Annotated in this window: 104 protein-coding genes, 1 tRNA gene, 2 pseudogenes and 1 riboswitch (2 of these 108 only partly in view); of the genes and pseudogenes, 50 read left to right on the plus strand and 57 right to left on the minus strand. The window is 37.0% G+C overall.

All coding sequences use genetic code 11. The features are described 5' to 3' along the window. Nucleotides 1–273, plus strand: partial view of a hypothetical protein gene (locus AC4CUY_RS03510; RefSeq protein ID WP_490773669.1) — the 3' portion only. 153 nt of this gene lie to the left of the window's left edge; 273 of the gene's 426 nt are visible here — the last part of the coding sequence; its start codon lies off the left edge, out of view; its stop codon occupies nucleotides 271–273. A gap of 46 nt (nucleotides 274–319) precedes the next feature. Here AC4CUY_RS03510 and AC4CUY_RS03515 read toward each other — a convergent pair whose 3' ends face one another. From AC4CUY_RS03515 to AC4CUY_RS03525, 3 genes are all read right to left on the minus strand, one after another. Continuing rightward, nucleotides 320–3916: an SbcC/MukB-like Walker B domain-containing protein gene (locus tag AC4CUY_RS03515; RefSeq protein ID WP_490773670.1), complete on the minus strand. Its 3597-nt coding sequence runs from the start codon at nucleotides 3914–3916 to the stop codon at nucleotides 320–322. 9 nt (nucleotides 3917–3925) lie between these two features. Further along, nucleotides 3926–5179: an exonuclease SbcCD subunit D gene (locus tag AC4CUY_RS03520; protein ID WP_483770246.1), complete on the minus strand. Its 1254-nt coding sequence runs from the start codon at nucleotides 5177–5179 to the stop codon at nucleotides 3926–3928. A gap of 206 nt (nucleotides 5180–5385) precedes the next feature. After that, nucleotides 5386–5763: a VOC family protein gene (locus tag AC4CUY_RS03525; protein ID WP_483770245.1), complete on the minus strand. Its 378-nt coding sequence runs from the start codon at nucleotides 5761–5763 to the stop codon at nucleotides 5386–5388. 106 nt (nucleotides 5764–5869) lie between these two features. On the opposite strand from AC4CUY_RS03525, the gene AC4CUY_RS03530 reads away from it, so the two are divergent. Next, on the plus strand, nucleotides 5870–6466 hold the full coding sequence (locus tag AC4CUY_RS03530) for a hypothetical protein (RefSeq protein ID WP_490773671.1): 597 nt from the start codon (nucleotides 5870–5872) through the stop codon (nucleotides 6464–6466). Between the two features lie 183 nt (nucleotides 6467–6649). Here AC4CUY_RS03530 and ntrR read toward each other — a convergent pair whose 3' ends face one another. The 4 genes from ntrR to AC4CUY_RS03550 form a co-directional block, all read right to left on the minus strand. After that, nucleotides 6650–7390, minus strand: coding sequence for an ADPR responsive transcriptional repressor NtrR (gene ntrR, locus AC4CUY_RS03535; protein ID WP_490773672.1), 741 nt, complete (start codon nucleotides 7388–7390; stop codon nucleotides 6650–6652). A gap of 164 nt (nucleotides 7391–7554) precedes the next feature. Next, complete coding sequence (locus tag AC4CUY_RS03540; RefSeq protein ID WP_490773673.1) at nucleotides 7555–9051, minus strand: nicotinate phosphoribosyltransferase; 1497 nt, start codon at nucleotides 9049–9051, stop codon at nucleotides 7555–7557. 18 nt (nucleotides 9052–9069) lie between these two features. Continuing rightward, nucleotides 9070–9963: a phosphoribosyltransferase family protein gene (locus tag AC4CUY_RS03545; protein ID WP_419327579.1), complete on the minus strand. Its 894-nt coding sequence runs from the start codon at nucleotides 9961–9963 to the stop codon at nucleotides 9070–9072. A gap of 583 nt (nucleotides 9964–10546) precedes the next feature. Continuing rightward, on the minus strand, nucleotides 10547–11251 hold the full coding sequence (locus tag AC4CUY_RS03550; RefSeq protein ID WP_336952876.1) for a nitroreductase: 705 nt from the start codon (nucleotides 11249–11251) through the stop codon (nucleotides 10547–10549). A gap of 418 nt (nucleotides 11252–11669) precedes the next feature. On the opposite strand from AC4CUY_RS03550, the gene AC4CUY_RS03555 reads away from it, so the two are divergent. Together AC4CUY_RS03555 and gltS are read left to right on the plus strand one after the other, a co-directional pair. Next, nucleotides 11670–12914, plus strand: a complete 1245-nt coding sequence (locus AC4CUY_RS03555; RefSeq protein WP_336952875.1) for a DcaP family trimeric outer membrane transporter — start codon at nucleotides 11670–11672, stop codon at nucleotides 12912–12914. A 550-nt stretch (nucleotides 12915–13464) separates the two neighbouring features. Next, complete coding sequence (gltS, locus tag AC4CUY_RS03560; RefSeq protein WP_490773674.1) at nucleotides 13465–14700, plus strand: sodium/glutamate symporter; 1236 nt, start codon at nucleotides 13465–13467, stop codon at nucleotides 14698–14700. A 41-nt stretch (nucleotides 14701–14741) separates the two neighbouring features. On the opposite strand, the gene chrA is transcribed toward gltS, so the two are convergent. Next, a complete protein-coding gene (gene chrA / locus AC4CUY_RS03565) occupies nucleotides 14742–15950 on the minus strand; it encodes a chromate efflux transporter (protein WP_490773675.1) in 1209 nt (402 codons plus the stop codon). 245 nt (nucleotides 15951–16195) lie between these two features. Between chrA and AC4CUY_RS03570 the strand changes: the two are divergent. Continuing rightward, nucleotides 16196–17074 (plus strand): annotated as a pseudogene (locus tag AC4CUY_RS03570) (patatin-like phospholipase family protein); the annotation flags it as partial. Nucleotides 17075–17332: 258 nt separating this feature from the next. Then, a complete protein-coding gene (locus tag AC4CUY_RS03575; protein ID WP_336952872.1) occupies nucleotides 17333–17854 on the plus strand; it encodes an acyl-CoA thioesterase in 522 nt (173 codons plus the stop codon). Nucleotides 17855–18444: 590 nt separating this feature from the next. Here the strand turns inward: AC4CUY_RS03575 and AC4CUY_RS03580 are convergent. Further along, nucleotides 18445–18786 carry a hypothetical protein gene (locus AC4CUY_RS03580; RefSeq protein ID WP_336952871.1) on the minus strand — a complete coding sequence of 114 codons (342 nt, stop codon included), beginning with the start codon at nucleotides 18784–18786 and terminating at the stop codon, nucleotides 18445–18447. Between the two features lie 448 nt (nucleotides 18787–19234). After that, a complete protein-coding gene (locus AC4CUY_RS03585) occupies nucleotides 19235–19462 on the minus strand; it encodes a hypothetical protein (RefSeq protein ID WP_004722685.1) in 228 nt (75 codons plus the stop codon). Nucleotides 19463–19908: 446 nt separating this feature from the next. Between AC4CUY_RS03585 and AC4CUY_RS03590 the strand changes: the two genes are divergently transcribed. The 12 genes from AC4CUY_RS03590 (at nucleotide 19909) to AC4CUY_RS03645 (ending at nucleotide 31956) form a co-directional block, all read left to right on the plus strand. Continuing rightward, nucleotides 19909–20922, plus strand: coding sequence for a CobW family GTP-binding protein (locus AC4CUY_RS03590; protein ID WP_419327582.1), 1014 nt, complete (start codon nucleotides 19909–19911; stop codon nucleotides 20920–20922). A gap of 56 nt (nucleotides 20923–20978) precedes the next feature. Further along, nucleotides 20979–21509: a YaeQ family protein gene (locus tag AC4CUY_RS03595; protein ID WP_004722682.1), complete on the plus strand. Its 531-nt coding sequence runs from the start codon at nucleotides 20979–20981 to the stop codon at nucleotides 21507–21509. Between the two features lie 107 nt (nucleotides 21510–21616). Beyond that, nucleotides 21617–22240 (plus strand): MgtC/SapB family protein, encoded by a 624-nt coding sequence (locus AC4CUY_RS03600; protein WP_419327583.1) that lies wholly within the window; start codon nucleotides 21617–21619, stop codon nucleotides 22238–22240. A gap of 99 nt (nucleotides 22241–22339) precedes the next feature. Continuing rightward, nucleotides 22340–23599 carry a DUF2252 domain-containing protein gene (locus AC4CUY_RS03605; protein ID WP_419327584.1) on the plus strand — a complete coding sequence of 420 codons (1260 nt, stop codon included), beginning with the start codon at nucleotides 22340–22342 and terminating at the stop codon, nucleotides 23597–23599. Nucleotides 23600–23615: 16 nt separating this feature from the next. After that, nucleotides 23616–23954 carry an FKBP-type peptidyl-prolyl cis-trans isomerase gene (locus tag AC4CUY_RS03610; protein ID WP_004722677.1) on the plus strand — a complete coding sequence of 113 codons (339 nt, stop codon included), beginning with the start codon at nucleotides 23616–23618 and terminating at the stop codon, nucleotides 23952–23954. Nucleotides 23955–24442: 488 nt separating this feature from the next. Beyond that, nucleotides 24443–26476, plus strand: coding sequence for a poly-beta-1,6-N-acetyl-D-glucosamine N-deacetylase PgaB (gene pgaB / locus AC4CUY_RS03615; protein WP_490773676.1), 2034 nt, complete (start codon nucleotides 24443–24445; stop codon nucleotides 26474–26476). Nucleotides 26477–26484: 8 nt separating this feature from the next. After that, the gene (gene pgaC, locus AC4CUY_RS03620) at nucleotides 26485–27750 is read left to right on the plus strand and encodes a poly-beta-1,6-N-acetyl-D-glucosamine synthase (RefSeq protein ID WP_336952860.1); all 1266 of its coding nucleotides are present in this window, start codon (nucleotides 26485–26487) and stop codon (nucleotides 27748–27750) included. A gap of 33 nt (nucleotides 27751–27783) precedes the next feature. Beyond that, the gene (gene pgaD / locus AC4CUY_RS03625) at nucleotides 27784–28197 is read left to right on the plus strand and encodes a poly-beta-1,6-N-acetyl-D-glucosamine biosynthesis protein PgaD (protein ID WP_336952859.1); all 414 of its coding nucleotides are present in this window, start codon (nucleotides 27784–27786) and stop codon (nucleotides 28195–28197) included. A 58-nt stretch (nucleotides 28198–28255) separates the two neighbouring features. Then, nucleotides 28256–29383 (plus strand): acyltransferase family protein, encoded by a 1128-nt coding sequence (locus tag AC4CUY_RS03630; protein ID WP_419361183.1) that lies wholly within the window; start codon nucleotides 28256–28258, stop codon nucleotides 29381–29383. Nucleotides 29384–29522: 139 nt separating this feature from the next. Further along, the gene (locus AC4CUY_RS03635; protein ID WP_419361180.1) at nucleotides 29523–30440 is read left to right on the plus strand and encodes an HARLDQ motif MBL-fold protein; all 918 of its coding nucleotides are present in this window, start codon (nucleotides 29523–29525) and stop codon (nucleotides 30438–30440) included. Between the two features lie 172 nt (nucleotides 30441–30612). Next, nucleotides 30613–30960, plus strand: coding sequence for a hypothetical protein (locus tag AC4CUY_RS03640; RefSeq protein ID WP_336952853.1), 348 nt, complete (start codon nucleotides 30613–30615; stop codon nucleotides 30958–30960). 411 nt (nucleotides 30961–31371) lie between these two features. After that, nucleotides 31372–31956, plus strand: coding sequence for a hypothetical protein (locus AC4CUY_RS03645; protein WP_336952851.1), 585 nt, complete (start codon nucleotides 31372–31374; stop codon nucleotides 31954–31956). Here the strand turns inward: AC4CUY_RS03645 and AC4CUY_RS03650 are convergent. The 5 genes from AC4CUY_RS03650 to AC4CUY_RS03670 form a co-directional block, all read right to left on the minus strand. Then, the gene (locus tag AC4CUY_RS03650) at nucleotides 31950–32180 is read right to left on the minus strand and encodes a lysozyme inhibitor LprI family protein (protein ID WP_490773677.1); all 231 of its coding nucleotides are present in this window, start codon (nucleotides 32178–32180) and stop codon (nucleotides 31950–31952) included. The two genes, AC4CUY_RS03645 and AC4CUY_RS03650, sit on opposite strands and share 7 nt — an antisense overlap. Before the next feature lie 435 nt (nucleotides 32181–32615). Beyond that, nucleotides 32616–33176: a TetR/AcrR family transcriptional regulator gene (locus AC4CUY_RS03655; RefSeq protein WP_336952847.1), complete on the minus strand. Its 561-nt coding sequence runs from the start codon at nucleotides 33174–33176 to the stop codon at nucleotides 32616–32618. 29 nt (nucleotides 33177–33205) lie between these two features. After that, a complete protein-coding gene (locus AC4CUY_RS03660) occupies nucleotides 33206–34114 on the minus strand; it encodes an alpha/beta hydrolase family protein (RefSeq protein WP_419361177.1) in 909 nt (302 codons plus the stop codon). A 49-nt stretch (nucleotides 34115–34163) separates the two neighbouring features. Continuing rightward, a complete protein-coding gene (locus tag AC4CUY_RS03665; protein ID WP_419361175.1) occupies nucleotides 34164–34952 on the minus strand; it encodes a crotonase/enoyl-CoA hydratase family protein in 789 nt (262 codons plus the stop codon). 270 nt (nucleotides 34953–35222) lie between these two features. Next, on the minus strand, nucleotides 35223–36773 hold the full coding sequence (locus AC4CUY_RS03670; protein ID WP_490773678.1) for a hypothetical protein: 1551 nt from the start codon (nucleotides 36771–36773) through the stop codon (nucleotides 35223–35225). Nucleotides 36774–37181: 408 nt separating this feature from the next. Between AC4CUY_RS03670 and nfuA the strand changes: the two genes are divergently transcribed. Further along, nucleotides 37182–37820 (plus strand): Fe-S biogenesis protein NfuA, encoded by a 639-nt coding sequence (nfuA, locus tag AC4CUY_RS03675; RefSeq protein ID WP_004819478.1) that lies wholly within the window; start codon nucleotides 37182–37184, stop codon nucleotides 37818–37820. A gap of 299 nt (nucleotides 37821–38119) precedes the next feature. Beyond that, on the plus strand, nucleotides 38120–40153 hold the full coding sequence (locus AC4CUY_RS03680) for a ligand-gated channel protein (protein WP_490773679.1): 2034 nt from the start codon (nucleotides 38120–38122) through the stop codon (nucleotides 40151–40153). Nucleotides 40154–40200: 47 nt separating this feature from the next. Here AC4CUY_RS03680 and AC4CUY_RS03685 read toward each other — a convergent pair whose 3' ends face one another. Both AC4CUY_RS03685 and AC4CUY_RS03690 read right to left on the minus strand, forming a co-directional pair. Then, nucleotides 40201–41211: a hypothetical protein gene (locus AC4CUY_RS03685; protein ID WP_336952837.1), complete on the minus strand. Its 1011-nt coding sequence runs from the start codon at nucleotides 41209–41211 to the stop codon at nucleotides 40201–40203. Then, a complete protein-coding gene (locus tag AC4CUY_RS03690) occupies nucleotides 41208–42254 on the minus strand; it encodes an alpha/beta fold hydrolase (RefSeq protein ID WP_490773680.1) in 1047 nt (348 codons plus the stop codon). The genes AC4CUY_RS03685 and AC4CUY_RS03690 overlap by 4 nt, the downstream gene beginning before the upstream one ends. A 322-nt stretch (nucleotides 42255–42576) precedes the next feature. Between AC4CUY_RS03690 and AC4CUY_RS03695 the strand changes: the two genes are divergently transcribed. Then, entirely contained in the window at nucleotides 42577–43191 is a 615-nt protein-coding gene (locus AC4CUY_RS03695) for a carbonic anhydrase (protein WP_336952987.1), read from the plus strand. Between the two features lie 62 nt (nucleotides 43192–43253). Here AC4CUY_RS03695 and AC4CUY_RS03700 read toward each other — a convergent pair whose 3' ends face one another. From AC4CUY_RS03700 to AC4CUY_RS03710, 3 genes are all read right to left on the minus strand, one after another. Then, entirely contained in the window at nucleotides 43254–44741 is a 1488-nt protein-coding gene (locus AC4CUY_RS03700) for a long-chain fatty acid transporter (protein WP_336952833.1), read from the minus strand. Between the two features lie 408 nt (nucleotides 44742–45149). Further along, nucleotides 45150–45222: transfer RNA gene (locus tag AC4CUY_RS03705), tRNA-Arg, on the minus strand. Nucleotides 45223–45294: 72 nt separating this feature from the next. Further along, nucleotides 45295–46665, minus strand: a complete 1371-nt coding sequence (locus tag AC4CUY_RS03710) for an amino acid permease (RefSeq protein ID WP_336952831.1) — start codon at nucleotides 46663–46665, stop codon at nucleotides 45295–45297. 317 nt (nucleotides 46666–46982) lie between these two features. Between AC4CUY_RS03710 and prpF the strand changes: the two genes are divergently transcribed. The 3 genes from prpF to AC4CUY_RS03725 all read left to right on the plus strand — a co-directional run bounded on the left by prpF (nucleotide 46983) and on the right by AC4CUY_RS03725 (nucleotide 50449). Further along, nucleotides 46983–48170 (plus strand): 2-methylaconitate cis-trans isomerase PrpF, encoded by a 1188-nt coding sequence (gene prpF / locus AC4CUY_RS03715; RefSeq protein ID WP_336952829.1) that lies wholly within the window; start codon nucleotides 46983–46985, stop codon nucleotides 48168–48170. Nucleotides 48171–48427: 257 nt separating this feature from the next. After that, entirely contained in the window at nucleotides 48428–49387 is a 960-nt protein-coding gene (locus tag AC4CUY_RS03720; protein ID WP_336952827.1) for a sensor domain-containing diguanylate cyclase, read from the plus strand. 150 nt (nucleotides 49388–49537) lie between these two features. Then, entirely contained in the window at nucleotides 49538–50449 is a 912-nt protein-coding gene (locus AC4CUY_RS03725) for a polyprenyl synthetase family protein (RefSeq protein ID WP_419327596.1), read from the plus strand. Nucleotides 50450–50877: 428 nt separating this feature from the next. On the opposite strand, the pseudogene AC4CUY_RS03730 reads toward AC4CUY_RS03725, so the two are convergent. The 5 genes and pseudogenes from AC4CUY_RS03730 to AC4CUY_RS03750 all read right to left on the minus strand — a co-directional run bounded on the left by AC4CUY_RS03730 (nucleotide 50878) and on the right by AC4CUY_RS03750 (nucleotide 55006). Next, nucleotides 50878–51806: pseudogene (locus AC4CUY_RS03730) on the minus strand (IS5 family transposase). Between the two features lie 117 nt (nucleotides 51807–51923). Beyond that, a complete protein-coding gene (locus AC4CUY_RS03735; protein WP_336952823.1) occupies nucleotides 51924–52775 on the minus strand; it encodes an SPFH domain-containing protein in 852 nt (283 codons plus the stop codon). A 26-nt stretch (nucleotides 52776–52801) separates the two neighbouring features. Continuing rightward, a complete protein-coding gene (locus AC4CUY_RS03740) occupies nucleotides 52802–53263 on the minus strand; it encodes an NfeD family protein (protein WP_336952821.1) in 462 nt (153 codons plus the stop codon). Nucleotides 53264–53401: 138 nt separating this feature from the next. Beyond that, nucleotides 53402–54319, minus strand: coding sequence for a patatin-like phospholipase family protein (locus AC4CUY_RS03745; protein WP_336952819.1), 918 nt, complete (start codon nucleotides 54317–54319; stop codon nucleotides 53402–53404). Nucleotides 54320–54379: 60 nt separating this feature from the next. Further along, a complete protein-coding gene (locus AC4CUY_RS03750; protein WP_336952817.1) occupies nucleotides 54380–55006 on the minus strand; it encodes a lysophospholipid acyltransferase family protein in 627 nt (208 codons plus the stop codon). A gap of 154 nt (nucleotides 55007–55160) precedes the next feature. On the opposite strand from AC4CUY_RS03750, the gene AC4CUY_RS03755 reads away from it, so the two are divergent. From AC4CUY_RS03755 to AC4CUY_RS03770, 4 genes are all read left to right on the plus strand, one after another. Then, nucleotides 55161–56414, plus strand: coding sequence for an MFS transporter (locus AC4CUY_RS03755; RefSeq protein ID WP_490773681.1), 1254 nt, complete (start codon nucleotides 55161–55163; stop codon nucleotides 56412–56414). Between the two features lie 574 nt (nucleotides 56415–56988). Further along, nucleotides 56989–58650 carry a phosphoethanolamine transferase gene (locus AC4CUY_RS03760; protein WP_419327597.1) on the plus strand — a complete coding sequence of 554 codons (1662 nt, stop codon included), beginning with the start codon at nucleotides 56989–56991 and terminating at the stop codon, nucleotides 58648–58650. 17 nt (nucleotides 58651–58667) lie between these two features. Next, nucleotides 58668–59360, plus strand: a complete 693-nt coding sequence (locus AC4CUY_RS03765) for a response regulator transcription factor (RefSeq protein WP_336952811.1) — start codon at nucleotides 58668–58670, stop codon at nucleotides 59358–59360. Between the two features lies 1 nt (nucleotide 59361). Beyond that, the gene (locus AC4CUY_RS03770; protein WP_336952810.1) at nucleotides 59362–60699 is read left to right on the plus strand and encodes an ATP-binding protein; all 1338 of its coding nucleotides are present in this window, start codon (nucleotides 59362–59364) and stop codon (nucleotides 60697–60699) included. A 28-nt stretch (nucleotides 60700–60727) separates the two neighbouring features. On the opposite strand, the gene AC4CUY_RS03775 is transcribed toward AC4CUY_RS03770, so the two are convergent. The 3 genes from AC4CUY_RS03775 to AC4CUY_RS03785 form a co-directional block, all read right to left on the minus strand. After that, nucleotides 60728–61534, minus strand: coding sequence for a BUD32 family EKC/KEOPS complex subunit (locus AC4CUY_RS03775; protein ID WP_336952808.1), 807 nt, complete (start codon nucleotides 61532–61534; stop codon nucleotides 60728–60730). Nucleotides 61535–61830: 296 nt separating this feature from the next. Further along, nucleotides 61831–62505 (minus strand): phosphatase PAP2 family protein, encoded by a 675-nt coding sequence (locus AC4CUY_RS03780; RefSeq protein WP_490773682.1) that lies wholly within the window; start codon nucleotides 62503–62505, stop codon nucleotides 61831–61833. A gap of 286 nt (nucleotides 62506–62791) precedes the next feature. Further along, entirely contained in the window at nucleotides 62792–63979 is a 1188-nt protein-coding gene (locus tag AC4CUY_RS03785) for an ammonium transporter (RefSeq protein WP_490773683.1), read from the minus strand. A 757-nt stretch (nucleotides 63980–64736) separates the two neighbouring features. On the opposite strand from AC4CUY_RS03785, the gene AC4CUY_RS03790 reads away from it, so the two are divergent. Further along, complete coding sequence (locus tag AC4CUY_RS03790) at nucleotides 64737–65351, plus strand: hypothetical protein (protein WP_490773684.1); 615 nt, start codon at nucleotides 64737–64739, stop codon at nucleotides 65349–65351. Between the two features lie 2 nt (nucleotides 65352–65353). Here AC4CUY_RS03790 and AC4CUY_RS03795 read toward each other — a convergent pair whose 3' ends face one another. Next, nucleotides 65354–65659, minus strand: coding sequence for a hypothetical protein (locus tag AC4CUY_RS03795; RefSeq protein ID WP_336952803.1), 306 nt, complete (start codon nucleotides 65657–65659; stop codon nucleotides 65354–65356). A 464-nt stretch (nucleotides 65660–66123) separates the two neighbouring features. Between AC4CUY_RS03795 and AC4CUY_RS03800 the strand changes: the two genes are divergently transcribed. After that, nucleotides 66124–66966 carry an SDR family NAD(P)-dependent oxidoreductase gene (locus tag AC4CUY_RS03800; protein ID WP_490773685.1) on the plus strand — a complete coding sequence of 281 codons (843 nt, stop codon included), beginning with the start codon at nucleotides 66124–66126 and terminating at the stop codon, nucleotides 66964–66966. Nucleotides 66967–67023: 57 nt separating this feature from the next. Beyond that, nucleotides 67024–67392 carry an endonuclease domain-containing protein gene (locus AC4CUY_RS03805; protein ID WP_490773686.1) on the plus strand — a complete coding sequence of 123 codons (369 nt, stop codon included), beginning with the start codon at nucleotides 67024–67026 and terminating at the stop codon, nucleotides 67390–67392. A gap of 464 nt (nucleotides 67393–67856) precedes the next feature. On the opposite strand, the gene AC4CUY_RS03810 is transcribed toward AC4CUY_RS03805, so the two are convergent. Beyond that, nucleotides 67857–68291 carry an SMI1/KNR4 family protein gene (locus tag AC4CUY_RS03810; RefSeq protein ID WP_490773687.1) on the minus strand — a complete coding sequence of 145 codons (435 nt, stop codon included), beginning with the start codon at nucleotides 68289–68291 and terminating at the stop codon, nucleotides 67857–67859. 69 nt (nucleotides 68292–68360) lie between these two features. Next, nucleotides 68361–71255, minus strand: coding sequence for a valine--tRNA ligase (locus AC4CUY_RS03815; protein WP_419327604.1), 2895 nt, complete (start codon nucleotides 71253–71255; stop codon nucleotides 68361–68363). Nucleotides 71256–71604: 349 nt separating this feature from the next. On the opposite strand from AC4CUY_RS03815, the gene AC4CUY_RS03820 reads away from it, so the two are divergent. The 3 genes from AC4CUY_RS03820 (at nucleotide 71605) to AC4CUY_RS03830 (ending at nucleotide 74044) form a co-directional block, all read left to right on the plus strand. Beyond that, nucleotides 71605–72300 (plus strand): hypothetical protein, encoded by a 696-nt coding sequence (locus tag AC4CUY_RS03820; RefSeq protein WP_004722586.1) that lies wholly within the window; start codon nucleotides 71605–71607, stop codon nucleotides 72298–72300. Nucleotides 72301–72380: 80 nt separating this feature from the next. Beyond that, nucleotides 72381–73178 carry an SDR family NAD(P)-dependent oxidoreductase gene (locus AC4CUY_RS03825; RefSeq protein WP_004722584.1) on the plus strand — a complete coding sequence of 266 codons (798 nt, stop codon included), beginning with the start codon at nucleotides 72381–72383 and terminating at the stop codon, nucleotides 73176–73178. Between the two features lie 98 nt (nucleotides 73179–73276). Next, entirely contained in the window at nucleotides 73277–74044 is a 768-nt protein-coding gene (locus AC4CUY_RS03830; protein ID WP_336952799.1) for a PA3715 family protein, read from the plus strand. Between the two features lie 154 nt (nucleotides 74045–74198). Here the strand turns inward: AC4CUY_RS03830 and AC4CUY_RS03835 are convergent, their stop codons facing one another. The 9 genes from AC4CUY_RS03835 to sdsA form a co-directional block, all read right to left on the minus strand. Continuing rightward, nucleotides 74199–75230, minus strand: coding sequence for an agmatine deiminase family protein (locus AC4CUY_RS03835; RefSeq protein ID WP_490773688.1), 1032 nt, complete (start codon nucleotides 75228–75230; stop codon nucleotides 74199–74201). A 160-nt stretch (nucleotides 75231–75390) separates the two neighbouring features. After that, nucleotides 75391–75819 carry a YbjQ family protein gene (locus AC4CUY_RS03840; RefSeq protein WP_056514420.1) on the minus strand — a complete coding sequence of 143 codons (429 nt, stop codon included), beginning with the start codon at nucleotides 75817–75819 and terminating at the stop codon, nucleotides 75391–75393. Nucleotides 75820–75828: 9 nt separating this feature from the next. Further along, complete coding sequence (locus tag AC4CUY_RS03845; RefSeq protein WP_336952796.1) at nucleotides 75829–76179, minus strand: YbjQ family protein; 351 nt, start codon at nucleotides 76177–76179, stop codon at nucleotides 75829–75831. Nucleotides 76180–76282: 103 nt separating this feature from the next. Next, on the minus strand, nucleotides 76283–77743 hold the full coding sequence (gene adeK, locus AC4CUY_RS03850) for a multidrug efflux RND transporter AdeIJK outer membrane channel subunit AdeK (protein WP_336952986.1): 1461 nt from the start codon (nucleotides 77741–77743) through the stop codon (nucleotides 76283–76285). After that, nucleotides 77743–80922, minus strand: coding sequence for a multidrug efflux RND transporter permease subunit AdeJ (gene adeJ / locus AC4CUY_RS03855; protein ID WP_336952795.1), 3180 nt, complete (start codon nucleotides 80920–80922; stop codon nucleotides 77743–77745). The genes adeK and adeJ overlap by 1 nt, the downstream gene beginning before the upstream one ends. A 13-nt stretch (nucleotides 80923–80935) precedes the next feature. After that, nucleotides 80936–82192, minus strand: a complete 1257-nt coding sequence (locus tag AC4CUY_RS03860; RefSeq protein ID WP_490773689.1) for an efflux RND transporter periplasmic adaptor subunit — start codon at nucleotides 82190–82192, stop codon at nucleotides 80936–80938. Then, nucleotides 82192–82830, minus strand: a complete 639-nt coding sequence (locus AC4CUY_RS03865) for a phosphatase PAP2 family protein (protein WP_336952793.1) — start codon at nucleotides 82828–82830, stop codon at nucleotides 82192–82194. The genes AC4CUY_RS03860 and AC4CUY_RS03865 overlap by 1 nt, the downstream gene beginning before the upstream one ends. 159 nt (nucleotides 82831–82989) lie before the next feature. Continuing rightward, on the minus strand, nucleotides 82990–85044 hold the full coding sequence (locus tag AC4CUY_RS03870; protein WP_490773690.1) for a site-specific recombinase: 2055 nt from the start codon (nucleotides 85042–85044) through the stop codon (nucleotides 82990–82992). A 15-nt stretch (nucleotides 85045–85059) separates the two neighbouring features. Continuing rightward, nucleotides 85060–86043 (minus strand): All-trans-nonaprenyl-diphosphate synthase, encoded by a 984-nt coding sequence (sdsA, locus tag AC4CUY_RS03875; protein ID WP_336952791.1) that lies wholly within the window; start codon nucleotides 86041–86043, stop codon nucleotides 85060–85062. 430 nt (nucleotides 86044–86473) lie between these two features. On the opposite strand from sdsA, the gene rplU reads away from it, so the two are divergent. From rplU to lolA, 3 genes are all read left to right on the plus strand, one after another. Beyond that, entirely contained in the window at nucleotides 86474–86785 is a 312-nt protein-coding gene (gene rplU, locus AC4CUY_RS03880) for a 50S ribosomal protein L21 (protein ID WP_004722561.1), read from the plus strand. Nucleotides 86786–86804: 19 nt separating this feature from the next. Then, nucleotides 86805–87059 carry a 50S ribosomal protein L27 gene (gene rpmA, locus AC4CUY_RS03885; protein WP_004722560.1) on the plus strand — a complete coding sequence of 85 codons (255 nt, stop codon included), beginning with the start codon at nucleotides 86805–86807 and terminating at the stop codon, nucleotides 87057–87059. Between the two features lie 251 nt (nucleotides 87060–87310). Then, nucleotides 87311–88006, plus strand: coding sequence for an outer membrane lipoprotein periplasmic chaperone LolA (gene lolA, locus AC4CUY_RS03890; RefSeq protein ID WP_004722558.1), 696 nt, complete (start codon nucleotides 87311–87313; stop codon nucleotides 88004–88006). Between the two features lie 173 nt (nucleotides 88007–88179). Here lolA and AC4CUY_RS03895 read toward each other — a convergent pair whose 3' ends face one another. Next, nucleotides 88180–88881 (minus strand): IS1 family transposase, encoded by a 702-nt coding sequence (locus AC4CUY_RS03895; RefSeq protein ID WP_004282341.1) that lies wholly within the window; start codon nucleotides 88879–88881, stop codon nucleotides 88180–88182. 109 nt (nucleotides 88882–88990) lie between these two features. Between AC4CUY_RS03895 and AC4CUY_RS03900 the strand changes: the two genes are divergently transcribed. The 6 genes from AC4CUY_RS03900 (at nucleotide 88991) to AC4CUY_RS03925 (ending at nucleotide 95493) form a co-directional block, all read left to right on the plus strand. Continuing rightward, nucleotides 88991–90454 carry a carotenoid oxygenase family protein gene (locus AC4CUY_RS03900; protein WP_490773691.1) on the plus strand — a complete coding sequence of 488 codons (1464 nt, stop codon included), beginning with the start codon at nucleotides 88991–88993 and terminating at the stop codon, nucleotides 90452–90454. Nucleotides 90455–90464: 10 nt separating this feature from the next. Further along, nucleotides 90465–91085, plus strand: coding sequence for a hypothetical protein (locus tag AC4CUY_RS03905; RefSeq protein WP_483770224.1), 621 nt, complete (start codon nucleotides 90465–90467; stop codon nucleotides 91083–91085). A 202-nt stretch (nucleotides 91086–91287) separates the two neighbouring features. Next, nucleotides 91288–92094 (plus strand): RsiV family protein, encoded by an 807-nt coding sequence (locus AC4CUY_RS03910; protein WP_419327610.1) that lies wholly within the window; start codon nucleotides 91288–91290, stop codon nucleotides 92092–92094. Between the two features lie 108 nt (nucleotides 92095–92202). Next, on the plus strand, nucleotides 92203–93474 hold the full coding sequence (serS, locus tag AC4CUY_RS03915; protein WP_419359925.1) for a serine--tRNA ligase: 1272 nt from the start codon (nucleotides 92203–92205) through the stop codon (nucleotides 93472–93474). 81 nt (nucleotides 93475–93555) lie between these two features. After that, a complete protein-coding gene (gene cysG / locus AC4CUY_RS03920) occupies nucleotides 93556–94929 on the plus strand; it encodes a siroheme synthase CysG (RefSeq protein WP_336952783.1) in 1374 nt (457 codons plus the stop codon). Between the two features lie 84 nt (nucleotides 94930–95013). Further along, nucleotides 95014–95493: a tRNA (cytidine(34)-2'-O)-methyltransferase gene (locus AC4CUY_RS03925; protein WP_336952782.1), complete on the plus strand. Its 480-nt coding sequence runs from the start codon at nucleotides 95014–95016 to the stop codon at nucleotides 95491–95493. Between the two features lie 288 nt (nucleotides 95494–95781). Here the strand turns inward: AC4CUY_RS03925 and AC4CUY_RS03930 are convergent, their stop codons facing one another. Both AC4CUY_RS03930 and AC4CUY_RS03935 read right to left on the minus strand, forming a co-directional pair. Then, nucleotides 95782–96159, minus strand: a complete 378-nt coding sequence (locus AC4CUY_RS03930; RefSeq protein ID WP_490773692.1) for a hypothetical protein — start codon at nucleotides 96157–96159, stop codon at nucleotides 95782–95784. 100 nt (nucleotides 96160–96259) lie between these two features. After that, nucleotides 96260–96661 (minus strand): winged helix-turn-helix transcriptional regulator, encoded by a 402-nt coding sequence (locus AC4CUY_RS03935; RefSeq protein WP_419327612.1) that lies wholly within the window; start codon nucleotides 96659–96661, stop codon nucleotides 96260–96262. A gap of 167 nt (nucleotides 96662–96828) precedes the next feature. Here AC4CUY_RS03935 and AC4CUY_RS03940 point away from each other — a divergent pair, with 167 nt between their 5' ends. Next, nucleotides 96829–97530, plus strand: a complete 702-nt coding sequence (locus AC4CUY_RS03940) for an SDR family NAD(P)-dependent oxidoreductase (protein WP_336952778.1) — start codon at nucleotides 96829–96831, stop codon at nucleotides 97528–97530. A 37-nt stretch (nucleotides 97531–97567) separates the two neighbouring features. Beyond that, nucleotides 97568–98125, plus strand: a complete 558-nt coding sequence (locus AC4CUY_RS03945) for a flavodoxin family protein (protein ID WP_419327613.1) — start codon at nucleotides 97568–97570, stop codon at nucleotides 98123–98125. Nucleotides 98126–98199: 74 nt separating this feature from the next. Here the strand turns inward: AC4CUY_RS03945 and AC4CUY_RS03950 are convergent, their stop codons facing one another. From AC4CUY_RS03950 to rpoD, 6 genes are all read right to left on the minus strand, one after another. After that, nucleotides 98200–99612: an APC family permease gene (locus tag AC4CUY_RS03950; protein ID WP_004722537.1), complete on the minus strand. Its 1413-nt coding sequence runs from the start codon at nucleotides 99610–99612 to the stop codon at nucleotides 98200–98202. Nucleotides 99613–99945: 333 nt separating this feature from the next. Beyond that, complete coding sequence (locus AC4CUY_RS03955) at nucleotides 99946–101130, minus strand: iron-containing alcohol dehydrogenase (RefSeq protein ID WP_336952774.1); 1185 nt, start codon at nucleotides 101128–101130, stop codon at nucleotides 99946–99948. A gap of 3 nt (nucleotides 101131–101133) precedes the next feature. Beyond that, nucleotides 101134–101667 carry a hypothetical protein gene (locus AC4CUY_RS03960; protein WP_490773693.1) on the minus strand — a complete coding sequence of 178 codons (534 nt, stop codon included), beginning with the start codon at nucleotides 101665–101667 and terminating at the stop codon, nucleotides 101134–101136. A 79-nt stretch (nucleotides 101668–101746) separates the two neighbouring features. Continuing rightward, entirely contained in the window at nucleotides 101747–102436 is a 690-nt protein-coding gene (lipB, locus tag AC4CUY_RS03965; protein WP_336952771.1) for a lipoyl(octanoyl) transferase LipB, read from the minus strand. 174 nt (nucleotides 102437–102610) lie between these two features. After that, nucleotides 102611–102898, minus strand: coding sequence for a YbeD family protein (locus AC4CUY_RS03970; RefSeq protein ID WP_004722529.1), 288 nt, complete (start codon nucleotides 102896–102898; stop codon nucleotides 102611–102613). Nucleotides 102899–103025: 127 nt separating this feature from the next. Continuing rightward, nucleotides 103026–104969: an RNA polymerase sigma factor RpoD gene (gene rpoD, locus AC4CUY_RS03975; protein WP_336952768.1), complete on the minus strand. Its 1944-nt coding sequence runs from the start codon at nucleotides 104967–104969 to the stop codon at nucleotides 103026–103028. A 331-nt stretch (nucleotides 104970–105300) separates the two neighbouring features. On the opposite strand from rpoD, the gene AC4CUY_RS03980 reads away from it, so the two are divergent. Both AC4CUY_RS03980 and AC4CUY_RS03985 read left to right on the plus strand, forming a co-directional pair. After that, entirely contained in the window at nucleotides 105301–105507 is a 207-nt protein-coding gene (locus tag AC4CUY_RS03980) for a PA3496 family putative envelope integrity protein (RefSeq protein ID WP_004722524.1), read from the plus strand. Nucleotides 105508–105573: 66 nt separating this feature from the next. Beyond that, nucleotides 105574–106098, plus strand: a complete 525-nt coding sequence (locus AC4CUY_RS03985; protein ID WP_004722523.1) for a YecA/YgfB family protein — start codon at nucleotides 105574–105576, stop codon at nucleotides 106096–106098. A 70-nt stretch (nucleotides 106099–106168) separates the two neighbouring features. Here AC4CUY_RS03985 and AC4CUY_RS03990 read toward each other — a convergent pair whose 3' ends face one another. From AC4CUY_RS03990 to trhO, 3 genes are all read right to left on the minus strand, one after another. Then, entirely contained in the window at nucleotides 106169–106777 is a 609-nt protein-coding gene (locus AC4CUY_RS03990; RefSeq protein WP_336952766.1) for a LysE family translocator, read from the minus strand. Nucleotides 106778–107363: 586 nt separating this feature from the next. Next, nucleotides 107364–107939 (minus strand): DedA family protein, encoded by a 576-nt coding sequence (locus AC4CUY_RS03995; protein ID WP_336952764.1) that lies wholly within the window; start codon nucleotides 107937–107939, stop codon nucleotides 107364–107366. 287 nt (nucleotides 107940–108226) lie between these two features. Next, the gene (gene trhO, locus AC4CUY_RS04000) at nucleotides 108227–109159 is read right to left on the minus strand and encodes an oxygen-dependent tRNA uridine(34) hydroxylase TrhO (RefSeq protein WP_034618212.1); all 933 of its coding nucleotides are present in this window, start codon (nucleotides 109157–109159) and stop codon (nucleotides 108227–108229) included. A 235-nt stretch (nucleotides 109160–109394) separates the two neighbouring features. Here trhO and AC4CUY_RS04005 point away from each other — a divergent pair, with 235 nt between their 5' ends. After that, nucleotides 109395–109877, plus strand: a complete 483-nt coding sequence (locus tag AC4CUY_RS04005) for a DUF1289 domain-containing protein (protein ID WP_490773694.1) — start codon at nucleotides 109395–109397, stop codon at nucleotides 109875–109877. Nucleotides 109878–110089: 212 nt separating this feature from the next. Here the strand turns inward: AC4CUY_RS04005 and ribB are convergent, their stop codons facing one another. Then, a complete protein-coding gene (gene ribB, locus AC4CUY_RS04010; protein WP_490773695.1) occupies nucleotides 110090–110749 on the minus strand; it encodes a 3,4-dihydroxy-2-butanone-4-phosphate synthase in 660 nt (219 codons plus the stop codon). Nucleotides 110750–110857: 108 nt separating this feature from the next. Next, nucleotides 110858–111015, minus strand: a riboswitch (FMN riboswitch). Between the two features lie 166 nt (nucleotides 111016–111181). On the opposite strand from ribB, the gene AC4CUY_RS04015 reads away from it, so the two are divergent. After that, complete coding sequence (locus tag AC4CUY_RS04015; protein ID WP_336952760.1) at nucleotides 111182–113011, plus strand: DUF2157 domain-containing protein; 1830 nt, start codon at nucleotides 111182–111184, stop codon at nucleotides 113009–113011. Next, nucleotides 113008–113640 carry a GDYXXLXY domain-containing protein gene (locus AC4CUY_RS04020; protein WP_336952759.1) on the plus strand — a complete coding sequence of 211 codons (633 nt, stop codon included), beginning with the start codon at nucleotides 113008–113010 and terminating at the stop codon, nucleotides 113638–113640. Before AC4CUY_RS04015 ends, AC4CUY_RS04020 begins: the two co-directional genes overlap by 4 nt. A gap of 56 nt (nucleotides 113641–113696) precedes the next feature. On the opposite strand, the gene panD is transcribed toward AC4CUY_RS04020, so the two are convergent. The 4 genes from panD to AC4CUY_RS04040 all read right to left on the minus strand — a co-directional run. Then, on the minus strand, nucleotides 113697–114077 hold the full coding sequence (gene panD, locus AC4CUY_RS04025) for an aspartate 1-decarboxylase (protein ID WP_004722504.1): 381 nt from the start codon (nucleotides 114075–114077) through the stop codon (nucleotides 113697–113699). 153 nt (nucleotides 114078–114230) lie between these two features. Further along, nucleotides 114231–114809, minus strand: coding sequence for an aminoacyl-tRNA hydrolase (gene pth, locus AC4CUY_RS04030; RefSeq protein WP_004722502.1), 579 nt, complete (start codon nucleotides 114807–114809; stop codon nucleotides 114231–114233). A gap of 20 nt (nucleotides 114810–114829) precedes the next feature. After that, nucleotides 114830–115126, minus strand: a complete 297-nt coding sequence (gene rplY, locus AC4CUY_RS04035) for a 50S ribosomal protein L25 (protein WP_004722499.1) — start codon at nucleotides 115124–115126, stop codon at nucleotides 114830–114832. A 97-nt stretch (nucleotides 115127–115223) separates the two neighbouring features. Then, nucleotides 115224–115343: the 3' portion of a ribose-phosphate pyrophosphokinase gene (locus AC4CUY_RS04040; RefSeq protein ID WP_004722497.1), read on the minus strand. It continues 834 nt past the right edge of the window; the window shows 120 of its 954 coding nt (coding positions 835–954); its start codon lies off the right edge, out of view; its stop codon occupies nucleotides 115224–115226.

Raw genomic sequence — 115343 nt, forward strand, 5'->3', positions numbered from 1 at the left:
GAAAACTTTGATACGATCCTTGGTAAAATTGAAGAAATAACAGAACGTGTAACTCAAATACAGGACAAATCTGAGCTTTATCCTATGTGTGTTGCAATACAAAGCTCAATCACTGCTATGAAAAATAATCAAAAATATAAGGCTCAATATGATCGTGACTATAAGCAGTTTGATACGACATTTGATGAAACTTTAGCAGAAGCCACACAAGGCTTGAGTGATAAAAAAGAAATTTGTGATCAAGCTAAACAAGCGTATTTAGAACATAAATAAATACGATGAGTTTATGTTTTAGAGGAGGGTGGCCTCCTCATTTATTCTAACTCACCACTTCAAGCGTACTTGCACCCGCCCCTAAAGGGCGTACCTGAATTTGCACAGGAATACGTTCATGCATTTCCTGTATATGTGAAATCAATACAACTTTACGCCCTTGATTTTGCAGTTGATCTAATGCATTCATGACCATATGTAATGAAGATGCATCCAATGTACCAAAACCTTCATCGATAAAGAGAGATTCAATTTTCATTGAACCTGATGCCATATTGGCAATTGCCAAAGATAAGGCAAGGGCAGTCAAGAATGACTCACCTCCTGAAAGTGAGGCAACCGAACGGGTTTCACCATCCATATCATGGTCAATGATGGCAAGGCTGAGTGAATTATCTAATCGTTTTAAGGTATAACGTTGAGACAACATTGCCAATTGTTGGTTGGCATGTTCGAGTAAAATATCCAGATTATACTGTTGTGCATAATCACGGAATTTCTTACCCGTCGCATCTCCCATTAAGCCTGAAATTTTGCCCCAGCGATGTTCTTCCTGTTGTACTTGTTGAATCTGATCAGCAAATTGCTTTTGCTTAGCAACATTTTGTTGATGCAATTCAAGTTTGAGTTTTAACTGATCGCGGATTTCAAATTGGGTTTTTAGCGTATTCGCATTATTCAAAATCAATTGTTGTAACTGTTCAAAATCAATTTCGGGTTGATGAAGCGTATGTTCAGTTAATTGCTCTTGTATGGTGTTAAGTGCTGAATTGGCCTCATTTAACATTCGTTCAGCATGTTGCAGTTGTTGGCGAATCTGTTGTTCTTGTACCGCCGTGATTTGAGCCAAAAGCTCTAAATCATCAGGCTGAAAAGCTGGATGCTGAGTAAGCCATTGCTGAATATCCTGATTCACTAGATTGAGGTTATTCTGATTGTGTTGTTGCTGAGCGTTGAGTTGTTCGAGCTGACTTTTTTCTTGCTCAAATTGATTGCGTAATTGATTAAAACTTTGCTTTTGTTGTTGGTAAAGCGTCTGAATTTTTTGGTATTCATGGTCATACTGCGTTAACCATTCATTCGGCTTAACTTCGGTTAATCCCGTCATATTTTGAATGAGTTGATTTGCCAATTCTGTGTTTTGTTGCCCTTTCAGTTTTATCTCGTTCAAGCTGTGAGCAGTTTCAGAAATGTGTTTGGCTGTATTCGCTATATTGAGTTGAGTTGTATTGAGTTGCTGTAGATATTGATCATGCTGTTTCGACAATAACTCAAGCTGTTCAAGCTGTTGTATACGCGTATTTAATTGGCTCAAGATATATTGTGCTGTGGTGATACTGTACTGTTGCCATGCATTTTTTTCACGATCAGCTAAGCAACTGACAATATGTTGTACCTGATTGTGTAGGTTATTGGCATTTTGCAATAAATGTTCAGTGTGTTGAATGCTTTGACTTAATTGTTGCTGAATTTTGATGCTTTGAATCCATTGCTTAGATTGTGCTTCCAATTGTTGAATATCAAACTGATATTGCTGGGTAAGTTGCTCCAATTGTTGCTTAATTTCAGATTGTGTATGAGTTAAGTTCAGCGGGATTTGGGCTGATTGACCTTGTTCAATACATAGCTGTTGTATGACGGTTATTTTTTCAGTCACATTTTGAAGAGTGGTCTTAAGCTGTTGCTGTTCGACACTCAATTTGGTCAAGTTTTGTTGAGCCGCTTGCCAAAGGTTAAAGGTTTGTTGTTCTTTGAGGGTGGCTTGTTGTTCCTGTTGCTGTTGTAGCTCAAACAGTACTTTAGATATAGCAGAATCATCAAGGTGATAGGGATGGGTTGTGCTTCCACAAACAACACAAGGTTGACCATCTATTAATTCAGCTCTTAAATGTTCCACATTTTCAGCATGTAATAAGCGTTGTTGTTGTAAAACCTCTTGCAGTTTTAAACGGGCTTGTTTCGCCGTTTGGAAATCTTGTTCAGCCTGTATTGTGGTTTTTTCTAGTTGTTGAAATTGTTCCGAGCAACGTTTCAATCGGTCATTAAGCTGCTGAGATTCAATCTTTAATTCAAAAAACTGGGCTAATTTTTGCTGTAAGGTAGCCAATTGGTTGAGTTGGCTCAGTTTAAATTCACGTTGTTGGCGCGTTTGTTCAAGCTGAGTTTCAAGTTGCTCCGCAGTTCCAAATTGATGAATTGAGTCTTGTAATTGTGTTTTTTGCTCAATTAATTTCGTTTCAGCCTGAGACAGGTTCCCTAATTGATTTTCAATAGATTGATAGTGCTGAATAAATTGGGTTAACTGTTGCACATGTGCAGTTAAACCTTTATCCAAACTTGAGAACTGCTGAGAGTCTGCAAGTTGCTGATTTAAAAGATTTCGTTTTTCTGTAATCTGCTGAATATGATGTTCAAGTTGTTGTTGTTGATTGAGTAGTGGGGTTTTAGACGATTCTAAATCATTTAATCTGGTCTGAATTTTCTTAAATTCGACCCCAATAAAATCCCGCTCCTGAATACATTTCCGTACTTCACTCAAAGATCCACGATGGGTATTTTCGAAATTTTGCTGAACAGTTAAAGCCGTTTCAGTTTGGAGAAAACGGGTCTTTTCAGTGTCAAATTGAACTTGTAATGCATCAAAAAGCTGTTGTTGTTTTTGAGTTTGTGGTGCGAGTTGCTGTTCGGTTTTTATCAGTAGTTGCTTTTGAAAAATACTAGAACGAATCTCTGAGAATATTTCTAAACGATTTAAACGTTCACGCTCAGGGATTAAGCCTTGTTGCGCTTGTAACTGTGTATTAAGCAACTGTTGCTTAACGACAATTTCATTATTCAGTTTTTGTTTACGCTCAAACCATTGCTGTTGTTTTTCAAGTTGCGATTTTTCATCTTCAAGTTTTTTATAGTCTTGATTGGTGTGTTGGAATTGCATCTGTAATTCAGCGGCATCTTCCTCAGCGAGGAGTTCAATATGACCGAGAAGGTTTTCCAAATCCTTACGTTTTGATGCCACCAATTTGGTTTTTTCGTAGGCCAATTGACCGACTTTTCCAAAAATGGATGAATTGGTTAAATACTCAAGTAATTCACCACGTTCATTGTCACGTGCTTTTAAGAAGGCTGTAACTTCGGACTGTGCCAAAAGAACTGCACGAGTAAATTGCTCAAAACTCAGTTGGGTAATTTTATAGATCGCTGATTCAACGGCTTTGGCTTTATCTGCGACTACCGCTCCATCAGTTAAGCATTTTAAATAGCGTTGGACACTTTGTAGTTTTCCATCTACTTTTTCACGGGAACGTTTAAGTTCCCAGCGTGCCAAATAATGCTTTTGATCTTGTGCCACAAAACATAATTCAGCAAAGCCGTGTGCGGTACCACGGCGGAGTACAGTCAGTGGTGAGTTGGTTAAAAGTTCAGAGCCATCAACATCCTGTAATTTACCATCACTGTCTTTTAAACGTGGGATTTTATTAAATAGAGCAAGGCACATGGCATCCAAAATGGTTGATTTTCCTGCTCCTGTTTTTCCAACAATCGCCACTAAACCTGCTGAAGCTAAAGGTTCAGATTCAAAATCTATAAAATGTTCACCCGAAAGAGACGCGAGATTTTTGAGTCGTATAGATAAAATTTTCACGGCAAACTCCTATGCGTCATGTTCATTTTCAAGCGTTTTTTCGGCTTCTTGTAATAAGCTTAAAAAGTCTTTCAAGACAGCATCATCATTGGTATAGCCATTTTTCTCCCAAAGTTGTTGAAAGAGTTTTTCTGGTGTCGGTGGTTCTAAATTGATTGAAGTAATTTCATCACTATTTTTTTCTGATGCGAAATATTGTCTTGAGATGCGAACTAAGCGGTAACGGTTTTTGGGTAAAGCATCTTCAAATTGTTGGCGCAAATTGGGCGGAGGTGGAACATCGGTATGGTATTCAATATCGACATATTCACGCTGATCAATATTTTCAATTTCATCGCTTGCTAATGCCTTTAATTTGGCTAAAACTTCGTTCAATTCCCCTTTAATTTTATGTAGTTGTACACTACGGGGAATAAATACACTTTCAAATGAAACCCGTGACTCATCTATTTTAAGCGGGTCAATATTCACGTCGACAATTTGGTGTTTATAGTTGATTTCACTAAAGGATAAGGGAATAGGTGAACCACTATAACGGATATGTTCCTGACCAACTTTTTGCGGTTTATGTAAATGCCCGAGTGCAACATAATCAATGCTATCTTCAAACAATGTGGTAGAAAGTGCTTCCTCATTGCCAATGATAATAGGCCGTTCAGAATCAGAGGTTTCTCCACCTTGCATATGGGCATGTGACATTAGAATGAGTGCTTGATTATCTGTTTTTCTTTTTCGTGCTTCAGAAATCACCTGTTGATGTAAATAGGCAATGGCATTTTGACTGTTATTGGTTTTTTCGTTAAAACCTGTAATTTCGGCTGGGCGCAGAAACGGTAAGCTTAGGCACCAAGCAATAATATTTTTTTGTTCATCATAAATTGGAATCAGTAAACGATCCAAATCAATTTGACCAAGCTCGTTTTTATGAATCACACCGACGGTTTTGGCGTGATATTTTTCAAGCAGGGGCTCAACTTGTTCAATGCGATAACCTGAATCATGATTACCTGCAATCATTAAGGTTTGCATATGTGGAGCAAGCTGATGTGCATTGGCTAGGAATTGATAGAGTTGTTTCTGCGCAGCAGATGCAGGATTGATGACATCGAATATATCACCCGCAATCAATAGGGCATGGGGCTGTTTTTCTTTGATTTGAGCTAATAACCACGCTAAAAATTGCTCATGTTCATACTGGCGAGAATGGTTATAGAAGAATTGTCCCAGATGCCAGTCTGAAGTATGAAGAAAGCGTACAGTCATTAGTTGGATAAGCCTTACAGAATTTAAAATTAAGGTAGCACAAATTGAATGCTTAAATCAGCTGTAAGGCCTTAATCACTTAATATGATCTGTATTTTTTATAAAAATTCTTAAAAAATACTCGCTATCTTTTTCTCAACTGTTTCATGCAGCCGAATATAGACAGGTTTTTTCGAACATTTATTTAGATTTTTAATTATTGAATGTTATTTTGCATTGGGATCAACTTGGACTAATCCAAAGGTATTATGATCTGCATCTAAAAAATATCCTTGCCAACATTTATTGGGAATAGCAAATTTCTCCATTGCTACTTGTCCACCCAAAGCTAAAATCTTTTCAGCAGTTGTATCAAAATCTTCAACTTCAAAAGAACAGGTAAAGGCATTGGTTCCACAATGGGTGGGTGGTGTTTGAGCTGGACGCTCCAATAAGCCACCATGTATGTTGGCTGTTTCAATTTGAAAATATTGAATGGGTAGACCTTCAACTTTGCGAAATTTCCAACCGAAAACTTCATGATAAAATTTAACTTCACGCTCAGGATTTGAAGACTGAATTTCAAAGTAGCTTAGTGCGTTCATTGTTATTGTCCAATTTTAAATGTTTTGATTAAGATAATAGAATTTGCAAAGTTGTGATGTATAAATATTGAAAATGAAAGAATGAGGCAGTTAAAAGTGATGTGTTATGGATAAAGAAAAATTACATGAATTACGCGCAAAAATTACCATTTCAATCGCAGATGCTTGCGCTTTATTAAAACAATATGATGAGATAGCACATTGCATACAAGTTTATCATCAGCAGAATATTGAAAAAATTTGTGCAGCAACAGATTGTGATGCGGAACTTGTACAAGAATATTATGATGATCCTAGATATCATCCCAATCTTGAAAAAATCATTCAAAAAATTAATGAATTTAATCAACGTACAATCAAATTGAGTATAGATGAAAATCCAAAATATGTTGATAAAGTGGGTTTCTTTATTTGGGCAGAAGATGAAAACTTAGAGAGGATACAAAATAAAGGCAATAGAACTTATTTTATTCCGCAAGATGATTTTGCTTATGTCATTAAAATATTTAGATCTTTATTTCCGTTGTTTAGCCCAATGAGAAATGAATTTGAGTGTAGTTTTGATCCTTGTTCAGATAACTATTTCGATCAAAATGCCCTACAAGACATTATTTTAAAAATTAAAGATCTGCATTTTAACGATAGCAAAGTGATGAATTTTTTAGAAAAACCGGTCTGTTGTTTAGAGAAAAAATACAAATAGGGACTTATGTCGTTATTTTTGGAAATCAATAAATGAAATTGAAACGGCAATTAGAAGTCGATCTGAAGTGATTTAGTGATGTCGATAAGTGAAGACAAAGCTTTTAAGCTTATTGCGTAAATCCCTTTGATTAATCTTTCTAAAGTTTTCATTGTTTGCTGTTATCCAAGTAATACAAAGCGCTCAAGTGGTTTCCCTTGGATACTCTAAAATTCGAGGAAAATGGAAATCATAACTTTGTAGTGCAAACTTATACAATTGAGCAGGGCGTTTGCCCGCAATCTTAGATTGATCTGTTTCCTCAACTGCGCCAGCTTCAATCATACGCCGTCTAAATGACTTCTTCTCTAAACTTTGTCCCAAAATAATTTCATAAATCTGCTGTAACTCAGTCAAAGTAAACAGTTGAGGCATTAAACTGACGGGTAAGGCTGTATAACGTGCCTTACTACTTAAACGTTCAACAGCCATATCTAAAAGCTCTAAATGATCAAAAGCCAAGTCTAATTTTTTTGCCTCAGCAATTGAAATCCATTCACTATATTCATTTTGTTCAGTGGCAATCTGTTGAAACGCTTTGAAATCGATCAGGGCAAAATATAAAGCTGTTACAGCCCACCCCCGAGGATCACGTGTTGCATCGCCAACCGTCGCAACTTGTTCCAAATGCGGTGATTGAAGTCCAGTTTTTTCAACCAATTTACGATGTGCTGTTGTCATCAAATCTTGATCTTTAGACAAATCGACAAAACCACCTGGGAGTGCCCATTTATCTTTTTGTGGGAAATTGGAACGTTTAATCAATAAAACTTGTAGCTGACCTGCATTAACAGAAAAAATCGCCATATCTACTGTAAGTAATGGGGATTCATAATCCTTTTTATTATAGTTGGAGAGAAATTCCTGTTCGGAGTTAAAGGTCACTGTAAGGCTCGCTTAATTTTATTAAAGTAACAGATTGTCTTGGATTATTACAGGGTGGAAGAGATTCGCCAAGTAGAAAATATGTTGAGTAAAATGAGATTGGCAATGGTGCAGCCTAAGCACAGAAACCTTGCAATAAAAAGCAAGGTTTCTGAAAATGATTGTTATAACTGATTTGCCAATCGCTCCCGAATTTCATTCAAACGACACGCTAGAATCAATTGCCCATTTTCAAACACTGTTTTTAACTCACCTTGTTGCTCTTGTTCCATGGTTTGCTGATCAAATAACACAAATCCGTCTTCAGTTTTTTCTACGCGAAGTAAACCTTTAGCGGATTTCTTTATACCAAAATCAGTGATTGGATCTTTAAACAATTCACGTGGAACACCGTTGACTTGTCCCCAAGTGGCTTTAACTGCAAAACCAAATGTGTCACGCGTTAAATAGTTATAAGTATAACTACCGATCCCAAAGACCAGATTATTTGAAGCATAGCCCTTAGCTTCTAGCCCTTGAAGAATATTTAAAGCACGTTCCAAAGTAATCGAGTCACCATAAATCAAACCAACACGCTCATTTAAAACTTTATAGCCTTGATCTGTTTCGGTTCCGCCAAAGATTTCCCATAAACATTGCACAGCGCCTTTATAAGCTGGACTGCCCATTTCAGCTTCAGGGTCACCGCAAATGATTTTTACAGGATCACCAGAGTCAGGACGAAAAACCAATTTAGCCAAACCTAAAGCATTTGGCTGACGAGCTAAAATTTCGTCTTTTAACGCCACAGTAAATTCTGTAATTACTCGCCAAAAATCCCAAGTATCCGATACGATACTGACCACACCTGATGGATAAAGCTCAGTGAATAAACGTCTAAAAGTTTCAATTTCATTGTCTTCACTGCCCATACACATCACACTATGTTCGGTTGCGGGAACCGAAACACCTACAATGCCTTCCGCATCGTAATATTCTTCTGCATAATCAATCGCTGAAACCGCGTCTGTACCGATAAAGCTGGTTAAATGTCCTACACCATTTTGTGTGGCATCATAAATCCCACTCATTCCGCGACTACTAAAATCATGCCCTTGTACAGCAACGAAGTCTAAAGGTACACCTGTTTTAATCGCATATGTTGTCAGTAAGCGTTTGTATTCAAATGCAATCGTTGCTGTAGTACAACTTTTCCATAATTCAGCGCTGAGTACTGTTTCTAAGTAGTTGGTTAACCAAAAGAACTCAGGCAGGGTATTTACAATAGTGAGGACAGGTACTTTTATATTGACACGACTGCCTTCTTCTAATGCTTTTATCCGAATCGGTAAATAGCCTAAGTCATATAAAGCTTCAATATGATCGACAGGAACTGCACCTTCGCCCAATGCGTTATCCATTCTACGTTTATATCTAGCAATGACTTTTGCCTTATCTTGTTGGAAAAAACCTTCATTCCAAGTTTCAATCAAAAAGTGTTTGATAAAGCCTTGTAAGCCAAAGAACACGATTTTATCGTCGAAGTCAGGCAACATTTTCGCTAAACGAGAAGAGCGTGGCGTGAAATTGGCATAAACATATTCTGTGCCAACAGGATACTGACGTCTGTGATCTGCTTTATAAAAGTCAATTGCATTCAGTGGATTGATTTTTAAGCTCATTGTTATTCTCCAAAATAATTAAAATGAATTGAAACGACTAAATGAAATGACGTTTAGATTTGGATGTTCAGTTTGAGGAAAGCTCGTCGTGGTAAAAATTTGGTCAACCAAGCCTTCAAATACGTGCATACCTTTACTAAAGATCCCGTGAGTCACATATAAAATCACATGTTGGCAATTTAATTTTTTTAACTCTTGTGCAATACCAATAAAAGTTGCACCACCATCACAAATATCGTCCGTGATCACAGCTGTTTTGCCCGTTAAATCAGTTGCGTTGACTTGAGCATTTTGAATTTTTCCTGTGACGGCATCACGTTTTTTTTCACAGTAGACCATTTCGATTTCGTGATCTCGTAAGCTATTGATGACTTTGGCAATCATTTTGGTCCGTTGTTTTGCACCTGCATCTGGACAGATTAAAACGGTGTCTTGAGCAATTAAAATGTCTTGTAACTTTGAATTTTGCAGAATGATTTCACTGGGTTGAACATTCTCAATCTCAAAAAAATGGGTATTTTCATTTAAAAGTTTTTCAGTAACACAACTATGTGCATCCCAAACTTTGATTGATTTACGTTGTTGTGGAAATTGTTCAGTATTGATATTTAATAATTTTGTCATTAGTTCTAATGAGAATGCCTGTCCTATCGCACAGATTCGATCTTGGCGTGCGTATGGAAAATAGGGGATTTCCAAATCAATTTCTAAACCTTGATTGAGTAATACATTTTCAATTAACAAGTAATCCATCAAATCTTGCGTGTTACTGATTTTGGCTTGAATCTGAATTTGCCCTTTCAACGTTTTTAACGTATCTGCTGAAATTTGAACATGTCGTTCACCACCCGCAAACTGGATATTTTGAATAGGGATAATATTGTTGTTTGAATCTTTGACTTGGATAGACATGTTGCTTATACCTATAAGGTGGCTTATTGCCAATACATATATAGTGTCATAAAGCCTATTTAATTATCAATATTACTTTACAAAAGATTACAAACCTGGGTATTAGATGCTTTTTGATTGGATTTTTATTTAAGTCATTGTTTTATTTTGTAATATTTGGTGTGTGAGAGCGTGCTGATTTTTAATGCTGTCTGTTATTCGAGATTTAACAGGTTTTAATCCCTAGACATTTATTATGTAAGAAAAAGCAGGGGATCGCTAAAAGACGATAGCTATATAAAAGACAGCTACGATAAAAAGCCCTTACTATAAGAAAACATGTACTTTAAAAAGTCAGGAGGGATGATTCATTCGTTGAAATATTCATGTTCAACTGATACAGAACAATAAATCTTTTAAAAATCAAAAAATGCTCATGTGGAGTAAATCATATTGGTATTGAAAGTTCCTTCTCCACCTTTCGAGAAGGTTAGGATGAGGAACTTTTATGTTGAACTCAGTTTTTAAAAGGGCTTTTGAAAGAAGCCGAATAAAAATAATTTAAAATGATTTAAATTATTGAAGGCTGTTAAATAAAGTCGCTCTAATCCAAGAACACGCTAAAGTTTTCAACAGATTCACGCGGGGTAATAAATGTATTTACAATATGGTCTGGATCGGCATAACCCAACACAACAGCACAGACTAACTCCTCATCATCAGGTGCATTGAGTACCTCTAAGACTATACGATGAAAATGATTCCATGCAGCTTGAGGACAACTGTCTATACCACGTGCTTTTGCTGCAATCATGACATTTTGCACCATCATGGAAATGTCCATTTTAGCGCCTGTTCCCATAATTTTATTTACAGTAAAATACAACACAATAGGTGCATCAAAAAGCTGATAATTCCTTAAATGTTGCGCCGCCATTTTTTCTTTTTCGCTTTTTTGAATCGCCAAAAGTCCATACAGCCCCCAACCATTTTCACGACGACGATCAATAAACGGTGAAATCCAAGTGGTCGGGTAGTATGAAAAACTTGCTGTATGCTGTTCGGCGAGTTCTGGTCGGGTAAATAATTCGATTTGTGCAGCACATACACGGTCAATCATTTCTTGGCGCTTATTACCAGTAACTACATATACTTTCCACGGTTGGGTATTTGCTCCAGATGGTGCACGACATGCGACATTTAAAATATCTTTAATAATGGCTAAATCGATAGGTTTATCCAAAAAAGCACGCACTGAATGACGGCTTGTAATTACTTGATCTATTACTTGAACCTGTTCGAAAAACATAAAAATCCTTTATTGGTCTAGTTTTCAATCAAATAAACTATATACGATAGTCGTAGAGGGGTTATATTCATTTTTTGAAATTTTAGCTAAGCCTTAGATTATATAATGATTATAGAAATACTAATCTGAAAAAAGAATTGAAATTAAAGTCTTATTCGATAAAACTGATTTAATAAAGGGGTTGAGTTACGCTAGATTACAAAGGTGTAAGAATTATACACAAATTGTTACTTTTGGGTTTTAACTTAGTTTCAACGCTTTCATAATTTAATAGCAAGCATATATGTGCAAAGTTTTTTTTATGTGGTGTCTGAGAAACTACTGAAGAAAACAAGAAAAATTGATTTTTTAGCAAAGTATTGGGGTTAAAAGATCAAATTGTACGGATGCACATCATAAATAAGGCTAGGAGTATTTAATGAGTCTATTCACAAATCGCAAGTCATTGATCGTCAAAAGTTTAGCATTAACAGTAACAGCTTTGATGGTAAATACAGCTCAAGCTGCTACTGACAGTCAAGAGATTCAACAATTACGCAATGAAGTTCAAGAATTAAAAGCACTTCTTCAGCAACAACAACAGCAAGTGAGATTAGTTGAATCTAAAGTTCAAGCAGCACCATCTTCTTCATCAGTTGGCTTAAAGTCTAAGTCTGGTGCAGATATCAATATTTATGGTTTTGTTCGTGGTGATGCCAACTATATCATTGAAGGCGGTGATGACGACTTCAACAAAATTAGTTCAACTACTGGAGAAGCGAAAGACAAACTCCGCGCGACAGCAAAAACAACACGTATTGGTTTAGATTTTAATACGCCAGTAGGTGATGCTAAAGTTGGTGGTAAAGTTGAAGTTGACTTTGCAGGTAACGGTGTAAATGAAAACCTTCGTATTCGTCATGCTTATTTAACCTATAACAACTGGTTATTCGGTCAAACAACATCTAACTTCCTATCTAGCCATGCGCCAGAAATGATTGACTTTGCAACTAACGCAGGTGGCGGTACTACACGTATTCCACAAGTACGTTATGCATACAATCTGGCACCAACTACAAAATTATTGGTTGCTGCTGAAGAAGGTAATAGTGCTGGGGCTACAGGTACAGCAGTTAAATATAGTCTTCCTGTGTTAACAGGTAAAATTACACAATCATATGCTGATGGCAACGGTAATGCGTCTGCACGTGTTTTAGTGGAAAACTATAAAGATAACAATGCTGGCAAAGATAAGACGGGATGGGGTGTTGCACTTGGCACAGACTTTAAAGTTGCGGATCCTTTAAAACTTTTTGCTGATGCATCTTATGTGGTGGGCAATAGCAATTACCTATACGGCAGTAACAATGCTTATGCTATTGTAAATGGCGATATTGAGCAGAATGAGTTCACTGCACTTCAAGTGGGTGGTACATATAAAATCTTACCTAATTTGCGTTCGACTTTAGCATATGGCGCATTGTTTGCTGACAACGGTACAGATTTTGCGAAAGCAAACCAAAACGCGAATGAAAAAATTCAACAAGCTTGGTTAAACGTGATCTATTCTCCAGCGAAACCGATTGATTTAGGTATCGAGTATATCAACGGTAAGCGTGAAACTTTCGCGGGTCAATCTTATAAAGATAACCGTGTAGGTTTAATGGCGAAATACAATTTCTAATTCCAGCTTAGAAATTTATTAATCCCAAAAACCGAGGAATGCTCCTCGGTTTTTTATGCATGAGTATTTATAAAAGAAATAGATAAGAAAAAAATATAATTTAAAATGATAGCTAAAATTGTAAAAACGTAAGACATTTGCTTAAAAAAATGCATAATTAACCCACTTTTTTTCTATGTTCATATTATCGTATAGATAAATGACCTGTTTTGGCCTGTTCTTGTAAAGTGAATGACTTATGAGAACTGTATTTCTCATTGTTTGATGAAATGATCTTTTATCAATAATAGGAGTAACATCATGACCATTTTCTTTTCTAAATTTTTGCAGCATTGCAATTCTGTTTATATCTAATCGCTAATGTATTTATCGCGATGAGCCTTTTTGATTTTCAATGTTGAAAATCTGCTTTTTATTTTAATTTTTTGTTGTATATATCAGGCAATTAGGTAATCACTAATTCTGAGTGATTTTAAGTCTGCTACTATTATGGAATAGCATTTCTATACCTATACAACAAAAAATCTAGCCAAAGAATGGACAATTACTTATGGAATTTTCTTTTAATGCCTTCTATACGTTGATTGCAGCAGTCATCGTATTATTATTAGGTCGTTTCCTGGTCAATAAGATTGATTTTCTCCGTAAATATAATATTCCAGAACCTGTTGCTGGGGGACTTGTTGCCGCAATTTTGTCTTTACTCATCCATAATTTCTGGGGCTATAGCATTACCACGAGTAGTGAATTACAAACCAGTTTCATGTTGGTATTTTTCGCTTCGATTGGTTTAAGTGCAAATTTTGCAAAATTAAAAGAAGGCGGTTTTGGTTTAGTCATTTTTTTAATTTGTGTTGCTTCATTTATTGTCGTACAAGACTTTGTTGGGATTGGGTTGGCAACAGTCATGGGGCTAGACCCACTGATTGGTCTGATTGCAGGTTCAATTACGCTCACAGGTGGACATGGTACAGCAGGTGCTTGGGGTGAGATTTTAGAAACCCAGCATGGTATACAAGGTGCTTTAGCGTTGGGTATGGCGAGCGCAACGTTTGGTTTAATTATTGGTGGGATCATCGGTGGTCCATTAGCCAAGTTGCTGATTAACCGTTATCAGCTATCGAACCCAAAAACACAAAAAGAAGTGGATGAGACCAATCAACAAGCCGTTTCTGATCTTGGGGAATATGTTCCATTTGAGTATCCACACCAAGTCCGTTTGATTACTGCAGATAATGCGATTACAACATTGGGATTTTTTGCAGCATGTCTGGCTTTTGCTGAATTCATGACCGGTTACAGTAAAGGGCAATGGTTTGAGCTACCAACATTTGTTTGGGCATTGGCTGGGGGCGTTATTCTTCGTAATGTACTTGAAGGCATTTTAAGAGTTAAAATGTTTGATCGCGCGATCGATGTATTTGGTAATGCAGCACTCTCACTCTACCTTGCGATGGCTTTACTTTCATTAAAACTTTGGCAGTTAGCAGATTTAGCAGGGCCATTGGTGATTATTCTGAGTGCACAAACATTAACGATGGCTTTATATGCCGCCTTCGTGACATTCCGTGTAATGGGAAAAAATTACGATGCAGCTGTATTGGCAGCAGGGCATTGTGGTTTTGGTATGGGTGCTACACCAACAGCTGTTGCAAATATGCAAGCCATTACCAATATGTACGGCCCTTCACATAAAGCATTTTTGATTGTTCCACTTTGTGGTGCATTTTTTGTCGACTTAATTAATGCAACAGTGATTCAATTGATTCTAAAATTTATCGCTTAATTTATGTTTAGATTTAAAAAGCCAGTGATATCACTGGCTTTTTAAATGAAATTTAGCAAGGCATAATGAATAAATAAAAGACTAGGAATACTGATAAAAATTGAAATTTTAAGTTCTAAACTCAACAGCATTAAACAGGTGGTGACGATATCTAATGGATTTTCCATGCTTTTTTGTAGCATAGGGATAATCACAGACAGGACAAATCCAACAACTGCAGCATTGATGAGTATCACAGAATTTTGAATATAAGGATTCACAAGTTGCTTAGACCAGTAAGGCAAAGCTAAAAAAACAAAGAAAAAAGAAGGTAAAAAGATCAACAGTGTTGTTATGACAGCATTTACAATGGGAAAAGTTGTAAGGGGCAAATATGCACCAAGATAACTGGCAAAGCTAAAGAGTGGTCCTGGCATAAATTGCGCAAGTGTGTAGCCTAATTCAAAATCTTGTTTGCTGATTAGGCCTGTATCGACAAAATCTTGCTGAAGCATGGGAAGAACCACATGGCCACCACCAAAGACTAAAGCACCTGTTTTATAGAAACTAAAACTGGCTTGAAATAGTAGCTTGTTGGAAAAAAGCATTGCTACGCACAGGGCAAAAAAAATTGAAAAAAAGCCAATCAACCAGATTGAGTTGTGATGATAAGAGCTCGGTAATACATTAAAATTTGCTTGCTGATTACCACTAGCAAAAACATTTGAATCCTTTTGAATATATTTAAATCGTGTCATTAAAATGGCTAAAATAGCACTACCAAGGATAATCGCAAGTTGTAGCCATGCATTGGAAAATAAGAGTAGCAACACAGTACTGACCAGCATTAAGGTAAATTGTAGTTTGGTTTTACAATAGCTTTTAAACATCTGTAAAAAAGCAAAGACTATAATTGCTAAGATGATTGAGTGAATTGTTGAAAATAAGGCTAGATTAAAAACTGGATGCTGCTGAATGAATCTTGCTAAGCCAAACATTAGCAGTGCTGATGGGAGAGTAAATCCAATCCAAGCGACAATTGCGCCTAAATATCGATGTTGTAAACAACCTATAGCCATGCCCATTTGACTACTACTTGGGCCAGGGAGCATTTGGGTAAGTGCAAGCAGTTGATCATATTGCTGCTCATTTAACCAATTTCTTTTCTCTACAAAAGCTTGTTTAAAGAACACTAAATGCGCCGCTGGACCGCCAAAACTACTACAGCCTAATTTTAAAAAAATCCAAAAAATTTCAAAAAGTGTGGGCATATTTTTAGGATTATTTTAGACATTGATTTTTAAAATCTAATCGAAAATCATGACAGAATAAATAAATACAACAGCAAATCATTGCAAATTATGCTTAGATACAGGCGAATTTAGATTGTGCCATGATCTGAGAGTATATGTCATTGTTAAAGAAAATCTTTGCTTCTTTGTTTTGTGGTTTGTTACTAACTGCATGTGCACACTCACCCGAAAAAAAATCGCAAGCTGGTATATTGGCATCACAACAGGTTTTGGAAGCCTCTTCGCGATTGGACTATACTTTTTATCAATACAAACAATTATCAAAGAAAAAACCTGTGATTGCCTTGGTCTTGGGCAGTGGAGGCGCGCGTGGATATGCACACATTGGTGTAATTGAAGTGTTGGAGCAACATGGTATTAAACCTGATTTTATTGTTGGAACAAGTGCGGGAAGTATTGTTGGTTCAATTTATGCCAGTGGAAAATCGCCTGAACAACTACGCCAAATTGCACTCAATATGAAAGTGGGTGATGTACGTGATTTTAAAATTGGCATGAAAGGTTTTTTTGATGGGCAAAAAGTTGAAGATTATGTCAATAAGCAAATCAATCAAATGCCTTTGGAAAAAATGAAAATACCTATGTATGTTGTTGCTACAGAATTACAAAATGGTGAAAAGACGATTTTTAATTATGGTAATACAGGTCAGGCTGTGAGAGCTTCTGTATCTATTCCAAGCATGTTTATTCCTACCAAAATTAAAGGTAAGGAATATGTTGACGGTGGTTTAGTAAGCCCTGTACCTGTGAATATTGCCAAAGAATTAGGTGCAGATATCGTGATTGCGGTGGATATATTGGCACAACCTGTCAATACTGAAACGAGTAATGTCTGGGGGCTATTTAACCAAAATATCAATATCATGCAAAATAGATTAGCGGCTGAAGAATTAAAAAATGCAGATATTGTGATTCAGCCAGATTTGCGTGAAAAAGCACATATTTTTGATGTAAAAGGTCGTCAGGATACTATGCAAGCTGGAATGGATGCAGCTAATCAACGTATGCATGATCTAGAAGTGGTTATTGCCAGTAAGAAAAGTATTGAAACTGCTCAACAGCAATTTCAAGTCCAGAACTAAGATCAACAGTTAGAAGTACTTTAAAATCCAACACCAAGTATTCGGATCAGAAAAAACCTAAATATAGAAATATCGTAGCAAACATGTTGAATAAATAGAAAATGATTGATAAACCAATAAGATATACATCAAATAAATGACAGTGTTCATAATCATAAATTGAGAGAATGGTCAATTGCCGAATTAAACATGTTTTTTAGTTGAAAAGATATATAATAATAGACTTAAATCTCCTGCCAAAATAGAGTCTAGAATACGATGTCTCCATTAGATCAAATGATCCCAGCTACAGATGACCAGTCAGAATTAACCATGTCCGTTTTGATGACCCCAGATATGGCAAACTTTTCAGGTAATGTACATGGTGGAACCATCCTTAAGCTACTTGATCAGGTCGCTTATGCATGTGCAAGTCGTTATTCAGGTAGTTATGTGGTAACACTTTCAGTCGATAAAGTGAATTTCAAAGAACCAATTCATGTGGGTGAAATGGTCAGCTTTCTTGCCAGTGTAAACCATGTTGGTCGTACTTCAATGGAAATCGGGATTCGTGTTGAAGCACAAAATATTCAAAAACGTACAGTACGTCATACTAACAGTTGCTATTTCACCATGGTGGCTGTAGATGAAAATGGTAAACCACAACAAATTCCAGCTTTAAATCTGGATAATGATTGGAAACGCTGTCGTTTTGAAGCGGCTGAGCAGCGTAAAGTGGCACGTTTACAAGAAAATCATCATCCTTCTTGTAGTATTTATAAAAAAGCTTCAAATAGTTAATTGATTTAAGTTTCCCCCCTCGTTGCCAATGAGGGGGCGCTTTAGATAATCTCAAAATTAAAATGAAATGTAGTCAGCGTGATGCGCTATATTTGCCAGCACTAAGCGATTGACATTTAAACAAATGGTTAACCTTTCAAAAAAATCAAACACAAGAATATAATTTCTTTTAATTAATATTTAAATCAAATCAATTGTATAGCGGAATAAATTGTTTGATTTTAAAAAAGCTTACAATGACCCACACTACATTCAAAGTTTAAATACCTTTGAGTAGGCGATGCCTCACTTATGTAGGAGATGCCAAACCTTGCGCTGCAAATAAAGCATTGCTTTGTTTTTGCTCATGGAAGAGGGCTATACCTGTACCCCCCGCCCAACGGCGACATCCCTGTCGTCCCACGGTAGGATCACCATCTACGATTCAAAAGTAAAAAAACGAATTGATAACCAACAGTTTCAAAATTTCATACAAAAACATTAGCTTCATTTATGATCAATGACTTGATGCAAATCACTTATATGAATAATTAGGTGGCTTTGACAATAAATTCAAACGATAAAAATTTTATAAAGACAGTTCCACACTTTTAATTGACTTTGTTAAGAACACGTCCATCTACCGTCATGCTCCACATCCCATTGGCAGTTTGTTGCGGTGCTTGAGAAACTTTAAACTCAGTTGAAAGTGGTCCAATGCCAGCACTAAAGTTATTGCCTTCAAATTTAGAAATTGGTGCAGATACAGATGAGCTTGAATTAGGTTGTTTATTGCTATATTCAACGCGTCCTTCAGGCGTAATCATCAAATTTACACTGCCATCCTCACTTTGCCATGTGCCTGAATAGTTTTGTTTGTCTGTCGGTAATGGTTTGCTACATGCAACAAGTAGGGTGCTGATGACGCCTAAACCGATCAGTTTTTTTAACATTTTAAATTCCTCGTAAGTCTGGATATGTCAGGTTTTAATTATAAATTTACAAACTGATTTAAGTGCAAAAGAGTATATATGAATTATTCAAAAATCCTCTCTATACTAGAGTTGAGCAAAATGAAGCGATACAGGCATTGAGTTTTTAAACTTTAGGTCAATATTTTTTGAAATCTTAAAATATGGAATCTATTTATATGAAATAAAAAAATTAATTCTTTTTACGATCAAAAATTACAAATCAGAAAGAATATAAAGTTATCAAATTTCTTTTCTAATAATAAGAAAGCCAGATTTCGATATGTTGGGTCTAATTGTTTAAAGACAGCAAAGATCAAGTAAAAGACATTAGAAAAATAAAAAGACTAAATCGCAGCATGATCTAGTCTTTTTATTCAGATTGTCTTTTTAGACAACCCAATTGCTAACTCGGGAGGAGTATTAAATCTTATTGACCTGCTTGAGGAGCAGAAGTCGCTGGAGCTTCAGCAGCGCTTTCAGTCGCAGGTTGAGCTGTAGGTTGACCGGCAGCTTGAGTATCTTCAGCTGCAGCTGGTTGTTCTTGAGTTGATACAACAACTTGTTCAGCTTCAGTTGCAGCTGTATCAGTAGCAGCAAAAGTTGAGAAAGCTGTGAAAGCAAGTGTAGTAGCTAAAAGTGTTTTAACGAGTTTCATTTTGGCATCCTTAATTCATTGAATTGATCGTATAACGACCTGTGAGAGCGTCAGTTGTTAAATGCGTTGCTGATCACAGGGAGTAATGTCATGCTAAGTGCAGATGAAAAAATGGGCAACCTAAGCAACAAAGCGTAACAGGCTGGGTTACATGTTTAAAACAAATCATTGTATTATGTTGTTTTTTTGTGATCTATTTACTTTTACCCATAGGTAAAAGTGTATGGAAATATGAAAAGTTGATTAAAAAACACACTGCATTGTTACTTACACTTAACATTCATTATGCAATCTTTATGAATGTGGTATTGGAGTTTTGGATTGTTTTTGTAAATTTAATTTAAAAAATAGATGTTAAACCTGAAACTATTGGCAATTTTTCAGTAATAATAAGAAGAGTCGCAATATCTATCTATTTCTTTCATTTAATATGCTGGGTCGATCCTTTGAAGATTTTAAGCCAAAAAACAGTCAAAACTCATATTATTTCTGGTTTTTTAGGGGCTGGAAAGACCACCTTATTACAGCATTTGCTTCAACAGAAGCCAGAAAATGAAACTTGGGCGGTTCTTATGAATGAGTTTGGACAGATTGGTGTGGATCAGCAATTGTTACCACAAGACTCAGGTTATGAAGTAAAAGAATTACTCGGTGGTTGTTTATGTTGTGCAGGACAATTGCCTATGCAAATTGCCTTGTCTCGATTGATTTATGATAAACAACCCGATCGACTATTTATAGAACCTACAGGCTTAGGTCATCCCGCTCAACTTTTGGCACAATTGACTGAACCGCAATGGCAAGCGCAAATTGATATGCGTGCGTTGGTGACAGTAATCGATGGGAGTCGCTTACAGGATTCTGAATGGGTGAATCAAGCGCATTATCAAGATCAGTTAAAAGCTGCACAAATTGTTGTGGTTTCGCATGCAGATAGCATGTCTGCGTCTGATCATGAGGTATTAAACCAGTTTAAGAATGATTACTTTGCTTATATTCAAACTTGGGTATTGGCAGAGCAGGGTAATCTTGATATTCAACAGCTGGATCTATCACATCAAGGGGGGGAGAGAAAAGTTGTACCGCTGATTCAAGTGCAAAAGCAATTTAACCCCGATGAAGTACTGCCTGTGGTTAAACAATTACCTTATCACTATGTTGAAACGGCTAATGGGTATACTGTTGCTGGTTGGAAATTTTCAAAGCGTTGGCAATTCGATTTTTATGACTTGTTAGATGTCTTGTGTGAGCAAAAAGACTGGTTGCGCATCAAAGGGATATTCAATACCAATCAAGGTTGGATGACATTTAATTTTAATCCTGAAAATTTGAATTATAAATCGGGTGAAGAAAGCTTGGATAATCGGATCGAACTCATTAGCCAGCACAATCGTGATTGGGAAAGTTTAGAAACGGCTTTGTTGAATTGTCGAATTGATCAGGCGGAAAAAACGCAGTAATCCTTTTGAAAATCTTATAGACTGTGCGCCATATTTAAGAACTTTTTGGAACTTTCATGGCATTAAAAGCAACAATTTATAAGGCTGATCTGAATATTGCCAATATGGATGTGCATCAATATGGTGATTATCAATTCACGATGGCATTACATCCGTCTGAAACGATTGAACGTTTGATGGTACGTGTATTGGCATATGCTCGCTTTGCAGATGAACGTTTGGAATTTACCAAAGATTTATTTGAAACTGATGAACCTGCTTTATGGGAGAAGGATTTAACCGGACAGTTGATTAAATGGATTGAAGTTGGTTTGCCTGACGAAGACAAAGTTAAAAAAGCGGCAGCGCGTTGTAAAGAAGTGGCTGTGATCGCCTATGGTTCAGCCGTTGCAGAATGGTATAAAAGAAGTTCTAAACTCAAAACATTGTCAAATGTTCAGGTATGGCAATTGTCTGAGGCGACGACAACAGCAATTCAAGCTTTATGTCAACGCACCATGCAATTGCAATTAAATGTTATGGATGGTGAGTGGACCTTGATTGGTGATGATGCTCAAGCTGTGATTGAATGGACACAGTTACAGTAAGCATTGTTGTTCAATAAAAATTGACAAGAAAAGCAAGCGAATCGCTTGCTTTTTTTTACTCAAATTTCGTATACCTAGAGTGATAAAAATAGCTATGTAGAAAATCAATGAATAATGACATCTACCACTTACTTATGGCTTTGGCGATTGGTGCAATTATTGGAGCAGAGCGTGAGTATCGCAGTAAGTCGGCAGGATTGCGAACTATGATTATGGTGAGTTTAGCATCCTGTTTATTCACCATACTTTCAATTAAAATTGGAGTGCAAAATCCTGATCGTTTGGCTGCAAATATTCTGACTGGCTTGGGCTTTTTAGGTGCGGGGGTTATTTTTAAAGATGATAATAGAATTTCTGGGATTACTACAGCAACAACGATTTGGATGGTGGCAGCTTTAGGTATGGCCGCAGGTGCTGGTTATGAATATTTAGCATGTGTTGGTACAGTACTGGTATTGGTTGTTCTCGTATTTCTTGTCTATTTTCAAGAGAGAATTGAAGCCATTCACCAATCGCGTAACTATAGAATTTTATGTGATTATCAACAAGAAACTTTAGATAAATATGAGGAATTATTTAAACAATACCATATGAAAATTTTACGTGGCGTGCAAAATAAAACTGAAAAACAGATTGTTGGGCGCTGGGTGTTAATAGGATCTGCTCAAAATCACAAAAAACTCACAAACTATTTGCTTTTAGATCAAGAGATTAAAGAGTTAAGCTTTTAAAACAAGAAAAAGTGTGCTTGATTTATTCAATTTTTTATTCATCAAATTTTCAGCTTAGCGATTTAATCTAACGAAATGTATAAGTATTGGAGTAAACCGATGCGAGATCCTTATGAGCGAGTTATTCATTTTAATCAGTCGCGAGATGAGAAATTTCTAGCAATTAAATATAAATTAATGGCGAGCAGTGCTTTCCGCTTTTTTCGTGGTTCATGTCATTTATATTATGAAGATTTAGCAAGCCAACAAACATGGAAAGATCAAACCATCACTTGGATCTGTGGTGATTTACATATCGAGAATTTTGGTAGTTATCGTAGTCGACATCAAGTGGTTTATTTTGATTTAAATGATTTTGACGAGGCAATTTTGGCCTATCCAACGTGGGATGTGTCCCGTTTTATTTGCAGTATATTTCTGGCTGGCAAAGAGCTGAATATCGGAGACGATGATTTAAAATCTATCGCGGAACAACTGGTAGATGAGTATTTAAATGCACTTCGAATAGGGAAAGCTTATGCAGTAGAAAAAGAAACCGTCGATGGTATTTTAAAGAAATATATTACAACAGTTTCTGAGCGTGATCCTGTGGCATTTATTGAATCGCGTTGTTCTTTAGATAAAACAAGTGAGCGGCGTTATTTGGTGATTGATCAGAAAAAATATTTTAAAATAGAGTCCAAAAGCTTATATACAGCACTGATAAAAACATTTTCTGAGGATTTAAAAACACTCAAGGCGAAAAATCAATCAAATTTTCAAGTATTAGATGTCGCATTCCGTATTGCGGGGACAGGAAGTATTGGCTTAAATCGCTATGTATTCTTAGTCTATGATAGTGAAAATAAAACCCATACTTTATTCGATATGAAACAGGCTCAAGCTTCCTCTTTGAGCTTGTCTCCATTTCTAAAAATACAACAACCAAAATGGGATGATCATGCGCAACGCATTCAATTCATTCAAACACTCATGCAGTATCAAATACCGGCTCAGTTATCACGGCTAGACTTTCAAGGACAAGCGTATATTGTCAAAGCATTACAACCTGAACAAGATAAAATTGATTTTAAACAATGTGTAGATAAACCTAAAAAATTTACCGATGCCTGTTATAACATGGCTCGATTAATTGCTTATGCTCAATTACGTTCAACAGGGCGTAAAGGTTCTTCAACAGCAGATGAATTAATCAATTTTGCAGAACAAGCAGAACTTTGGAAAACGCAGTTGTTGAAATACACGTATAATTACGCCCAACAAGTTGAGCAAGATTATCAAAGTTTTTGTAAAAGTTATGCTGAATATCGTAATGAACAAAAGACAGTGATGAGTAAAGCTTTGCATAAACCCGAATGATGAATAGGAATAATGTATGTCAAATGAATTAGAAATTATTGACTTAAAAGTTGGTGAAGGTAAAGAAGCAGTAAAAGGTGCTTTGATTACAACCCATTATACTGGCTGGTTGGAAGACGGAACCAAATTCGATTCTTCAATTGATCGCGGCAATTACTTTGAAACAGTGATTGGAACAGGGCGTGTAATCAAGGGCTGGGATCAAGGTATTATGGGAATGAAAGTGGGCGGTAAACGTAAATTGATCGTTCCTGCACACTTGGCTTATGGAGAGCGTAAAATGGGCAAAATTATTCCAGCAAATTCTAATCTGATTTTTGAAATTGAACTGTTTGATGTCAAAACGCGTGATTAAATCTGCTAAATGTCTGGATTGACTCAGCCATCACTCTTCAAACATAAAAATAGAGGTCAATTGATCTCTATTTTTTATGTTTAATGCAGCATCTATTGACTACACGATGTTGTACTAAAAATGTTGAGAGGGGCTTTTTGACTTCTGTATATTTTACTCAGATAAAATATAACCCGAATTCGACTTTATAAGTTTATTATTTATCTAATAGTGTGATTTTAAACACAATAGTTTTATTTTTTTGTTTATTATTTGCTCAATGCTTAACAATCATCTACAATACTTTTGTCTTAAAAGTGTTTAAATATCACAAATAAATAATTCTGCTCAGAGTTATTTTTTAAGGTTCGTTTCAGTTTTATTCTTTTAAATCATCGTTGTAAAACCTCTGGCTTAATTCGTCTTGAAAAAGGATTTTAGTATTTCATTATTGATGTACTACGGACGAATTCAGATTTAAAAACAATGATGATCGAGTATTTAAATATATGCTAAGCCGTTACTTTTCTCCTTCAGCGATGATATGCGTAACACTATTGTTTTCGTCCTTTTATAATAGTGCAATGGCAGAAGTAGACCAAGTTGCTACTGAAACTCCAATAGAGCACGAATTACCTAAAATTGATTTAAATACGCTGACTATTATTGGTTATCATGAAATTACGCCGAACCATGATGCAGTGATTCCAGATTATGCTGTCACCACGAAACAGTTTGAGCTGCATTTAGATTGGCTGCAAAAAAATGGCTATAATTTTGTCAATGTCGACCAAATTATTAAAGCCAACGAAGGTAAATATAAACTACCCACCAAACCTGTATTGTTGACTGTAGATGATGGTTATCAATCTTTTTATCAATATGCATATCCTGTCATTAAACAACGTAAAATTCCTGTTGTACTCGCTGTCGTTGGCTCATGGTTAGAACCTAAAGCCAATGAAATGGTTCAATTTGGTGATGAAAAATTAGCACGTAAAAAACTTTTGACTTGGGATGAACTTAAAACCATGCAAAAAAGTGGCTATGTAGAAATTGGTAGCCACAGTTATAATTTACATCGTGGTATTTTAGGCAATCCTCAGGGCAATTCTGAGCCTGCCGCCGTCACACGCGAATACGATCCAAAAAGTAAAACCTATGAATCTGATAAAGTCTATGCAGATCGTATTTTTAGTGATTTGAAAAAAAATAATAAATTATTGCAATCACATGGTTTAAAAGCACCACGTGTGATGGTGTGGCCATATGGTCGTTATAATATGGAAGCGGTTGCTTTGGCTAAAAAGGTGGGTATGCCCATCACCATTAGCTTAGATGATGGTCCAGACCATATTGAGAAATCGTTAGGCCATTTGAACCGCATTCTTGTCGAAGGCAATATGACTACGGATTCTCTAGCACAAGAAATCCAAAGTCGTCAGATGAATTTTACTGACAATAACCGTCCACAAAAAGTCATGCATGTGGATTTAGACTATATCTATGATCCAGATGAAGCGCAGCAAGAGAAAAACTTAGGACATCTGTTAGACCGTATTCGTGAAATGAATGTCACTACGGTATTCTTACAGGCATTCGCTGATCCAGATGCGAATGGGTCAGCTGATATGGTGTATTTCCCAAATCGTTATCTACCAATGCGTGCAGATTTGTTTAACCGTGTTGCATGGCAGATTCAAACTCGGACCCATGTGAGTCGTTTATATGCGTGGATGCCGTTATTGGCTTGGGACTTACCAACTTCAAATCCTGCGTCTAAAGATGTGGTGGTGACTCAGCAAGCCAAAGACAGTGATCATTTAAATATGGGATATCATCGTTTAAGTCCATATTCACCAGAAGCACGTAAAGTAATTGAAGGTTTATATCAGGATTTAGCAAAATCGACGACGTTTGATGGCATCTTGTTCCATGATGATGCAACACTTTCAGATTATGAAGATGCTAGTCCAGAAGCGATTAAAGCTTATCAAAAAATTGGTTTACCAGCGGATTTAGAAGAAATTCGTAATGATGATGCAAAATTGCAAAAATGGACTGATTTTAAAACCAAGACCATTGATAACTTTGCAATGGATTTAGCGCAAAAGGCGCGTTATTACCAACCATTCTTACTGACTGCACGTAACTTATATGCCCAAGTTGCACTTTCAGCATATTCGGAAAACTGGTATGGCCAGTCTTTAGAGCAATCGATTAAAAATTATGACTTTACTGCAATTATGGCAATGCCGTATATGGAACAGGCACCAGATGCAACTAAGTTTTATAAAGATTTAGTACAAAACGTGAAGAAACAACCAAATGGGATTAAAAAGACGATTTTTGAATTACAAGCAGTGAACTGGCGTAATAATCAAAAGATTCCAACATCAGAAATTGCTCAAACGATCCAGTCTTTATACCAACAAGGTGTGATGCATGTGGGGTACTACCCCGACGATCCAATTGAGGATCACCCAAATACTGCTGAAATGCGTAAAGTATTTGATTCTAAACCACAACGATTGGTTCCTTAAGGTCTGATATGAGCGCATTTCAACACCTGTGGCAATCAGTATTAAACTTTATCTTCTATTATCCATTATTTATGTCGTATTTATGGATGATAGGTGCTTTAATTTTCTATTGGAAAGAACGTAAAGAGCCCCCATATACTCAACCGCCAACATTGGAAGAATATCCTTTAGTTGCTGTGCTTGTGCCATGTTTCAATGAGCAAGATAATGCGGATGAGACCATTAGTCATGCATTAAAGTTGAATTATCCAAACTTTGAAGTCATTGCGATTAATGATGGGAGTTCTGACAATACCGCAGAAATCTTAAATGAGTTGGCTTTGAAGTATGACAAGCTGCGCGTCGTACACTTGGCTGAAAATCAGGGTAAAGCCATGGCTTTACAAGCAGGTAGTCTGCTTACCGATGCTGAATTTTTAATTGGTATTGATGGCGATGCGTTACTTGATCCATATGCTGCACAGTGGATGATTCGTCATTTTCTCAATAATCCTACAGTTGCAGCTGTGACAGGAAATCCACGTATTCGTACCCGTTCTACTTTACTTGGACGGATTCAAGTTGGTGAATTTTCATCAATTGTTGGTATGATTAAACGCGCACAACGTACTTTCGGGCGTTTATTTACAGTTTCTGGTGTAATTACTGCTTTTCGTAAAAGTGCTGTACATGAGGTAGGCTATTGGTCACCGAACATGTTAACAGAAGATATTGATATTACATGGAAATTACATCGTGCGGGTTGGGATGTAAAGTTTGAACCCAATGCCTTGGTGTGGATTTTAATGCCAGAAACCTTTGATGGTCTATGGAAGCAGCGCTTACGTTGGGCCATGGGTGGCGCTCAAGTTTTAATTAAGAATTTTGATGTATTATTTAAACCGAAACTTAATTTTCTATGGCCTTTGATTATTGAGCTGATCCTCACCTTAGTTTGGTCATATTTAATGCTGATTATGGTGATTTTCTGGATTTTGCATTTGGTGTTACCTTATGCGGGATTCCCTGCAATGAGTTCTCCATTATTACCTATGGGAACAGGTATTTTACTCGGTACAACTTGTTTACTGCAGTTCGCAATCAGTAAGTGGATGGATAGTCGTTACGAATCGAGTTTAGTGAAAAACTATTATTGGATGATTTGGTATCCCTTTGTATTTTGGTTGATTACAGTAACGGCAAGTATTGTTGCATTTCCAAAAGTTCTTTTACGTGGAGAAAGTAAAAGGGCACGTTGGGTCAGTCCCGATCGTGGTATGCGACATGATGACTAAGATGTTAGTCAAAATAAGTTTTGAGATACGAATATGAAAACAAATTCTTTGATTATTGATTTACGTAAGCAGTTACCGTGGCATCGTCGTTATTTCTCCACGACAATGACGGCAATGCTATGGGCATTTTGGTTGTTGCTTTGGAGACCTATTGTTATCTTGGTGGGATATCTTTCACTTGAGAAACCACAACTAGTACATTACTTTTTTAATGCTTTTGCAAAAGCATTAGAAAGCGGATTGTTTGCGTTGATTGCTTGTGCAATTTCTTTGTGGCTATGGAGTAACTTTGTTCCAGCAAAGACCAAAAAGGAAGCAGAAGCTAAATCTACACAAGAATATGCTGATCATTTCAATTTGGATATGGATGATCTTTTACATTCTCGTCAGCAAAAAATCGCTACAGTTCATCATGATGCTGATGGTCGAATCACATATATTGACTAATGGTTTAGTCGGCAAAAGTCCCACAGGTTGGGGCTTTTGTTTTCAAAGGGAAACTTAGATGTCCGCAAAAATAAACTCGGCAGAAAGTATTCGAGGTTTAGCTTGTTTAGCTGTCGTATTTTCTCATCTTGCAATGAGTTTTTTTCCATATTTACATCATTTTGATCCCAATGAGAAAACAGACTTGGCTTGGGTGTATGCCATACATCATTTGCCTTTTGGTTTTCTCTACTCAGGTGATGCGGCTGTTTTTGTATTCTTTGTCTTAAGTGGCTTTGTACTCAGTTATGCGATCTTAAAAAGCCCTCAAAAATTTCATGCAAAAATTAACAATATGATGATTAAACGCTATCCACGTTTAATGATCCCAGCGCTGACTTCATGCGTCATCATTTGGTTGGTCTTTAAAGTCATTCATATTGATAGTAGTCATGTGGGTGCTTGGTTACATGCATTTACGATACAAGATTTTAGTTTTAAACATGCATTATATGAAGGAACTATTGGTGCATTTTTATTCTCGGAAAGTGATATAAACTGGGTGTTATGGACGATGACGATTGAGCTTATGGGCTCATTTGCATTATTTTTTCTACTCTATTTGTATCATTATAAACATAGTGCCTTTTGGCTAGGTTCACTTTTAATTCCTTGTTTTGCATTTCTTTGGCGTGGGCAAGGTTTCAGCTTTGGGATTTCCAGCTTTATTATTGGTATCTATATCTATCTGTATGCCAAACCACTTTCGAATGTTGTAGCCATTTCTATGTTATTGATTGGCCTATATTTAGCGGGTGCACATAATACCAGCGCAGCCTATAGCTGGGTGCATCATATTTTAGGGGAGAATACTTATGATTATAGTAATTTCATTGCTGGGATTTTAATTGTTTACAGTGTTTTGATGAGTCCATTATTGTCTAAAGGCTTAGACCACCCGATTTTAGTCTGGTTAGGAAAGTTATCTTTTTCCATTTATCTATTACATCTAATGATGTTGTATTTAATCTGTATTCCGCTATTTAACTTATTTTTAAGTTGGCATTGGAGTTATTCTTTCGCTGTAATCTGCTCAGGATTAACTGCGATTGCAGTCACTTTGATTGCTGCAAATTTTTATAGTGATTATGTCGATCAGTTCGCTATTAAGGTCAGTAATAAAATTGCCGACAAGGTTTTAAATTAGTACTTCAAGACTCGGATACAATTTGCAAATATTGTTTACAATTTAAGATGTATTGAGTTGTTTTTTAGACATTAAAAAATTGATAAATATCGTGATTTAATCAAGTATGGGCGACTCATTTTTAGCATGGATCGCTTATATGCATCTGTTCAAATCCATTGTTATTTCATTGATTGCAATGAGTCTTCAATTTGCTCAAGCAGCACCATTAAATGCTCAGCAAGCACTGACCGATGCACCGCCAATGAGTTTATTTGAATCGTGGAATACACCCATTGAGCCCTTTAAAATTTTTAATCATGTCTATTATGTTGGTACTGAAAATTTATCTTCAGTACTGTTTGATACGGGTGATGGTTTGGTTTTAATTGATAGTGGGATTGATCAATCGGCAGTGCAGATTAAAGCCAATATTGAAAAATTAGGTTTTAAAATTACAGATGTAAAATATCTACTCAATAGTCATGCCCGTTTAGATCAAGCTGGTGGTTTTGCTAAGTTAAAACAATGGAGTGGTGCTCAATTGGTCGCAAGTGCTGCAAATGCCGAAATGCTAGAAAATGGGGGCGTGACTGATTTTGCTCTAGGTAAGCAATTGCCTTTTCCTTCTGTAGCTGTAGATATCATCATTAAAGATGGGCAACAATTAAAGCTCGGTCGTCAAATCTTTACAGCACATGCGACGCCCGGCCATTTACCAGGCGCAACCTCTTGGACGACAGATATCCGTTACTACTTTAAAAACTATAAAGTCATCTATGCCGACAGTTTATTTACTGGCGGTTATTATTTGGTAAACAATATCAACTATCCAAATCTAGTTTCAGACATACGACATACATTTAAAACTTTGGATGCAATCCATGCAGATATTTTCCTTGCCAATAAAGCTGATCGTTTCTATATGAAGCAGAAATTAGCCAAATTGAATATGGGTAATAAAAAAGCATTTATTGATCAGACGGGTTTACAAAATTATGTAGCAAAGGGGAGAGTTGAATTTGAACAAGAATTACAACAGCAACAACGCTTAGCGCAGTTTAAAACATTGCAATAATTAATTTAAAATAAAACATGCTTTATGTATTATATGGCGTGTTTTATTTTAAATATTGCTATAATTCAGGTAAAACTGATCATTTATTTTGAATGATATATAACAGATAAAGGCTTATACTAAAATATTGAAAATACAATATTTCAAACAGTTATTATTCATTTGTAGTGTCGTGCTCACTTCATCTATATATGCACAAGAATTTCAACAACTCAATACTCAAACCAAGCTTGCAAAACAATGCCATAAAGATGACGAAGACATATTTTCACCTCAAAACTATCAATTGGGCTCGATAAAAGTCGTATTAAAAACTTATTCCTGTATTGGTAAAAAGCAAGTTCGAGAGCAATATTTTTCAGCGTATGGGATACAGCTGGGTGCTAAAAAATCATTATATTTAGTCGATCAACTGGCGGATGCAAGTGGTTATGTTAGTGTTAAATTAGAGCAAGTAGATGCAGATACCATTGTGTTTGACAGTATGTATGAACGTGGCGGCGATTTAGTGATTATGTAGATGCAAGATTTACAAAATATCTATCATGTGAAAGTTCATTATATGGCTTCAGATGAAGGCGCGGTAAAGTTGTATAGTAAAAATAATCAGATTTTATTCAAAAAATTGATTTAAAAGCGCTTAAAGATGATCAGCCGATATATGAAAATATAGGAAAACCCATAATATTCAAAAAGGTGCCAGGCAAAGGGATCGTATTTGCTTCAGGTGATCTAAAAGCATTACAAAATTAAAATAAGAGATCTAGTTTATCGATATAGAGAAAACAATTGTTACGTTTAAGCTGGGTATCTCTAGTGAGATAGTTATACAATTTATAGGGTAAACTATTAAAAAAACAATCAAAATACTCAGCTTTAAACTTAGCTCATGAGTCTGAACTGGGGCGTATTATATGCTTGAGATTACGCTATGTTGAAATTTATCCTAGTCGTGTTATTTTTGATCACGTTATATGTGTTATGGCGATGGGTTGCTAAACAAAAAATTAATGCAGCTTTTGAAGAACAACGACAAGCGTTATCTGAATTGGTTCAGAATCCTCAAGAAGAGCATGATCTACCCGAAAAAACCAAACTGATTAAACAGATGATTGCAGAAGAGCGACAAAAGGCGGGTTTAACCCAAGTAAAAGAGGCATTAAGCGCTACAGTTCAAGTAGAGCAGCAGAGTTTAGTCGAAGACCAATATGCACTCGCCAAGCAGATCACTGATGAAGACCAACGTTTATTTGATTCAGCTGCGCAACTTTTTTTTGAACAAGCTTTACAGACCAAAGACTTTTCTCAAGCAGGGCATATTCAACATGATGTACTCAGTAAAATGCCTATGAATACACAAAGTCAGATTGGTTCTTTTGATTTTGGTGAATGGTCTATTTTTTGGAGCTATCATGAACAATCACTTGAATACTATGTCGGACGTTATGGGGTATTCTATGCTCATGTTGATCATCAAGGTATAGAACATAAAGCCGAATTTAAAGATCGTTATTGATTTTCTATTAGGCTGCTTAACTCTTTTAGTCGAAATATTGTGGAATTGATTTCACAATCTAAATGTGCAAATCCCAAAGCGCCATAAGTAAGACTTCCCGTAAGTTCATTACATTGAGCATCACGATAATTAAGCCAAGCCTTTTGTGATTTTTCCAGTAATAACTTGTTGTTATCATCGTATTGCAGATAAATGCGTTGATATAACTCAGGGTCTGTTGGCATTTCATAAACGGCTTGCGTTGTAGGTTAAAATTGAGCAGGCAAGGCATGAAACGAAGAGAATAGCGAGACTATTTTCGAGTTTCATAACGTAGGCTGTGATAATTTTAGCCACAACCCTTCGGGACTAACGTGTTTTTTGCCGCTACGTCGTTACGAACTATTCATTTAGAATGACTAAATTTCATATTTCGTGCCTAGTATCGCCTAAAAAACACTCGTAGTCGCAAACGTAGACGAATTGTCAACAGACCCTATCATTTTCGCTTTATCTGTTTTTAATTGCTGTTGCATACATTGATAAGCTTGTTGTTGATCTTGTTGATTACATTGCGCATGAGCTGTATTGAATAGGCTTATAAAAAGCAAAGCTAAAAAACTATATTTGATCTTTTTTATCATTTAATTTTCACCAAGAAGTTGCAAATCAGTCGAGTATTATATAGAGAGTAGTTGAGAAATTCGTTGCTTCACTTGATTTAAATAGAACAGGTCATCGTTCAGTCGATACATTAAAATAGCACCCTCATAATCGGCCACGCTTATTTTTGCCAAAATTTGTGCATCGGTTTGATTCATTTTTTGTTGAAATAATTGATACAAGGCATTTTGCCAATCTTGGAAAATTTCACGGATTTTTTCCAAGACTTCTAAAGAAATATGGCTGGCCTCTAAGGACAGCATCCCAACTAAACAGCCTTTTATTTCATAACTAAAAAAATGAACAGCTTTATCATGGATGATTTGAAATTGTTGATTTGCATCCACTACAGCAAAATCTTCGAGTTTAAACAACGATTGATTTAAATAAAGATGAGTGTGCGCTAAGATCTGCATCAATAAGGCTTGTTTGTTGGGATAATAATAATAAAACGATGCTTTACTGAGTCCACATGCTTTTGCCAACATCTCCATACTTGTCCCTGCATAACCATGTGCTTTAAATTGCAAAGCACAGGTATTTAACATGTGTTCAGGTGTAAGTTTTTGTGGGCGCATAGATGACCTTGCTGCTTATGGGCTTAAAATTAATTGTGGATGAATGTCTCAAAAATATTTAACATTTTATCCCAAATTGGCTCTGAACCTTGACGAAAATATCCCATATGTCCAATCTGTTTTAAACCAAACTCATCAGCTGATATGTTGATATAGTGCATGGGCGCATTTTTATAATGTTGCATAAAAGCATAACGAGAATTTGGCAATGCCCAATCATCATCTAAAGCAGCTACTGCATAAATTGGCGTTTTAATTTGGGCATATTGCTCATGCAAATTTTTTTGCTCAGGATCTGCAAAAAAATAAGTGGGATTTTTACACCATCTACGCCATTGTTGATAGACCCCTTTAGGTAAATCTGCACCCATATTGAGTTTACTCCAAGGCAAGTAACCTGTAATCGCCACCATAGGTGGAAAGATAATATTCCAAACTACCTGAACTTTAATTTTTTCTTTCAATGGCATATAGCCATGCCAGCCAGCACCTGTGCCAAAACAATACATTGCGCTTACTTTGGTATGATTCGGTGTTAGCCCTAAAGCTTGTCCACCGTAAGAATGTCCAACTAAAAATAGGGGCATGTCTTGTTTAAAACTGTAGTCAATTGCACCTGCTAAATCTAATTTTCCCCAATCGAGGTATGACATTTTAAAACCTTTTAATTGCCGTGGAGCAGAGTTGGCCACCCCACGATAATCAAAAGTGAGTACCTGATAGCCCAATTGTGCAGCATATTCAGAGAAGCGGCGATAAAATGCTTGAGGGACTCCTGTTGCACTGGAAACAACAATTTTTGCTTTGATTGTATTGACTGGCGTGTAAAGTATGCCAGCCAATATATAACCATCCAGTGCCTTAAAACTAATGGCCTGACTGGTAAAACTATTGCCATTCAAGTGTTGGACCTCAGTTGAGTACTTTAAATTTTGCATGATTGTTCCCACAGTTATTAGATTATCGCCGTATATCGCTATGATTGGTTTACTTACCTTTAAACTGTGGTGCTCGACGTTCAATCATTGCTCTTACACCTTCTTGCGCATCCTCAGAGGCAAGTAAAGGGCTAAGTAGATTTTGTAGGTTTGCAAATGCGACTTCAGGACTTTGTAAAAAGGCTTGATGAGCCGAATGCAGTGCCGCTTTGACGGCAAGTGGTGCAGCATTGGCAATACGTTCAGCCAATTCTATGGCACGCGTTAACTGTTGGTTATCCTCAACAACTTCAGTCACTAAATTCATTTCATAGGCTGTTTGTGCATAAAATAAATCACCAGTTAACACATATTTCATAGCTTTTACCCAGCCAGCAGCTTGGATGAAACGTACCGTTGCACCACCAAAAGGTAAAATACCGCGCTGTACCTCAATTTGGGTAAATTGAGTATTTTTGTTGGCAATAACAATGTCAGAATTCAACATTAATTCTATACCAGCGGTATAACAATAACCCTGTACCGCGGTTACCAATGGCTTTGTTCTTTGACGCCCAACTGTTCCCCAAGGGTTCACAATATCATTGCTAAAATTAAAAACACCATCGGCTAATTTTGGTTGTAACTCAACCAAGTCCAATCCTGCAGTAAAATGATCCCCATGGGCAAAGACCACCGCACAGCGTAGTTCTGGATTATTTTCATATTCAGTTAAAGCCAGTGATAGGTCGTGAATCATATGACTATCAAAAGCATTGCGTTTATCTGCACGGTCTAGGCCAACTAAAAAAATATGACCACGGATTTCACGACTGACTTTTCCTTGTAGATTTGACATTTGTTATTCTCTCATTGGTTGTTTTATAAGTTTTTAAACGATCGTTAGAAAACTGTCAATGATTTTAGAGTGACTAAACCGTTTACATCGGTATAGCCTATTTAAGGCGTTGAAGGATCGCTGCATTGTGTATGTTATTTGGCGCTTTGGGGGGAGTACCTATAGTTTTTATAAGAAATTTAACTAGACATAAAAATCTGCTCATAAGCTTAAATGCCTAGCTAAATTTATCACTAGGCATTTAATTTAAAGAGATTTAAACCTGAAGGATTACTTTTTAAACTTGGTTAAAAGCTTTTGGATCGGCAATTTATCACTTGCATACCCATAAATTGCAGCAAAAGGTAAGGCTGTGCGAGCAAGATAGGCGACACGCCATAAACCACCATGATTGGCACCCTCCATCATCAATTCTAATGGATGTCCCATCTTAGTTTCTGGATTTGCAACAGACTTCGGATTTCTTAAGTCATGGATCCAAAGCGCTGCCATAATTGAATTGGTTGTTTCAGGGCGGAATGCTTCTACATCAAACAAACTTGCACCGTTAAACGCTGCTTTAAGCAAAGGATTCTTGGTGACCGAATGTGTCGTCGTGGATGGTGCAATATTGATACTGACATGTTGCCCTTGATGTCGTGCTAAAGTTGCACGCCACTGTTGAATGCGTTTTGCCAAGGCATAATTAGGGCCTTGTTCAACCACAAGACAATCAGCAATCCCATAGAATTTACCATTGTCAGAGGCAATCAGTTGTTGATCATTGTGCTTAAAGAATTGCTTTAAGGAAAGGGTTGCAATCCCTTTGCTGAATACAGTTTCAAATTTTGATCTATGTTTGAACTTTTTGTTTGAACCTTCAATCACTTCTTCAGGTACTGCATAGACATCTGTAGGCGTACACATATACATCAGTGATGAATCATTCTTGTGTTCACTGACATGACTCATAATCGTGTCCATTGCCATCGACACACGCACATGTTTTTCACCATCCAAATAAGCAATTGAGGCCAAATCTAACTTGTGTGGATTATCACAAAGCCATTGTGTAATTTCTGGAATTTGGGTCAGTAAATTTGCCCCAAGTTTGCTTTTTAATTCTTCAATATTATGGGTGTTGACGATTTTTTGAAAACTAGGTGCGTACAGTGTGGCATTGCCATTTTCAATGGTTTTAAGAATTCTCTCCCAAACGCGTTCATTGGGTAGATCAACGGCAACAATATTGGCTTTCCATTTTGATAACCATGTTAATGGGCCTGCCTCTGAAGCTGCGCCAAATAAAACTAAGGTACGATCCGATAAATCAAACCATTCAGGATGTGCAATCACGTTTCTTAGTGCGTCTGCATGACTTGCTTCAATAATGCCAGTATCTTGCCACTTTTGAATTTGCTGATATAACGCTTCGCCTTGTAGTTTTTGCCCGTGATAGGGTACAAACCATTCAACTTCAGCATCTGAATGACCTTTAAAACTAACGCTTTGAATCTTATCTAATACTGGAACTGTACCAATATCTTTTAAAGAATAGCGTTGTCCATCTCTAAAGAAATCAAAGCTATGTTGGGCTTTGTGCAAGCCTTGTTTGGCAATAGTGATGGCGTTATGACTTGAACGAATGCCATGTTCGACCAATGCCTTAAAATAAACTGGATAATTTTTACGCCAGTTTTTTTCATCTAAAGCTTGCTGTGCGCTGAGATGATCAACCAAGGAAAGTGCTTCTGCAATGATTTCTTTACCGACTTGCGAGCTGCTACTTTTTTGAGTCTTTGGATGAACTGGAAACTGTAAACCATCAATTGAACTGGACATGCAAAATATCTCGTTTTATTTCATCATTAATATACAGATGTATACATTATCCATGCCATATTCAATATTTGGGTGGCATTTTCTGACAAAATTTAGATAAATTGGTCGTATAAATTAAATAAATCAGTGCTGAAAACATCTAAAATTAAGCTTATTATTTCATTTATAAAAAGTTTCATTGGTGTAATTTTGTGCGTTTTAAAACGCAATTTATTGATAAGCTAAAATGTAGTAAATATCAATTTGTGTATGATTTATATTCATTTATTACACACATATTTTATTTTAAAATTTGCATAGATTATATTTTTTACATCTTTTTAAGTTAATTCCGACAATTTTAGTTGATTTTCACTCATTCAGCCTCATCTTCAGTTAAAATACCGACTTCAGCTTGAGGATAGAGTTATGTCGACTGAGAACACCAATACTGCGGTTGCAGAAGAAATTCCAAATTTATTGATTACTCCCAATGCGCAAGAGTATTTAAAAGATCTTTTGGAGAAGCAAAATACTCCAGGAATTGGCGTTCGTGTATTTGTTGAAAATCCAGGTACTCCACGTGCTGAATGTTGTATGGCATATAGTGCACCTGATGAAATTGCTCCAACAGATTACAAACAAGATTATCCTGATTTCCCTGCATTTATTGATACACCGTCGATTCCATATCTGAAAGATGCTGTAATTGATTACAACAAAGACCGTTTTGGTGGGCAGCTTACTTTCCGTGCACCTAACTCGAAAGTACCACGTGTTGGTCCAGATGCGTCTATGGAAGAACGAATTACTTATATTCTTCAGGCAGAGATCAATCCTGGATTGGCAGGGCATGGCGGAAACTGCGCACTGGTAGAAGTGGTTGAAGATGAAGAACATGGTTTAACTGCGGTATTAAAATTCGGTGGTGGCTGTCAAGGCTGTTCTGCGATCGATGTAACGTTAAAACAAGGTGTAGAAACTACGCTTAAAGAGCATATTCCTGAACTAGGTCGTGTGGTCGATCAGACTGATCACAGTCAAGCAGAAGGTGCTTATTTCAAATAGTCTGTATATCAATGTAGATATTTTACTGTTGTTCAAAACCTCCGGATTTCGGAGGTTTTTTTATGGTTGTCACATAGCTAAATTTTATTTTTGTATTTTTAAATATTGATAAGCTTAAATGAATCTTAAAAAATAGAATAAAAACTTAAAGATATACTCATAAACGTCCAAATATTAACCGAATGGTTAATAAAAATGAGAATAGTTATTAATATTGTTTATAATGCTGTGGTGTTTTATTACACATTGTATCTAAATCTTCATTGTCTATTCATTGCTGAGCCTCTTTGGAATACCTTATGTCTACTAACCGTATCATCCAATCTGCGTTATCTCTCTCCATTATCACCGTTATGATGGGTACTGCCTATGCAGCAGATTCACAAGAACCTTCTAATAAAACTAATTCTCAGTTTACAGAGTCAACTAAATTAGAAACAATTGTTGTGACAGCAAGTGGTTTTGAGCAAGAGGTGAAACAAGCTGCCGCATCTATTTCTGTATTGACTCAAGAAGACATTAATAAAAAAGCGTATAGAGATATAACTGATGCACTCAAAGACGTTCCTGGGGTTGTCGTAACAGGTGGTGGCAGTTCAAGTGATATCAGTATTCGTGGTATGGGAAGTGCTTATACGGTTTTTTTGATTGATGGTAAAAAGGTCAATACACGTTCAGTTCGACCAAATAGTGATAACTCGGGTATTGAGCAAGGTTGGATGCCCAGTATTGAAAGTATTGAACGTATTGAAGTGATCCGTGGCCCGATGTCTGGTTTATATGGTTCAGATGCCATGGGCGGTGTGATTAATATTATTACCAAAAAAGTCGCAGATACTTGGACAAGTTCGGTTAAGTTAGATACGACACTACAAGAAAATAGAGATTCTGGGGATATCCATCAAACAAATCTGTATGTTTCTGGTCCTTTAATCCGTAATTTACTTGGTTTAAAGGCGAATGGAACATTCTCACAACGCAATGAAGATGACATCATTGGTGGCTATAATAAGCAACGTATACGTGCAGGTGGCGCAACACTGAGTTTGACGCCAAGTACTGAGCATACCATTGACCTCGAATATCAGCGATCAATTCAAAACCGTGATCAAACTGTAGGTAAAACAATTGCAAATGTACCAGGGCGAAATGGTAAGCTCCCAACAGACTCATATACAGATTATTATCGTACCGAATATAGTTTGACTCATCGTGGTGAAATTGGCGATTTAAAGACACATTCTTATATTCAACGTGAGGAAAATGAAAATCCATCACGTAGCATGGAAGCAATCAATACAACATTTAATACTTTGAACCAAATCAATCTGGGTTCCCATGCTTTAAGCTTTGGGGGAAGTTATTTAAAAGAAGAGCTTGAGGATTTTGGCAATCAGTTAGTCATTGGTGGCTCAAAATTAACCAATTTAGACCGCTATAGCTGGGCATTATTTGCTGAGGATGCGTGGAATATTGTAGAGCCATTCACGGTAACGGCTTCATTACGCTATGACAAAGATGAAAATTTTGGTGATCATTTTAGCCCGAAAGTCTATGGTGTTTGGACCTTAAATGATAATTGGATTGTCAAAGGTGGGGTATCAACAGGTTATAAAACTCCGGCCTTACGTGCCACTGTTGCAGGGTGGGGACAAGCAACAGGTGGTGGTCAGTCGAGTGGTATGATTGTAGGTAATCCAGATTTAAAACCAGAAACAAGTATTAATTATGAAGCATCAATTAACTGGGATAATAATGACAATCTAGATGCAGGTTTTACCGTATTTAATAGTGAATTTAAAGATAAAATTACTGAAATTCGTACCTGTCAAGGAGACTCTGGAACTATGGGATGTTCTTGGTTAGGTCAAAACTTTGACTTTGTCAGTCAACGTATTAATGTCGATAAAGCAAATATGCGTGGTATAGAGGCAACTCTGGGTTGGGCAATCACGCCAGATGTTCGTTGGGCAACAAATTATACATTTACAGATACCGAACAAAAGAGTGGTGCATTTAAAGGTAAGCCATTAAATGAAATGCCGAAACATATGTTTAATACCACATTAGATTGGCAAACAAATGATCAAGTTGGGATGTGGAGCCGCTTAAATGTAAGAAGTAAAACTTCTGACTATTTAAGTCGCACATCTATGGGGGATGGTAGACCAGCGTATGCAATGATTGATGTTGGTCTAAACTATAAACCTTCTAATGCCTTACAGTTTAATGCTGGTATTTATAACTTATTTGATAAAAGCATAGATACAGCGACTTATAATTATGTACTGGATGGCCGCCGTTACAATTTGGGTTTAATTTATAAGTTCTAAAGCTAGATTAAATTGCATTAAATCTGTTTAGTTATGAAAAAGGCGCTTTATACGCCTTTTTCAATATTTAGAATCTTTAAAGTTTCATCGGAATAATAAAATTTTTCCAAATAGATCCGTGCACGACTTTTTAAGTGTTGAGAAGCAAGCATCTGTTGAATAACAGGTTCAAGTAACTGTTGTAATTGATTTTGAATCAATGCTTCATCAATGTTGATATCACTTAAAATTAAATCAAAAGGTCGCTCTTCATTACGTACATACCAAGTCAGTACACCATCATGTACTTGTTTCTTTAAATAATCTGTTTGGCGAATATGTTCCCATATCTCATGCCCCATACCCACAGTTTTAGGTAAGTCGTTAATTTCAACATAATTACGCAATACAGCAATCGGTACTTTTTTAATTTTATGCCATAAATTGGCTTGAAAATGATAAAGTTTATTGTCATCAAATTGTTGATTAATGACTTGTTCACTCAACTGGCTAATTTTAATAATATTTTTTTGCAGATAATGCTTAACCGTATCATCTAAATTAGTGTCGGTAACCGATTCTAAAACTGATTTCCCCATCTTCATAAAACGTCCCACCCCCGGGACTTTTTTATTCATGACCGAATTATCAATATAATCTTGGATAGAGTGATGAATCAGTTGGGTTAACATACTTGAAAAGGCTGGATTATTGACAACACGTTTGATCAAGGCTTGACGATGACGTGATTTACTTGCGACATATTGGGCAATTTTATCAATTGTGGTGACTGGAATAATATCTTCAATTAAGGTTTCATCGTTACTTGGATGAATCAATGCAAAACGAATATGTTCAGCGATTTGCTCAATGAGAAAGTTATTTGCAGGCGTTGCTAAAATTTGCTTTAACAATAAATCATGGATTTGTGCAAAAGACCAAATTTGTTTTAAAGGCTGTTTTCTAAACCAGTGATAAAATTCAGTAAACTCAATTTTAATCGTATCTATCTGTGAAAACTCTTGGTCTAAAAAGCCAAGTTGGGCTTCGATCAATTGTTCAATAAGTTGATTTTTCATTTTTTGAGCTCAATTTGTCCATGTGTTTGATCAGACAATGGATTTTGCAAGGGCTGTACCTTATTTAAAAAGCTTAAATACTGATCTGCAACTCGTTCAGGTGCTTCGAGTAGGGGCATGTGTCCAACATGTTTTAGAATAATCGGTGTTTCAGCACGTTTTAATACCGACTTTAATTCATTTGCAACATCTGCATTTACAATCTGATCTTGTTCACCCCAAAGAATCATGGTTGGTGCCTCAATGTTTTTTAACATTGTGGTAAAGGTTGCAGGGGTATATAGTCGATTGAGGGCATCAATTTGATTGATAATTTTGGCAGTGTCTTGAGATTTAGCAATAAATAACTTTTCTTGTTCATCTTTAATTACACGGGCAGTAAAAGGTGGATTAAACATCACCTTTTTCATTACAAAATCCAAATCGCCTTTTTGGGTGATCAATAACTGTTTTAGATAGATAGGATTTCTTAGATAATTGGTGTTTGTCGACTTAAAAATACCGCCAGTACTCATCAAGAATAAGCTTTTAGTATCAAAAGGGTACTGTGAAGCATAAAACATTGCAATGGTTCCACCCAATGAGTGTCCTGCAATATTTAAATTATCTTGAATATGTGCGGCTTCAATAAAGCGTCTAAGTTGCTCTGTTACATTCGGCACAGATAAATCAAAATTGGCTGTGACTTGGGTAGTTCCAGCAGAAGGTAAGTCTGGAATAATGACATGATAATAAGGGGTTAATGACTGCGCAATATCATTCCATGTATCACGGCTGCTGGCTAAGCCATGAATCAGTAAAACAGTAGGTTTATCTTTAGACCCACCTTCACTATAAGACCAAATAACATCACCTACACGCAATGTTTTAGAACTTAAGCCTGCCCAAGCACGTTCTTCTTGTACAATTTTTAAATAATCCACATATTCTGGTGTACTAGCGGTTGCATTGTGGCTAGTTAAAAACAATACACCGATCGCAGTCAAACTTAACAATATGCTGTTTAAAAAATGAAGAGTTTTTTTATGGGACAGTTCAGACATGCATAGGGTTCCGAGTAAAAGACTAGGCATTATATAAAGTAAAAATATTATTCATGATCATAATTTTTTCAACATTTGCCGAGAAAGTCTTATTTGTAAGTTTTTTGCCATACTTTAAGCTTCTAACTCACCTAATATAAAGATTATTTTGTAGTTTGGTTAAATAATTTTATTGAAAATGTGAGTTATGTCTACATATTGTTTAAGTTTTGGTAGATAAACCATGCATAACAAAAATTGTAACAGAGTTTATTTTTAGTCAGTGACTTTCAAATTTTACGGCATTAAAATAATGCAAATCTCCACACAATGGAACGAAGACATGCTAACCGCTCAAGAAGCTTTAGAACGATTAAAACAGGGTAATGAACGTTTTGCACATGGTGAAACAAATCTGACTAAATTTTTGACGCATCAGCAACGATCTGAAATGATGGACAATCAAGAGCCATTTGCAATTATTTTAGGCTGTTCGGATTCACGTGTCCCAGCAGAAATGGTTTTTGACCAAGGTTTTGGCGATTTATTTGTGATTCGTGTTGCAGGTAATATTGTTGCGCCATCGCAAGTGGGGAGTGTGGAATTTGCCGCAGATAGTTTTGGTTGTCCATTGGTTGTTGTTTTAGGGCATAGCCATTGTGGTGCGATTCATTCAACGATTGAAGCACTTAAGAATCCCAACACACCTCCTTCTGCAAATCTCATGTCAATTGTGAATCGTGTACGTCCGTCAGTTGAAATTTTAATGCAAACTGAATTGAAAGATGATTTAGAAAAGTTATCTATGCATGCAGTGAAATCAAATGTTTTTGCCTCTGTTAATCAATTGCGCCATGGTTCAGCTGTTTTAGAAAACTTAATTGCAAAAGGTAAATTGAAAGTCGTTGGTGCTGAATATTCTCTAGAAACAGGTGAAGTTTCTTTTTATGATTTTTAAAAATTTAAATTTCTAAGATAAAAAATCCCACTTAGAGTGGGATTTTTTATCAGTATAGATTCTTAGAATCTATAACCCATTTTTAAACCATAAGCGATTGCATTGTTATCTTTAAATTCTGCAACATAGGCATCACTACCTGCTTGAGCACCCGTTTGTGCTTTAGCATCGCCTAACCAGAAGTATTTAACACCACCAGCAATGAAAGTCGCAGGTGTAGGGCTATATTGAACACCTAAACCTACATTCCAATAACCTTCTGTTGGGCCTAAAGTTGAAACTGGGTTACCAGCACCTGAGTCCCAACCCACTGAGACATTACCTGCCCATTGGTCATTAATTTTACGACCGAGACCAGCTGTCACTGTATATTGATCATCAGAATATTCAACGAGGTTAAATCCGTTTGGACGACCAACAATTGGACCAACTGCTTCAGAAACTTGACCAAACTTTAATGGGCGGATTGAAAAGTCTTTCCAGTTCACCCAACGAAGATTTGCAAATGCAACTGTATTTGCCATGATCCCTGATTGTAAATCAATGTTGACCGACTGTGGTGTCGTAATTGTCGTTTTACCATTTGAAGCGGCAATTGCTTGTGCAGCAGCAGCTCCGCTATCACCGAGTAATGCTAATGCTCCAAGCGTAGGAATCGATTCATTAATATTGACATCATGATCGATTTCAGAGCGGTAAGTTACCGATGCTTTTAAGGCAATATCTGGAATTTGATAAGCAGCACCTGCTAACCAACCCACACCGCCAGTTTCTTTGATGTTAGCATCATAGCCATTGTATAAACTATATGCTTGACCACGAAGGCTTACATTTCCTTTAATGGTTTGGTATACACCACCACCAAAGAAGTTCAAGTTAGCTATAGGTTGAAAACCAAAAATCATTGAAATATTTTGGGTGTCAACTTTAACTTCAGTACTGCCTTTACCCAGTGTACTATTAGCCCCTGCAATACCTTTATCTACAGCTTGTGTTACGCCTGTTGTGATCAAAGCCATTGCATTTGCATTTCCTCGAATTTGCGTTGCAATTTGATCAATTACAGCTTGAGGTGGTGTTGGAGAACCAGTCATCGCAATTGCTTGCTGTGTTGCTCGGTCAACAACTTGTGAATTTACATTTTTAGCAATAGTACTAGCACGAAGCGCTGTCAATCTATCTTGAGGTAATACCGTATCGCCATTAGAAGAGACAAATGCATTTTCACCAGAGTATTTTGCATCCGCGCCAAATGGTTGGTCATACAATAGACCGAATGATACTTGATCAGTGAGTTGTAATTTAATAGCGGCAGATGGAAAGTAATAATCCCCACCCATATCATCAATTTCACGATATGGTTTAGGTGTATCGCCAGCTTCTCGGCCTTCAACAGTCGGGTCTAAAACTGAAATACCAGCTTCAAAATAATTATTAGGTTGAAGGAATGCCGAAATAGATTGGCCTGAGCGATCCATTGCTGCGGCAAAAACACCAGTCATTGGCAAACTTGCAGCAATTATCGCGATTGATAAATTTTTTAATTTCATTTTAATTTTTCCCTAATATAATAAAATGAATACTTTGAAGTACTTAAGTTTTGAATGAGAAATAATTTTGATACTTAAATAATCAACTCAAAGTTACTTCTATTTACAAAATAGCATATAAAAAATAAGAGTAAATACTCTAGAGGGTGAATTAGTAAAAAAAAAATGAACTATGTAGTTTTTTTTGATTTGCGAGAATATAGAAAAATATATAAAGATGTGATTATTTAGAGGAATATTACAAATTTATAGATATAAAACAATAAAATTTAGATATTTAAGTAATTGACAGATTGAGTGAAATTTAAACAATTAATTGGGGTGAAATATAAATTTATCAGGTTATATAAATCGCTTTACATTAAATTTTTATAAAAAAGAGACCTTCACTTCTTGCTTTTTCGATAGTGCGCCCTGCGGGACTTGAACCCACGTCTGTCACTTAGGAGGCAACTGCTCTATCCAGTTAAGCTAAGGGCACAATAAGTCAATAATTTACCGTATATACATATGAAAAAAAAGCTATTATCTAAATAATAGCTTTACGTTGGATTTATTTTTCTTCGGTCTTTATTTCATTTGGATTTAAAATATCAAACAAGACTAACATCAGTGTAATCCATACGGGAATCATCAATACTGACTCTTTAAATCCTTGATCCCACATGATATATAAAACGATACCAATAAAAATAATTACAACGAAATTACTAACAGGTGCCCAGAGTGCGGGGTATTTACTGGTTTGATTGGTCAAACGTAGAGCGCGCTTAAACTTCAAATGGGTGAGTGTAATCATAAGCCAGTTTAAAACTAAAGCACCAACGACCACATACATCAAATGACTTAAGGCATCTTCTGGTAAATAATAATTTAAAGGTACACAACCCAAAATTAAAAATGCAGAAAGTAATACCGATGGAATTGGAACACCATGTTTATTGGTTTTAGTAAAGATTTTAGGTGCATTGCCTTGTTTTGCTAAACCATAAAGCATACGGCTATTGGCATACATACCACTGTTATAAACAGATAGTGCCGCAGTTAAGATAATAAAGTTAACCAGATGAGCTGCCCATGCAATCCCAATCATACTAAAGACCATAACGAATGGGCTTTTATCTAAACCACCAAAATTCAATTGGTTCCATGGAACTAAAGACAAAAGAATAATCATTGAGCCTACGTAGAAGATGAGAATACGAGGAACGACTTGATTAATTGCTTTAGGAATCGTTTTTTCTGGGTCTTTGGCTTCGGCAGCAGCCATACCAACTAATTCAATACCACCAAAACCAAACATAAGGAAAGCCAGCATATAAAATAAGCCGTCAAATCCATTTGGAAAAAACCCGCCATGTGACCATAAGTTTGAAAAAGCAATACCTGAACTTACATCTGCGGTCAGAACTAAATAGATACCAAACACAATCATTGCAACAATCGCAGTGACTTTAATAATGGATAACCAAAATTCTGATTCACCGTAAAACTTTACATTTCCTAGATTTACCAGTGTAATCACAACAAAGAAGAACAGTACAGATATCCAATTGGGAATTTCAGGCCACCAATAATTGATGTATTTGCCAACAGCAGTTAATTCAGTCATTGCAACTAGGACGTAAAGCATCCAATAGTTCCAACCTGTTAAAAACCCAGGAAATTTACCCCAATATTTATTGGCGAAATGGCTAAAAGAACCAGCTACTGGTTCATGTACAATCATTTCTCCAAGCTGACGCATAATTAAAAAAACGATCAAACCACCAATGGCATATCCCAAAATAATGGATGGCCCAGCTTTTTCGATCACATGTGCTGAACCTAAGAACAATCCTGTACCAATTGCGCCACCCATGGCAATCAATTGGATATGACGATTCTTAAGTCCACGCTGTAATTGTGTAGACTCGTTGCTCAATGTGTACAACTCTATTTATGCGAATTTAATTATTGTAATAGATTGGTTACTTTTAGCCTAGTATACGATGGATGTATGGGAAGGAACTGTGAAGTCAAAAAATAGGATTTTTAATTTTTTTGTTAATTTTCAATAAAATAATCATAAGTAATAATTTTCAAACTATATTTAAACTGTTTAACTTTTAATCTTTGTGCCAAGATTTATTGAATATTTGAGTTAATTTATCAGTATTTTTATTCCAAAAAGGGTACTATAAAACTGAATGATGATTCATTATTTGATACAACAAAGAGAATTTAAAGGAATACGAAAAAATGAGTTCTGCACCACAAATCAAAATCCCAGCAACCTATATGCGTGGTGGTACTAGTAAAGGTGTCTTTTTTAAGCTTGATGACTTACCTGAACGTGCACAAATAGCAGGGCAATCACGTGATCAGTTATTACTTAGAGTCATAGGTAGTCCAGATCCTTATGGAAAGCAAATTGATGGGATGGGTGGGGCAACCTCAAGTACCAGTAAAACAGTTATTTTGGCTAAAAGTTCGCAACCTAATCACGATGTTGACTATCTTTTTGGGCAAGTGTCTATTGATAAAGCGTTTGTAGATTGGAGTGGTAATTGCGGTAATTTAACTGCAGCTGTTGGTTCATTTGCAATTAGTAATGGTCTTGTTGCTACTGATCGCATTCCAGAGAATGGCATTTGTACGGTTCGGATTTGGCAAGCCAATATTCATAAGACAATTATTGCTCATGTTCCTATTACACAGGGTCTAGTTCAAGAGACGGGTGATTTTGAATTGGATGGTGTCACTTTCCCTGCTGCAGAAGTTCAAATTGAATTTTTAGATCCCGCCGATGATGGTGAAGATGGTGGAGCCATGTTCCCTACAGGTAATGTCGTTGACAACTTAGATGTGCCTGAAATTGGTACATTTAAAGCAACTTTGATCAATGCGGGTATTCCTACAATTTTCTTAAATGCTGAAGAGATTGGCTACAACGGAACTGAACTACAAGAAGATATCAATAGTGATGTCGCTGCATTAGCACGTTTTGAAAAAATCCGTGCGTATGGTGCTGTAAAAATGGGTTTAATCAAAGATATCAGTGAGGCGATAAATCGTCAGCATACTCCTAAAGTTGCATTTGTATCCAAAGCTAAAAGCTATACCTCTTCGAGTGGTAAACAAGTGAGTGAAACAGACACAGATTTATTGGTACGTGCATTATCAATGGGTAAATTACATCATGCCATGATGGGAACAGCTGCAGTCGCAATTGGTACGGCAGCAGCAATTCCAAATACCTTAGTGAATTTAGCTGCAGGAGGTGGTGAGCGTGAGGCGGTACGCTTTGGACATCCATCTGGAACACTTCGTGTAGGGGCACAGGCTTTGAACGAAAAAGGGCAATGGATTGTCAAGAAAGCAATGATGAGTCGTAGTGCACGTGTATTGATGGAGGGCTGGGTTCGGGTACCAGCAGATAGTTTTTGATAGATTTATATACGTTCTAATTTCTACTTAAGTAATTTTTACGTTGAAATTTTAATAACCTTGCGCTCGCAAGGTTTATTTTTTTGTGATTTATATCAATAAAAGTACTAATTTTGTATTGTGTGTGGCAAAATGTTTGCAGTATTTTATCATACTTACTTTATGAGATAGCAATTTTGATTATTTGCTGTTGTAAAAAATTAATACATTAAATGCTGATTTCAATAGATTAAAATTTATTGGCTTCGAGGTGGCGTATGGAACAAGAGTCTAAAAAACTACGAGATAGCCTTGAAGACATCAAAGTTTTTGAATATTTACAAGACATCGATAAATTACATCTGGTTTCTTTTATTTCACAAATTCCTTTGCCTATTGCATTATTTGATCAAGAAGCACGATTTTTGGGGGTAAATCAAAAGTTTGCAGATATTTATGAAAGTGACGCACTTTATCTATTTGACAAGTTACTGAATACATTTTCAACTGTAGTCTATACACATTTTCATGAAGCAATGCGTTATTTTGCAAAGAAAAATAACTATTTTGAACAAGAATTCTATGTAAAAGGAAAATTTTATCTTTCTTATTTTAAAGCAATACGTAATCAATATGATGAGATTGAACGAGTTGTGGTGGTTTGCTCAGATATAACGCGTTTGAAGCGTCGTGAAAATGTACTTTTGCAAAATAATAAAAAATTGCATGATCATCTCTATTTAGACTTTGTCACAGGTTTACAAAATGCTTTTGCTTTTGAGCATTATTTAAATAGAGTTTGGCAAAAAAGCCATGAAACGTATCTATCATTCCTGAAAATTGATTTAGATAACTTCAAACGATTTAATCAATTGAATAGTTATACGGCAGGTGATGAGGTCTTAATACAGTTAGGTTCTGTATTAAATGAAGCGATTGCTCAAACTGAAGAAGCCGAAATTTTTCGCTTAAATTCAGCAAGTTTTGTTATTGTGATTGAACACCTGACAGAGTGGGCTGTTGTAACACTTGCTGAAAGGCTTAAATTTGCAGTTACTAATGAAAAGATATTATTTGGCAATAATAACGAATACCTTACTGCGTCTATAGGAATTTATCATTTAGATCTACAAAAAAAACAGATTGAGATTGATGTTTTACAAAAATTAGAATTTGCAGTACGAGCTGCTAAAGAAAAGGGAAAAAACTCGCTGTTTCTATTAAAAAATGAGTTGTAAATATCTTGAACTTATTCAAATGATTCTATTGGAATTAAGAGATGAGAATTATAGTAACTCATAGTAGAATGTTCTGACTCATCAAATTTACCAATTCATCTAAAACTTCTGATTTTTTAGTTTTAGAGATTCGTACAAACCGAGGCAGATGTGACTTCTATTCCCAATGTAAATGCAGAAATTTTAAAACGAGCGCAAGTACAAATTCAGCAAGATTTACAAGTTGCTTTAGATGCCTTTTCATTGCCAGAGCCATTAAAATCGGCTGTGCATCATACGGTGATGTTAGGTGGAAAACGAGTTAGACCTGCTTTAAGTTACGCAACAGCACATTTAAAAGCAAATAATCCAAATTTTGCAGCTGTGCGTAGAGCTGCGGTTGCGATTGAGTTTATTCATTGTTACTCCTTGGCACATGATGACTTGCCATGTATGGACAATGACTTGTTACGTCGAGGGCAGCCAACTTGTCATGTGGCTTTTGGTGAAGATACAGCGCTTTTAGCAGGAGACATTCTGCAATCAATGGCATTTGAAGTGTTAGGGAGTCGTCTATTTGATCAAGGTCAAGCCGTTGAACAGAGCATTATTCTTAAGCAAATGCAAATTTTAGCAACAGCCAGTTCAAAAATGGTGTGTGGTCAGGTTTTAGATTTACAGGCTGAAGGTAAGCATGTTGATCAAGCGCATTTAGAAAGTATCCATCTTAATAAAACTGGGGCTTTAATCCAAGCTGCAATTATGATGTCTGCTGTGACAATTTTTGTAGGTACAGATCAGGCTATTCCCCAATTGCGTCAATATGGTCAAGCGATTGGATTAGCATTTCAAGTGCAAGATGATATTTTAGATGTGGTTTCTGATACTGAATCTTTGGGAAAAACTGCAGGTAAAGATCAACAAGTAGATAAGTCGACATATCCTGCTTTAATGGGATTAGACAATGCCAAAATTTATGCACAACAATTACATGACCAAGCATTTAAAGCCTTAGAATATTTTGGTGAGGATGCTCAGGAATTGAATCAAATTTCTCAATTTTTATTGGCAAGAAAAAGCTAAATCAGATTTTCAATAAAGTAATGCTCATCAGTAGTACTTAAATAGAGTACTTAGATAAGATAGATTAACACTGTTTTTTCATAGTTTAATTCGACATGATATCGCTATGAATGGAGACATGAGTACTAAGATTGTTTTAAGTACAGGTTTGTCACCTTAGCAAAAAGGATTTTTGTTAATTTCATATATGAAAGTAGAACATTACTTGCAAAATTGATTTAAACGCTCAATCCAAGCGACAGTACAAAAAATTTATGAGGTTACAATTTAAACTTAATGTAATGCGGTGATTTATTTATCTCTCAGCACTAAAGAAATATTTTTGAATCATTTAAATTTGATGAATCCCCCTCAATGTGGGGTAATCAATTGAATAGGCTTTGTTGCACAAAGATTCGAAAGTCTAAATTCCTTTGCATAAGTCAAGTTTAGACCACAATTCGGGTGCGAGTTCTATCTAATTCACTGAATTTGTTTAATACACGAGCATTATTAATGCGCAAGGTACATAGATTTCAACGACCTGACTTTGAAAGTTCCTTGTGCTTAGTTTGTCGCCAAATAATTTTATGCAGCGCATCTTGGTATTTACTAAACTTCTCTGAGGGTAACCTGACCATTTTTCCATAGTATCCTACCTAAATGTTTGGCTGTTCGAAGCAGCTCATTGCATTCTAATGAACAAGTTTTTGTATTTTTTCAAGGCTTGACATTTTTTCTTAGGGATCACCATATGTGCCAATTTGTCTGAAATCACCCGTTAGCAGCTTTTAGTATCATAAGCTCCATCAGTATAGATGGAATTGAGTTGTTCACTTGGTGGAGTCTGATAGAGTAAATCACTAATATTATTTGTAGTGTTTTAGCATCGATACCTCTATGGAGCTTATGCCATTGGGGGCGATATCCAGCTTATTGTTGCTTAGGCTTCCATTCACCTTATTTGATCAACGAAAATTTTAAATCTTGTGAAGCTGGCATCTCATGTTTAAAAGTAGGTGAAGTATACAATGACTTTTTAATAGCGAATCGTAATCTCAATATACTTTTGTCTTCTAAAAATAGTGAAAAAATCTAAAGCTGTTTAATCAAGCCCTCATAATTTAATCAAGCTTTAAACAAAGCCTGTGCCCATACTTAAAGACAATTAGAATAAGGATTTAATCATCAAATAAGATTGAAAGATTGAATAGTCGCATCTGAATAGGTTTGATTGCTACCTTGTTTACCGCTCCGATTAGGCATACCACTTTGTATTAGAACCAAACTAAGTGGAGATATTTCCACGTTGGAATAGAGCTCGGTTGAAACAAGACCAATTGAGGGTGTGCTATGTGTGAAGTTTGGGCTTATTCAATCGCGAATTATATTACTGAATCAGACCTTATGGGCATGTTAATGCAAAAAACTATTTCAAGATAAAAATAGGCAACACATCGGTTGCCTATTTTGAGCAATTTTTTAAATTTCAGAATTAATTTCTGCCCATCACACCGCGAATCGTATTCATAATATCCGCAGGTAACACAACCGTTTTGGCATTATTGGATTTGGCCATGTCTTGCATAGCTTTGACATATTGCTCACCCAATAAGTAGGCAACAGGTATTTCTTTATCACCTACAGCAGAGGTCACCATTTCAATAGCACGCTGTGAAGATTCAGCCAATACAACTTGAGCTTCAGCATCGCGACGAGAAGCTTCTAAACGTCCATCAGCTTCTAAAATAGCGGCCTGTTTTTCACCATCTGCTTTGGTTACAGTTGCACGACGTTGACGTTCGGCTGCTGCTTGGGCTTCCATCGCTGATTGCATCGTGTGTGATGGTTGAATGTCTTGAATTTCCACAGTTTTTAGTGTGATGCCCCAGTCGGAGATATCATCAGAGATTGCTGCTTTTAATTTCGCTTTGATATGATCACGTGATGACAATGCATCATCTAGGTCCATTTCACCAACGATTGAACGTAGGGAAGTCTGCACCAAGTTTTGAATTGCCCAAGTGTAGTTTTCGATACCGTACACGGCTTTTTCTGGTGTGGTTAAATTGATATAGGCCACGGCATTCATCACTAATACAGCGTTATCACGTGTGATTACTTCTTGTGATGGGATATCTAGAACAATATCTTTTGTGGTTACTTTATAAGCAACTTCATCCACATATGGAATGACGAAGTTTAAACCAGGACTCAGTGTGATGTGATATTTACCTAAGCGTTGTACGATCCATTTATAACCTTGAGGAACAATACGGACACCTTTGAAAATGGTCACAGCCACAAATAGAAATAAGACTAAAACAACAATAGAACCAAAACCCATTTAATTTTCCTCTTTATTCTTCATTATTAAGATGATGAATGTAGTTGTACAACTAGATCATTACCTAAAATATCAGTCACTCGTACACGGTCACCTACTTGTACAGGCGATAACGTACGGCAATTCCATTCATCAGAACCCAAAACAGGCATTGGAAAGCGGACACGAATTTGATCATGGCTAAGCCCAGTTTGAATGACCATACCCGTTTGACCAATGGTTGCTTCACGAGAAAGCCCAGCTTTAGTTTTATCTACAGATAAGGGTTTAATGAATTTAAACCAAGCCACAGTACAAATGATAGATAAGATAATCCAGCAAACGACTTGCAAGGTGAAACTCATACTTGGGAATAACCACAATAAAATGCTGACTATAACTGCAGCGATACCAAACCACAAAGCCGCAAATGCTGGTAGTAGAAGTTCAGATAAGATCAGCAATATGCCAAGTACAAACCAATGCCACGGTTCAAAAATAAAGTTCATACATCTACTCGAGTGATTATCATTGATATAGATGACGGATCATCTATATCAATGTAGCAGATCATTTTAGTGCTGCATATAAAAACGTGATTATTCTCGTTTTAAAGCATTATTGATTATATGACCGTTATTGCGATATTAAAATTTTGCCCGTGGTGCAGGTTTTAATGCAGCAGGTGTTTTTTTAAAGTTATTAATTGCAGCTTGAATCGCAATGATTTTGCCTTGGGCTGCTTTTTCACCTTCTAATATGGCTTGGTTACTCGACTTAAGATCAAGTGTACCTAAGTGTCCAACTTTAGGCTGAATAACAATATTTGCTTGAGCCAACTCATTGTTAATACTTTGTTGTCCCATGATGTTAATGGTTTGATCCAATAAGCCCCACATATTCATGGGTTGGCTGCCACTTGGACGAGCAGAAATATCAACTGCAATCACGATATCAGCTCCCATATCACGCGCAGTCTGGACAGGAATTGGGCTAACTAAACCACCATCAACATATTTTGTATGACCAATTGTGGCTGGTACAAAAACATTCGGAATACTGCAAGAAGCTCGGACTGCTTGTCCTGCATTTCCTTTAATAAATTCAGCTTTTTTACCATTGTCTAAGCGTGTGGCAACTGCTGCAAAACGGATTGGAAATTGCTCAATAGGTTTATTCGCAACATTCCGATTGATATAATCTTGTAGTTTTTGACCAAGAACAATACCTTGGCTATTTATAGTTAAATCACGCAAATCAGATTCTTTCAATTGTTGTGCAATTTGCTGCATTTGAAATGGTGTTTTACCACTGGCATAAATACTGCCAACAAAACTTCCGGCACTGGTTCCAGTCACAATTTTAGGTTTGATCCCGTGTGATTCTAAAACTTTGAGCACGCCAATATGAGCGAAACCTTTTGCTCCACCGCCACCTAAAGCAATCGCGATAACAGGCTCACGTGCTTTAATTGCAGTGGTCTGTGTTGGAGTTTTGGTAGTTTTGTCACAGCCAACAAGGGCTAGACCCAATAAGCCTATAAAACCAAGTTGTTTAAAACGCATGGAGTATTACTTTTGATCAAAATGTATGTTGCACATCTGAACAGATTGTCTCTGTTTTTTCTAGTTATTTTTCAAAAGTTTTTGTAAAGGAATTGATAAAAAATTAGGCCGTTTAGGTGAAAAATTACCTTTAAAACGCGCTAAAATTTCTGCTAAATCTTGCTCATAATCTCCTGTAGGTTGCAATGTTCCTAAGCAGTGAATTTGCTTTTTCTCATAATCGAATGAGAAAATTGCAATCGGTATTTTGGCTCCCATAGCAATATGATAAAAACCACTTTTAATTTTTTCAGCTTTTTTCCGGGTACCTTCAGGTGCAATCGCAATCCAAATTTTATCTTGCTCTTGTATGATTTTAACAATCTGTTGGGTGAGTCCATGTGGTGAATCACGATGAACAGGAATGACACCCATCCATTCAAAAAGTACTTTAAGTGGCGTTTTAAACAGGCTATCTTTTCCAAAAATTGTGACTTTAACACCAATACCTAACATCGCGAGGAAGGCATATAAACCATCATAATTAGAGGTGTGTGGCGCAATAAATACCACCGCTTTAGGTAAATTGGGAAATTCACCTTCAAATCCCCAGCCTTGAACTAAGTAAAGGTTTTTAAAAATATTACGACTGGTGTTTGTACCACGCTGAGGTACTTGATCAGGTATCATTGGAAAATTTTGTGACATTGTATTTTTATATGATTACTCTTGCATTGATTTTGGTTTTTGCTTAATAGTAACGATCTGCAAAATGTAAATATTACAAAATTCGTAGATAAAAGCAATACATACAGAATCAAGTTACGCCCATTTATATTGACATCATTCGAGTTTAGATTGCATGCGACACACCTATTTGTTGTTATTTTCATTGTATTGGGCACAGGGTTTACCTGTAGGATTTATGACGCATGCTTTACCAGTAATTTTGCGATCACAAGGCGTGTCATTGGCACATATCGGTGGCTTTGGATTACTCATGGCCCCTTGGGCAATTAAGATTTTGTGGGCGCCCTTTGTGGACAGTTTTGGACATGATTCCAAAGGGCATTATCGCAGTTGGATTATTCCAACCCAACTTTTAACCATTGCTATCTTGACCATTTTATCTTTTTTACCGATCCATTCCCTGAATGAACCGATCTATTTATTATTGTTTTTTATGGCTTTGCTCTGTATGAACAGTGTTGGTGCAACCCAAGATATTGCAACGGATGGCTTAGCCGTTAGTATTTTAAAAGGGGATCAGCAACATATCGGGAATATGATTCAAGTCATTGGCTCTCGTTTAGGATTTATTGTTGGGGGCGGGGCAATCTTATGGGCAATGGACTGGTTAAGTTGGCAAAGTACGTTTTTGATTTTAGCAGGAATTGTGGCTTTAAATACAATCCCTATTTGCTTTTACCAGGAACCCAAACACTTGAAAAAGACTGCTTTAACACATTTACACGATGACGCTACACAGCACTTTATTGAAAAACTTAAAAGTTATTTAACTTATTTCTTTGTCAATAAAAAACTAAGAGCATGGTTCTTTGTGCTTTGTAGCATCAAAATAACCGATGGCTTTACAGGTCCAATAACTAAACCTTTGTTGGTTGATCTACAGCTGAGCCTTTCTCAAATCGGCATTTATATCACTATGTTAGGGGCATTTTCTGCATTATTGGGTGCAGGCTTGGCCAGTTTAATGTTAAAAAATCTAAAGCGTCAGCAAGCCTTAATCCTATTTTCTATTTTGAAATTGATCAGTTTAGCAGGGTTTGTGTGGTTAGCAGCTCAATATGAACAATCTCATTTTGTAGCACCGTGGTTAATTTATTTAATTAATGCTTTAGAAGATCTGTTTGCTGCAATGCTTTTAGTCATAATTTTAACATTAGTGATGCAATATAGCCGTCAAGAATATGCAGGTACAGATTTTACCTTTCAGGTCTCGATTATGGCAACAATCAGTGGGTTGTTGTATACCTTAAGTGGCATGATTGGCGATCAATTGGGATATTTTAATTATTTAAGTTTGATTTTAGTGATAGGCATTTTTTGTCAAATCCCTATAATATATTGGATCAAAAAGATACGTCATTCATAATATTATGAACTTAAATTTTGATAATAGCTATGATCAATATTTAATATGTAGTGTTATGGTTAGTCAGGTTTTGATTGAATTAAATAATTTTTCTTGGGAATAAATAAGCCCACAATGTATTATAAAAGTAAAATACATTGTATGGTTAATAAAGTTTAATTTATGTATAAATGTCTTTGATTTAATGTGGTTTTGTCTTTGTTTTTTAATTAAATATTGATGTGTTTTGCATTGCTTGAAAAATAGAAAATTACTTTTTCGCCATTTTAAAATATGTAGAAATCAATTCGTGTATTATTACTTTTTTGGATTTAAAATAACTTTATCTCAAAAATATTAACTTTAAATGAATTATTGTGAATGGAATAAGCAGTATTATAATCTACGGGCTATAAAATAATACTCATTTTTTTTGTAGATGCTTTATTTGATTTTAATTTTCTCAGATCGTGAGAAATGTAAAGGTAGTTACAATTAAGATCAGTGGTGCAATATGCTTGGGAAAGTGCTTTTTAAGTTCAGTTTAAGCTTCATTTTTTAACTTAACCCCATTGAAAAGAGTATTGCCAAAGTAATGTCTAACTTAATACAGCGTATAAAACGACGTGAAGTCTCAATTTCCCTAACTGCTTTTAATTTTATTGTCGCAGTGTGGTTAGGCTTGTGCCTGAATTTTAGTTTTTTAAATAAGGTTCAGTCTCTAACGCCTTATCAGGGGATTAAAGCACAGCTGTTTCTGATCGCGACAGGTTTTGTGCTGGTTGCTTTATATAATCTATTATTACAAATTTTAGACTGGAAATGGACAGCAAAATTTTTTGCAATTGTCTTGGTCTTCATTGGTGGATTTAGTGCTTATTTTGTCAACTCATTGGGTGTAGTCATTTCGCCTGATCAAATTCAAAATATGGTACAAACAGATCCTAGTGAAGTGTCAGACTTACTTTCTTTGCAATTTTTGGTTTGGACACTGGGATTTGTTGTTTTACCCATCATCATTATTTTTTGGGTAAAAATTAAACCAGAAAAAATTGGCAAAATATTATTATTTAAAAGCATAAATATTGCGGGCTCTTTCGCTGTAATTGCAGCATTATTATTTGTTTTCTATGTGGATTATGCTGCTATTTTTCGCGAGCATCGTGATTTAAAAGGCATGATTTCTCCGCAAAATGCAGTAGCTTCAACACTTTCTTATTTTCATAAAAAAGCACCGAAAAAAAATCTACCTTTGATTCGTTATGGTGAAGATGCACATTTAGTCGACGATGTTGCTTTACAACATAAACCTAAATTGATGGTTTTGGTAGTTGGTGAAACCGCACGTGCAGAGAGTTTTTCTTTAAATGGTTATGCAAAGAACACTAATCCTGAATTGTCCAAGCAGACGGGCCTAATTAATTTTTCTCAAGTCAGTTCTTGTGGTACAGCAACAGCAGTTTCAGTGCCTTGTATGTTTTCAGGTATGCCTCGTAAAAGCTATGATGAGCAACTGGCAAGTCATCGAGAGGGACTGCTTGATATCGCGCAACGCGCAGGTTACAAGGTAACGTGGATTGATAATAATTCAGGATGTAAAGGTGCTTGTGATCGCGTTGAGAAGTTTGTAATTCCTCAAAATTTAGAGAAAAAATGGTGTAAAGATGGCGAATGTCAAGATGGAATTTTAGTCGATAGCTTAAACCTATATTTAAGTCAATTGCCAAAAGATGATAAGCAAGCGCATTTGATTGTATTACATCAAATGGGAAGTCATGGACCCGCTTATTATAAACGTGCACCAAATGAATTCAAAAAATTCAAACCGACTTGTGAAACCAATGCGATACAAGGTTGTTCATCGACTGAATTGATTAATACTTATGATAATTCGATTGTCTATACAGATCATATTCTAAATCAAATGATTGAAACGTTAAAACAGCAACAAAACTATCGCACAGGTTTTTGGTATTTATCTGACCATGGTGAGTCTACAGGTGAACGTGGTATGTATTTGCATGGTGCACCTTATGCGATTGCGCCTACTCAACAAACCCATGTACCAATGGTGATGTGGTTTTCAGATGCATGGAAATCTGTAGCAGCAAAACAAATCAATTGTTTAAATCAACAAAAACAGGCAACATTGAGTCAAGATAATTTATTTCCAAGTCTTTTGAGTTTGTTAAATGTCCAAACTCAAGTCATAGATCAAAAAAATAATATGTTGCACCAGTGTGCTGTACAAAGCTGATTGAAAGGATATAAACCATGACCAAAATTTTGATGATAGAAGATGATTTTATGATTGCAGAATCATCTAAAACATTATTGAAATATCAGGGCTTTGATGTGGAATGGGTGAATAATGGTTTAGATGGCCTCAAGCTTATTTCTGAGAAACAATTTGATTTGGTCTTACTTGATTTAGGCTTGCCCATGATGGATGGGATGCAGGTCTTAAAGCAAATTCGTCAACGTTCAAGTTTACCTGTACTGATTATTTCAGCACGTGATCAATTACAAAATCGTGTTGAAGGTTTAAATCAAGGCGCGGATGATTATTTGATTAAGCCTTATGAGTTTGATGAGTTGGTAGCTCGTATCCATGCCTTATTACGTCGCACAGGTGATATAACAAAAGAAGTGATAGGAAACGCATCAAATTTATTGAAAAATGGTGAAATTGTTTTAGATGTAGAACAGCATATTGCAACTCTAAAAGGTGAAACAGTGGAACTTTCAAATCGTGAATGGGCGATTCTCATTCCGTTAATGACCCATCCCAATAAAATATTTTCTAAATCTAATTTAGAGGATAAATTGTATGCTTTTGATAGTGAAATCAACAGTAATACAATTGAAGTCTATGTACATCATATCCGATCAAAATTGGGTAAAGATATTATTCGTACAATTCGTGGATTAGGTTATCGTTTGGGGCAACCACAAAAAGCGGAATAACATGGAATCTGCATTTTCCTTAAGAAAACGTTTAATTCGTTATACATCTATTTTTAGTATTTTACTTGGTTGTGTGTTGGTTTTTTCAGCCTATAAAATTTCTTTAGAAGAGATTAATGAAATTTTAGATGCACAAATGGTCTATTTGGCAGAGCGAGTGGAATTAAATCCACGTGCTATCCAAAGTCATTTTGATATACATAAACGTTACCATGAAGAGGATTTATTTATTGATGTTTGGGCATATGCTGACCCAAGTCAAACCCAAAGTACGCCTCATCATGTCATCGTTGAACCTAAGCAAAAAGCAGGTTTTTATAGCCAAGAAACAGCGCATGGTACTTGGATTACCTATATCTTACCTACCACTAATTTTCAAATTCAAATCAGTCAACAGGAAAAAGTTAGAGAGCATTTGGCTTTAGAGCTGGCTGGAAGTATGTTTCTTCCCTATTTATTAATTATTCCTTTTGCCTTACTCGGTTTGGTTTATATTATTCGCCGTAGTTTAAAGCCCCTTGAAGACTTTAAATCTGAACTCGCAAAACGTGATTCAAATTCATTGGTTGCGATTCAAAATGAACATTATCCAGAAGAATTATTGCCTACAATTCAAGAAATGAATCATTTATTTGAGCGAATTTCTATTGCTCAGCAAGAACAGCGACAGTTTGTAGCAGATGCTGCACATGAGTTACGTACACCAATTACTGCCTTGAATCTGCAAACTAAAATTTTAATGAGCCAGTTTCCTGAAGAGGAAAATCTGAAAAATTTAAGTAAAGGTTTAGCACGGATGCAGCATCTAGTAACGCAACTGCTTGCCTTGGCAAAGCAAGATTCCTCATTGAGTCATGAAGTTCAAGTGACTCAATTTAAGCTGAATGATGTAGCACTTAATTGTGTAGAACAGTTGATGAATCTTGCAATGGAAAAAGATATCGATCTTGGCTTTGTACGTAATGAAATAGTGACTTTAAGAAGTGTAGAACATAGTCTTCATTCAATCATTTTTAATTTAATCGATAACGCAATAAAATATACACCTGTTTCAGGCATGATTAATATTTCAGTATTTGAAGATATTCATGGTTTTGCTTATGTTTTAATTGAGGATAGTGGTTCTGGAATTGATCCTGATATGTATGACAAAGTCTTAAAACGTTTTTATCGTGTACATCATCACTTGGAAGTGGGGAGTGGTTTGGGATTGTCGATCGTGGATAAAGCCATTCAACATTTAGGCGGTGAACTGTCTTTATCACGTAGTGAAGAATTGGGCGGACTCAGTGTTTTGGTCAAAATCCCAATTCAGTGCCATATCAAAACAGAAAAGTAAAATACTTAAAAAATAAATGATCCCATTTCTACATTAGCGGAAGGGGCTCATTTTTCTTCATATACTGAAAAAATTCTAAACATTTTTGCATTCTACGACCATCACTGCCAAGTTTACCCAAATTGAAATTTGCAACCCAATTGAGTTTATTTCCTATACGGCAAATCTCGTTGTATTTTGATTTACTTGGATAAATTTCTGCAATCAGGATATCGCACGCTTGTGCAAGCTCGTCATCATTAAAACGGAATGCTGTGGAGAAAATAAAGCATAACCAATCTCGAATTTGACAGGTTTCTAATTCGAGGACTTCCCCAGGATCAGTTTCAAAATCAATAAAAGTAAATGCTTTGTCCTTATTCACTAAAATATTTCGTGCAAACGCCTCACTCAAATAACTGTCTTTTTGGTGTACAGCTTGAATAGCAAAAATTGCTTCACGATAAAATTCAAGCTTTTTAGCAGTATTTCCTTCCATTTTTGCCAATGCTTGATCAAGTTGCATGACATCTTCACCGTGATCAGCAGCATCTTCAATCAATAGACCTTGTGAACAATTAGCTAAAATTTGTGGTGTTGGAATACCAAGTGAATTTAATTCTGTCAGACGATGTACTTCACAATAAATCGATTTGCTTCCACCATAATTTGGAATAGGGGTTAGTGCTTCAATATTGAGTATACGTGCAACCCATTTTAATGGGATATAAATCCAAGCCGAGTGGCGTTCAGAGGCTTTTTTAAGCCACACTTTGCCATCACCTAACTGATAAGACTGAATATTCTGGTCTTGAATTTTAAGCGAATTGCGGAGAAATTTAGAAAAATTACTCATATTTTGCACGTATAAGATTACTAAATTGGCACAAGTATAAACAAAATATAATAATTTGTAAAAATTAAGATTGGTTTAATAATTTAATATTTAAATTATGACAAAAATGTAATTCTTTTAGTGATGAATATAGCTAAGTATCACTTGATTTGGCATTTTAGATTGAAATAAAAATAGATGAGCGATCAAATAAACCAGAGTAACAGTAATTCGCTTTTAAATATCTGATGTATTTTTAGAGATGCATTTATAATAAAATAATTTTGTGCGATATATCATTTATAATTTTAGAGTCGTTATCTGGTAAATTTTTTATAAAATATACGATACACAATTAAGTTAAAAGTAAAAATAATCCAACCTGTCCAAAGGTTATGGCTAAGGAAATGCGCACCACGCATCATTTGCCCCCACCCCGTAATCAAGCCAAGTGTTAAACCTAGGGCTAGGAAAAGATAAGCAATTTTAGAATTTGATCGTCTAAATACAAAAAAACCTGTAAGCAATGAAAAACCTGTGCTGGCATGCCCACCAGGAAAGCAGCCTCCGTGGCTTGCAGAAAAATCCCAAACATAGCCTAGAGCGGTTTGCTCAGTCATAGACCAAGGGCAGGCATGAGCTGAGTGGGATTTGAAAATGCCAATTACTGCTGTGGATAAAACACTGACAATGAACAAATAGCCCAATTGCCATTGATACGATTTTAATTTCGCAACTTTAAAAGAAGCAATCCATGAAATGAATACTGTAATATAGAAGGCAATGATAATATGTTTAAGCAACTTGTGATTAACTTCAATAAGAAACCAATTGTTCTTGAGTGGAAAATGACCAGTACTATTTATCCACGGTTGGATAAAATACATATCGATTGCGCCACCCACGGGAAAGACAAAGAACAATATTAAAAATAATATTCCTAACAATAAACTGTTACTTAGGAAAAATTTATTTGAGTCGCAATAAGACATGTGTTGTTTTGCTCAATTTATATATTTTAATCTGCGTGTATTAGAAAAAAACAAACTTAAACTAAGCTTAATGATTATATAATTGGAATTTTATAAATTGATCTATTAATAAATAGAAACATCAACGATTATTTTAAGATGGTTTTTGTAAGTAACTGCTCTTGAGAATGAATAAGCTTATTTTAAAAATTTTATTTTTAAATTATTGTATAGTCATTTAGATGCTATAAAAAGCGGCTTTTCAGCCGCAAAATTTATAAAAAATAAAACCTGCTGGTATAAACGATTAAAACATTGCATCCTCAGAGTTTGCAGAAATTTTATGAATTGATAAATCTGCACCTCGAAACTCTTCTTCTTGTGTTAAACGAATACCCATAGTCGCTTTAAGTATACCATATACAGCAAATCCACCAGCTAAAGCCACTAAAATGGCAAGTAGCGTACCTATTATCTGAGAAATCAAAGATACTCCCCCGATCCCTCCCAACCACTGCTGACCAAATAGACCCACAGCAATACCACCAAATGCACCACAAACCCCATGTAATGGCCAAACACCGAGTACATCATCAACTTTGAGTTTATTTTGTGTATAGGTAAACAGTTTAACAAACAGAAAACCGGCACAGATACCAATAAATAAAGCGCCAATTGGATGAACCACATCAGAACCTGCACAGATTGCCACCAAGCCTGCTAAGGGGCCATTATGTAAAAACCCCGGATCTTCTTTTCCAAAGAAATTTGCAGAAAGTGTGCCGCCTACCATTGCCATGAGTGAGTTCATAGCGACTAAACCTGAGATTGCATCTAAGCGTTGAGCACTCATGACATTAAAGCCAAACCAACCAACAATTAAGATCCAAGAACCGAGTGCTAAGAAAGGAATAGAAGAGGGGGGATGTGCACTAACGCGACCATCTTTTTTATAGCGCCCATGACGTGCACCAAGTAGTAACACTGCTGCAAGTGCAATCCAGCCACCCATCGCATGTACCACAACAGAACCGGCAAAATCATGGAAGCTAGCACCAAACGTATCCGCTAACCACTTTTGTAAGCCGAGATTACCATTCCATGCGATCCCTTCAAAAAAAGGATAAACCAGCGCCACAATAAACAGGGTCGCAATGGCTTGAGAACGCATTTTGGCACGTTCTGCAATGCCACCAGAAACAATGGCGGGGATTGCTGCAGCAAAGGTCAAAAGAAAAAAACAACGCATCAAATTGTAGACATGCTCAGTTGAAAGCGTAGTACCTGTATGAAAAAAATGTTGGCCATAGGCAATGTAATAACCAACAAAGAAGTAGGCGATTGCTGATATTGAAAAGTCAGTAATAATTTTACTGAGTGCATTGACTTGATTTTTATGGCGAACTGTTCCCAGCTCTAAAAAAGCAAAGCCTGCATGCATAGCGAGTACAAGCACTGCGCCAAGCAAGAGAAAGAGTAGATCAACGTTTTGCATATACGATTCTTTTTAGTGCTATCTGTCACAAATTGGTTCAAGTATAACCAACGATTTGAATCCGTGAAGTGTTTGGCTGTATGAAAAAATAGATCAACAATTTCAAAATATTATTAAGACTCGATATAAAGCAAAAGCATGCACTATATTGGAATTTATGCACTAACTTGATGCAACAAGATATTCTGATTTATTTTTAAGATACTGATAATTATTGATTTTTATTTATCGTGTTTCACCTTAGACCCAGCCTGTCTAATTTGAATCTAAAAACAAACCGATAAATGATTGAGTTAAAATTAAAAAATAACTTAATGACCAATTTTTGCATACACCCACACTGCAAGCTTGATTTCTGTATTCGAAATGGTTTCTTTGAAATTTTTGACCGTTCCATTGATTGGTTTTTTGAAACTTTGCATTTTAAAAAATTTGTATGGCCGTTTTCTCAAGTACTTGCGGAGTCGCTGCATAATTAAGCGAGCCCAAAAATAGTGATAGAACACTACTGTTGAATATTATTATATTTTTCATAATCATATCGATTTTTTTGTGATTGAATTATCTGTATTTTAAAATATGTATTTTATCAAGCTTTTGTATTCATCTTCTGGTTTAATCAACATCTTGGGGATATCTGAGTTATATTATTATAAATTTCAAATGGTTGGTCTTTTATTGAGTGTTTTAATGAGTTGAAAATAAATGTTTTAGATAAAATCAATTTGCGATTAAACAATTAATGACGTGTACAAAAATGATGGTGTCTAAAACATATTCCAATTTTTTAGTGTATTTAATAGCATTCTTTGGCCTCTGTCTATTTGCTGAATCAGTGAGTGCGCAGTCCAATCAATATAAAATCTATAAGTCGAAACTGTTACAGTGTGGAGAAGCAACTTTTCAAGTTATTTCTCAATGTGATGATTCTAATGACAGTGCAGAGTCAGGTAGTGCAGGTTCTTTTCGAACATCATGTTTATCGAGTCGATTAGCGATAAACTGGAAAGGTCAGCAAAGAATACTGAATTTTCCCATGGCAACAGTACAGCAGCAGAAAATATTAGCAAGCAAAGGCTATGCTTTAACACCTGAGATGAAAGTAGGGGATTGGTCACCACAAAGTTTAGCTTGTGGTCAAGCGGCTGGTATTGCGGGGCATTTTGTGGTGGTCAATCAAGCAACTACCAACGATATTAATCAAGAATATCACGGTAAAGGTTCATTGAGTGATGAACCCATTTTGCTGAATTTAAATGGGACTTTTACCAGTGAAACACTTAAAGCAAAAATCTATGCTTTATTAAAGCAAGGCCAAGTAAAGATTTCTAAAGTGATTGGTGCAAATGCAATTTTTGCGGATGAAAAATAGATTTAACACAGATAAATCCGTTTCATTTTGTCATCTGTTAAGAAGAAAGCAGATGCAGCACAGGTTTCTTCGAGTACATTGGCTGAAACACCATCACCTTTAAACTTTAAATAATGTTTAGGGTCAATCTGTTCGTTAGCAATAATATCGCCATTTTCTCCAAAGCGATATTCTTCATCGACATAGATATTTGTTTTAGGCGCGACTTCGAACTTAGCAAAAATATCTAAATCATCAACTTCTTCATTATTTTGATAATAATAAACTTTATCACTGTCCGAAATACGAAATTCAAACAGATATTTCATGCCCTTTTTATTGGGATTTTTTAAGACTTGGAAAGCATCTCGTTTTCCATCTCCATCAAAATCGATAAGTAATGGCTTTTTAAGATGTGTCGTATCAACTGAAAAACCTTGAGGGAGTGGTGTTGGGTTATTGACGAGGTGGTCTGGCTCTGGCTGAGCAGGAATCTCAATGGATTCTACTTTGGTATATGCTTGTTGTGGAGTTTCTTGTTTGGTTTGGTTAGTTTAGTTTCAGTGCCGGCTTTCTCATGACATCCCATGAGAAAAATAAGGGTGATGGATAATAAAATTTTGTTTTTCATAGAATTTGAATCATTCAATCATTTTGAATGTTGAAGATTCTATCTTAAAAATTGATTTTTTGATGCTCAATGTCCTAAATTGGAGATATAGTCGTGTGTTCTATATGTGCCAGTTTGCTGTCTTATACTGATTCATCTTCATCACTACAATGGGGGAATATTTTGAACACATCAAATTCTGATCAAGCTTTATCTGTCGTGATTACAGGGGGCACACGTGGAATTGGTTTTGCTTTGGCAGAAGCTTTTTTAAAGTTAGGTTGGTCTGTGATGATTTCGGCACGAAATGCAGCGCAGTTAAATCAAGTTGTTGCAGATTTTGCGCAACGCTATGCCCCAAATCGAATTTATGGGGTGACCTGTGATGTGGCTCAATATGAAGATTTACACAATTTATGGAAAGAAACAGTTTTAAGGTTTGGTCAGGTCTATGTTTGGATTAACAATGCCGGTACCTGTAATGTAGCAAGAGCATTTATCGAGATTGCTAGCTCAGACTTAGAAAGTGTAATCAAAACTAATGTGCTTGGTTCGATGTTGGGTTCGCAAGTGGCTTTAAAAGGAATGATGCAGCAAGGTTTTGGGCAAATTTTTAATATGGAAGGTTGGGGTAGTCGTGGTGAATGGAGTGCGGGGATGACGCCTTATGCAACCAGTAAACGAGCAGTTGCTTATCTGAATCATGCTTTAAATAAAGAAACCAAAAATAGTAATATTTTGATTGGAACGCTCAGCCCCGGAATGGTGGCAACAGATTTATTGATTTCTTCTTGGCAACAAGGTGAAGTTAAAAACTGGCATAAAATGAAATGGTTATTTATGTTTGTGATTGACCCACCTGAGCAAGTGTGTGGTTATTTGGCACAACGCATCAGTAAGAATAAGAAGAGCAATGCGCGTATTGTCTGGATGACACCGTGGCGTTTGTTGCTTCGATTTTTCCAACCTTATTATTGGAAAAGAAATCCTGTAGAGGGGACAGCTTTGGATCAGCTTAAGGAATAGTGGTTTTATGGAAGTCCCCTCTCCCCGTGGGAGAGGGTTAGGGTGAGGGAAAATAAAATGAAGCTAAACCCCAAATTATTAAAATACGCTAAATCTATGCGACACGATGCCACAAATGGGGAACATCTTATGTGGCAACTTTTACGAGCTCAACGATTTATGAATTTAAAGTTTCGTCGTCAGCATGTGATTGAGCCTTATATCGTCGATTTTTTCTGTCATGAATTGGGCTTAGTGGTTGAGTTGGATGGTGGGCAACATAATACAGATGTGGGCGTAGCTTATGATAATGGAAGAACTCAGTTTTTAGAGGCTTTGGGGCTTAAAGTTATTCGTTATTGGAATGATGATGTATTGAATCGCAGTGAGGTGGTATTGGCGGATTTGTGGAATATCTGTATTGAGTTGAAAGACACCTCTCCCTAACCCTCTCCTGAAAAGAGAGGGAACCTCTTTGTGTATCGAATAACTATTCAATTCTCAAAGAGTGTTTCTTCCACATTTTAGGGAAGATTGAGGTTGTGGAATTTATGCACACATTTTTAGTTACTTCTCTTTAACCCGCTGCTGAAAGGAGAGGGAGCTTCATTGTGTATCGAATAATTATTAAACTCTCAAAGAGTGTCTCTGCCACATTTTTGGGAAGATTGAGGTTGTGGAGTTTATGCAAATATTTTAAGTCATTTCTCTTTAATTCTCTGTTGAAAGGAGAGAAACCTATTGTGTATCAAATAACGATAAAATTAGTAATGGAAGTCCCCTCTCCCTGTGGGAGAGGGCTAGGGTGAGGGTAATTTTTGAAAAATTAGAGTGTATCAATTCGCTTTATTTTGATAACTAATCTTTAAGTTAAATGGATATGAAATTGTTGAATGCTGTACGGAAAAACATCATCGATCAAGTATTTCTAAATCATCTTTCATTATGAGTAAAATAAACTCTTCAAAACTATTACAAACCTTATTATGCGTATTACAGATTTCATAAATGCCTAATTCATTGCCATATTCGTCTAGTTTTACTGCATACGCGGTAATCCAGAGTAAGAACTCAGAGAATACAAAGCAATTTGTATGAGGAAAGTTTTCAATCCCTTTTAAATCTTTTACAGGTCTAAATTCAGCTAAAGTAAAAAATGAAAATCCTTCATTATTACAATTCATCTCACCTGAACCATTACAAAGTGTAAAATACGCTTTCAAAATTTGCGGAAGCTTGAGCTTATATTGTTGTTCAAATTGTTCGACCTCAATCAAGGTTGCAGGTTCTTTGATTTCTAAATTTTGCTTTAATAGATATTCTTTAAATTCTTCTATAATATTCATTATTTTACTCAAAAAAAGAAGGAAGCATAATTAAGCTTCCTTCTTTAGAGGCAAAATTGCAAGCTTAGCTTAAAGCGCCGCAATCTGCTCCATATTGGCTTTAATCTTAGCTAACTGATCTACAAATTCAGCAAGTTTAACCTTTTCACCTTCAACAACCGCAGCAGGTGCTTTAGCCACAAAGCCTTCATTTGCAAGTTTAGAAGCAATTTGGTCATGCTGTTTTTGAACCTTGTCTAAGTCTTTTTGCAAGCGAGCAAGTTCTGCTTTTGGATCAATCAAGCCTTTCATTGGTACAAATACAGACACATGACCAACAACAGAAGATGAAGATAATGGTGGTTGCTCAGCTTCGGTTAAGAAGGTAATGCTTTCAACTTTAGCCAATGCTTTAAACAATGGTTCAATACGTGCAATCTGTGCTTTTTCAGCATCAGTCGCGTTTTGAAGCAATACAGGCAATAAACGTGCATTACCTAAGCCCATTTCACCACGAATATTACGTACAGCACCAATCAAGCCTTGTAACCCAAGCATATCTGCTTCAGCCTGTTCATTGACACGTTCAGGGTTAGGAACAGGGTATGGCGCAAGCATGATGGTTTCACCATCAATACCAATCATTGGTGCCAGGGTCTGCCAAATTTCTTCAGTTAAGAATGGCATGATTGGATGTGCAAGACGTAAAGACGCTTCCATTACAGAAAGAAGGACACGACGAACTTCTGCTTTACGCTCAGTCGATACTTTTTCATCATTTAGTACTGGTTTGGTCAGTTCTACATACCAGTCACAGTATTCATTCCAGATGAACTCATAAATTGCTTGAGCAGCTAAATCTAAACGGTAGGTTGCAAACGCTTGTTGAACGGCAGCTTCCGCTTTTTGTAAACGGCTGACAATCCATTGTTCAGGAAGTTCCCAAAGATCTTGACGGATTTCCTGACCAATTGGCTGTTGTTCACAGTTCATCATCACGAAACGGGTTGCGTTCCAGATTTTGTTGGCAAAGTTACGATAGCCTTCAACACGTTTCATATCGAACTTAATGTCACGTCCAGTATTGGCAAGTGCACAGAAAGTAAAACGAACCGCATCTGTACCGTAAGCTTGAATACCTTCAGGGAATTCTTTACGTGTAGATTTCTCAATTTTTGGTGCATCTTTAGGGTTCATTAAACCAGTGGTACGTTTTTGTACTAAGGTTTCAAGATCTACACCATCAATCAAATCTAATGGGTCGAGTACGTTCCCTTTAGATTTAGACATTTTTTGACCTTCACCGTCACGAACCAAACCATGTACATATACAGTTTTAAATGGAACTTGCGGTGTACCATCTTCATTTTTCATGAAGTGCATGGTCATCATGATCATTCGGGCAACCCAGAAGAAAATGATGTCAAAACCAGTAACCAATACATCCGTTGGATGGAATGTATTTAAGAAATAGTTTTCTTTATCTTTTGCTTCATCTCCGGTCCAACCCAGTGTAGAGAATGTCCAAAGACCTGAAGAGAACCATGTATCCAGTACATCTTCATCTTGGTTTAATTCAATATCAGCAGTGATATTGTTTTTTTCACGAACTTCTTCTTCAGAACGACCAACATAAATGTTGCCTTCTGCATCGTACCAAGCTGGGATACGGTGACCCCACCACAATTGACGAGAAATACACCAGTCTTGAATGTTGTTCATCCAAGCCATATACATATTGCTGTATTGTTCAGGCACAAATTTGATATCGCCGTCTTTTACTGCTTTGATTGCAGGCTCTGCAAGAGGCGCAATCTTGACATACCATTGGTCGGTCAATAATGGTTCAATGATCACACCTGAACGGTCACCACGTGGTGGTTTCAGCGTATACGGTTGAATTTGGTCTAACCAACCTTCAGCTTCAGCTTGTGCAACCAATTTTTTGCGTGCAGCAAAGCGCTCTAAACCAATATAGTCAGCTGGTGCTGGGATGGTTTTAGAAATCGCTTCGCCAGCTTTTGCGATAAACTCAAAATCAGCTAAAACTTCGGCATTTTTGTTGAAAATGTTGATGATTGCGAGTTCACAACGTTTGCCCACTTCATAGTCATTGAAGTCATGTGCAGGGGTGATTTTTACACAGCCTGTACCGAATTCTTTATCAACATATTCATCTTTAACAATTGCAACCGCACGACCCGTAATTGGTAAGATAATATTTTTACCAACAAGATGTGCATAGCGTTCGTCATCTGGAGCAACTGCAACCGCAGTATCACCCAGTAATGTTTCTGGACGGGTTGTTGCAACCACTAAATAATCGTGACCGTCTTGAGTACGTAGAGACTTATCTTCAAAGAAGTATTTGAAGTGCCACAATGAACCTTGTTCTTCTTTATCTGATTCAACTTCTAGGTCTGAAAGTGCAGTTTGTAGTTTAGGATCCCAGTTTACCAAGCGTTTGCCACGGTAAATCAAACCTTGTTCATGCAGTTTTACAAATACTTCCTTAACAGCATTTGACAGGCCATCATCCATGGTGAAACGTTCACGTGACCAATCTACAGATGAGCCAAGACGACGAATTTGACGGGTAATTGTACCGCCAGATTGTTCTTTCCATTCCCAAATTTTGTCGATGAACTTTTCACGGCCTAAGTCATGACGACTAATATCTTGAGCTGCCAATTGACGCTCAACCACCATTTGAGTTGCAATACCCGCATGGTCAGTACCCGGTTGCCATAAAGTATTTTTGCCTGACATTCGGTTGTAACGTGTCAAGGCATCCATGATGGCATTGTTAAAACCATGACCCATGTGCAAGCTACCTGTGACGTTCGGTGGCGGAATCATGATACAGAATGAATCGCCTTTACGAGACGGTTGGAAATAACCTTTCTCTTCCCAAGTCTTGTACCATTTTTTCTCGATCTCGGTAGGATCGTAGGTTGTAGCAATATTTTGCGCTGAATCAGTCATAGTAAAAACAGATCAAAAGTAAGTAAAAAATTGCATTCATTGTAGCAAATATTCATTAGGAATGTTGATTCCTGTTATGGCATATTTATCTTGAATTGAATGCAGCAATCAAAACATGAGAATACAAGATGCATTTGTGGTTTTTATCGATCTTAAATATGACAAATGTTGGATATTGTGGGGTTTTAACTGAGTCATATTTACAAATGCGTGTTTTAGATATTTGATTTGTTGAGAGTATTTGTGATTGATATTCAACAAATAGCAGTGGTTAAAGACAATGCAAGATATTTCAAGTTTTGCTAAGATCAAAATTGAATAGGACAAAACAACAAAAGGACACATAACAATGCAGTATAAAATCGATTTATTGATTAAACAGCAAACGTACCAAGAGTTAAAAAGCATTACCCAAAGTTTGAATCATGGCGAAAAAAGAGATTTGGCAAAACAATTAGGCAATGTCTTTACCGAAATGTCATGCCAAGTGCTGGATCAGGTTTTTGGAACCTTACTTGATGAACAACGTAAAAATGATGCACTAGATGCGACAGGGAAGAAAAAGCTCAAAGAAGCTGAACAGATTTTTGATCAGATTGAAGGGGCATTAAAAAAATATATGCCGTGGTCAATTTCCTTTTTTAGTAATGATCGTCTAAAGCCTGTGGCAAACCATATTCTTAAAAAGTTTGAAGATTCAGATGCAACTGAAGTGGTGATGTATTACCAATTAGACCGTAGCTTAGGGCAAGAAGCGACTAGCAATATTCAAAAGGTCATTCAAGGGGATACCAGTGCTTTGCCTGTGACACTAAAAAATTTGGTTAAAATTATTGACCTCGGTGTATCAGAATTTATCCGTGACCCTAAGACTTTGTTAAAATTTAACTTTGTGGTCGATAAAACCTTAAATGGTGTGATTAATATGATCACCAGTACTGGCTATAAACGCTTAGAAAAAGTTGGCGATGAATACAATCCTCGCAATGTAGAAAAGGCGCAACATTATGCAGAACATTTTAAAAAGTTTTTAGTTGAAGGTTAGTTTTTAAAAGCAAATCACTTGATTGATTTGGTGGGTCACGTGGTCTAATATTTATTCACCATATTCAAGAGCATAATAAAATGGAAAGCTTAGAAGGAAAGGTGGTTTGGATTACAGGCGCATCTTCAGGGATTGGTAAAGCCTTGGCTGCTGAATGTGCTTTACAAGGTGCACAAGTGGTTTTAAGTGCAAGACGTTTAGAAGAACTTGAAAAAGTTCGTATAAGTCTTCTTAACCCAGATCATCATATTTCTGTGGCAATGGATATTACCGATGAAGCACAAGTACGCCATGCATATGAACAAGTCTTAGATGAGAAAGGGCGTATTGATTGGTTGATCAACAATGCGGGTTTAAGCCAAAGGGCACTGATTGCTGATACCACAATGCAAACTGAACGTGCGATTATGGAAATTGATTACTTCTCTCAAGTGTTTTTGACCAAATTGGTTTTACCAACCTTTTTAGCTCAAAAATCTGGGCGAATTGCGTATATTTCTAGCGTTGCGGGCTTATTGGGGACGCAATATCGGGCATCTTACTCTGCAGCAAAAGCAGCGATTCATATGTGGGCAAACAGTTTACGCGCAGAAGTGGCACAAGATGGTGTTAATGTTTCTGTTATTTTCCCTGGTTTTGTAAAAACCAATGTATCTTTCAATGCCTTAAATGGTGCAGGAAAAGCACAGGCACATCAGGATGAAGCCATTGAAAATGGATTAGAAGCTGATGATTTTGCGCAGAAAACAGTTTCTGCTTTATTAAAAGGTCAAGAATATATTGTCGTGGGTGGGCGTAAAGAGAAATTGGGTGTGTTGGTTTCTCGTCTATCACCATCGACACTTTATAAAATGATTCGCAAAATGAAAGTAAAGTGATTGAAAATTCATAAATTTTATGTGTATTGATGGCGTTTATACATTGTATAAGCGCTTTTTCTTAATATGTTCCGTCTCTATCTATAAGCACAAAATCCATGTTAAACCTAATGAAAATAATATTTAAAATCATCAGTCTACAATTCATATTGATCAGTGCGGTTTATGCAAATATTTGTGATGATACTCAAGTTGTCGCACAAATATTGAAGCAGGCTAAAATTGTAAAGGTTGAACAGTCTTTAATCGACTGTAAACTCGATCCGGTCGATAATTCAAATATGATCATGGCCTATGCCCAATGGATTCCTGTAAAAGGAAATGCAGAAGAAAGGGATTATGCTTTAGACTTATTTAAGTTTAATCCAAAAAATTTAAAGGTGATTTATCACTATGCTGTTGCTGAACGCATGGTTTCGGACGCAATTAGCTTAAATTCTATTGAGCTGGATACTGCAAATTATAAAGTCACTGATTCAAATAGAGCTTTGGGTCTAAGATTAAATTACTCAGGTCACTCACAGCCCTTTCCTTTTTCTATGCAACTTTTAAATTTATATGACCTTAAAAATAAACAACAAATTCTGGACAGCTTGATTGTGACACGTAATCGGGCAGAAGTAGATATGCATTGTAATGCAGATATTGAAGAACGCGCTTCTACCTTAGTCATGCAGTCAACCCAAACCAAGAAATATACGGATATTTTGGTCAATAGCAAAATTAAACGCTACCAGACGCAAGTGATAAACGAGGATTGCCAAGAAGTTAATCATCACTCATCGCAACAACGGTTTGTTTTAAAATTTGATAGGAAAAAATATCAATTTCCTAAAAGTTTTAAAGATGAATATCAGTACCGATAGGCAGTACAGTACAAGAGTATCAATAAAATTAAGTCATTGCAGCGTAATGCTGATTATTCAACATCCATCTTCTCGTTAGCGAAAAAATAGCAGTGAGCTAAAAGATGAATGCTTTTAGAATAACAGGATATTTGAAAGGGTAAAAATCGAATGCTTAATGTATTTTATTGAAGTAGTTTAATAATAATTCAGCATTTTTGCCTCTTAATTGCCATGACATACAGCGCACTCCACCCCCCATATGGCACACCTGTGCAGAGTGAATTGGGATGACTGTTCGTTTGGTTAGACGACGAATTTGCTGTAATGCCAGTGCATCTTGTTTAATACCAAATTGCGGAAAATAAATACGCTCAGGCGTAACCAGCATATTGGTATATAAACCACAAGCCGAACCAAATTTTTCATCATAGATCTCACTGCCATCATAAGGCGTGGTGATTTCATGAATTTTGATATTTGGAATACCGCGTTTTAAATCAATTTTTAACTGTTTTGCATAGTCGGGATCTTCAGGATAGGTGTTAATCACTAACGTATTCTGATCTATAAAGCTCACCACGCCATCCGCATGTTCTAAACCACCTTGTTCATCCGCTTCAATAAATGCAATATGTTTAGCACCTGTCAAACGGATCAGCTGTGCTCTTGCTTGGGTTTCGGTTAAATGATTGTCAGCTAAGAACTTGGTGCTTAACACAGCATTGCCATAGCCATCTTCAACCCAATTACCACCATCATTGAGCAGTTGGGTCTGGGTAAATTTTAGGCCAGCCTTTTGACTATAGGCTTTAAAGTCTGATTGAACATCATCAGAGATGGCTTGAGCTTTTTTGGTTGCACCTTGTCCTGCTGCGGTATACCGAAAAAGAACAGGTTGATTGGGATTAGCACTACTAAAATCACGCATCCAAATATCTTGCATAGGCGCAATAGTGACATGCTGTTTACCGAGTGCTTTAACATAATCAGGGTAAAGTTGTTGATCGGTTAAGATCATCACATTGTCACCATTTTGAATAATTTTCTTTGCATAATCGACGTGGAAATCAAAGATATCATCGATTTTTTCTGCATAGTACTTATCTTGACTTTGTGGCGAAGCCAATACAATCAATTCTGCATTTATTGTGAATGGAAGCATAGACAGTAATCCGATACTTATTTTAAGTGCTAAAGCTTTCATGATCTCTAACCTGTTCATGAAGTTAAGATTTTTTCATTTTTGTTATGGTTTAGATATTCCCAGATCTTTACATCACCGGAATACAAAACCAGACAGTCCAACAGCGATTATGTATTCTGATGAAAAAATCATGATGATTATTTAAAAAAGAGGAGTGAGATTAAGTTGCTGTTCCATAGGCAAAGACTTCAACCATTCCACCTTGCATACCGAGTTCAGTGGTACTTAAACGTAAGCCCATAATATGCGTTGCTCCAATATTTTCAGCTTCCTGTTTTAATCTAACAATTGCTTCGCGACGTGCGCGATCGACGACACTCTCATAGGTGGTTAAACGACCACCAAAGAAGTTCTGAATTTGCGCGATAATATATTTAAAATAATCATGTGAAATGACCACATTACTACTGATGAGTTGTCCATGCTTTTCAGAGACTTGGAACTTATTGGTATCAATCCGAATATGAGCAAGCCGTTGTTCATTGTCTGCCAATTCTTTTAAATGCTTTTGTTCGATAAAACGTCCAAACCCCCAGCCAATAAAAAACAGAACCAGTGTGAGCCCAATTTTAAAAATTAAACCATCCATCTGTTTCGCCTATTTTGAAAATGGATCAGGAAGTTGTGTCGTGGTCGGTTCAACAATGACTGCAGTACCATAAACAAAAAGTTCTGAAGCACCTTGTGCAATATTAGAGGTAGAAAAACGGATACCGACAATTGCATTGGCACCTAAACCACGTGCTTTTTCAATCATACGATTCATGGCTTCTTGACGCGATTCTTCTAATAATTCGGTATAGCCTTTGAGTTCACCACCGACAATATTTTTTAGACCAGCCATAAAGTCACGTCCGACATGTTTGCTGCGGACTGTGCTTCCATAAACGACATCAAGCTGTTGCTTTATTACATGGGCTGGAATAGTTTCTAAATTACTGAGTTTCATTTTAAATATTCATTGATGATGTCTTACTTTAAACATAGGAAATTATCCACTAAAAAGCAATAAAAAAAGCCCACCGAAGTGAGCTTAGATCATCAAATTGATATTAACTGACTTTTTTATCTTTTGAATGATATTTCAATTCAGATGAAGAGGCCGGTTGTGCAATTTGATCCGCAGTGTTGGCTTTTAAACCACCACCCAGTGTTTTATAGACTTCTACCTGATTGTTTAAGTTCGCTTGCTCTAATAGCAATAAACCTTGTTCAGCAGAGTAAGAGGTACGTTGTGCATCTAATACAGATAAGAAACTATCAATACCTGCACGGAAGCGAGCATTTGAAAGTTTATACGTTGTATTGGTCGCATCAACTAAACGTTTTTGAGCAGAAAGACGATCACCAATATTTTGGCGAGTCGCTAATGCATCATTAACTTCACGGAAAGCAGATTGAATTGATTTTTCATAGTCAGATAATGCAATTTGTTGATCTGTTTCTGAAATTTTAATATTTGCTCTACGTGTACCCCAATCCCATAAAGGAATATCAAGACTAGGGCCTAAAGACCAAACGAATGCACCTGATTTAAATAAATCACTTAAATCAGTAGATGCATAACCCGCAGAACCCGTCAAACTGATTGTTGGGAACAAGCGTGCTTTCGCAGCACCAATATTCGCGCCAGCAGCAGAAAGCTGATATTCAGCTGCTTTTACGTCTGGGCGATTGTTGAGCAAATCACTTGGTAATCCTGATGCAAACACAGCATTCGAGGTAATACGCGTCACACGTTGTGTAGGCAATAAATTGTCAGGAACTGATTGTCCAACAAGTAGATTCAATAAGTTCTGAGCTTGGGCAATTTGAGTCTTATAATTGGCAACATCATTACGTGCGGTTTCAACAGAAATTTGAGCCTGACGAACAGGAACTTCACTGTCGATCCCAACATCAAAACGTTTTTTGTTGAGGTTATAAGAATCAAGTTGAGCTTTTAATGTTTGGTCAGCAAGTTTAAGTTGCGCATTGGCAAATGAATAATTTAACCAAGCTTGAGCAACTTGACCAATTAAGCTGATTTGCGTTGCATCACGGGCACTCGCGGTCGATAAATAAGTATCAAGAGCATTGTCTTTTAAACTTTTTACACGGCCCCAGAAGTCTAACTCATAAGCAGTTACACCGAGACCAACATTATAACGTGTTTGAGCACCAACACCTTGATCTTGACGTAAAAGACCACCACTTGCACCAATCGTTGGTAACTGATTGTTTTCAGTGATTTGATAAGCTTGTTGAGCACGTTGAATGTTCAATGTTGCTGTACGTAAATCACGGTTATTGGCTAAAGCAAGATCAATTACTTGAAGTAAGCGTTGATCTGCAAAAAACTCTTTATAACCTTGTTCAGCAATAGATGTACCAGTGTTATTTTGAATATAACCTGTTGGTATGTTTGCTTGAGCTACGGGTTCTGGGCCACGCATGCTTTGACAAGCTGTCAAAGCAAGCGCAAGTGCAGATACCGCAATGCTACGACCTGAAATAGACCATACTTTCTGCATCACGATTTATGCTCCTGAATATTTTGATTTTTAGGTTTGTACTTAAAGATACTACGAATCCATACGAAGAACACAGGAATAAAGAAGATACCTAAAAGTGTTGAGCTAATTACACCACCCAATACACCATAACCAACTGAGTGTTGGCTACCGGCACCTGCACCGCTTGATAAAGCAAGTGGCAATACACCGAAACCGAACGCTAAAGTCGTCATGATAATTGGACGTAAACGCATTTTTGCAGCATGCAATGTCGCTTCAAACAATTCTTCGCCTTGTTCTTGCAACTCTTTTGCAAACTCTACAATCAAAATCGCATTTTTTGCAGACAAACCGATGACTGCAACGATCGCGACTTGGAAATAGATGTTAAATGATAAGTTAGGATCACCTTTGATGACCATTCCCAACCACGTTAAAGTAAATGCACCAATAACACCTAAAGGTACTACTAATAATACTGAAACAGGGATTGACCAACTTTCATATAAAGCTGAAAGGCAAAGGAATACAATAAGCAGAGAAAGAATCAAAAGCGGAACAGTTTGGCTACCAGATTCACGTTCCTCTAAAGATAGACCAGTCCACTCATAGTCGAAACCTGTTAAGCCCATAGATGGTAACTTACCAATAATTTCTTCCATAGCCATCATGGCATCTCCCGAACTTACGCCCGGTGCTGGTGTACCTTGAATGTTTGCAGAAGCTACACCGTTATAACGTTCTAAACGAGGTGAACCATAAGTCCATTGGCCTGTTGCAAATGCAGAGAATGGAACCATAGTGCCGCTATTATTACGTACATACCATTTGTTTAAGTCTTCAGGCATCATGCGAGCACTTGATTCGCCTTGAACATAGACTTTTTTCACACGACCACGGTCTACGAAGTCATTGATATAAGAACCACCCCAAGCCATGCTCATGGTCGAATTAATATCCGCAATACTAACCCCCATTGCACCCGCTTGCGCTTGGTCAACGTTGATTTGATATTGAGGTGTATCTTCTTGTCCATTTGGACGAACACCAGCAAGACGTTTGTCTTGTGCAGCCATGCCTAAAACAGCATTACGTGCAGCAACTAGCTTCTCGTGACCTTGACCACTTGCATCTTTTAACTGAATATCAAAACCTGATGAAACACCTAATTCTGGCATTGCTGGTAATTGCAATGGCATGATGTACGATGCATCTTTGACAATCATATTTAGTGCCATACCACGTTGAATAATGGCACCAATTTGTGATTCAGGTGTTGTACGTTCACTCCAGTCTTTCAGTTTCATAAATGCTAAACCAGCATTTTGCCCGACACCAGTAAATGAGAAGCCAGAAACTGTAAAGATAGTATCTACATTGGCTTTTTCCTCATTTAAGAAGTAATTGGTCATGGTGGTGATGACTTTATCTGTCCGTTCAAGGCTGGCGCTTGGTGGTAATTGAACAAGCGTCATAACCATGCCTTGATCTTCTTCTGGTAGGAAAGAAGAGGGGAGCATTTTATACAGTCCGACTAAAGCAACAATCACAGCAACGTAGATCACACCAGAGAAGATCTTATGATGGGTCATACGATTGACACCACCTTGATATTTCTCAGCTACTTTATCAAAGCTACGGTTAAACCAACGGAAGAAACGCGCAAAAATGTTATTGCTTGGTTCTTTATTTGGATCATGCTGTTTTAACAATGTCGCACAAAGAGCAGGGGTAAAGGTTAAAGCAACGATTAATGATAAAACCATCGCTGTAACCAGTGTGATCGAGAACTGACGGTAAATTACACCTGTAGTACCACCGAAGAATGCCATTGGCACAAATACAGCAGTCAATACACTGGTAATACCTACTAAAGCACCTGAAATTTGTTTCATCGACTTTTCAGTGGCTTCAACTGGACCCGTATGTTCTTCTTGCATCACACGTTCGACGTTCTCAACCACAACAATTGCATCATCGACCAAGAGACCAATCGCGAGCACCATGGCGAACATAGTTAAGGTGTTGATTGAGAAGCCAAAAATATTAATAACTGCAAATGTACCCAGTACAACCACAGGAACAGCCATTGTTGGGATAATCGTTGCACGCCAGTTCTGTAAGAATAAGAACATCACGAAGAATACAAGAACGATTGCCTCAATTAAGGTATGTACCACACTTTCAATTGAAAGCTTGATAAATGGTGTAGTGTCATAAGCAAGCTTATCTTTTAGACCATCTGGGTAGTTTTTACGTAGCTCAGTAAGACGTTTTTCTACAGCAGCCGCTGTATCAAGTGCATTTGCACCTGTTGCCAGTTTAATTGCTACACCGCCAGCAGGCTTACCATTAAATTTAGAATCAAATTGATAGTTATCTGAGCCTAGTTCTACACGAGCAACATCACTTAAACGAACCTGAGCACCAGAAGCAGTGTTTTTCAGGAAGATATTTTTAAATTGTTCAGGAGTTGTCAGCATGCTTTGTGCATTGACAGTCGCGTTAAGAACTTGACCTTGGATCGCTGGTGCACCACCCAATTGACCTACAGCTACTTGTGAGTTTTGCGCACGAATAGCAGCAGCAATGTCACTTGGTGTCACTTGCAAACTGGTCATTTTAGCTGGGTCTAGCCAAATACGCATTGCATATTGACCACCAAAGACTTGAATTTCACCTACACCTGCAACACGACTGAGTGGTTCAGAAATATTTGAGTTTACATAGTCTTTAATGTCAGCCCCAGAAAGACTGCCATCTGGCGAATAAAATGCAAGTACTTGCATGAAACTTGCGCCAGATTTGGTCACTTTTATCCCTTGACGTTGTACATCTTCGGGTAAAAGTGCGGTCGCTGACTGTAATTTGTTTTGTACTTGAACTTGTGCAATGTCTGGATCAATACCTTGTTCAAAATTCAAGTTGATTGATGCCTGACCATTACCCGCACTGTTCGATGAGATATAACGTAAACCATCTAGACCATTCATTTGTTGTTCAATGATCTGAGTTACTGTGTTCTCAACAGTTTGTGCCGAAGCTCCAGGATAAGTTGCAGCAATTGTCACCACAGGAGGGGCAATTGTTGGATATTGAGCAACAGGCATTTTTGTTAGCGTAAGAATACCCGCCAACATAATCACCAGTGCAATCACCCATGCAAAAATAGGGCGATGAATAAAAAATTGAGCCATATTCGTCTACCCCTTATGCATTTGAAGTAGCTTTTTGTTCACTAGACTTATTTTGTTGAACAGGTTGTGCTGCTGTACCTGGTTTAGCACCTGCTTGTGGTGCAACCGCTTGAGGTTGATACGGTTTAGCAACAACTTCTTGTTCTGGTTTTACTTTGGCAATCCCATCTACAATCACTTTATCGCCTGTGTTTAGACCTTGAGTGACAATCCAATCTTTACCTTGAACACCTACAGTCGTTACAGGACGGCTTTCTACTACACCTTTTGCATTTACAATCATCGCGATCGCTTGACCGGTTGGTGTGCGTGTAATTGCAGCTTGTGGAACTAAGTAAGCATTTGGAATTAAGCCTTGTACGATTTGCGCATTGGCAAACATACCTGGCAATAATAAATGGTTAGGATTTGAGAAGACTGCACGTAAAGTCACAGAACCAGTACTTGGATCTACACTTGCATCAGAAAATGCAAGATTTCCTTCCACACCGTAGTAGCTACCATCCTCAAGTTTTAGACGAACTTTGGTATTGTTGCTACGATCAATACTACCTTGACTTAATTGTTGACGTAGACGTAATAGCTCAGCACTTGATTGGCTGATGTCTACATAAATTGGGTCAAGTTGCTGAATCGTGACCAGAGCATTGGCTTGGTTTGCAGTGACTAAAGCGCCAGCAGTGACTGAAGAACGACCAGATTGACCTGATATAGGCGAACGAACTGTCGAATAACCTAGGTCAATTTGCGCATTTTTAACAGCAGCGTTTGATGCTGAAATATCTGCTTCTGCAAGTTTGATTTGAGCAAGTAAATCATCATATTCTTGCTTAGAAACAGCATTGATGCCGACAAGTTGACGATAACGATTTGCTTTAACTTGCAATGCATTTAAATTTGCTTGCTGACGTACTAAAGCTGCTTTTGCACTGTCTAAGTTTGCACGATTGATGCTTGAGTCAATCTCATAAAGAGGTTGACCTTCACGAACAAAACTGCCTTCAGTAAACAAACGTTTTAAAATAACACCATTTGTTTGTGGGCGAACATCAGAGATTTGATACGCTGAAGTACGACCTGAAAGTTCAACAGTTTGTTCTACGCTTTGTGGCTGAGCAACAATGACACCAACTTCAGTCGGCGGCATTTTTTGGGCAGCACCACCAGCTTGTTGTGCTGATTTAGGATCTTTGCTGCAGCCTACAAGTGCAATACTTGTTGCGAGAGCACAAGCAGTAAGGGCAGGGGCCCAAAGCTTTGCCGACATCATTATTCCACCTCGTTTAGATTTTTATCTAAAAATAATTTGTTCTGTCTTAACGTTTCTCGTGACAGTATGAGCCATAAAATAGCAGCCCATATGACACCTATACCCCATCCAGTGAGTACATCAGTTGGGAAATGTGCACCTAGATAAACTCTAGATCCCCCCATGCTTAGAAACCATAAAAAGCCCCCTAAGCTAATCCATTTAGCTTGGCGATGCTTTTGAAATATAAACATAATCGAACAGCAGACAATAGCAGCATAAATACTGTGGGCACTAGGAAATGAAGCACCATAGGTTTGCACCATTTGGTAGATTTCATCAGGTCTTGGACGATTGACTAGATATTTAATAATCCAACCAATTGCCGAAGCACCAAGTAGACCAATGCTGATCATCAGTACATTCGCATATTGTTTGAGGCGTATGAAATATAAATTGCATAGCCCTGCGATCACAATCATTGACGGTAAGCCGCCCAGATAGGATAGGGTAAGTGCTAAACCATTTAAGACCTCTAAACGGTGTGTACTCATCCATACAACGCTTGAAAAATCAAATTGTTGTATCTGGTTAATGTTTAAACCAACACTCCCAATAAGTAAACCTATACAGCCAATAAGGAGCAATACATAAGGCATAAGATAACCTAGAGTATATAAATTGCGTACGTTAAGTTTATTTAATGCACTGAAGTGTACTAGCCAGTACACTTTTTTTCAAGTGAGTAAATTTAGGTAATTTATACTAATTTCTTTTTGTGAAATATTTAACAATTTGCACAAAAATTAACAAAAAGCTTAGTGATTTAGTTTGTTTTGTGAGTTTGCCTCATCTTCCAGTTGTAACGGTTGCTTTGGGGGCCAAAAGAAATCTAAAGGACGGGTAGAAAAATGGGTAAATATAAGTTTTGCCAATGGTTTCCATTGCGAAAAACGAACTTGTCTTGCTCGAAGTGCCACAATAATGGTGAGGGTGAAACTGACAAATAAGTTGGTTAAACCAATACACAACACGCCAAGGAAAGACACAATAATGAGACCAATATCAGGTGAGCCATTGATGGTCATTAAGCCTTGAATAAAGTTGGCAGCAGCAAAAGCAATATGACGGATATCTAATGGTAAGCCTAAAATAAACCCAATTGTTCCCATACTTCCAAGCATAATACCAAAGATAAAATTACCTGCTAAAGCACCCAAGTTTCTTTCTATATAGTCTGCAAATTTTTCCAACCTTGCTTGTCCCATTATTTTTTTCAATTTCATATGGGCTTTTAAACGAGGACCGACTTTTCGATAGACTGACATATTGTCAAAATATCCAGCGATTAATCCCGATAAAAATAAACAAACACCAGCGATTGCTGCATGTGGTATTGCTAGTGAGGTAAATGGATTTAGACTGGCGAGTAAGGTTGTCGCTTTCGCATGGCTTAAAAGTGGTTCATGCATCGAAAGTTGCCATAGATACGTTATTAAAGCTGCAGTTGGAATTGCAATCGAAATATTTCCCAGAATTGCAATAAACTGCGTCCGAATAATATTAATAATCAGTCCTGCAAGTTCAGCAATTTGTGCTGTTTTTGAACCTTTTTGGTGCTGAACTGTTGATGCTAGTGCGGCTGCAGTCATTGCTGGTTGCTTTGTTGCTACAGTAAAGTGCAAAACATGAATCAGTATAAAACCCAATGAATAATTCATGCTGTAAAGAAAAGCATGCATAAATGGTGCAAGAACTAAACGTGCTGTCAGTATTTTAAGTGTTGCCATGGTGGCAATAATCGCACCTGCACCTGCAGCTGCTTTATACATGCCAAAGAAACCTTTCTTATCGGTACTGACATAATGTTCGCCCGTCTTACTTGCATTTTCAGTGACTTGTAGTGCAATCAATTCACTATTAGTTTTGAGTAAATCACGTACACTGGTTTCACTATAGTGTGCATTGACTAAATCGGTGAGTAATTCGCCACAGAGTTGATAACGAATTTGATCATCTTCTACAAGTAAGTTGAGAAGCAGTTCAATTCGATCAATACATTGTTCTAGTAGCGATAATAAATAAGTCAAACTTAAGCTAACACCAATCCGTTTAATTGCTCGACGGATTTTTAATACCACATCGCGGCATTGTTCAATCATAACCAAAGCTTGATCTGCATCTGGAGCTATACCAATAGCAAGCTCATCTTCATCTTGATGCTGCTTCTTATACGCTTCTATAAATTCAACTATTTCACGATTTTGAACTAAAAAAGGAGATTCATATTCCTGAAGTTCTGGGTAAGCATTGATAAATTCAGGATACAGACCAATACCACTGATTCGATAAGAAAGTACTGTGATGGCTTTAACAATGTCGCGTTTAATTCCCAATTTATCGTTTTTATAACGATGACCTTGATTCAATAAGCGGAATAGTTGTTCCCATTTCTTTTCACTTATATTTTCCAGCCAATACTTATCGCTACGTTGATGAAACACTTTGCCGACCAAATCTTTGAGATCTGATTCGTCTTTTAATAAAGGTAGAAAATGTGCGCCGATACGTTGTCCAAGCTGATTCCAGAAACCGTCTAAGGATAAAATCCCACTATCTGCATATAATCCTGCTTGTTTATAGTGGTTAACCAGTTTTAGTAAGTAACCTTGAAACGCAGATGATGCATTTGGTGTGATTAAGAGTGCTTGAAGTAACTCCTCAAATTTATTTTGACTTTCTTCTAAATTGTGGCTGTCAGTAGGTCTGATACGATTGATTAATTCAATTAATATATCAGGATTGGGAACAACTTTTATGCTATCAAGTTGTTCCTGCATAAGGAGGAAAAGATCATTAAATTGTATATGCATAAGCCTTGTTAAATTTTATTGAATTCGATGTAAGGCAAGTTGCGCTAAATTATACAATGCCTGGCGATACTCAGATTCAGGTAAATGATTTAAAGCCTGAATCGCAGCATGAGTTTCTTCTGTTGCACGGCGACTACAGTAATCTAAAGCACCTGAGGTCTGAACAATTTGAATCACCCGATCCAAATCGCTTGTTCCTCCAGTTGCAATACTTTTACGGATAATCTCGTGCTCTTCACCTTGGGTATTTGCTAAGGCTGAGATTAAAGGTAAAGTGGGTTTACCTTCCATTAAATCATCACCAATATTTTTACCTAATGTTTCAGCATCAGAAGTGTAATCTAAAATATCGTCAATAATTTGGAAGGCATTGCCAAAATGGCCAGCAAATAAGCGTAAAGATTCACGATATTCAGGTTTCCCAGCAAGGATTGCAGCACCTTCAGTTGCAAGTTCAAATAAACGAGATGTTTTACCGTGAATAATATCTAAATATGTTTGTTCAGTTGTTTCAGGTTGATGTTGGGCTTGGAGTTGTAACACTTCGCCTTCAGCGATTTCACAAGTGCCAGTTGAAAAGTCTTTTAACAAAATCATATTGTCTAGATCGACAAGAAGATCGAAAGCCCGAGAAATAAGGAAATCCCCAACCAATACCGCAGTTTGGTTGTTCCAAGTCGCGTTAGCAGTTGGACGACCACGACGTAAACCAGATTCATCGACCACATCATCATGCACTAGTGTTGCAGTGTGTAACATTTCTATGATGGCTGCCAGTTTACGATAAGGCTCCATCTGTAAGTCTGTTGCACCACATGCTTTTGCTGCAAGTAGGCACATAATTGGACGCATCCGTTTACCACCAGCTTCAACAACATGTTTACTGACCGCCATTACTAAAGCAACTTTTGAGGTAATCCCTTCATTAATAAACTTGTCCATTGCAGCAAAGTCGGTTGCAACTGGAGCGAGAATATCTTGCTTAAAGTCGATGGTCATCGGGTGGGAGCCTCATGCAAATGCGTTATAAGTTGCTAGTGTAACAATTAACATGTCTCAATGTTGCTTTTGAAAGCAGACATCGTGCCTGAATCTTAATGATTTGTTCCTCCTTTGTCCAAAGATGAATAAAGCATTTAACATTCAATAGATCATTCTTTTGAGCTACATAGTAGCGGATTTGTTTTAAAAATCTATTTCAATTTTAGCTGGATCTTAAAAAAAAATTCATATTATCAAAGGGAGAATCTTAAAAAAATGAATATATGCAGATTATTTTCTATACAATGCTAATATTTGCTGGAAATGACTTGTTGTTTAATTCATTATCACTTAAAATCTTTGCCCTTGAATAACCCCCAGTGGCGTTCGTCTTAAGATCGGTATATTCCTTTATCGGCACGACGACACGGGTCAGTTGGAGTACGTTATGTACGCAGTAATCCAAAGCGGTGGTAAACAGCACCGTGTTGTTGAGGGTGAAACCCTTAAAGTAGAATTGTTGAAAGCTGAAACTGGCGCGACTATTACATTTGATGATGTATTAATGGTTGTGAATGGCGAAAGTATTCAAATCGGTGCTCCAGTTGTAGCTGGCGCAAAAGTAACTGCAGAAGTGGTTGGTCACGGTCGTCATGACAAAATTCGTATTGTTAAAATGCGTCGTCGTAAGCACTACCGTAAACAACAAGGTCACCGTCAATGGTTTACCGAGTTGAAAATTACTACGATCGCAGGTTAATCACTAGGAGTATATAGACATGGCAACTAAAAAAGCCGGTGGTTCGACCAAAAACGGTCGTGATTCGAATCCTAAAATGTTAGGTGTTAAAATGTACGGTGGTCAAGCTGTGACTGCTGGTAACATTATCGTTCGTCAACGTGGTACAGAATTCCACGCGGGTACAAATGTTGGTATGGGTCGTGACCATACTTTATTTGCTACTGCTGACGGCGTAATCAAATTTGAAGTGAAAGGTCAATTTGGCCGTCGCTATGTATCTGTTGAAGCGTAAGTTTTAATAGTGCAAAAAAGCCCGCTTTATTGCGGGTTTTTTTATCAGTTTTTTTAGCATTAAAGAAAAAACCATCTTCATCATGATGAATAATTTTCAACATATTGCACCAATAACAATACAAAACTTCTTATTTTCTCAATTATTACTGACTCAATTTGGTTTAAGATAAGCAATCTAATAAATTACATTCTGTGCCAAATATTATCTGAATATTTTAATTGAGGTGCAGACATAGAAAAGGTGGACATATGAATATGCTTCGTAAAACGATGGGTGCAGTGGCTATAAGTGCAGCGCTGTTTGCACCTGTAATGAGCACAACAGTTTTTGCAGCAACTGCTGCTTCGGAGCAACAAGCAACCGCAAATCTGGTTAAACAACTCAGTGGTGTAAAAAGCTTTACTGCAAATTTTGAGCAAACCACAAAAGCGACTCAAACAGGTAAAGTTGCACAGAAAAAGGGTTTAACCGCTCAACATATGAATCAAACTTTTAAAGGTACAATGAAGGTTGAGCGCCCTGGTAAATTCTATTGGGAAACCACGACACCCGCGAAACAGACTATTGTGACTGCAGGTCGTACAGTGTGGATTTATGATCCTGACTTACAGCAGGCTGTACGCCAAAGTTTAGATGAGCAGGTTGCCAATACACCGGCATTACTACTCAGTGGTAATACCGAGCAAATTCAAAAGGCTTATCGTATTACTCAGCCAAATGCAGGTAAAACTTACTATACCTTGTATCCAAAACAAAAAGATGGTGCTTTCCAAAGCTTGACGATTAGTTTTGGGGCGAAAAATGCACCGACTTTAATGATCTTGCAAGATTCTTTAGGTCAAACAACCACTGTGCGTTTTAACAATGTACAGGTCAATGCGGCTATCCCAGCATCTACCTTTAATTTTGTGCCACCTAAAGGTACAGATATCATAGATCAATAAACGATTTTAAGTGAATAGAAGAGCAACCATAAGGTTGCTTTTTTTATGCCAATTAAACAGAACAAAGCAATAGACTCGGTCATGTTAATCAGGCGAATGATAAATAGCGACGAGCAAATAAAGTGGCTTTCAATATAAGATTATTCGGTGGTGTTTCAAAAAGTATGCTGGCATTAAACGAATCCATTATTGATATAAAAGAATACTAAATCAAAGGCTTTGAAATGATTTTCAAGCTTTTTGGAGAAGTTGCAGCTTCTCCTAAAGCCTCGCCTGATTCGATGCCGTAATCGACAATTATTGCCTTCTATACCCACAGTGAAAAATTTACCAATCAACTGTTTGCATTCTTTAAAGGTCGTAACAAAGCTATCCCAATGGTCACTTGATATACATGTATAGCTTACACCTAACTGCTTCAATTTTAATTTAAGTCGTTTTGCAGTGGCTAAATCTCGGTTACCCCATACATAAGCAACAATTTCACCTGTTTCTCGATGATAGGCATAAATTAGCCATTGTTTATTTTGCTTATGACCAACAAAAGTCCAAAACTCATCTACTTCAAGGGTTTCATAATGACTTTGCTGTGCTCGAAGTTGATATTTTGATTGGCTAAGTGTCCGTAGAACTTTACCGATACTTACTCTTTCAATTTCTGCTATATCCCTGACACCACTGCCTCGCACCATGAGGTGTAATATTTTGGTTTTGATACCTGAGTGACAGCCTTGATAACTGAGAGCATGATCACCAATAAATTGACGTCTGCATATTTTACATTGGTAATTTTGCTTACCATCTACTTTTGTGCCATTTTTCTTTATACTGTCACTTAGGCAGGCTGGACACTTGATTTCTAGAGTTATTCGCATTTCTCTATTTTATCAAAATCCAACCTGCTTTTTTTCAGCATACTTTTTGAAACACCACCGATTATTCTATGCTCAAACAAGGGTTTGAATATAAAAATAGAGATTCTGTATGTATCGCAAAACACAATTGAAACTCAAACATTACCCAAGGATAACTGCGCAAAAATCATTTTTTAATGTTTTGAGACAAAAGTTAATCTGCGTGATTGGGCGATTTTTAAGGCGACATCGTCGTGATAAGGAAGTTAATCTATATCACAAAAAGCTTTACCAACCAGTTGAAGAAATCATCACAACTCACTTAAAAATATCAGGAATTATCCCAGATCATTTAAATGGCTTATTGTTAAGAATTGGTTCAAATCCGATTGAGATAGAAAAGCCTTCATTATTTGAGTGGTATCTTGGTCATGGAATGATTCATGCACTCAAATTACAAGCAGGTAAAGCAATCTGCTTTAAAAGCAGTATGCTGGCCACAGATACTGTACAGAAATATAAACAACGTCCCTCAATAGGTGGTTTTCGCCGTGGCGCACATGATGTTGTAAATACCAACATTTTTAAACATGCAGGAAAGCTTTGGGCAGTGATTGAAGCTGGCGCGTTTCCGATCTGCTTAGATGATGAGTTAAATGCAGAACGTTATCAGTTGTTTAATAGTGATGCTGATTTACCGTTTACGGCACATCCTCGTAAAGATATCAAAACAGGGCACCTACATGCGATTAGTTATGATGCCTTAGATCGTAAAAATGCCTATTACCAAGTGATTGATCAGCATGGCGATTTGATTCATGTGACGCAAATTTTATTACAACATGGTCCCATGATTCATGATTGTCTCATTACACAACATGAAGTTTTGGTTTTTGATTTTCCACTTACTTTTTCTATGACTCGATTATTACGTGGCGCAAGTGTTCCGTATCAATGGAATAAACAACATCCAGCGCGTATCGGAATATTGCCTAAATATGGAAATGCTGAACAGATTCAGTGGATTGAGCTTGAGCCATGTTTTGTTTTTCATGCGGCAAATGCTTTTCGTGATCATGAAAATAGAATTATTTTAGATGTTTTAGTACATCAGGACGATTTTGAACATTCTCAACACGCAGCTTATGAATTGCAACATGCACAATTAGAGCGTTGGAGCATTGATCTAAACTCACAGACATTAGATAGATCTGTACTCGACTCTCGGATTCAAGAATTTCCGAAAATTGATGCGCGTTTTACTGGGGTTCCATATCGTTATTTATATACTTTGGGTTTTGCTGGAACTGCATTGTTCAATTGTTTATATATTTATGATTTAGAAATGCAAACATCGGTGAGTTATGATTTTGGTATACAGTGGGCAATGGGTGAAGTCACTTTTGTGGCTGAGCATGAGCACAGTGCAGAAGGGCATGGTTATTTGATGGCCTATTTACATCATGTGGACGGAGAAGCAGCCAAAGCTGTTATTTTAAAAGTAAATGGATTGGAAATTCAGCCACAAGCTGAAATTGATTTGGGGGTACATGTACCACTGGGGTTTCATTGTAATTGGGTGGATTTAGCTTAAGGTTTGAATTATGACTGTAGATTTTAAACATCCCTTATATCATCCAGAAACGGCCTCTAACTCTTTTATGACTGCAGATCTTATTTTGTGTTTAATCAAGCTTTATGAAGTTTTTTCAAACAGAGAACCCACTTTTGAGCTGAGTCGTTACTACGATGTATATTTAGAAGTCACCCCAAATAAAAAAATATTAAAAGCTTTATTTTCAGTTCACAATAATTATGAAAAGTATCTTTTAAATACAATTTTCTATTGTTATGACATAAAGAAGAAAGTGTTTATTTATGATGACGCGAGTGATTTATTTGAAGAACAAATTGATGAAGTCAGATGCGATTTTGAGGATAATTTAGATGGAGTTGTCAGTCCTGCAATCACATTGAAAATGATCAAACAAGCTGGGAAGTATTTTGTTCAACATAATGAACGTGGTGCTCCACGACAGTTCCATACTTTTGTGCTAACATTTTTTAGTGATAATGATTTATTTGTAGTTTTGGCTCAACCCAGTGTTGGCCCTGACCCTGAGGATTGGATGTTTGGTGTTATTAGTGGTATTCAATGTTATTTAGTTTTTGATCTAATGAGTTTAAAAATTATAAAAATAGTATTATTTGCACACAAGAAATGATTATTTAAAACATAGTTATCAACAAAAAAGATGGATAAATGCGCGTATCAACAGGAAGAAGATGTTAGCAGAAAGCAAATCTTTGAAATAACAACGCGCTTATTTACAGTGTAAATAGGTGATAATTACAATAATGAATATTAATTTAAAGGTTCTGGTTTTATGATAGGGCTATTACTAAATATGCTTTAAAGATATAGAAATGAAAGTAAATTTTAAAAGTGGTCTGATTTTTTTATCTCTTTTATCCAGTATGCTCATGGTTAGCGCATGCCAGGAAAAGCCGGAACCTCAAGCAGAACAGGCTGCAACTGCGACTCAACACGCGCAAATACCGCTGATTCAAGCCAAAGTTGAGCGAGTCAACGTGGTAAAAAAACAGTTTTGTGATGAAGATGGTTGTACACAATATGATTTGCAAACTGTTAAAAGTAATGTGCCTTGGCTAGATGATTATTTTCTAAATCGTATTAAAAAAGATGTACCTGGCGCATTTGAAAAAGATCAAAATCATGCCCAAGCTGAAAGTGAAGCGCAATCTTCAGCTAAAGGTTTAAATCAAAATTCAATTTATGTTCGTTTTATTTCACAACAAAATAATTTAGCCACTTTTGTGATCCAGACTTATACCTATGTAGCAGGTGCAGCTCATGGGATGTATCACAATGAATATGTGACATTCGATTTAACCACGCAAAAGCGCCTCGCCTTAACTGATATTCTAAAACCAAACGTGGAAGCAAAAGTGGCTGAACAGCTTTATGATGCCAATGCGAATTGGTTGATTCAAAAAGATATTACACGTGAAAAGTTGCAGTTAAGCGATAACTATTATTATGGTGTAAATGGTCTAGTTTTTGTTTATCCACTGTATGAGCTTACCTCTTATGCAGAAGGTATGCCTGAGTTAAAACTGCCGTATCAAGTTGCAAAAGATTTGATTAAAGCTGAGTATTTACCAAGTCTACCTCAAGTCGAAGCGGCTGTCGAAAAACCTGTTACACCTTAATTGCCTTCAAATCATACAATTCATGTATGTCTAATGCTCTGTCACTGTATTTTTTACAGTGAAGAGCTTACACTATAGTCAGTTTTTTTCTTACCCTTTAGATTGACTATGATCGACCCGAAATTAATCAGAAATAATATCGAGGCTGTAAACTTAGCCTTAGCCAAACGTGGTGTACAACTCAACGTTGAAGAATGGGCATCACTAGAAGCTCGCCGTAAAGAAATCCAGTCTAGAACTGAAAACTTACAGGCAGAGCGTAATTCGGGTGCGAAACAAGTTGGTCAAATCAAAAAATCTGGTGGCGATGCTTCAGAAATCATGGCACGTATGGGTGCGATTGGTGATGAAATTAAAGCTGCTGAAGTTGAATTGAATGAACTTCAAGCTGAATTAGAAGCAAAATTACTCTCTATCCCAAACATGCCACATGAGTCTGTACCAGAAGGGAAAGATGAAAGTGATAATGTTGAAGTATTAAAATGGGGAACACCGCGTCAATTTGATTTCGAAATCAAAGACCATACAGACCTTGGCGAAATGATGGGTGGTTTGGAGTTTGAAACGGCAACCAAGTTAACGGGGACACGTTTCAGTGTATTGAAAGGTCCATTAGCCCGTTTACAACGTGCATTGACCCAGTTCATGCTCGATACGCATACCCTGAAAAATGGTTATACTGAAGCATATGTGCCCTATCTTGTTAATGCAGACTCATTGCGTGGTACGGGTCAACTGCCTAAATTTGAAGAAGATTTATTTAAATTACAAGGTGAAAAAGAATACTATTTGATTCCAACGGCTGAAGTTCCAGTGACGAACTTTGTACGTAATGAAATCATTGATGCTGATCGTTTACCGTTGAAATATGCTGCGCATACACCATGTTTCCGTAGTGAGGCGGGTTCTTATGGTCGTGATACTCGCGGTTTGATCCGTCAACACCAATTCGACAAAGTTGAAATGGTTCAAATCGTAAAACCTGAAGATTCAATGGATGCTTTGGAAGCATTGACAGGGCATGCGGAAGGGATCTTACAAGCATTGGGTTTACCATATCGTAAAATCGTTTTATGTGGTGGTGATATGGGCTTTGGTGCATGCAAAACTTATGATTTAGAAGTTTGGGTACCAAGCCAAGATACATATCGTGAGATTTCTTCTTGTTCAAGTATGGGAGATTTCCAAGCACGCCGTATGATGGCGCGTTATCGTGCAGATCAAAAGAAAACTGAGCTGGTACATACTTTGAATGGTTCAGGCTTGGCTGTAGGTCGCACTTTATTGGCTGTGATGGAAAATTACCAACGTGCTGATGGCTCTATTGAAGTGCCAGAAGTGTTACGCCCGTACATGGCTGGTGCAACATTTATCGATTAAATGTCGAAAACTCGATATTTGGTTCAGTTTTGTGCATAAATATTGCTTAGTACAATCAGATTTGAACTTTTGAGGAACACTGTGGAAATTTTCCCAATTTCACTAAAACTGCAAGGGCAACCTTGTCTGATTGTGGGTGGTGGGCATATTGCTTACCGCAAAGCAGTATTACTTGCAAAAGCAGGTGCAGTGATTCATGTGATTGCGCCAAATATAGAGCAAAATCTCTTAGATATTGTCCATTCAACCTATGGGCAATATCATGCGGATAAATTTGATTATCAAATTAGCCTAAGTAGCTATCGTTTGGTGATTGCTGCAACCAATGATAAAGCTGTCAATCAAGCTGTTTTTGAAGCTTGTGAAGATTTAAATGTGTTGGTCAACAGTGTTGATGATCCTCCACATTGTCGCTTTATGGTGCCTGCGATCATTGACCGTTCACCACTGGTAGTTTCAATTGCCACCAATGGTGCTTCTCCTGTTTTATCTCGCCAGATTCGTACTCAGCTCGAAGCTTCTATTCCACATGGCATGGGTAAACTTGCTGATTTTTCTGGAAAATGGCGTAAAGCAGTTAAAGAGCAGATTAGTAATCCTGATGAACGTCGAATCTTTTGGGAAGATTTATATGCCAGTCCTTTAAAAGAGCAGGTATTTAATGACAACCTCAAAGAGGCGGATCGTTTAATTGAACAAGCTTTGACAAAATGGCAAAAACCAAAAGGTGAAGTTTATTTGGTGGGGGCAGGACCAGGTGATCCTGAGCTGTTAACTTTAAAAGCACTTAGACTGATGCAGCAAGCGGATGTGGTGATTTATGACCGTTTGGTCTCTCCAGCAATTTTAGAATTATGTCGGCGTGATGCTGAAAAAATATATGTCGGAAAAGCACGTTCTAATCATTCCGTGCCACAAGATGGTATTAATGCATTACTGGTCAAATATGCCACCGAAAACAAACGTGTATGTCGTCTAAAAGGTGGTGATCCATTTATTTTTGGTCGCGGTGGTGAAGAAATTCAAGAGCTTTTTGCAGCCAATATTACATTCCAAGTCGTCCCAGGTATTACTGCTGCATCAGGTTGTTCAGCCTATGCTGGGATTCCGCTTACACATCGTGATTATGCACAAAGCGTTCGTTTTTTGACGGGGCATTTAAAAGAAGGTTCACCAGAATTACCTTGGAATGAGCTGGTTTACGAAAATCAGACATTGGTTTTATATATGGGCTTGGTGGGACTAGAAAAAATTTGTGAAAATCTAATATCACATGGTCAACGTCCAAATATGCCAGTGGCTTTGATCTCCAAAGGGACAACCCCAGATCAAAAGGTGGTGGTTGGAACTTTGGCAGATATTGCATCAAAAGTTGAAGAAAACCATATTCAAGCGCCTACTTTGACCATTATTGGTGAAGTGGTGAATTTGCGCGAACAGTTACAGTGGCAATAATATCTGCCTAAATTTTTCTTTAAAAAACTGACATGGTCTTTTTTTAAAGTACTTAGGTTGTATTCTGATAAGTAGAGATCTCCCGTGATTCATGTTGTTTTATACGAGCCTGAAATTCCTGCAAATACAGGGAATATCATTCGTTTATGTGCCAATACAGGTGCACAATTACATCTAGTCAAGCCTTTAGGTTTTGAACTGGATGATAAAAAGTTGCGCCGTGCAGGATTAGATTATCATGAATGGGCACATATGAAAGTTTGGGAAAACTTTGCTGAATGTCTGGCACATTTAGAGGTGCAGGGGATTGATCTTGATGCGATTTATCCTTTAACTACCAAAGGTACTGAAACACCGCATACTTCAGATTTAAACCGACCTGTGGCTTTATTGATGGGGCCAGAAACACGTGGTTTACCAGAAGATGTCCGTATGATGTTCCCAAAGGCGCATTGGATTCGTTTACCTATGGCACCGAATTCACGTAGTCTGAATTTATCGAATGCCACCGCAGTGATTCTATATGAAGCATGGCGTCAACAAGGATTTAAAGAATTAAAATAAAAATCATAACCCATCGTTTAGATGGGTTTTTATTCATATTAGTTTATGATTTCCTTTTGAGAAAGAGCGATGTGATTATCTTTGCATAAAAGCGACTTCATCTGTTGGAGGCTTTAAAATGAGTAATCACAATATTTATCTTAATTTTTGCCCTTTCTTTGCTGTGTAGCAAATGTCTGAGCCAGTCATTTTTTCTATAACCGTTCTTAAATAATGTGGACAGTCTGTATCAGAGTGCTCCGACATTTGTACTTTATTATCCATACTTTAAAATAATTCAGATTTTAACTATTTGTTTGGTCCTAAATAGGTCACTGTTTCAGATTTCGGTATACCTTTATAATCTGTGATTAAGATATTCAGTTTAATTTTTTGTCCTTTTTTAAATTCAGAGCGATTCGGGAAATTTCTTAAATTTTCTTCTAAGACTTTGCCGATATAGTTTTGACAACCACTATCTGCGCGGCCTACCTCTTGCGCTTTTTTTACAACACCTTTTATGTTGAGTGTTGTTTCCTCAATTTCACCTAAGCCATCTTTATTGATATATAGCGTACTTGTAGAAGTGTTTTCTAAAAGCTTAACCTCTAAATCACAAGAATTTTCATAGGACGCAAAAGCACTATGGCTGAGGATTGCTAGAATAAAGAGCAGTGGAATTTTCATTATTTTTCTCCCTTTGATATGTTTTATTAAAATTATGCTGAGTTTAATCATATTTACAACATATCAAGCTGAGTTAAAGTCATGTTCTGAGTGTTGAGATTTATGCTTCCTGCAACAGAGCTGGCTCATTTTTTGCTTGAATTGCATCAAATTGTTCTTGTGCGCGAATCACATGTTGCACATTGCCTTCAGCCCAGAGCTTAAATGATAAAGCAGTTTGAGCAAACTCAAAGCCTAGAGAGGTTAATGCATATTCAACACGAATCACATTGTTCTCATGAATTGTACGGGTGATAAATCCATCTCTTTCCAGAATTTTTAATTTTTGCGAAAGTACTTTAGGTGAGATTCCTGTTAAGTTTTTTTTCAGTTCATTGAAGTGTTGAGAGTGCTGATGAAGTCGATAAATAATCATCAAAACCCACTTATCTGCAAATTTTTCAAAAAAAGATCGTGCAGGGCAATTTGGATGAAAAATATTAAAATTGAATGCATTAGTCATCAATCTATACCTCTATTTGGAAAGTTATAACCAAGAAATGACCAGTTACCACATAGTAACTAATTGATACTAGATTTCAAAAGTATATCATAAGTTAATCAGGCCAATACAACTTCTGCTGATTGATAGCGTTGATAGACCATTTTATATTTATGAGCGTGGTTTTAATGAAAATAACAGATGCGGTCGTTTTTATTACGGGTGCAAATCGTGGTCTAGGTTTAGCACTTGCCCAGCAAGCGATACAACGTGGCGCCAAGAAAGTTTATGCAGGCATGCGTAATCTTCAAGGTTTTAATCAACAGGGTATTATTCCGATTGTTGTAGATGTCACAGATCCCGTATCTATTCAAAAAGCTGTTGCAGAATGTGGTGATGTCAATCTATTAATCAACAATGCAGGTATTGCACGCTTAAATGAAAGTCCTGTAGACGCAAATATTGCAGCAGTGACACGGACGGTTTTAGATACCAATCTTTATGGTGTGATCAATACGACTCAGCAATTCTCTCCAATTTTAGCAAGCCATTCTGAAAGTTATATCGTCAATATTTTATCGGATGTGTCTTGGGAACCCAGCACGATGTTAGCCAGTTATGCAATTTCTAAAGCAGCAGCATGGTCATTTACCAATTCAACTCGACAATGGTTAGTTAAAGCCAATGTTCATGTGATGGGGGTACATGTCGGTTTTGTCGACACAGATTTAACTCAATCACTCGATATTGCCAAAATTTCTCCACACACAGTGGCGCAACACGTATTTGATGGAATTCAACAAAATGCCTTTGAAGTGTTGGTTGGGGAATCTACTCAACAACTCAAACAAGGTCTAACGGCAACCGTTCCAAGTTATATCAAACATTAATTTTTAAATATTTACCGTCTATATAAGAGGACTTATCATGTCAAAAATCGCTGTTGTTTATCATTCAGGTTATGGCCATACCAAAGTCATTGCAGAAACCTTTGCCAATGAAATTCAGGCAACACTTATCGAAGTGGATCAAGAAGGCAATATTCAAGATCAAGATTGGGACACTTTGGATGCCGCAGATGCAATCGTATTTGGTGCACCAACTTACATGGGCGGTGTGCCTTGGCAATTTAAAAAATTTGCAGATGCATCATCTAAGCGTTGGTTTACTCGTGCATGGGCAGACAAGGTTTTTGGTGGTTTTACCAACAGTGCAAGTATGAATGGCGATAAGCAAGTGACATTAATTTCGTTACACACTTTGGCTTCACAGCACGGTGGTATTTGGGTCAGCCTCGGTTTAGCACCTTCAAACACTAAAAGTGCTACACGTCAGGATGTGAACAGCTTAGGTGGGTCTGTGGGCTTATTGGTTCAATCACCTGCTGATGCCAGTGTTGATGAAATTCCAAGCGGTGATTTAGAGACTGCAAAACAATATGCAAAACGTATCAAAGCGATTACGGAAAAATTTATTGCATCATAATTGCAGTTGATATGACTGAAATAACAAAGGCGCATAAAGCGCCTTTGTTATTTGATTACAAATGCAATAATCAATTATTCATGTTCATTATGTTGTGGTGCAGGGTAGCGGAAACCACGAGTTTTATAGGCTAAATATGCTACACCTAATACAGCCCATGCAAGTCCGAGTTTTAATGCCATTTCATCAATTTCTAACCACATCAAGAATACACTGGCAAAACCAAGAGACGGAATCACCACATAATTGATGATTTCTTTGAGTGATTTTGTTCTGCCATCACGTAAGGCGTAGCGTGAAATCACGGAGAAATTCACAAAACTAAAGGCTGTTAAAGCACCAAAGCTAATTAAATTGACAATATGCTCAAGGTCCAGAAAACCCGCCGATAACGCAACAACACCGACAATCAAAATATTATAAGTCGGGGTATGTAATTTTGGACTGATGTGACCAAAAATCTTTTTGTTAATGACGCCATCACGACCCATTACATACATCAAACGTGATACCCCAGCATGTGCAGAAATACCAGAAGCCAGTACAGCAATGACCGCAAAATACAACACTAACTTTTTAAATGCGATGCCTGTAATTGCCGTTAGAATTGTTGCATTGCCAAGAGCTTCAAGCATCACAGGTTGAGACTCATCCAGCGGATTAAAGTAAAGATTGGCATTACTTGGGAAAAATAGCTGAATAAAATAGGTACTAAAAATAAAGATAATACCCGCGATCAACGCTGTAGAGAAAATTGCTTTTGGTAAGGTTTTTTCAGCATCTTTGGTTTCTTCTGCAAGGGATGATAACGCATCAAAACCTGTGAAAGAGAAACAAAGAATCGTTGCACCACCGATTAACGCACCAATTGCAGTCATTTCACTCCAGAATGGAGCAAGTGACCATAGTTCAGCTTTATCTGGGTTTAAGGTGCCATCTGCGTAAATACCCTGAGTTAGCAGTAAATAAACTTCATAAACAAAGTAGAAAATGATCGCAAGTTGCACCACAACAATGGTACTGTTAAATCGAGCAACAAAACGTGAACCAAATAGGTTGATCACAGTCATAATTGCAGTTAGTGCTATGACCCAGATCCAGTTATTCACATCTGGGAATAAGGCTCTTAAGTAAATATCAGCCAAAATGATGTTGACGAGTGGAGATAATAAATAATCTAACCAAGAAGACCAACCCACCATAAAGCCGACATTCGGGTGAATCGATTTTTGCGCATAGGTATAAGCAGACCCTGACGAAGGGTAGCGCTTGATCATATGACCATAACTGATAGAGGTCAGAAGAATGGCAACAAGCGCAAAAATATAAGAAGTTGGAACATGTCCATGGCTTCCGTCGGACACTAAACCAAAGGTATCAAATAAGGTAAGTGGCTGAATATACGCTAGACCAATAATGATAATATGCCACAGCACAAGATTTTTTTTCAGTTTTGCTGTGGATTGAGTCCCAGAGATATCTGTCAACGGCGTTATCCTCTTAATCGTTGATCAAGGATCAGTCATATTTATAAGGATCGTTTGAGACGAACGATCCCCCCTAAGAATAAAACAAAAGTGCGCCAATCTACTCTAAAAGGTCACATTTGTCAGTAACTTTGTTCGCTTTTTTAGCAGAAAACGTGCCATCTTGATCAAAAAATAAGTGACTGCCGATTCTGCAAGATAAAAGCCCGATGTTTAGATAAACATCAGGCTATTTACTATCGGGGGCTGTCAACATTTCATCTGGGGATGACATCACTGCAAATATAGACTCAGTGCCAATAGCTCCCTCTATATTGTCGCAATTTTAGACAATTACCAAGCTTTTTCTAAGATCGACTTTAAATCTTTAAAAGTAGCTTCTTTCGGATTGAAAATAATTGAGCCATCATTGAGTGCTTTTTCAGCAACTTCATCCAGCTGTGCTTGAGTGACTTTGCCTGTTTCACTTAGGGTGCGTGGTAGTTTGGTCAAATGATAGAGACGATCACGCATGGTATTTAACGTTTCAATGGCCTTATCTGCACGCTGGTTAGCAGGCGTTTGTGCATAAATATCAGCACCAGCAAGTGGCAGCAAGAGATCGGCAATCTTGTCACCATTGAGGTCTTTGTTGTATTCCAACACATAAGGAAGAAACAGATTCATACATAAGCCATGAGGCAAATGCGCAACTGCACCTAAAGCATGGCCAAGTGAATGTACAATACCAACCATCGAGTTAGAGAATGCGATGCCCGCCATTGTTGATGCCTGAGCAAGTTCTAAGCGACCTGTTGCATCACTAGGGTGATCCAGTACATCAAATAAACTATTGCTAATCTTCTTGATGGCAGCAGTTGCATATGCATCAGAAATTGGATTGGCTGCAATACATGTGTAGGCTTCCACAGCATGCGTCATTGCATCCATCGCTGTCATTGCAGTCAAGTGTGGTGGCAATGTTTGAGTCATACGCGGATCAAGAATAGCCGCATGTGGCATTAAGTAATTCGAGGCAAATGCCATTTTGACATTTTTTTGATTGTCCGATACCACGGCTGCCAAGGTCACTTCTGAGCCTGTACCTGAGGTCGTGGGAATGACAAAAAATGGTTTAAGTGGGCGAGGGAGGTTGTGAGCGCCTGAATACTTCAGCAGATCATCACCACCTTCTGAGACTAAAATATTTGCTGTTTTAGAGGTATCAATTACTGAACCACCACCCACAGCAATAATCGCATCACAGTTATTTTCACGATAAGCTTGCGCAGCGGCACGGACTGTTTCAAGGCTTGAATCAGGTGGAACATCATCAAAAATAATGCCAATTTCAATATCTGTAGATTCAAAAGCAGCTTCGATAGGGGCCAAAAGGTGATTTGCACGTACTCCTTTATCAGTGATGATCATGGGACGCTTAGCGCCTAATGATGCGAGTTCGAAAGGAATATGTTCGAGTGCAGCATGACCAGCGATCACTTTTACTGGACAGAAAAATTCGTAATATGGTTTAGCCATGTGTTAAGCACTCCCTTTTAAATATGATTGGGCAACTTTGAGATAGATATTTGCAGCGCCCGCCAATTTTTCTTTTAAGCTCAATTCTGATGGATATTCTTTTACAGCGAGCTGTGCGACCAGTTTAGGTAAAATTAATGCTTCCATTTTATTCAGACAACGGACTAAACGGATGGCATGTGCTACATCTCCGTCTGCAATCATACGGTCATTTGCAAAAGCTTGAGCTGTGCTTTCCTGAAATGAAAAGACTAAAAAAGCATGGTGAACATGTTTGAAAATAATCGACAGATCTGGTTTGCCATCTAAAGATTTAACGAGTTCAAGTTGCTTGTTTTGGTTGACTCTGGCAATAAATGAAGCGCCATTTGGAAAAACTTTCATGGATAATGTAAAACCAACAGGGAGTACTGATACTTCATGTTTAATTTCATCATCAACTTGACTCGCCATAACCAAACCTCTGCCAATCACATCCATCATGAGTTTGACATAGGCTTGTTCTAAAGCGGGTTTGATAGATTTACTTGAAATCACTCGCTAATCCCTTATATAAAATTGTACTTTTGTTTTAGAGTAATTACTCTAATTTGTTTTCAGATAAAAATAAAGCGATTTATTTGTGAATGACTTCATGGTCATTTGATTTTTTATCAATGACTTTAATATCACTAAAGTAACCACTCTGTTGAAAATACTCAATCACATCTTTCGATAGTTGGCTGTAATCAGGGTGGTTTGTGATCAGATCACAGACGCGGACCATTTCTAAACCTGCATAACCACACGGATTAATGGTATGGAAGCCGTCTAAATTACAATCAATGTTTAATGCTAAACCATGATAACTACGACCTTTACGGATTTTAAAACCGAGTGAACCAATTTTACGTTCATTGACATAAACACCCGGTGCATCAGCTTTGGCATAGGCTTCTATATGATATTTCTTGAGCAGATTGATCATTAAATTCTCTGCATAAGTGACCAATGTACGTACATTCCATTTCAAGCGGTTTAAATCAAACATGAAATAAATCACCATTTGACCGGGACCATGCCATGTCACTTGTCCACCACGATCTGATTGAACAACAGGGATATCACTGTGCATTAAAATATGCTCAGGTTTTCCTGCTTGCCCCTGAGTGAGTACATCAGGATGTTGCAATATCCAAAGTTGATCTGGAGAATTTTCATCACGTTGTTCAGTAAAAGATTTCATTTCCTGAAAACGCTCGGCATAAAGCGTCAAGTCTTGATATTGACGAATAATCAGATGTGGTTTTAGAACAGCATCGTTCACAGACAAGTGCCCTTAAAATATAGAAATCGCTTTAATTATAAAGAAATTTAGTTTGGAAAAGTGAAAGCAATTGCTGATCATTTGCAAATAAACCAGAGGGGCATATTACCCTCCTTAAAATCCTGACGCATAAAAAAACACGCCATTGGGGCGTGTTTTTAAGTCATTTCAGCATTACAACGCAGTACGAATATGTTCGCAAGCCGCAAGGTCAGCATACAAGGCATGCACTTGCTCTAGTTCTTCAAAACGTAGCTGGGCTGTAATCGAATGATATTTACCTGTACGTGATGGTTGTACAACAAGTGTCGCTTCATTAAATTCAGGGAAATGTTTTACCAAAATTTCAACTACAGCACCACGTAATTCTTCACCCGCATTACCAATCAATTTAATTGGGTAATCCATTGGAAAAACCCAAAGATCTTCTTGTAATTCGCGAGATGGAGTGCGGTCTAACATTTTTTCACCTCTAATTTATCAACAATGCCTGCATAAGTGCAGGCATTGTGTTTCTCTTAAATACTTAATGGGGTTACTCGATTGATTTTCAAGTCCCGAAAGTATTCATAGATTGAACAACTTCAAATTAGTCATTTTCAAGGAACGAACGTAAATGTTCTGAACGAGAAGGATGACGAAGTTTACGTAAAGCTTTTGCTTCAATCTGACGAATACGTTCACGTGTTACATCAAACTGTTTACCCACTTCTTCCAAAGTATGGTCGGTCGGCATATCGATACCAAAACGCATTTTTAAGACTTTCGCTTCACGTTCAGTTAAATTTTCAAGTACTTCACGTGTAGCTTCTTTTAAGCCTTCTGAAGTCGCAGCATCAACGGGTGAAGTGATGTTGCTATCTTCAATGAAATCACCAAGATGAGAATCTTCATCATCACCAATTGGAGTTTCCATAGAAATAGGTTCTTTGGCAATCTTAAGAACCTTACGAACTTTGACTTCGTCCATTTCTAGACGTTCACCTAATTCTTCAGGTGTAGGTTCACGCCCCATTTCTTGAAGTAATTGGCGAGATACACGGTTGATCTTGTTAATCGTTTCGATCATATGCACAGGGATACGAATCGTACGTGCTTGGTCCGCGATCGAACGCGTAATTGCCTGACGAATCCACCATGTTGCATAGGTCGAGAACTTATAACCACGACGGTATTCAAACTTGTCTACCGCTTTCATCAAACCAATATTACCTTCTTGAATTAAATCCAAGAATTGTAATCCGCGGTTTGTGTATTTTTTCGCAATTGAAATTACCAAACGTAAGTTGGCTTCAACCATTTCCTTCTTGGCACGACGAGCTTTGGCTTCACCAATCGCCATACGTTTAGAAATGTCTTTAATTTCTTTTACGTTTAGATCAAGGTCTTTTTCAATATCAGCAATTTTTTGCTGGAATGCCAAAACATCAGGTCGAACTTTTTCTAAATAGCCTTTTTGTTCAGCAGGTGCCTTTGCAATTTGTTCATCTAACCAAGCTGGGTTTGATTCTTGACCTGGGAACGATGTACGGAATTGTGTACGGTCCATACGACCGCGGCGAACTGCATAACGCATAACCTCGCGTTCAGAAGTACGAATTTGTTCATGCGTACCACGAATCATTTCTGAAATGATGTCAAATAAACGTGGCGTAAATTTAAACATCATAAACACAGTTGCCAGCGCTTCCATTGCCTCAGTCCCTTGGGTACTATTACGGCCATGTTGAGCAATTGCTACTTTTGCATTATTCCAAACAGCTTCTAATTCTTCAAAACGCGCTTTTGCAATTTCTGGATCTGGGCCAGATTCGCCTTCAGAATCATCATCACTTTCAGATTCTTCTTCTTCATCTTCATCATCCAACTTAACTTCTTTCGTTGGTTTTGCAGACGTATCTACTTCTTCAACGATAACTTCAGCTTCGTCTTCTAAAACCTCGGGAATCACTTCGTCAGATTCAGGATCTAGATAGCCTGATAAAATATCAGCAAGGCGACGCTCGCCAGTTTCGTAATCTTTATATTCTTGTAAAACAACTTCAACAGCATTTGGCCAATAAGCAATCGAATGTAAAACGTCACGAATACCTTCTTCAATCCGTTTGGCAATACTAATTTCGCCTTCACGTGTTAAAAGTTCAACGGTACCCATTTCACGCATATACATACGTACCGGGTCAGTTGTGCGACCTGGTTCATTTTCTACAGAGGCAAGTACTGCAGCAGCTTCTTCTTCTGCAACTTCATCGCCAGCTTCGCTATTCCCTTCAAACATTGCATCATCTGTTTCTGGTGCGCGTTCATGAACAGGAATACCAACGTCTTGAAGCATTTGGATAATGTCTTCAATCTGTTCGCTTTCGGTGATCGAGTCTGGGAGATGATCGTTAACCTCAGCGTAGGTTAAGTAACCTTGTTCTTTGCCTCGGCTAATAAGAGCCGCTACTTGGGAAGTAGGGGAATGCATTTCGCTCATCTTTACTCTCTTCTCGTTGAATCTGTGGCAATGAAAAACCGTGCATAAGCGCACAATTTCTTAAAATATATCTTTGAATAGCTCGAATATCTCATCGGAAGAAATCAGCATAAGACTGTCCGATAAAATATTTAGAAGTTAAATTCAATCAAATAGGTGGGGGTGAAATTGTTATTTTCAAGATCATCCCATGCGTATTCTATTCAGAAAATGTCATAAAATAGTAAGACGCAGGGTGGATTATATCATTACATAAAATAGGGGCCGAAAAAAGCCCAAATTCGCATTTAAATGTAAAAAAAACCAAAAAAACTTGACAAGTTTTCTGAAGACAGATAAATAGCGCCTAGACCCATTCACTTTTTTTCATTATGAGGTAGTTTTAGTGTCTTCTACAGATTTTGAACTAGATGATAACTACGGTGATGATGATGTTAGTTTCGATGAGTCATCAAGCAAAATTAGCGCCAAAGAATCTTTAGAAAAGCGACGTTTGATCGATGATTTACTTGCTCAACGTCGTTTAGAAAAAGATTTAAAAGATTTTGATTATGACATTGATGATGACGATGATTTTGATGATGAAGATTAAAAATTCATTGGGCATGGCGTGGGAAAATGCTATGCTTAAATCTGATACAAATTTATTGGAAACAAAATGAGTGCTTTAGATTTAGACCTACTGAGTGATTATCTAGATGGTGACCAAAACGAATTTGGTCTAGATTTCGCAGCGACTCATGGTTTCTTGTGCGCAATTGCGGTTGGTCCTACTTTTGATAAATGGCTTGATGAGCTATTTGATAATAACCAAAAGAAAGTTCCAGCAGAAATCATTGTACAAATCAAAGCATGGCTTGAAGCGATTCGACAAAACTTAGCCAATGAAGAAGGAATTACATTTCCTTTTGAAATTGAAGAGGCTGATGTTGAATCAAGCTTAGGTGACTGGAGTGTTGGCTTTGTTGATGCAATGTTCCTCAATGAAGAAGCTTGGTTTGCACCAGAATATGAAGATCAAGTTGTCGATCTCACATTACCAATGATGGTGTTTAGTGGAATTGATGATGAAGATCCTCAAATGGAATCTTTCCGCCGCAATGGTCAGTTAATGGACGAGATTGCTGAAGAAATTCCTGAAAATCTAAATGAAATTTATTTGATGTACCACACACCAAATTAATTTGCGCGTATAAAAAAAGCATGCTCACTGAAAGTGGCATGCTTTTTTTATTGGTGATTTACGCCAATAGTTAAAACCGTGCAAATAATAGGCTACAACCTAAAATAAACAGTAAAAGGCCAATCACACGATTGATCACCACTTGGCGATCTAAAATTTTATTTCGTATGCTGGGATGTGCACAAAATAAGACAATCAAGCCAAACCAAACAAAATGACTCAACGAAATAAACGCACCATAAGCAAAAAGTTGAATGGTCGAACTTCCTGTAGAAGTCATCAGCTGAGCAAATAAACTGATTACAAATAAAGTTGTTTTGGGATTGAGGCTATTGGTTAAAAAACCATGTTTAAACGCTTGCCAGCTACTGATACCAACACCAATTTCATCCAGTTTTATTTTTGACTGGGTAAATGTTTTATAGCCAAGATAAATTAAATAAGCAGCGCCAATATATTGAATTGTTTGTAAAAGATAGGGCATATGATTTTTTAAAAAACCCAGACCAAGTAGGCTATAACCCACATGTATCCAGACACCACAAGCAATTCCTAGTGCTGTACTTAATCCAATATTGCGACCATATAAATAACTGTTTCTAGTCACGATAGCAAAATCAGCGCCAGGACTTATTACTGCCAAACAGGTGATTAAGATCACAGCAATCATTTCATTCACTCATGTATCCTTTTTTACACAGTTTTAATTATTTTTATATTTTTCATATATTTGTGTTGGATTAAAACGATAATATTTTGATGAAATGCATGATTTTTTGGAATGAGTGATTCTTGCCTTTGAATTCACTCAAATTTCTCAATTGGTTGGACGTTTTGAGTGCATTGAACATGTGGTGATTTTTTACGATTGCTATGGTGTATTTACTGCGGTTGGGTGAATTTTATACGGTGATGCTATTTATATATGGATTGTGTTTCAGTTGGTGGGCATAAGAAAATATAAACGATAGGCTTATTTTATAAGTTCTATTAAAATCTATTAATCAACATATAGCTGCTTTCATCCTAGAGTTTTCTAAAGGACGAGGACGCTTTCAAGATCCATTTCGCCTGATCATTTTGATTTATGAAAGCCATAATGTTTTTGTGATTTTTTGGAATTCGCTGATTATTTGTTAGACAGCTAATGTTAAGAACATAGAGCTTGGCCAAGCAAAGACAAATTTGTCTGCTCGACTCAATGCACACAACTCTCAATGTACACAAATAGTATGTTTTAACTGAATGCTGGGAGCACAATGTTTTTAGCGCGCTTTTGATTTTTTATAAAAAAAATAAGCAACTAAAATTAAGACAATGCCAATGATCACATAGCCTACGCGACTAAAAATTTGTTGCATGAGTTCTATATTGTTTCCAAAATAATAACCCACACATGCAAGAAAGGTGGTCCAGATAATTGTCCCTACGCCGCTATAGAGCATAAATTTCCAAAAAGGCATATGACTCATCCCAGCAGGGATACTAATCAAAGAACGAACTGCAGGAACCATTCGTCCAAAGAAAACCACGCGATGTCCATATTTTTCAAACCAATCTAAAGCTTTTTTGACCTCGTCAGATTTGATAAAAAGATATTTACCGTAGCGGTCAACCCAATTAAAAATACTTTGATTTGGGATTTTTCGCCCCACCCAATACAACAATGCTGCTGCTACCAGTGAACCGATGCTTCCTGCGATAATCACACCCGATAATAATAATTGACCTTTAGATGCAGCAAATCCAGCCGATGGCATAATCACTTCTGAGGGAATTGGCGGAAAGACATTGTCTAAAAACATCAAAAGAGCAATACCGAAGTAACCAAGTTGCTCCATGATCGAAATAATCCAATCAGTCATTTTATATATAAAAATAGGGCGTTATGAACATGGTATTGTTTTCATTTATCAAAATATAGTGAGAATTTGTTGTGTTGTTAAAACATTCAAATAAAAACCGCAGTCAATGAGCTGCGGTTGAGTGAAGCATTTTAAAATTATCTCAGCTTGCGTTATGAAACTTGAAAATAGTCTCGCTATTCTCCATTCATGCTTTACGACGTATACGTCTCATGCTCAATTTTAACCTACAACGCAAGCCATTTATGAAATGCTAACAGGCCCTAAAGACGTTTGCGTTTTGCAGCAGTAATTTGTGATTGACGCATACGGAAACCTTCTTTTTGTTTCTCAGATGTTTTATCAATACAATATTTGCAAGAAACACCATGTTCATAACTTGGTAAATCGGCTTCTTCAGGGACCAGTGGCCAACCACATGCATGACATTTAATATTTTCACCTTCTTCCATACCATGTGTCACCGCAGTACGACCATCAAAAACGAAACATTCACCTTCCCACATACTCTCATCAGCAGGGGTTTCCTCAAGGTATTTTAAAATACCGCCTTTAAGGTGATACACCTCGTTAAAGCCTTCTTGAAGGAGTAATGAGGTTGATTTTTCACAACGAATACCGCCTGTACAGAACATCGCAATTTTCTTATCTTTATGCTGCTCAAGTTCTTTTTTTACATATTCAGGGAATTCACGAAAGGTTTCTGTTTTAGGGTCAATCGCACCTTTGAATGTACCTGCTTTATATTCATAATCATTACGTGTATCAATCAAAATCACGTCATCACGCGCGATGAGTTCGTTCCATTGCTTTGGATCAAGATAATGTCCAACAAGATCACGAGGTTTCACCTCTACACCTAAAGTTACGATTTCGTTCTTTAGCTTAATCTTCATCTTACGGAATGGCTTTTCATCACTATGTGATTCTTTATATTCCATGCTGTTAAAGCCTTCATTCAATAAGAATTGATGAATGACGTCAATGGCTTGACGATCGCCAGCAACAGTTCCGTTAATTCCTTCACCTGCAATAATAAGAGTACCGCAAAGGTTGATGGTTTTTACCAAGTCTAAAAGACGTTGTTGAAGATCTGCAGGATCTTGAACTTCTTTGAATTGATAAAGTGCTGCAACAACCCAACCAGAGGTCGCTTGCTGTTCTACAGGTGCAAGCTGTTCTACAGTAGCGTTCATGGAGTACTCCAAATATTTAAGATAGAATAAAATTTAAGGCGCACATTTTAGCGTGATTTACATCAATATGCGAGAAAACCCTAGTCTTTGTAGTGTTTTTTTATTCCCTGAAAAAAATGTGGGTTTTTATACTAAATATAGTGCTTTAAAATATTTTATATACCATATATAGTATTGCGAAAAGATTATTTCGTACCGAAAAAGTGTGTCACATCGTTGATGTAAGGAGTAAATTTTGAGTAACGAACGTCGGATACCTACCTTAACGCCATGTGCTGGTCGTTGTTCAACGGTATTTGGTGATTCTGTTTGTCGTGGTTGCCGTCGTTTTAATCATGAAGTGATCCAATGGAATACATATGATTCAGAGCAACGTTTAGCCGTTTGGAAAAGGCTGGATGCACAGCTCGATCAAATTTTAATTCCGATGTTACCTTTTGCCGATTTAAGACATATCGAAGGTTTTATTTTAGGTAAACGTATACGAGTGATGGACTCAGCTTCTAAAGGACGCAAGTTGTATCATGCATTAAAAATTTGTGAAAAAAATAAACATCTTGCAGACGAGAGTGGTTTGGGAATTCAAGAGAAACAGGTAAAACCGCTTTGGGATGAATTTGAACGCCGTGTATTGGCATTGGCGAATGCGAGTTATGATTTCGCATGGTTACGCGCAGACGGTATTCGTCAAAGTATTTTACATTTGGAAGATGTTTAAGCCCAGTTCCCGTAATGATCTATTATTTAACAGACCTCAATATTTTGGCTATTTAATTTTAATCAATGTCACTTATAAAAATTAAAACAAAAACGGGCCCTGTCATTTAATCGTACTTTAATCAAGAATACCTAATCAATATTAAAAAGCCAGTCCAAAGATTTGAACTGGCTTTTTTACTCTGTCTAAATGTAATGACTTAAAATATTTTCTTAGATATTGTGTTTTAAACGATACTGAACCAATTCTTCAATGGTAATAAGTGTTAAATGATGCGTTTGTGCATATGCTAAAACTTGAATGCCTGAAGCCATTGTTCCATCAGGATTAGTCACTTCACATAACACACCGGCGGGTTTTAAACCGGCTAAACGTGCTAAATCAATAGAACCTTCTGTATGTCCACGACGGGTTAAAACCCCCCCATTACGACCACGCAATGGAAAAACATGACCAGGGCGATTCAGATCACTTGCGACAGCACCTGTTTTAATTGCAGCATGAATAGTAGTGGTACGGTCTTTTGCAGAAACACCTGTTGTTACACCTTGTGCTGCTTCAATGGTAATGGTAAAAGCCGTTTTAAACTGACTTGAATTGTCCTGAACCATAGGTGGCAGGTCAAGGTGATCTGCTAATTCATCGGTAATGGTTAAGCAGACAATCCCTGAACCATCACGAATCATACGTGCCATAGTTTCAATATTGAGGGTTTCTGCTGCAACAATTAAATCTGCTTCGTTTTCACGATCAAAATCGTCCATGACCAAAACAGGCTTGCCTTGGCGCATATCTTCGATTGCTTGTTCGATACGTTGGTCTGCAGGCGATAGTGCAGAAAAGAAAATTTCGGGTTGAATTAAACTAGACATTGAAACGCTCTCGTAAAGTTAAAATACGGTTGAACATTTCAGGACATTTGAAATAGTGGCGTTACAAAACCTTTTCCAATAAAGAATATTGAAATTTTTAAGCTGTGACGTCGTCTTCTTTCATCCGGACTATACCGTCGGCTTTGGCATTTCACCAAATCTGCGAATCACGATTAAGCGCGATAAGCTCGTGGGCTGTTGGCTCAGGCTTGAAAATCCGTCCAATTTACCACCGGTGGGGAATTACACCCCGCCCTGAAGCGATGTGCATTTATTATAGACACTTTTTTTCTAAATGGATGCTTTTTTTTAGAATGATCAGTACTATAGATAGAACAATAGTTGCTATAGAAAATAATTAAACTTATACATTTAAAAGAATATTTGTGGTCATAGTGATCAACGAATAGCAATACAATAAGGAGACTAAGCTTGATCACGATTCAGCAAGATGTCTATTCATGGCGTAACGATGACTTTGTTAAACACTTACAGGTTTTGGGATTTTCTCTAATTGCAGTAAGTATTTTATATTTGACTGCTGCAAATTGGTTAATGTTGCCTCAGTTTTTTCAATTAGCTATTCCACAAATATTTTTATTACTCAGTGCTCTAGCGAGTATTTTTTTGGCTAAGCATGATTATTTAGTACAGTGTTTACATACAGTAAGTGGCTTGATGATTGGTTTAAGTTTGGCGGTCATAGGTCAAATTTATCAAACAGGGGCAGATAGTTATTTACTATTTTTAATCTGGTCTATTTTATTATTGCCGTGGTTGTATCGTCCGAATATTGGTGTTTTTACATTGCTCTGTATTGTCAGTCAACTCACCTTATTTTTGTTTTTTAAACAAACATTTTGGGCTGATGAATATCCAGTTACATTCTTATTTAGCTTAAATCTTCTGTCATTATTTCAGTTTTATTTTTGTCTTCGTTATTATCAAAAGTTGCGTTATCTCTTTATCCTATGGTTTGGAATTCTTTCAATTTGGCATATGGGGTTATTTTTATATGGTGATGGTGATTTGGCATTCGCCACAACCATGATTTTTAGATTGATAGACGTTAAGATCGCTTATTTAATCTCATCATTTTTTCTTCTTTCTGTCGCATTAACTTATTTTTATCGAAAAAGAGATCAGTTATGTAGTGTACTTTCAGCAGTAGGTTTAGGGATTACGTTTACGCTGGTGATTTTCAAATGGATGAATAGTCTATTTCATGAATCTGAAGTGCTAGGATTATTTTCAATTGCTTTGGTTGTTTTCGCTTGGTTTGCAATGATTACTTTCCTATTGATTAAGTTTATTCCGCAAAACAAATTTAACAATATTCCTATCGCAGTAGGTGCGTGGATTGCAGGTGTTTTATTGGCATCATTGATGCTGACATTTTGGGGTAATTTTTCCTTGATTATGGGGGCAGTTTTTGTAGTATTGGCCGCCTTTATTTTAACAAAGAAACAAGCTTTATTTTTAAGACAGTTCGCTTATTGTATATGGGTCGCAGGGCAAAATGCTGTAATTTTCCATACCTTTGAATGGACTGATCAATTCTTTCCACTTTTCTTTATTCAATTTGCCATGCTGTATCTTAGTTATTTTATTCGCAGCCATTGGTTCTTTATTTTTATCCAACTATTTGCTTTGTATTTATCAGGTATTGCGTTGATTTGGGATTTAAACGTTCTGCTTGGATTACATCGTTTTGTTGAAAATTTTTCATTTCTGGTCTTATTGAGTTATGGGTTTTATCTCGTAATGATTTGGATGCATCGTATTCAACCCAGTCAATACCAACGAAGTTTAGCATTGGCTAATTTATTAATTATTCTTTCATCCATGGGGTTCTATACACTATTTGGACAATATGAATTAGATAAAATTAGATACCTTCCTATTCTTAGCTTGGGGCTGCCTATTTTGTGGTTGGCTTTGTTTATGGCGTTGAGGATTCGTAATCAATTTAGCTTGATTGCCCAATTGATTTTATTGGCTTTTGCTGCAGTACTGATATTTTATGGCTATTTTGAAATTTTTATTTGTATCGCCATACTTTCATGGGCATTGTCACAGCACGATAAAATTGTCTATGGTTTTGCTTTAGTGACTTTGGCGTTAACCTTATGGTTTATTTACTATGCCTTGAATGTTAGTTTCCTTGTTAAAAGTCTGAGTATTTTTAGCTCAGGATTAATTTTGTTGATACTGACTTGGGTACTGCATAAATTCCAATCAAAAGAGGGGGTAAATACATGAAAAAATTCATTCCTCTTTGTCTTGCTTTAATCTGTATTATTCTTTTTCTAGGCATCATTTTTAAGAATGAACAGCATCTGAAAAATAGTCAGAGTATATATGTCCGCTTACAACCTGCAGATCCTCGTTCATTTATTCAAGGGGATTACATGGCACTGAATTATCAGCTTTACTTAGCTCCTCAGGAGACTAGATTTTCAATTGAAAATCACCTAGATTCAACCAAACCCGCTATAGAGTCTAATGAGACAATCAGTCAGGTATTCTCAGGTCATTATTATGATGATCGTATAAAAAATAAGTCCTCTGTTTTGAATTATGTAGCATTAGATCAACAGCGTCGAGTGATTCATACATATTTTGAAGCACCCAAAAATATAGCTACAGTTCTACTGATATTAAAAAATCCAAATAATCGATATACATCATTATATCCAGCTTCAAAAAGTTTTTTATTCGCTGAAGGTTTGGGGCAATGCTATCAAGCTGCACATTATGCAGAATTTAAAGTAGATCAGCAGGGGAATGCGATTCTTGCATCTCTGAGAGGAAAGCAACTACAAGATTTAGACTGTGAGAATAAACAACGTTGGCGTGATGGTTTTCGTTCTGTAAATAAATCATCATAAGCTGAGTAGGCATAAAAAACCCGCATCATTGCGGGTCTTGAATCATCTGTGTGCAATTATGCAACTTGAACAGGGATACAGTTTGCTGTGTGATTTACTGTATTGTCTGGATTTGCATATACAAGACGTGGTTTATGCGCATCAGCTTCAGCATTAGTAAAATCACCAAATGTGGCAATAATCATTAAATCACCAACATCAGCTTGAAGTGCAGCACCACCATTGACTGAAATGATGCCTGAACCTTCTTCGCCACGAATCGCATAGGTTGTAAAGCGCTTACCATTAGTCACGTTCCACATATGAATTTCTTCATATTCACGGATACCAGCTAAATCCAAAAGAATACCGTCGATTGCACAAGAACCTTCATAATGTAATTCTGCTTGTGTAACAACACAACGATGGATTTTTGCTTTTAATAAACGAGATAGCATGATTTGCGTCTCCAGAGTAGCCCTTACAATTGTTATCTTGTGTTGAAGCAACAATTTTCAATGGGGGGATGCATTTGAAAGCGCATTTTGCTCTTAAAAATGAATCATGGCAAGAAAAATTATTGAACAAAGAACATAAAATTTAGGTTTAAATTATGCTTTATAAGCATTGATTTGATTCATTGCTTGCTGAATCTCACCATTAACCAATAATTTTGTTTTGCCTAAAGCATGGTGTATTGCATCATCCATTAAAGTCTGTTCACTACTTGGTGCTTTACCCAGTACATGTCCTGAAACTTTTTCTTTAGCGCCGGGATGACCAATGCCAATACGTAAGCGATGAAAATTAGAACCAATATGAGGAACAATGTCACGTAGACCATTGTGACCACCATGTCCACCGCCAGTTTTTAAACGAATGACGCCCGGATTCATATCCAGTTCATCATGAGCGATGAGAATTTCTTCTGGTTTAATTTGGTAGAATTTTGCAAAGGGAACAACACTTTGACCAGAAAGGTTCATAAATGTTGTGGGCAATAGTAGACGAACATCTTGTCCTTCAATATTACCGCGACCACTGATTCCTTTGTACTTTGAATCAGTTTTTAATGTAATACCATATTGTTCTGCAAGGCGTTCGACGAACCAAAAGCCTGCATTATGGCGGGTTTGGGCATATTCAGAACCTGGATTACCCAAACCAATAATCAGTGAAAGTTTACTCACTCATTTACACCATTTAACATTTATGCGCGTTTAAAGTCAGCGTGCATTGGTGTGTTTTTAGCTGGGTGACGTTGTAAAGCTTGGATTTTAACGCTTTCAACTTTACCTTCGATGTTAAGATCAATAACTTCTTCAAAGAAAGAGTTATTTTCTAAAGCTTTAACAAGCTCGCGAAGTTCTAAAGTAACCGCTACAGGTTCAGCAGAACCACCATAGATGATCGCTGGAACTTTGTTTTGAAGACGAAGGCGGCGGCTCGAACCTTTCCCTTGAACTGCTTCTTCACGTGCTACTGCATTTAATACGAAGTTTGCCATGATGACATTTCCTCATTGAGTGTAATTGACTGAACTTTCGACCAGCCCAGTGATATAAAGCCCTACCAAAGAGTAGGGCTTTGAAAATTTGGCGCTATTATAGATAAGAATCGAACATTGCGCTAATAGATTCTTCGTTGTTAATACGACGAATTGTTTCAGCAACCATACTTGCTACTGAAACTTGGCGAATCTTACCAAGTTTTAATGCTTCATC

It is taken from the genome of Acinetobacter sp. 778_lipA (assembly GCF_058242985.1).

Excerpts from the sequence above, each read along its gene's own strand:
- AC4CUY_RS03520 (WP_483770246.1), bottom strand. The coding sequence starts at position 5,179 with ATGACTGTACGCTTTCTTCATACTTCAGACTGGCATCTGGGACAATTC.
- AC4CUY_RS03525 (WP_483770245.1), bottom strand. The coding sequence starts at position 5,763 with ATGAACGCACTAAGCTACTTTGAAATTCAGTCTTCAAATCCTGAGCGT.
- AC4CUY_RS03530 (WP_490773671.1), top strand. The coding sequence starts at position 5,870 with ATGGATAAAGAAAAATTACATGAATTACGCGCAAAAATTACCATTTCA.
- AC4CUY_RS03540 (WP_490773673.1), bottom strand. The coding sequence starts at position 9,051 with ATGAGCTTAAAAATCAATCCACTGAATGCAATTGACTTTTATAAAGCA.
- AC4CUY_RS03545 (WP_419327579.1), bottom strand. The coding sequence starts at position 9,963 with ATGTCTATCCAAGTCAAAGATTCAAACAACAATATTATCCCTATTCAA.
- AC4CUY_RS03550 (WP_336952876.1), bottom strand. The coding sequence starts at position 11,251 with ATGTTTTTCGAACAGGTTCAAGTAATAGATCAAGTAATTACAAGCCGT.
- AC4CUY_RS03555 (WP_336952875.1), top strand. The coding sequence starts at position 11,670 with ATGAGTCTATTCACAAATCGCAAGTCATTGATCGTCAAAAGTTTAGCA.
- gltS (WP_490773674.1), top strand. The coding sequence starts at position 13,465 with ATGGAATTTTCTTTTAATGCCTTCTATACGTTGATTGCAGCAGTCATC.
- chrA (WP_490773675.1), bottom strand. The coding sequence starts at position 15,950 with ATGCCCACACTTTTTGAAATTTTTTGGATTTTTTTAAAATTAGGCTGT.
- AC4CUY_RS03575 (WP_336952872.1), top strand. The coding sequence starts at position 17,333 with ATGTCTCCATTAGATCAAATGATCCCAGCTACAGATGACCAGTCAGAA.
- AC4CUY_RS03580 (WP_336952871.1), bottom strand. The coding sequence starts at position 18,786 with ATGTTAAAAAAACTGATCGGTTTAGGCGTCATCAGCACCCTACTTGTT.
- AC4CUY_RS03585 (WP_004722685.1), bottom strand. The coding sequence starts at position 19,462 with ATGAAACTCGTTAAAACACTTTTAGCTACTACACTTGCTTTCACAGCT.
- AC4CUY_RS03595 (WP_004722682.1), top strand. The coding sequence starts at position 20,979 with ATGGCATTAAAAGCAACAATTTATAAGGCTGATCTGAATATTGCCAAT.
- AC4CUY_RS03600 (WP_419327583.1), top strand. The coding sequence starts at position 21,617 with ATGAATAATGACATCTACCACTTACTTATGGCTTTGGCGATTGGTGCA.
- AC4CUY_RS03605 (WP_419327584.1), top strand. The coding sequence starts at position 22,340 with ATGCGAGATCCTTATGAGCGAGTTATTCATTTTAATCAGTCGCGAGAT.
- AC4CUY_RS03610 (WP_004722677.1), top strand. The coding sequence starts at position 23,616 with ATGTCAAATGAATTAGAAATTATTGACTTAAAAGTTGGTGAAGGTAAA.
- pgaB (WP_490773676.1), top strand. The coding sequence starts at position 24,443 with ATGCTAAGCCGTTACTTTTCTCCTTCAGCGATGATATGCGTAACACTA.
- pgaC (WP_336952860.1), top strand. The coding sequence starts at position 26,485 with ATGAGCGCATTTCAACACCTGTGGCAATCAGTATTAAACTTTATCTTC.
- pgaD (WP_336952859.1), top strand. The coding sequence starts at position 27,784 with ATGAAAACAAATTCTTTGATTATTGATTTACGTAAGCAGTTACCGTGG.
- AC4CUY_RS03630 (WP_419361183.1), top strand. The coding sequence starts at position 28,256 with ATGTCCGCAAAAATAAACTCGGCAGAAAGTATTCGAGGTTTAGCTTGT.
- AC4CUY_RS03635 (WP_419361180.1), top strand. The coding sequence starts at position 29,523 with ATGCATCTGTTCAAATCCATTGTTATTTCATTGATTGCAATGAGTCTT.
- AC4CUY_RS03645 (WP_336952851.1), top strand. The coding sequence starts at position 31,372 with ATGTTGAAATTTATCCTAGTCGTGTTATTTTTGATCACGTTATATGTG.
- AC4CUY_RS03650 (WP_490773677.1), bottom strand. The coding sequence starts at position 32,180 with ATGCCAACAGACCCTGAGTTATATCAACGCATTTATCTGCAATACGAT.
- AC4CUY_RS03655 (WP_336952847.1), bottom strand. The coding sequence starts at position 33,176 with ATGCGCCCACAAAAACTTACACCTGAACACATGTTAAATACCTGTGCT.
- AC4CUY_RS03660 (WP_419361177.1), bottom strand. The coding sequence starts at position 34,114 with ATGCAAAATTTAAAGTACTCAACTGAGGTCCAACACTTGAATGGCAAT.
- AC4CUY_RS03665 (WP_419361175.1), bottom strand. The coding sequence starts at position 34,952 with ATGTCAAATCTACAAGGAAAAGTCAGTCGTGAAATCCGTGGTCATATT.
- AC4CUY_RS03670 (WP_490773678.1), bottom strand. The coding sequence starts at position 36,773 with ATGTCCAGTTCAATTGATGGTTTACAGTTTCCAGTTCATCCAAAGACT.
- nfuA (WP_004819478.1), top strand. The coding sequence starts at position 37,182 with ATGTCGACTGAGAACACCAATACTGCGGTTGCAGAAGAAATTCCAAAT.
- AC4CUY_RS03680 (WP_490773679.1), top strand. The coding sequence starts at position 38,120 with ATGTCTACTAACCGTATCATCCAATCTGCGTTATCTCTCTCCATTATC.
- AC4CUY_RS03685 (WP_336952837.1), bottom strand. The coding sequence starts at position 41,211 with ATGAAAAATCAACTTATTGAACAATTGATCGAAGCCCAACTTGGCTTT.
- AC4CUY_RS03690 (WP_490773680.1), bottom strand. The coding sequence starts at position 42,254 with ATGTCTGAACTGTCCCATAAAAAAACTCTTCATTTTTTAAACAGCATA.
- AC4CUY_RS03695 (WP_336952987.1), top strand. The coding sequence starts at position 42,577 with ATGCTAACCGCTCAAGAAGCTTTAGAACGATTAAAACAGGGTAATGAA.
- AC4CUY_RS03700 (WP_336952833.1), bottom strand. The coding sequence starts at position 44,741 with ATGAAATTAAAAAATTTATCAATCGCGATAATTGCTGCAAGTTTGCCA.
- prpF (WP_336952829.1), top strand. The coding sequence starts at position 46,983 with ATGAGTTCTGCACCACAAATCAAAATCCCAGCAACCTATATGCGTGGT.
- AC4CUY_RS03720 (WP_336952827.1), top strand. The coding sequence starts at position 48,428 with ATGGAACAAGAGTCTAAAAAACTACGAGATAGCCTTGAAGACATCAAA.
- AC4CUY_RS03735 (WP_336952823.1), bottom strand. The coding sequence starts at position 52,775 with ATGGGTTTTGGTTCTATTGTTGTTTTAGTCTTATTTCTATTTGTGGCT.
- AC4CUY_RS03740 (WP_336952821.1), bottom strand. The coding sequence starts at position 53,263 with ATGAACTTTATTTTTGAACCGTGGCATTGGTTTGTACTTGGCATATTG.
- AC4CUY_RS03745 (WP_336952819.1), bottom strand. The coding sequence starts at position 54,319 with ATGCGTTTTAAACAACTTGGTTTTATAGGCTTATTGGGTCTAGCCCTT.
- AC4CUY_RS03750 (WP_336952817.1), bottom strand. The coding sequence starts at position 55,006 with ATGTCACAAAATTTTCCAATGATACCTGATCAAGTACCTCAGCGTGGT.
- AC4CUY_RS03755 (WP_490773681.1), top strand. The coding sequence starts at position 55,161 with ATGCGACACACCTATTTGTTGTTATTTTCATTGTATTGGGCACAGGGT.
- AC4CUY_RS03760 (WP_419327597.1), top strand. The coding sequence starts at position 56,989 with ATGTCTAACTTAATACAGCGTATAAAACGACGTGAAGTCTCAATTTCC.
- AC4CUY_RS03765 (WP_336952811.1), top strand. The coding sequence starts at position 58,668 with ATGACCAAAATTTTGATGATAGAAGATGATTTTATGATTGCAGAATCA.
- AC4CUY_RS03770 (WP_336952810.1), top strand. The coding sequence starts at position 59,362 with ATGGAATCTGCATTTTCCTTAAGAAAACGTTTAATTCGTTATACATCT.
- AC4CUY_RS03775 (WP_336952808.1), bottom strand. The coding sequence starts at position 61,534 with ATGAGTAATTTTTCTAAATTTCTCCGCAATTCGCTTAAAATTCAAGAC.
- AC4CUY_RS03780 (WP_490773682.1), bottom strand. The coding sequence starts at position 62,505 with ATGTCTTATTGCGACTCAAATAAATTTTTCCTAAGTAACAGTTTATTG.
- AC4CUY_RS03785 (WP_490773683.1), bottom strand. The coding sequence starts at position 63,979 with ATGCAAAACGTTGATCTACTCTTTCTCTTGCTTGGCGCAGTGCTTGTA.
- AC4CUY_RS03790 (WP_490773684.1), top strand. The coding sequence starts at position 64,737 with ATGATGGTGTCTAAAACATATTCCAATTTTTTAGTGTATTTAATAGCA.
- AC4CUY_RS03795 (WP_336952803.1), bottom strand. The coding sequence starts at position 65,659 with ATGAAATATCTGTTTGAATTTCGTATTTCGGACAGTGATAAAGTTTAT.
- AC4CUY_RS03805 (WP_490773686.1), top strand. The coding sequence starts at position 67,024 with ATGAAGCTAAACCCCAAATTATTAAAATACGCTAAATCTATGCGACAC.
- AC4CUY_RS03810 (WP_490773687.1), bottom strand. The coding sequence starts at position 68,291 with ATGAATATTATAGAAGAATTTAAAGAATATCTATTAAAGCAAAATTTA.
- AC4CUY_RS03815 (WP_419327604.1), bottom strand. The coding sequence starts at position 71,255 with ATGACTGATTCAGCGCAAAATATTGCTACAACCTACGATCCTACCGAG.
- AC4CUY_RS03820 (WP_004722586.1), top strand. The coding sequence starts at position 71,605 with ATGCAGTATAAAATCGATTTATTGATTAAACAGCAAACGTACCAAGAG.
- AC4CUY_RS03825 (WP_004722584.1), top strand. The coding sequence starts at position 72,381 with ATGGAAAGCTTAGAAGGAAAGGTGGTTTGGATTACAGGCGCATCTTCA.
- AC4CUY_RS03830 (WP_336952799.1), top strand. The coding sequence starts at position 73,277 with ATGTTAAACCTAATGAAAATAATATTTAAAATCATCAGTCTACAATTC.
- AC4CUY_RS03835 (WP_490773688.1), bottom strand. The coding sequence starts at position 75,230 with ATGAAAGCTTTAGCACTTAAAATAAGTATCGGATTACTGTCTATGCTT.
- AC4CUY_RS03840 (WP_056514420.1), bottom strand. The coding sequence starts at position 75,819 with ATGGATGGTTTAATTTTTAAAATTGGGCTCACACTGGTTCTGTTTTTT.
- AC4CUY_RS03845 (WP_336952796.1), bottom strand. The coding sequence starts at position 76,179 with ATGAAACTCAGTAATTTAGAAACTATTCCAGCCCATGTAATAAAGCAA.
- adeK (WP_336952986.1), bottom strand. The coding sequence starts at position 77,743 with ATGCAGAAAGTATGGTCTATTTCAGGTCGTAGCATTGCGGTATCTGCA.
- adeJ (WP_336952795.1), bottom strand. The coding sequence starts at position 80,922 with ATGGCTCAATTTTTTATTCATCGCCCTATTTTTGCATGGGTGATTGCA.
- AC4CUY_RS03860 (WP_490773689.1), bottom strand. The coding sequence starts at position 82,192 with ATGATGTCGGCAAAGCTTTGGGCCCCTGCCCTTACTGCTTGTGCTCTC.
- AC4CUY_RS03865 (WP_336952793.1), bottom strand. The coding sequence starts at position 82,830 with ATGCCTTATGTATTGCTCCTTATTGGCTGTATAGGTTTACTTATTGGG.
- AC4CUY_RS03870 (WP_490773690.1), bottom strand. The coding sequence starts at position 85,044 with ATGCATATACAATTTAATGATCTTTTCCTCCTTATGCAGGAACAACTT.
- sdsA (WP_336952791.1), bottom strand. The coding sequence starts at position 86,043 with ATGACCATCGACTTTAAGCAAGATATTCTCGCTCCAGTTGCAACCGAC.
- rplU (WP_004722561.1), top strand. The coding sequence starts at position 86,474 with ATGTACGCAGTAATCCAAAGCGGTGGTAAACAGCACCGTGTTGTTGAG.
- rpmA (WP_004722560.1), top strand. The coding sequence starts at position 86,805 with ATGGCAACTAAAAAAGCCGGTGGTTCGACCAAAAACGGTCGTGATTCG.
- lolA (WP_004722558.1), top strand. The coding sequence starts at position 87,311 with ATGAATATGCTTCGTAAAACGATGGGTGCAGTGGCTATAAGTGCAGCG.
- AC4CUY_RS03895 (WP_004282341.1), bottom strand. The coding sequence starts at position 88,881 with ATGCGAATAACTCTAGAAATCAAGTGTCCAGCCTGCCTAAGTGACAGT.
- AC4CUY_RS03900 (WP_490773691.1), top strand. The coding sequence starts at position 88,991 with ATGTATCGCAAAACACAATTGAAACTCAAACATTACCCAAGGATAACT.
- AC4CUY_RS03905 (WP_483770224.1), top strand. The coding sequence starts at position 90,465 with ATGACTGTAGATTTTAAACATCCCTTATATCATCCAGAAACGGCCTCT.
- AC4CUY_RS03910 (WP_419327610.1), top strand. The coding sequence starts at position 91,288 with ATGAAAGTAAATTTTAAAAGTGGTCTGATTTTTTTATCTCTTTTATCC.
- serS (WP_419359925.1), top strand. The coding sequence starts at position 92,203 with ATGATCGACCCGAAATTAATCAGAAATAATATCGAGGCTGTAAACTTA.
- AC4CUY_RS03930 (WP_490773692.1), bottom strand. The coding sequence starts at position 96,159 with ATGAAAATTCCACTGCTCTTTATTCTAGCAATCCTCAGCCATAGTGCT.
- AC4CUY_RS03935 (WP_419327612.1), bottom strand. The coding sequence starts at position 96,661 with ATGACTAATGCATTCAATTTTAATATTTTTCATCCAAATTGCCCTGCA.
- AC4CUY_RS03940 (WP_336952778.1), top strand. The coding sequence starts at position 96,829 with ATGAAAATAACAGATGCGGTCGTTTTTATTACGGGTGCAAATCGTGGT.
- AC4CUY_RS03945 (WP_419327613.1), top strand. The coding sequence starts at position 97,568 with ATGTCAAAAATCGCTGTTGTTTATCATTCAGGTTATGGCCATACCAAA.
- AC4CUY_RS03955 (WP_336952774.1), bottom strand. The coding sequence starts at position 101,130 with ATGGCTAAACCATATTACGAATTTTTCTGTCCAGTAAAAGTGATCGCT.
- AC4CUY_RS03970 (WP_004722529.1), bottom strand. The coding sequence starts at position 102,898 with ATGTTAGACCGCACTCCATCTCGCGAATTACAAGAAGATCTTTGGGTT.
- AC4CUY_RS03985 (WP_004722523.1), top strand. The coding sequence starts at position 105,574 with ATGAGTGCTTTAGATTTAGACCTACTGAGTGATTATCTAGATGGTGAC.
- AC4CUY_RS03995 (WP_336952764.1), bottom strand. The coding sequence starts at position 107,939 with ATGGAGCAACTTGGTTACTTCGGTATTGCTCTTTTGATGTTTTTAGAC.
- trhO (WP_034618212.1), bottom strand. The coding sequence starts at position 109,159 with ATGAACGCTACTGTAGAACAGCTTGCACCTGTAGAACAGCAAGCGACC.
- ribB (WP_490773695.1), bottom strand. The coding sequence starts at position 110,749 with ATGTCTAGTTTAATTCAACCCGAAATTTTCTTTTCTGCACTATCGCCT.
- AC4CUY_RS04020 (WP_336952759.1), top strand. The coding sequence starts at position 113,008 with ATGAAAAAATTCATTCCTCTTTGTCTTGCTTTAATCTGTATTATTCTT.
- panD (WP_004722504.1), bottom strand. The coding sequence starts at position 114,077 with ATGCTATCTCGTTTATTAAAAGCAAAAATCCATCGTTGTGTTGTTACA.
- rplY (WP_004722499.1), bottom strand. The coding sequence starts at position 115,126 with ATGGCAAACTTCGTATTAAATGCAGTAGCACGTGAAGAAGCAGTTCAA.